Origin of the sequence: Pseudomonas sp. (assembly GCF_048265905.1) — a bacterium.
Classification (GTDB): domain Bacteria; phylum Pseudomonadota; class Gammaproteobacteria; order Pseudomonadales; family Pseudomonadaceae; genus Aquipseudomonas.
Map to the genome: position 1 here is coordinate 172457 of NZ_JBLXAP010000004.1, position 115343 is coordinate 287799.

General features: G+C 55.0%; 94 protein-coding genes (2 of these 94 running past the window's edge). 48 read left to right on the top strand and 46 right to left on the bottom strand.

Annotated features, from left to right (window positions below):
* The 3 genes from betB to ACN0UH_RS08200 all read right to left on the bottom strand — a co-directional run.
* Nucleotides 1-961 carry the 5' portion of a betaine-aldehyde dehydrogenase gene (betB, locus tag ACN0UH_RS08190; RefSeq protein WP_417661588.1) on the bottom strand. The gene continues 512 nt to the left of window position 1, outside the view, so the window shows 961 of its 1473 coding nt (coding positions 1-961); it begins with the start codon at nt 959-961; the stop codon falls past the left edge of the window.
* A gap of 292 nt (nt 962-1253) precedes the next feature.
* Entirely contained in the window at nt 1254-1844 is a 591-nt protein-coding gene (gene betI / locus ACN0UH_RS08195; RefSeq protein WP_417661589.1) for a transcriptional regulator BetI, read from the bottom strand.
* Between the two features lie 119 nt (nt 1845-1963).
* Nucleotides 1964-2272 (bottom strand): putative quinol monooxygenase, encoded by a 309-nt coding sequence (locus ACN0UH_RS08200; protein WP_417661590.1) that lies wholly within the window; start codon nt 2270-2272, stop codon nt 1964-1966.
* A 171-nt stretch (nt 2273-2443) separates the two neighbouring features.
* Here ACN0UH_RS08200 and ACN0UH_RS08205 point away from each other — a divergent pair, with 171 nt between their 5' ends.
* A complete protein-coding gene (locus tag ACN0UH_RS08205; protein WP_417661687.1) occupies nt 2444-3034 on the top strand; it encodes an NAD(P)H-dependent oxidoreductase in 591 nt (196 codons plus the stop codon).
* Nucleotides 3035-3060: 26 nt separating this feature from the next.
* On the opposite strand, the gene ACN0UH_RS08210 is transcribed toward ACN0UH_RS08205, so the two are convergent.
* From ACN0UH_RS08210 to ACN0UH_RS08220, 3 genes are read right to left on the bottom strand one after another with little or no spacing between them, the layout of a single operon-like run.
* The gene (locus tag ACN0UH_RS08210) at nt 3061-4491 is read right to left on the bottom strand and encodes an efflux transporter outer membrane subunit (protein ID WP_417661591.1); all 1431 of its coding nucleotides are present in this window, start codon (nt 4489-4491) and stop codon (nt 3061-3063) included.
* Entirely contained in the window at nt 4488-7625 is a 3138-nt protein-coding gene (locus tag ACN0UH_RS08215; RefSeq protein ID WP_417661592.1) for an efflux RND transporter permease subunit, read from the bottom strand. Before ACN0UH_RS08215 ends, ACN0UH_RS08210 begins: the two co-directional genes overlap by 4 nt.
* A 12-nt stretch (nt 7626-7637) precedes the next feature.
* Entirely contained in the window at nt 7638-8828 is a 1191-nt protein-coding gene (locus ACN0UH_RS08220; protein WP_417661593.1) for an efflux RND transporter periplasmic adaptor subunit, read from the bottom strand.
* 123 nt (nt 8829-8951) lie between these two features.
* Here ACN0UH_RS08220 and ACN0UH_RS08225 point away from each other — a divergent pair, with 123 nt between their 5' ends.
* A complete protein-coding gene (locus ACN0UH_RS08225) occupies nt 8952-9407 on the top strand; it encodes a MarR family winged helix-turn-helix transcriptional regulator (RefSeq protein WP_417661594.1) in 456 nt (151 codons plus the stop codon).
* 80 nt (nt 9408-9487) lie between these two features.
* Here the strand turns inward: ACN0UH_RS08225 and ACN0UH_RS08230 are convergent, their stop codons facing one another.
* From ACN0UH_RS08230 to ACN0UH_RS08245, 4 genes are all read right to left on the bottom strand, one after another.
* Nucleotides 9488-10345 carry a glycine betaine ABC transporter substrate-binding protein gene (locus tag ACN0UH_RS08230; protein WP_087515327.1) on the bottom strand — a complete coding sequence of 286 codons (858 nt, stop codon included), beginning with the start codon at nt 10343-10345 and terminating at the stop codon, nt 9488-9490.
* 224 nt (nt 10346-10569) lie between these two features.
* Nucleotides 10570-11514: a choline ABC transporter substrate-binding protein gene (locus ACN0UH_RS08235; RefSeq protein ID WP_417661595.1), complete on the bottom strand. Its 945-nt coding sequence runs from the start codon at nt 11512-11514 to the stop codon at nt 10570-10572.
* 36 nt (nt 11515-11550) lie between these two features.
* Entirely contained in the window at nt 11551-12435 is an 885-nt protein-coding gene (locus ACN0UH_RS08240; protein WP_417661596.1) for an ABC transporter permease, read from the bottom strand.
* A gap of 2 nt (nt 12436-12437) precedes the next feature.
* Nucleotides 12438-13634, bottom strand: a complete 1197-nt coding sequence (locus ACN0UH_RS08245) for a quaternary amine ABC transporter ATP-binding protein (RefSeq protein ID WP_417661597.1) — start codon at nt 13632-13634, stop codon at nt 12438-12440.
* Between the two features lie 1042 nt (nt 13635-14676).
* Here ACN0UH_RS08245 and ACN0UH_RS08250 point away from each other — a divergent pair.
* Together ACN0UH_RS08250 and ACN0UH_RS08255 are read left to right on the top strand one after the other, a co-directional pair.
* A complete protein-coding gene (locus ACN0UH_RS08250; RefSeq protein WP_417661598.1) occupies nt 14677-16056 on the top strand; it encodes an L-serine ammonia-lyase in 1380 nt (459 codons plus the stop codon).
* A 516-nt stretch (nt 16057-16572) separates the two neighbouring features.
* Nucleotides 16573-17676: a GlxA family transcriptional regulator gene (locus ACN0UH_RS08255; RefSeq protein WP_417661599.1), complete on the top strand. Its 1104-nt coding sequence runs from the start codon at nt 16573-16575 to the stop codon at nt 17674-17676.
* 155 nt (nt 17677-17831) lie between these two features.
* On the opposite strand, the gene ACN0UH_RS08260 is transcribed toward ACN0UH_RS08255, so the two are convergent.
* The 8 genes from ACN0UH_RS08260 to ACN0UH_RS08295 form a co-directional block, all read right to left on the bottom strand.
* Nucleotides 17832-18083, bottom strand: a complete 252-nt coding sequence (locus tag ACN0UH_RS08260) for a hypothetical protein (protein ID WP_087515334.1) — start codon at nt 18081-18083, stop codon at nt 17832-17834.
* 24 nt (nt 18084-18107) lie between these two features.
* Nucleotides 18108-18902: an electron transfer flavoprotein subunit beta gene (locus ACN0UH_RS08265; protein WP_417661688.1), complete on the bottom strand. Its 795-nt coding sequence runs from the start codon at nt 18900-18902 to the stop codon at nt 18108-18110.
* The gene (locus ACN0UH_RS08270) at nt 18892-20115 is read right to left on the bottom strand and encodes an electron transfer flavoprotein subunit alpha/FixB family protein (protein ID WP_417661600.1); all 1224 of its coding nucleotides are present in this window, start codon (nt 20113-20115) and stop codon (nt 18892-18894) included. Before ACN0UH_RS08270 ends, ACN0UH_RS08265 begins: the two co-directional genes overlap by 11 nt.
* Complete coding sequence (gene dgcB, locus ACN0UH_RS08275; RefSeq protein ID WP_417661689.1) at nt 20112-22058, bottom strand: dimethylglycine demethylation protein DgcB; 1947 nt, start codon at nt 22056-22058, stop codon at nt 20112-20114. Before dgcB ends, ACN0UH_RS08270 begins: the two co-directional genes overlap by 4 nt.
* A 219-nt stretch (nt 22059-22277) precedes the next feature.
* The gene (dgcA, locus tag ACN0UH_RS08280; protein WP_417661601.1) at nt 22278-24338 is read right to left on the bottom strand and encodes a dimethylglycine demethylation protein DgcA; all 2061 of its coding nucleotides are present in this window, start codon (nt 24336-24338) and stop codon (nt 22278-22280) included.
* Nucleotides 24339-24377: 39 nt separating this feature from the next.
* Nucleotides 24378-24908 (bottom strand): DUF5943 domain-containing protein, encoded by a 531-nt coding sequence (locus tag ACN0UH_RS08285; protein WP_417661602.1) that lies wholly within the window; start codon nt 24906-24908, stop codon nt 24378-24380.
* A 92-nt stretch (nt 24909-25000) separates the two neighbouring features.
* Nucleotides 25001-25978: a dipeptidase gene (locus tag ACN0UH_RS08290; RefSeq protein WP_417661603.1), complete on the bottom strand. Its 978-nt coding sequence runs from the start codon at nt 25976-25978 to the stop codon at nt 25001-25003.
* A 241-nt stretch (nt 25979-26219) separates the two neighbouring features.
* Nucleotides 26220-27161 carry a GlxA family transcriptional regulator gene (locus ACN0UH_RS08295; RefSeq protein WP_417661604.1) on the bottom strand — a complete coding sequence of 314 codons (942 nt, stop codon included), beginning with the start codon at nt 27159-27161 and terminating at the stop codon, nt 26220-26222.
* 267 nt (nt 27162-27428) lie between these two features.
* Between ACN0UH_RS08295 and choX the strand changes: the two genes are divergently transcribed.
* From choX to ACN0UH_RS08315, 4 genes are all read left to right on the top strand, one after another.
* Nucleotides 27429-28364, top strand: a complete 936-nt coding sequence (gene choX / locus ACN0UH_RS08300) for a choline ABC transporter substrate-binding protein (RefSeq protein ID WP_417661605.1) — start codon at nt 27429-27431, stop codon at nt 28362-28364.
* Between the two features lie 75 nt (nt 28365-28439).
* The gene (locus ACN0UH_RS08305; protein WP_417661606.1) at nt 28440-29324 is read left to right on the top strand and encodes a 3-keto-5-aminohexanoate cleavage protein; all 885 of its coding nucleotides are present in this window, start codon (nt 28440-28442) and stop codon (nt 29322-29324) included.
* Between the two features lie 45 nt (nt 29325-29369).
* Nucleotides 29370-30335: an L-carnitine dehydrogenase gene (locus tag ACN0UH_RS08310; protein WP_417661607.1), complete on the top strand. Its 966-nt coding sequence runs from the start codon at nt 29370-29372 to the stop codon at nt 30333-30335.
* A gap of 206 nt (nt 30336-30541) precedes the next feature.
* Nucleotides 30542-31015 carry a thioesterase family protein gene (locus tag ACN0UH_RS08315; RefSeq protein ID WP_417661608.1) on the top strand — a complete coding sequence of 158 codons (474 nt, stop codon included), beginning with the start codon at nt 30542-30544 and terminating at the stop codon, nt 31013-31015.
* An 828-nt stretch (nt 31016-31843) separates the two neighbouring features.
* Here the strand turns inward: ACN0UH_RS08315 and gbcA are convergent.
* On the bottom strand, nt 31844-33136 hold the full coding sequence (gene gbcA / locus ACN0UH_RS08320; RefSeq protein ID WP_417661609.1) for a glycine-betaine demethylase subunit GbcA: 1293 nt from the start codon (nt 33134-33136) through the stop codon (nt 31844-31846).
* A gap of 363 nt (nt 33137-33499) precedes the next feature.
* Between gbcA and gbcB the strand changes: the two genes are divergently transcribed.
* The 6 genes from gbcB to ACN0UH_RS08350 all read left to right on the top strand — a co-directional run bounded on the left by gbcB (nt 33500) and on the right by ACN0UH_RS08350 (nt 43305).
* Entirely contained in the window at nt 33500-34603 is a 1104-nt protein-coding gene (gene gbcB / locus ACN0UH_RS08325) for a glycine-betaine demethylase subunit GbcB (RefSeq protein WP_417661610.1), read from the top strand.
* Nucleotides 34604-35045: 442 nt separating this feature from the next.
* Nucleotides 35046-35561 carry an Hcp family type VI secretion system effector gene (locus ACN0UH_RS08330; protein ID WP_087515713.1) on the top strand — a complete coding sequence of 172 codons (516 nt, stop codon included), beginning with the start codon at nt 35046-35048 and terminating at the stop codon, nt 35559-35561.
* A gap of 76 nt (nt 35562-35637) precedes the next feature.
* Complete coding sequence (locus tag ACN0UH_RS08335; RefSeq protein WP_417661611.1) at nt 35638-37716, top strand: type VI secretion system tip protein VgrG; 2079 nt, start codon at nt 35638-35640, stop codon at nt 37714-37716.
* Nucleotides 37713-41012 (top strand): hypothetical protein, encoded by a 3300-nt coding sequence (locus tag ACN0UH_RS08340; RefSeq protein ID WP_417661612.1) that lies wholly within the window; start codon nt 37713-37715, stop codon nt 41010-41012. Before ACN0UH_RS08335 ends, ACN0UH_RS08340 begins: the two co-directional genes overlap by 4 nt.
* A 545-nt stretch (nt 41013-41557) precedes the next feature.
* Nucleotides 41558-42190 (top strand): hypothetical protein, encoded by a 633-nt coding sequence (locus tag ACN0UH_RS08345; protein WP_417661690.1) that lies wholly within the window; start codon nt 41558-41560, stop codon nt 42188-42190.
* Nucleotides 42191-42243: 53 nt separating this feature from the next.
* Nucleotides 42244-43305, top strand: a complete 1062-nt coding sequence (locus tag ACN0UH_RS08350; RefSeq protein ID WP_417661613.1) for a hypothetical protein — start codon at nt 42244-42246, stop codon at nt 43303-43305.
* A gap of 329 nt (nt 43306-43634) precedes the next feature.
* Here the strand turns inward: ACN0UH_RS08350 and ACN0UH_RS08355 are convergent, their stop codons facing one another.
* Nucleotides 43635-44678 (bottom strand): low specificity L-threonine aldolase, encoded by a 1044-nt coding sequence (locus tag ACN0UH_RS08355; protein WP_417661614.1) that lies wholly within the window; start codon nt 44676-44678, stop codon nt 43635-43637.
* A gap of 123 nt (nt 44679-44801) precedes the next feature.
* Nucleotides 44802-45659 (bottom strand): DMT family transporter, encoded by an 858-nt coding sequence (locus tag ACN0UH_RS08360; RefSeq protein WP_417661615.1) that lies wholly within the window; start codon nt 45657-45659, stop codon nt 44802-44804.
* Between the two features lie 528 nt (nt 45660-46187).
* On the opposite strand from ACN0UH_RS08360, the gene glyA reads away from it, so the two are divergent.
* The 7 genes from glyA to fdhA all read left to right on the top strand — a co-directional run bounded on the left by glyA (nt 46188) and on the right by fdhA (nt 55032).
* Nucleotides 46188-47441: a serine hydroxymethyltransferase gene (glyA, locus tag ACN0UH_RS08365; RefSeq protein ID WP_417661616.1), complete on the top strand. Its 1254-nt coding sequence runs from the start codon at nt 46188-46190 to the stop codon at nt 47439-47441.
* 50 nt (nt 47442-47491) lie between these two features.
* Nucleotides 47492-48742, top strand: coding sequence for a sarcosine oxidase subunit beta (locus ACN0UH_RS08370; RefSeq protein WP_417661617.1), 1251 nt, complete (start codon nt 47492-47494; stop codon nt 48740-48742).
* A 14-nt stretch (nt 48743-48756) separates the two neighbouring features.
* Nucleotides 48757-49083: a sarcosine oxidase subunit delta gene (locus ACN0UH_RS08375; RefSeq protein ID WP_417661618.1), complete on the top strand. Its 327-nt coding sequence runs from the start codon at nt 48757-48759 to the stop codon at nt 49081-49083.
* Nucleotides 49080-52097: a sarcosine oxidase subunit alpha gene (locus ACN0UH_RS08380; protein ID WP_417661619.1), complete on the top strand. Its 3018-nt coding sequence runs from the start codon at nt 49080-49082 to the stop codon at nt 52095-52097. The genes ACN0UH_RS08375 and ACN0UH_RS08380 overlap by 4 nt, the downstream gene beginning before the upstream one ends.
* Nucleotides 52090-52719, top strand: a complete 630-nt coding sequence (locus ACN0UH_RS08385; protein ID WP_417661620.1) for a sarcosine oxidase subunit gamma — start codon at nt 52090-52092, stop codon at nt 52717-52719. Before ACN0UH_RS08380 ends, ACN0UH_RS08385 begins: the two co-directional genes overlap by 8 nt.
* 80 nt (nt 52720-52799) lie before the next feature.
* Complete coding sequence (gene purU / locus ACN0UH_RS08390; protein ID WP_417661621.1) at nt 52800-53657, top strand: formyltetrahydrofolate deformylase; 858 nt, start codon at nt 52800-52802, stop codon at nt 53655-53657.
* Between the two features lie 175 nt (nt 53658-53832).
* Nucleotides 53833-55032 carry a formaldehyde dehydrogenase, glutathione-independent gene (fdhA, locus tag ACN0UH_RS08395; protein ID WP_087515357.1) on the top strand — a complete coding sequence of 400 codons (1200 nt, stop codon included), beginning with the start codon at nt 53833-53835 and terminating at the stop codon, nt 55030-55032.
* Between the two features lie 73 nt (nt 55033-55105).
* On the opposite strand, the gene ACN0UH_RS08400 is transcribed toward fdhA, so the two are convergent.
* A complete protein-coding gene (locus ACN0UH_RS08400; protein ID WP_417661622.1) occupies nt 55106-56002 on the bottom strand; it encodes an acyltransferase in 897 nt (298 codons plus the stop codon).
* A gap of 162 nt (nt 56003-56164) precedes the next feature.
* Here ACN0UH_RS08400 and ACN0UH_RS08405 point away from each other — a divergent pair, with 162 nt between their 5' ends.
* The 7 genes from ACN0UH_RS08405 (at nt 56165) to ACN0UH_RS08435 (ending at nt 64070) form a co-directional block, all read left to right on the top strand.
* Nucleotides 56165-56689 carry an ATP-dependent zinc protease gene (locus ACN0UH_RS08405; protein ID WP_417661623.1) on the top strand — a complete coding sequence of 175 codons (525 nt, stop codon included), beginning with the start codon at nt 56165-56167 and terminating at the stop codon, nt 56687-56689.
* 328 nt (nt 56690-57017) lie between these two features.
* The gene (locus ACN0UH_RS08410; RefSeq protein WP_417661624.1) at nt 57018-57674 is read left to right on the top strand and encodes a hypothetical protein; all 657 of its coding nucleotides are present in this window, start codon (nt 57018-57020) and stop codon (nt 57672-57674) included.
* A gap of 312 nt (nt 57675-57986) precedes the next feature.
* On the top strand, nt 57987-60017 hold the full coding sequence (locus ACN0UH_RS08415) for a methyl-accepting chemotaxis protein (RefSeq protein WP_417661625.1): 2031 nt from the start codon (nt 57987-57989) through the stop codon (nt 60015-60017).
* Between the two features lie 116 nt (nt 60018-60133).
* Nucleotides 60134-60823: a two-component system response regulator CreB gene (gene creB / locus ACN0UH_RS08420; RefSeq protein WP_417661626.1), complete on the top strand. Its 690-nt coding sequence runs from the start codon at nt 60134-60136 to the stop codon at nt 60821-60823.
* Nucleotides 60824-60839: 16 nt separating this feature from the next.
* Nucleotides 60840-62267 carry a two-component system sensor histidine kinase CreC gene (creC, locus tag ACN0UH_RS08425; protein ID WP_417661627.1) on the top strand — a complete coding sequence of 476 codons (1428 nt, stop codon included), beginning with the start codon at nt 60840-60842 and terminating at the stop codon, nt 62265-62267.
* 101 nt (nt 62268-62368) lie between these two features.
* Entirely contained in the window at nt 62369-63721 is a 1353-nt protein-coding gene (creD, locus tag ACN0UH_RS08430) for a cell envelope integrity protein CreD (protein WP_417661628.1), read from the top strand.
* A 46-nt stretch (nt 63722-63767) separates the two neighbouring features.
* The gene (locus tag ACN0UH_RS08435; RefSeq protein WP_417661629.1) at nt 63768-64070 is read left to right on the top strand and encodes a hypothetical protein; all 303 of its coding nucleotides are present in this window, start codon (nt 63768-63770) and stop codon (nt 64068-64070) included.
* A 151-nt stretch (nt 64071-64221) separates the two neighbouring features.
* On the opposite strand, the gene ACN0UH_RS08440 is transcribed toward ACN0UH_RS08435, so the two are convergent.
* The gene (locus ACN0UH_RS08440; RefSeq protein WP_417661630.1) at nt 64222-64851 is read right to left on the bottom strand and encodes a glutathione S-transferase family protein; all 630 of its coding nucleotides are present in this window, start codon (nt 64849-64851) and stop codon (nt 64222-64224) included.
* 244 nt (nt 64852-65095) lie between these two features.
* On the opposite strand from ACN0UH_RS08440, the gene ACN0UH_RS08445 reads away from it, so the two are divergent.
* Entirely contained in the window at nt 65096-65362 is a 267-nt protein-coding gene (locus tag ACN0UH_RS08445; RefSeq protein ID WP_417661631.1) for a DUF4212 domain-containing protein, read from the top strand.
* Between the two features lie 10 nt (nt 65363-65372).
* The gene (locus ACN0UH_RS08450; protein WP_417661632.1) at nt 65373-67139 is read left to right on the top strand and encodes a sodium:solute symporter family protein; all 1767 of its coding nucleotides are present in this window, start codon (nt 65373-65375) and stop codon (nt 67137-67139) included.
* A gap of 85 nt (nt 67140-67224) precedes the next feature.
* On the opposite strand, the gene ACN0UH_RS08455 is transcribed toward ACN0UH_RS08450, so the two are convergent.
* The 5 genes from ACN0UH_RS08455 to ACN0UH_RS08475 form a co-directional block, all read right to left on the bottom strand.
* Nucleotides 67225-67398 carry a hypothetical protein gene (locus ACN0UH_RS08455; protein WP_417661633.1) on the bottom strand — a complete coding sequence of 58 codons (174 nt, stop codon included), beginning with the start codon at nt 67396-67398 and terminating at the stop codon, nt 67225-67227.
* On the bottom strand, nt 67395-68525 hold the full coding sequence (locus ACN0UH_RS08460) for a PepSY-associated TM helix domain-containing protein (RefSeq protein ID WP_417661634.1): 1131 nt from the start codon (nt 68523-68525) through the stop codon (nt 67395-67397). The genes ACN0UH_RS08455 and ACN0UH_RS08460 overlap by 4 nt, the downstream gene beginning before the upstream one ends.
* A gap of 52 nt (nt 68526-68577) precedes the next feature.
* The gene (locus tag ACN0UH_RS08465) at nt 68578-70980 is read right to left on the bottom strand and encodes a TonB-dependent siderophore receptor (RefSeq protein ID WP_417661635.1); all 2403 of its coding nucleotides are present in this window, start codon (nt 70978-70980) and stop codon (nt 68578-68580) included.
* Between the two features lie 97 nt (nt 70981-71077).
* A complete protein-coding gene (locus ACN0UH_RS08470; protein ID WP_417661636.1) occupies nt 71078-72037 on the bottom strand; it encodes a FecR domain-containing protein in 960 nt (319 codons plus the stop codon).
* Nucleotides 72034-72552, bottom strand: a complete 519-nt coding sequence (locus ACN0UH_RS08475; RefSeq protein WP_417661637.1) for a sigma-70 family RNA polymerase sigma factor — start codon at nt 72550-72552, stop codon at nt 72034-72036. Before ACN0UH_RS08475 ends, ACN0UH_RS08470 begins: the two co-directional genes overlap by 4 nt.
* A 231-nt stretch (nt 72553-72783) precedes the next feature.
* On the opposite strand from ACN0UH_RS08475, the gene ACN0UH_RS08480 reads away from it, so the two are divergent.
* Nucleotides 72784-73263, top strand: a complete 480-nt coding sequence (locus tag ACN0UH_RS08480; RefSeq protein WP_417661638.1) for a hypothetical protein — start codon at nt 72784-72786, stop codon at nt 73261-73263.
* Nucleotides 73264-73377: 114 nt separating this feature from the next.
* Here the strand turns inward: ACN0UH_RS08480 and ACN0UH_RS08485 are convergent, their stop codons facing one another.
* The 7 genes from ACN0UH_RS08485 to ACN0UH_RS08515 form a co-directional block, all read right to left on the bottom strand.
* Nucleotides 73378-74085, bottom strand: a complete 708-nt coding sequence (locus tag ACN0UH_RS08485; protein ID WP_417661639.1) for a PolC-type DNA polymerase III — start codon at nt 74083-74085, stop codon at nt 73378-73380.
* A complete protein-coding gene (locus tag ACN0UH_RS08490; RefSeq protein WP_417661640.1) occupies nt 74082-76010 on the bottom strand; it encodes a putative nucleotidyltransferase substrate binding domain-containing protein in 1929 nt (642 codons plus the stop codon). The genes ACN0UH_RS08485 and ACN0UH_RS08490 overlap by 4 nt, the downstream gene beginning before the upstream one ends.
* A 228-nt stretch (nt 76011-76238) precedes the next feature.
* Nucleotides 76239-76724 carry a poly-beta-1,6-N-acetyl-D-glucosamine biosynthesis protein PgaD gene (pgaD, locus tag ACN0UH_RS08495; protein WP_417661641.1) on the bottom strand — a complete coding sequence of 162 codons (486 nt, stop codon included), beginning with the start codon at nt 76722-76724 and terminating at the stop codon, nt 76239-76241.
* Entirely contained in the window at nt 76721-78061 is a 1341-nt protein-coding gene (gene pgaC, locus ACN0UH_RS08500; protein WP_417661642.1) for a poly-beta-1,6-N-acetyl-D-glucosamine synthase, read from the bottom strand. The genes pgaD and pgaC overlap by 4 nt, the downstream gene beginning before the upstream one ends.
* Nucleotides 78058-80064: a poly-beta-1,6-N-acetyl-D-glucosamine N-deacetylase PgaB gene (gene pgaB / locus ACN0UH_RS08505; RefSeq protein WP_417661643.1), complete on the bottom strand. Its 2007-nt coding sequence runs from the start codon at nt 80062-80064 to the stop codon at nt 78058-78060. The genes pgaC and pgaB overlap by 4 nt, the downstream gene beginning before the upstream one ends.
* A gap of 11 nt (nt 80065-80075) precedes the next feature.
* Entirely contained in the window at nt 80076-82562 is a 2487-nt protein-coding gene (pgaA, locus tag ACN0UH_RS08510; RefSeq protein WP_417661644.1) for a poly-beta-1,6 N-acetyl-D-glucosamine export porin PgaA, read from the bottom strand.
* A gap of 450 nt (nt 82563-83012) precedes the next feature.
* Nucleotides 83013-85190, bottom strand: a complete 2178-nt coding sequence (locus ACN0UH_RS08515) for a malate synthase G (protein ID WP_417661645.1) — start codon at nt 85188-85190, stop codon at nt 83013-83015.
* Between the two features lie 310 nt (nt 85191-85500).
* Between ACN0UH_RS08515 and ACN0UH_RS08520 the strand changes: the two genes are divergently transcribed.
* Together ACN0UH_RS08520 and ACN0UH_RS08525 are read left to right on the top strand one after the other, a co-directional pair.
* The gene (locus ACN0UH_RS08520; RefSeq protein ID WP_417661646.1) at nt 85501-85953 is read left to right on the top strand and encodes a GNAT family N-acetyltransferase; all 453 of its coding nucleotides are present in this window, start codon (nt 85501-85503) and stop codon (nt 85951-85953) included.
* A gap of 75 nt (nt 85954-86028) precedes the next feature.
* Nucleotides 86029-86547: a glycine cleavage system protein R gene (locus ACN0UH_RS08525; protein ID WP_417661647.1), complete on the top strand. Its 519-nt coding sequence runs from the start codon at nt 86029-86031 to the stop codon at nt 86545-86547.
* A 484-nt stretch (nt 86548-87031) separates the two neighbouring features.
* Here the strand turns inward: ACN0UH_RS08525 and rarD are convergent, their stop codons facing one another.
* From rarD to ACN0UH_RS08555, 6 genes are all read right to left on the bottom strand, one after another.
* A complete protein-coding gene (gene rarD, locus ACN0UH_RS08530; protein ID WP_417661648.1) occupies nt 87032-87928 on the bottom strand; it encodes an EamA family transporter RarD in 897 nt (298 codons plus the stop codon).
* 175 nt (nt 87929-88103) lie between these two features.
* Entirely contained in the window at nt 88104-89078 is a 975-nt protein-coding gene (locus tag ACN0UH_RS08535) for a serine/threonine protein kinase (RefSeq protein ID WP_417661649.1), read from the bottom strand.
* Nucleotides 89079-89281: 203 nt separating this feature from the next.
* Entirely contained in the window at nt 89282-91195 is a 1914-nt protein-coding gene (locus tag ACN0UH_RS08540) for a PhoX family protein (RefSeq protein ID WP_417661650.1), read from the bottom strand.
* Nucleotides 91196-91274: 79 nt separating this feature from the next.
* Nucleotides 91275-92039 (bottom strand): TOBE domain-containing protein, encoded by a 765-nt coding sequence (locus ACN0UH_RS08545; RefSeq protein ID WP_417661651.1) that lies wholly within the window; start codon nt 92037-92039, stop codon nt 91275-91277.
* 46 nt (nt 92040-92085) lie between these two features.
* The gene (locus tag ACN0UH_RS08550; protein WP_417661652.1) at nt 92086-92835 is read right to left on the bottom strand and encodes a ComF family protein; all 750 of its coding nucleotides are present in this window, start codon (nt 92833-92835) and stop codon (nt 92086-92088) included.
* Between the two features lie 260 nt (nt 92836-93095).
* Nucleotides 93096-94013 carry a LysR family transcriptional regulator gene (locus tag ACN0UH_RS08555; protein ID WP_417661653.1) on the bottom strand — a complete coding sequence of 306 codons (918 nt, stop codon included), beginning with the start codon at nt 94011-94013 and terminating at the stop codon, nt 93096-93098.
* Between the two features lie 125 nt (nt 94014-94138).
* Here ACN0UH_RS08555 and ACN0UH_RS08560 point away from each other — a divergent pair, with 125 nt between their 5' ends.
* From ACN0UH_RS08560 to ACN0UH_RS08620, 13 genes are all read left to right on the top strand, one after another.
* Nucleotides 94139-94897 carry a 5-oxoprolinase subunit PxpA gene (locus ACN0UH_RS08560; RefSeq protein ID WP_417661654.1) on the top strand — a complete coding sequence of 253 codons (759 nt, stop codon included), beginning with the start codon at nt 94139-94141 and terminating at the stop codon, nt 94895-94897.
* Between the two features lie 53 nt (nt 94898-94950).
* Entirely contained in the window at nt 94951-95199 is a 249-nt protein-coding gene (locus tag ACN0UH_RS08565; protein WP_417661655.1) for an acetyl-CoA carboxylase, read from the top strand.
* A 10-nt stretch (nt 95200-95209) separates the two neighbouring features.
* Nucleotides 95210-96598, top strand: a complete 1389-nt coding sequence (locus tag ACN0UH_RS08570; protein ID WP_417661656.1) for an acetyl-CoA carboxylase biotin carboxylase subunit — start codon at nt 95210-95212, stop codon at nt 96596-96598.
* Nucleotide 96599: 1 nt separating this feature from the next.
* Nucleotides 96600-97481 carry a 5-oxoprolinase subunit B family protein gene (locus tag ACN0UH_RS08575; protein ID WP_417661657.1) on the top strand — a complete coding sequence of 294 codons (882 nt, stop codon included), beginning with the start codon at nt 96600-96602 and terminating at the stop codon, nt 97479-97481.
* Nucleotides 97471-98454, top strand: coding sequence for a biotin-dependent carboxyltransferase family protein (locus tag ACN0UH_RS08580; RefSeq protein WP_417661658.1), 984 nt, complete (start codon nt 97471-97473; stop codon nt 98452-98454). The genes ACN0UH_RS08575 and ACN0UH_RS08580 overlap by 11 nt, the downstream gene beginning before the upstream one ends.
* Before the next feature lie 97 nt (nt 98455-98551).
* Nucleotides 98552-99898: a purine-cytosine permease family protein gene (locus ACN0UH_RS08585; protein ID WP_417661659.1), complete on the top strand. Its 1347-nt coding sequence runs from the start codon at nt 98552-98554 to the stop codon at nt 99896-99898.
* A 241-nt stretch (nt 99899-100139) separates the two neighbouring features.
* Nucleotides 100140-101195, top strand: coding sequence for a biotin synthase BioB (gene bioB / locus ACN0UH_RS08590; RefSeq protein WP_417661660.1), 1056 nt, complete (start codon nt 100140-100142; stop codon nt 101193-101195).
* A gap of 94 nt (nt 101196-101289) precedes the next feature.
* Entirely contained in the window at nt 101290-102462 is a 1173-nt protein-coding gene (bioF, locus tag ACN0UH_RS08595) for an 8-amino-7-oxononanoate synthase (RefSeq protein WP_417661661.1), read from the top strand.
* Nucleotides 102455-103186, top strand: coding sequence for an alpha/beta fold hydrolase (locus tag ACN0UH_RS08600; protein ID WP_417661662.1), 732 nt, complete (start codon nt 102455-102457; stop codon nt 103184-103186). The genes bioF and ACN0UH_RS08600 overlap by 8 nt, the downstream gene beginning before the upstream one ends.
* Nucleotides 103179-103994 (top strand): malonyl-ACP O-methyltransferase BioC, encoded by an 816-nt coding sequence (gene bioC, locus ACN0UH_RS08605; protein ID WP_417661663.1) that lies wholly within the window; start codon nt 103179-103181, stop codon nt 103992-103994. The genes ACN0UH_RS08600 and bioC overlap by 8 nt, the downstream gene beginning before the upstream one ends.
* Nucleotides 103991-104680, top strand: coding sequence for a dethiobiotin synthase (gene bioD, locus ACN0UH_RS08610; RefSeq protein WP_417661664.1), 690 nt, complete (start codon nt 103991-103993; stop codon nt 104678-104680). Before bioC ends, bioD begins: the two co-directional genes overlap by 4 nt.
* Nucleotides 104681-104770: 90 nt before the next feature.
* Entirely contained in the window at nt 104771-105055 is a 285-nt protein-coding gene (locus tag ACN0UH_RS08615; RefSeq protein WP_417661665.1) for a hypothetical protein, read from the top strand.
* Nucleotides 105056-105528: 473 nt separating this feature from the next.
* Nucleotides 105529-107334 (top strand): phenylacyl-CoA dehydrogenase, encoded by a 1806-nt coding sequence (locus ACN0UH_RS08620; RefSeq protein WP_417661666.1) that lies wholly within the window; start codon nt 105529-105531, stop codon nt 107332-107334.
* 252 nt (nt 107335-107586) lie between these two features.
* On the opposite strand, the gene rmf is transcribed toward ACN0UH_RS08620, so the two are convergent.
* From rmf to ACN0UH_RS08640, 4 genes are all read right to left on the bottom strand, one after another.
* Nucleotides 107587-107793: a ribosome modulation factor gene (gene rmf, locus ACN0UH_RS08625; protein ID WP_417661667.1), complete on the bottom strand. Its 207-nt coding sequence runs from the start codon at nt 107791-107793 to the stop codon at nt 107587-107589.
* A gap of 159 nt (nt 107794-107952) precedes the next feature.
* A complete protein-coding gene (gshA, locus tag ACN0UH_RS08630) occupies nt 107953-109548 on the bottom strand; it encodes a glutamate--cysteine ligase (RefSeq protein WP_417661668.1) in 1596 nt (531 codons plus the stop codon).
* A gap of 192 nt (nt 109549-109740) precedes the next feature.
* Nucleotides 109741-110127, bottom strand: coding sequence for a PaaI family thioesterase (locus tag ACN0UH_RS08635; RefSeq protein WP_417661669.1), 387 nt, complete (start codon nt 110125-110127; stop codon nt 109741-109743).
* Nucleotides 110124-112445: a Tex family protein gene (locus tag ACN0UH_RS08640; RefSeq protein WP_417661670.1), complete on the bottom strand. Its 2322-nt coding sequence runs from the start codon at nt 112443-112445 to the stop codon at nt 110124-110126. The genes ACN0UH_RS08635 and ACN0UH_RS08640 overlap by 4 nt, the downstream gene beginning before the upstream one ends.
* Nucleotides 112446-112758: 313 nt before the next feature.
* Here ACN0UH_RS08640 and ompR point away from each other — a divergent pair, with 313 nt between their 5' ends.
* Together ompR and ACN0UH_RS08650 are read left to right on the top strand one after the other, a co-directional pair.
* Nucleotides 112759-113496: a two-component system response regulator OmpR gene (gene ompR / locus ACN0UH_RS08645; RefSeq protein ID WP_087515399.1), complete on the top strand. Its 738-nt coding sequence runs from the start codon at nt 112759-112761 to the stop codon at nt 113494-113496.
* Nucleotides 113497-113593: 97 nt separating this feature from the next.
* Nucleotides 113594-114907: an ATP-binding protein gene (locus ACN0UH_RS08650; protein ID WP_417661671.1), complete on the top strand. Its 1314-nt coding sequence runs from the start codon at nt 113594-113596 to the stop codon at nt 114905-114907.
* Nucleotides 114908-114971: 64 nt separating this feature from the next.
* On the opposite strand, the gene rimK is transcribed toward ACN0UH_RS08650, so the two are convergent.
* Nucleotides 114972-115343, bottom strand: the final stretch of a protein-coding gene (rimK, locus tag ACN0UH_RS08655) for a 30S ribosomal protein S6--L-glutamate ligase (RefSeq protein WP_417661672.1). 534 nt of this gene lie beyond the right edge of the window; only the last 372 of its 906 coding nucleotides appear in the window; the start codon falls outside the window, past its right edge; it ends in the stop codon at nt 114972-114974.

A 115343-nucleotide genomic window follows, 5' to 3' on the forward strand; every position in this document is an offset into this window, starting at 1 on the left:
CGTCCTGCGGATCGCCGATGCGGATACGTTTAACGCGCTCGACAATCTTGCTCTCAAAGCGTGACTGCAGCATGCGCGGGATAAACACCCGAGTGCCGTTGGTGCAGACCTGGCCCGAGCTGTAGAAGTTGGCCATCATCGCGATGTCTGCTGCGCGGTCGAGATCAGCGTCTTCAAAGATGATCAGCGGAGACTTGCCACCCAACTCCATGGTTACATCCTTCAGCGTTGAGCTAGAGGCGCTGGCCATGACCTTCTTGCCGGTGGTGGTACCGCCGGTGAATGAGATTTTGGCGATGCCCGGGTGCTCAGTCAGCATCTGCCCAACCGTGCTACCGCTACCGGTGAGCACGTTGAATACGCCAGCTGGGACGCCAGCTTCGGTGTAGATCTCCGCCAGTTTTACCGCGCTCAGTGAAGTGACTTCACTGGGCTTGAAAATCATCGCGTTACCGGCAGCCAATGCGGGTGCGGATTTCCACATGGCGATCTGGATTGGATAGTTCCATGCGCCAATGCCTGCGACTACACCCAGCGGCTCGCGGCGGGTGTAAACGAATGAGCTGTCGCGCAGCGGTATTTGCTCGCCTTCAATCGCAGGTATCAAACCGGCGTAGTACTCGAGCACATCAGCGCCGGTGACGATATCGACAAAGCGGGTCTCGGAAAGAGGTTTACCTGTGTCGAGGGTTTCCAGCGCGGCCAGCTCATCGTTGCGCTCGCGCAGAATATCGACTGCGCGGCGCAGAATTCTTGAGCGTTGCATGGCCGTCATGGCAGCCCAGACTTTTTGCCCGGCGCTGGCGCTGGCAACGGCGTCATCTACATCCTGCTGATTGGCTTGCTGAATATTGGCGAGGATTTCACCGGTGGCTGGGTTGATGCTTTCGAATGTTGAAGCGCTGCTGGAGTCGACGTAGCGACCACCAATATAGAGTTTCTGGTCTTCGAATCGAGCCATGGAAAATCCTCTCTCGGTTGTTCTGTGCAAGGCAGACAAATGGCTTAAAGCGCTTTTGTCGAATGGGTCGGCGGTTGAGCAGTGCATGTTCAACTGCACAATGACGGCCGGAAATGATGCCATTAGGCTACGTTATTTTTATTGAACGATCAATCAATAAAAAGCTTGCAGGCGACCGAAAGCGCTCTGTTAACGACAGGATTTCCGCAGCCTTGAGGTTGTTCAGCGCTTAGTCAGAGGTGCCGCCAGCGTGGCGATTTGTGCGTATTTTCGCTGTTGTGTGGTGCCGCGGTTAAATGGCTTCGCCAAGTTGCATGTCGAGATAATCGTAGGCGATGTTCAGCGCTTCTTCGGTATCAAAACCCTCGCCGGACAGTGCGCCTCGCAGCCACAGGCCATCAATTAACGAGGCCAGGCCGCGTGCAGCGGTGCGGGCACGCTCTTGAGGCAATACGCGACGGAATTGCCCGCAGAGATTGGAGTACAAGCGGTGGTCGTTGACCCGCTGCAAGCGTCGCAGCGAAGGTTGATGCATGCTGCTGGCCCAGAAGGCCAGCCAGGTTTTCATCGCCGGGCCGCTGACCTGGCTTTGATCAAAGTTACCGTCGATGATCGCGCGCAAGTTGTGCCGTGGGCTGTTGTCCTTGAGGGCGCTGCGGCGCTCGCGAACCGCGTCGCTCAACGCCAGCATCAAATGGCGCATGGTGGCTTCGAGCAAGCCATTTTTATCTTTGAAGTAATGGCTGATGATGCCATTGGAAACCCCAGCCAGCTTGGCGATATAAGCAATACTGGCGTCGCTCATACCAACTTTATCAACTGCTTCAAGGGTCGCAGCGATCAACTGGGAACGACGGATCGGCTGCATTCCGACCTTGGGCATTTGAGACTCCAACAGGCGCTTATAAGGGCGCCCAGTCTAGGGCCATTTTTGTTGATCGATCAATCAATATTAGCGCTGCTGATTCGGTCTCTTGTGGCTTTAGCCGTCCATGTTGCTCATTACAGAGGCTCAGCAAGCGCTGGCTCAATCATTCTGACCTGCAGATCGCGGCTCAGGTAATTCATGCGCTGCTCGTGGAATTCACGCATGTGTGGCAAGGCTATGTGGCGATTGAAAGCGGCTTGATCCTGCCAGACTTCGTAAAAAGTAAAGCGCGTAGGCTCAAGTGGGTCGCGCAGCATGTGGTACTCAATGCAGCCATTTTCAGCCCGACTGGCTGCGATATAGCCGCGAAACAGGCTAGCGAATGCCTCGGACTGTTCCGGGCGAGTGTAGGCGTCGAGGATAAAGGCATAAGGCTGGGTCATAAGTCGCACTCAGAGGATGATTGATGAGTGCACTTTAAAGCAGTAAAACCAGTTTTATTCGTGACTTTTAAGCAAATGTTATTTGTCCAACAGCCTATTTTTAGCTGTGCTCAAGGTCTCTAAACTGCGCACAACTAAAAACTTACCGGGTGTTTTGCTATGTCTAACGTCATGAAAAAAATTCTGTTGCTCGACGGTGGTAAACAGTTCGCGCATTCTGCGGGGCGCTATAACAGCACCATGCATGAGACTGCGTTGCAGGTGCTTGATCACGCAGGTTTTGAGCTGAAAACAACTCGTATCGATGATGGTTACGATATTCAGGAAGAGGTTGAGAAGTTTCTCTGGGCTGACGTAATCATCTATCAAATGCCGGGTTGGTGGATGGGCGCGCCCTGGACGGTCAAGAAGTACATCGATGAGGTGTTTACCGAGGGGCACGGTAGCCTGTACGCCAATGATGGACGTACCCGTTCCGACAGCTCGCAGAAGTATGGCAGCGGCGGTTTGCTGCAAGGCAAGCAATATATGCTGTCCTTGACTTGGAATGCGCCGACTCAGGCTTTTGATGATCCGACTGACTTTTTCGCCGGCAAGGGTGTTGATGCGGTCTATCTACCGTTTCACAAGGCCAACGAGTTTCTGGGCCTGAGCGGCTTGCCGACCTTCATCTGTAACGATGTGATGAAGGCCCCGGCAATTGAACAAGATCGTGCACGCTATGCCGAGCACTTGGCTAATGTGTTTGCGCTGTCGTTGTAAGCCCAAATCCCGAGCTTGGTGGTTGATCAGGGTTCAGACCCGTCGGCGAGTTCGCTCCCCGGTTGCCAGCCACCGCCCAAGGCTTTGTACAGGTTTACTTCGCTACTGAGTTGGGCGAGGCGATCGCTGATCAAGTCCTGACGCACCTGAAACAGCAGGCGCTGGGCATCGAGGAAGATCAAATAGCTGTCGACTCCGCCACGATAGCGCTGTTGCGCCAGGTCGAAGTACTGCTGAGTGCTATCGAGTAATGCTTGCTGCGCTGCGAGCTGTTCTTTGTAGGTCAGCCGAGCAGTCAAACCATCGGACACTTCTTGAAAGGCCAGTTGGATGGCTTTTTCGTATTGCGCGATTTGGCTGTTCTTCTCGATTTCAGCCACGTCCAATGATGCACTCAGGCGTCCGGCGTTGAAAATCGGTAGATTGATTTCTGGCTGAAACAGCCAGGTGCCGCTGCCACCACTGAACAAGTCTGACAGCGACGAACTCATTGTGCCTGCGTTGGCGGTCAGGCTGATGCTGGGAAAGAACGCTGCGCGCGCCGCACCAATATTGGCATTGGCGGCTTTGAGCATGTGCTCAGCTTGAAGAATATCCGGGCGCCGTTGCAGCAGTTGCGAGGGCAGGCCGGCCGGCATTTCCGTAAGCAAAGTGTCGTTGAGTTTCGGGCTGGCTGGCAGGTTTTGCGGCAGGTTGCCACCGAGCAATAACATCAATGCGTTTTGGTCTTGCGCCACTTGCCGACGATATTGAGCCAAGACTACCTTGGCACCATCGAGCGAGGTTTTTGCCTGACTCAGAACAATCGCTGAAACGGCTCCGGCTTCCAGGCTGCGCTTGGTCAGGTCATAGCTGTCTTGGTAGGTCTTGACCGTTTGCTCTGTCAGTTGCAGCAGTTGCCGGTCGGCCTGCAAGGTAAACCAGGCATTGGCAACGCTGGCGATCAGGCTGATGCGCACACTTTGTTGCGCCTCGATGGTGGCGAAATATTGCTCCAGCGCCGCCTGATTCAGGCTGCGCAAGCGGCCGAAGAAATCCAGCTCCCAGGCACTGACGCCCAAGGTGGCGCTGTACTGGCTGTTGATGCTTGAGTCGCTGTTCTGGTTGACGCCTTCCGGTATGCGCTGGCGCGTGCCAGTGCCATTGGCATTTACTTCAGGGAACAGTTCGGCCCGCTGAATGCGGTATTGCGCCTGATAAGCCTCTACATTCAAGGCCGCAACGCGCAGGTCTCGGTTGTTGTTAAGCGATTGCTCGATCAGCTTGATCAGCGCCGGATCTTTGAAAAAACTGCGCCACTCCTGCAACTGTGCTGCCTCGGTTGTGCCTTGTGCTGGATAAGCATCGGCGCTTGGGTAAACCGCAGCGACCGGCGACTCTGGTTGGCTGTACTCCGGGTTCATCGAGCAGCCACTCAGCAGTGCGAGGCTGAGCAGGCTCAGAGTAAATTTATTCATGGCTGCACCTCATCCTGCGCAGTCTTTGTACGCTTTTTGGGTTTAAACCAGGAACTAACCAAGATAAAGAATAACGGTACCCAGAATATTGCCAGCAGGGTTGCGCTAAGCATGCCGCCGATAACGCCTGTGCCGATTGCATGCTGGCTGCCCGCACCCGCACCGCTGGAAATTGCCAGCGGCACCACGCCGAGGATAAAGGCCAGCGAGGTCATGATGATCGGTCGCAAGCGCATGCGACAGGCTTCCAGCGTGGCCTCTACAAGGCCCTTACCCTGGTCGTTGAGTTCTTTGGCGAACTCGATGATCAAAATGGCATTCTTCGCCACCAGACCAATGGTTGTGAGCAAGCCAACCTGGAAGAACACATCATTGGATAGCCCGCGCATGCTGGTGGCCAGCAGCGCACCGACTATCCCCAGCGGCACCACGAGCAAGACTGCCAACGGAATGGTCCAGCTTTCATAGAGTGCAGCGAGGCACAGGAACACGAAGATCATCGACAAGGCATACAGTGCGGGGGCCTGTGAACCAGACAGCCGTTCTTCATAGGATATGCCTGTCCATGAATAGCCCACGCCTACAGGCAATTGGGCGGCCATTTCTTCCATGGCCTGCATGGCATCACCGGTGCTGTAACCCTCGGCAGGTGCGCCGAGAACTTCCATGGCTGAAACACCGTTATAACGCTGTAGCTTTGGTGAGCCGGAAACCCATTTACCGCCCGCAAAGGCGCTGAAAGGCACCATTTTGCCGTCGCTGTTGCGCACGTACCATTTGTTCAAATCTTCGGGGGCCATGCGTGCTGAGGCTTCACCTTGCAGATAGACTTTCTTTACCCGCCCTTTGTCGATGAAGTCGTTAACGTAGCTGGAGCCCCAGGCAATCGACAGTGTGTTGTTGATGTCGCTGAGGCTCAAGCCCAGCGCTCGCGCTCGCTCGTCGTCAATTTCCAGTTGGTATTGCGGCTCATCTTTCAGGCCGTTGGCCCGCACGCCGGTGAGCGCCGGGTTTTCGCGGGCCATCCTGAGCAATTGATCCCGTGCTTCAGTCATGACCTCGTGGCCTACGCCAGCGCGGTCTTGTAAATACATGTCAAAGCCGCTGGAGTTACCCAACTCACGAATTGAGGGCGGGGCAAAGGCAAACACCATGGCATCGGTGATTGAGCGAAAACGCTCTTGCGCACGAGTCACCAGGCTGAATACGCTGTTGGCCTCGCCGGGGCGGTCTTCCCAGGGCTTCAAGGTCACAAAGGCCATGCCTGAGCTTTGCCCGCGACCTGCAAAGTTGAAGCCGCTGATACTGAATACCGACTCGACAATATCGCCTTCTTCATCGAGCAGGTAATCACGCACCTGGTCCACGATTTCCTTGGTCCGTGCCATGCTGGAGCCTGACGGTGTTTGCACCTGAGCATAGAACGAGCCTTGGTCTTCCTCGGGCAGAAACGCGCTGGGAATACGGCTGAACATCCAGGCAATGATGCACAGAATCAGTGCGTAAAGGATGAGGTAGGGCAGCTTGTGTTTGAGAATACTGACCACGCTGCGCTCATAGCCGCTTACACCGCGCTCGAAGGTTCTGTTGAACCAGCCGAAGAAGCCGCGCTTGCTGTAGACCTCGCCGTCTTTGATCGGTTTGAGCAGGGTCGCGCACAGCGCAGGAGTGAAGATCAGTGCAACCAATACCGAGAGGGTCATGGCGGCAACGATGGTGATCGAAAACTGGCGATAGATGACCCCGGTCGAGCCGCCGAAGAACGCCATCGGTAGAAACACAGCAGACAACACCAGCGCAATGCCGACCAGCGCACCCTGGATCTGGCCCATGGATCTGCGTGTGGCTTCGAGCGGGGAAAGCTTATCTTCGGCCATCACCCGCTCAACGTTTTCCACCACGACGATGGCGTCATCCACCAGCAAGCCAATCGCCAGCACCATGCCGAACATGGTCAGGGTATTAATGCTGAAACCGAATGCATCAAGCACCGCGAAAGTGCCGAGCAGAACCACCGGCACGGCCAGGGTTGGGATCAGCGTGGCGCGGAAGTTTTGTAGGAACAGGTACATCACACAGAACACCAGAACGATGGCTTCCATCAGGGTGAAAATCACCTCTTTGATTGAGCCTGCAATTACTGGGGTCGTGTCGTTGGGGTAAACGATTTCAAGGCCTTTCGGAAAGTAGGGCTTGAGGTCTTCGAGGGTGCTGCGAATGGCTGCCGAGGTCTCTAGCGCGTTGGCGTCAGTGGCCAGCCTGATCGCCATGCCCGCGGCTTGTTTACCGTTATATTCTGCCGAGGTGCTGTAGTTTTCCCCGCCCAATTCAACCTTGGCAATATCGCCAAGACGAACCTGTGAGCCATCAGCGTTAACCTTGATCAGGATGTTTTTGAATTGTTCCGGAGTTTGCAGCCGGGTTTTGCCAATAATCGTCGCATTCAGTTGCTGGCCATTCTGGGCCGGTAATTGACCAAACTGGCCGGAAGAAATCTGCACGTTCTGCGCTTGAATGGCGGTTTTGACATCCACTGGCGTGAGTTGGTAGTTGTTAAGCTTTTCCGGGCTGAGCCAGATGCGCATGGCGTACTGCGCACCAAAAATCTGGAAGTCACCCACGCCTTTGGCCCGCAGTAGCGGGTCTTGAATATTGGAGACGATGTAGTCGGCGAGATCGTCGCGGTCCATGCTGCCATCTGTCGATACCACACCGACAATCATCAGGAAGTTACGCACCGCCTTGGTGACACGAATCCCTTGTTGCTGCACCTCTTGCGGCAGTAACGGTGTTGCCAGTTGCAGTTTGTTCTGCACTTGCACCTGCGCGGTATCGGCATCGGTGCCCTGATCAAAGGTTACCGTGATGGTCATGGTGCCATCTGAGTTACTTTCCGAGGAGATATAGCGCAGGTTGTCGAGGCCGTTGAGTTGCTGCTCGATCACCTGGGCAACAGTGTCTTGCACGGTTTGCGCAGAGGCGCCGGGGTAGGTGACTCTGATGCCGATGGCGGGTGCTGCGATGCTGGGGTATTGATTGATCGGAAGATTAAGAATGGCCAGACTGCCGACCAGCATGATCATCAGCGCAATGACCCAGGCAAAGATCGGCCGGTCGATAAAAAAACGAGACATGCGTACCGCTCCTTATTGAGGGTCAGCGGCATTTGCCGGAAGGGTAGCGGGGTCTACTTCTGTCTCGATCTCGGCTTCCGGCTCGGCGTCGGCTTCGGCCTTGGCTTTAATGTTCTGCGCCGGTACCGGTTGGACCTTGTCGCCAGGCAAAACGTACTGCAGGCCTTCAGTGATCAAACGGTCGCCATCATTGAGCCCGGCGGTAACCAGCCAGTTGCTGCCGGAAGTGCTGTGGGTCGTAATCGAGCGCAGCTCCACTTTGTTGTCGGCATCCACCAGCATGGCAACAGGCTCGCCTTTGTGGTCACGGGTAATGCCTTGCTGTGGGGCGAGAATCGCCTGTTTGCGCACGCCGCTGATCAGCTTTGTATGCACGAACATTCCAGGCAGCAGAATATGGTCGGGGTTAGGGAATACTGCGCGCAAGGTGACCGAGCCGGTTGTTTCATCAACTGAAACTTCGGAAAACTGCAGCGTGCCGGTGTGCTGATATTCACTGCCGTCCGGAAGTATCAGTCGGGCTTGCGCCTGGTTTGTACCTGCCTTGTCGAGTTCTCCGGCCGCGATGGCTGTGCGCAGTGCCAATTGGTCTTTGACCGACTGGGTAACGTCTACGTAAATCGGATCATATTGTTTGATTGTGGCAAGAGCAGTGCTTTGGCCATTGGTCACCAGCGCACCTTCGGTGATCGCGGAGCGTCCGATGCGACCGCTGATGGGGGCGGTGATCTTGCTGTAGCGCAGGTTGATCCGGGCTTGGTCCGCCGCCGCTTCAGCTTCAAGGCTTGCTGCGCGGGCGGCTTCGTAATCTTGTCGGCTCACCGCTTGGCTGGCGACCAGTAACTCATAGCGTTTGGCTTTGGCCCTGGCTGAAGCCAGCGTTGCCTCGGCGCTCTTTAGCGTGGCTTGATAAGTGGCCGGGTCGATCTGGTAGAGCAATTGCCCAGCTTTTACATCATGGCCTTCTTCGAACAGGCGCTTGAGGATGATGCCGTCAACCTGCGGTCGGACCTCGGCGACACGTAATGCCGTGGTGCGACCTGGCAACTCGACTGTTTGCTCGAAGCGTTTGGCTTTGAGGGTGACTATGCCAACCTGTTGTGGTTTTTTCTCTGTTGGAGCGCTGGTTTCGTTGCAGCCGGCTAACACAAGACTCAATGCAGCCATTGAGCCAATCAGTAAGGGTTTAAAGAAGCCTTGCATGCCCTGCTCTCCATTACGACCGGCTGGTAATCAGCGTTGCTGTAGCTAGCAGGCTGGTCCAGCTTATATGGCTATATAGTTGATGGGGTCAACATTCTCGCGATAAGGTTGACTGAGTCAACATTGTTTACAGAATCCTTACTTCCGAGTGTTTCCGCCGTGACCAACCAAGCGTTATCCCGCACCCTGCGTCGTCTGATCATGGGTATGAAGCACCGTGTTTTACGCGATCTGCGTGAAGCTAATCTTGCGCTTAATCCGCCTGATGTATTGTTGCTGGAGCAACTGGCGGAGCAGCCGGGCCTGAACCCGCTCGGGCTGACAAAGCTCAATGGCTGTGACAAAGCCTTGATTACGCGCCGGGTGCGCAGCCTTGAGGGGCGTGGCTGGATAAAGCGTGAGCCAGATCCGCAAGACCAACGCAGCGTGCAGTTGAGCGTCACTGCGCAGGGTGCTCAGGTTAAAGATCAGGCTCTGGATATATTTTATGCGGCTGAAACTGCTGCATTTGCACCGTTGAGCGATGCCGAGCGCGAAGCGTTATTGGCTCTGTTAACCAAATGCTTGCCTGCTGAATAAGTCTTGGTCTTTGTGACATTGATATTCGCGCATTAAAAAGCGGACCGAAGTCCGCTTTTTAAAACTGAGGTTAATACGGCTTATTTAAGCCATTCAGCTACGCGTTCAGGGTTATCTGCAATCCACTTTTTGGCTGCGTCTTTAGGATCGGCGCCTTCGCGGATAGCCAGCATGACCGTACCCACTTCTTCACCACTCCACGAGATTTTCTTCAGGAAGGCTGCGGCGTCTGGGGCTTTAGTTGCCAGTGCAGGGTTAGCCACTGTGTCTACGTGCTCGTCATCGCCGAAGACTTTTTTCGGGTCATCAAGGAAGCGCAGTTTCCATTTGGCGAACATCCAGTGTGGGATCCAACCGGTTACAACGATTGCCTTCTTGTCTTTCTCCGCACGCGCCAGGGCGGTCGCCATGCCCGGGCCTGAGCTTGGCATCAGCTTGATGTCGAGGTTGTACTGCTTGATTGCGTCTTCGGTACGGCGCATAACGCCTGCACCAGCATCAATACCGGTAATTTTACCGTCGATATCTTTGCTGTACTTGTTCAGGTCTTCGATGCTTTTAGCTGCGAAGTAGTCAGGCACGATCAGGCCGATTTTAGCGCCTTGATAGTTAGTGCCGAGGACTTCAACCTTGTCTTTGAAACGTTTGAAGTATTCGCCATGAGTGGTTGGCAGCCAAGCGGACAGGGTCACGTCAAGGTCACCACGGGCCACGCCTTGCCACATGATTGCAGGTTCTACCGCTTGCAGCTTGACGCTGTAACCGAGTTTGCTTTCGAGTACTTCAGCCGCAACGTTGCTGACTGCGACACTGTCGTCCCAGCCGTTTACGAAACCGATTTTCAGCTCTGGTTTATCCGCAGCCATTGCGGATGACATGCCAAGCGCCAAGGCTGCAACGCCAAGGCCTTGCAGGCACATTGATTTGATTTTACGCATAGGGTTTTGCTCCGTCAGTGTGAGTGGCAGTTGTTATAGGTTTACTGGCTCGTTCTGATTGCGGGCCTTGTTGCAGCCGACGTCATGCTGGCTACACCCTCTTGGACCACAGGGGCGCTCACTGCAAGGTGAGTCACCCAGTAAACCGGCAAACAGGGTTTGCTCGGCTTTATCAAACCTTCCCGCCAAAACTGGCGGGAAGGTGTTGAAGCTAATCGGCAATTTTACAGGCCGACGAATTTCTTGACGGCAGCAACACCGTCTTCCCCATCAACAGTGGTTACACCTGCAAGCCACTTGTCGAGGGCTTCCGGGTGCGCTTTGATCCACTCTTTAGCCACGGTGGTCGGGTTCTGCTTATCGAGAACTTTCTCCATCAACTGGCTTTCGATTTCGACTGTGAACTGCAGGTTATTGAGGAGCTTGCCAACGTTAGGGCACTGCTCTTCATAGCCAGGCGAAACCACGGTGTAGACCTTGGCCGCGCCGTAGTCTGGACCGAATACATCATCGCCACCGGACAGGTAAGTCAGGTCAAACTGAGTATTCATTGGGTGTGGTGCCCAACCGAGGAAAACCACTGGTTCTTTTTTCTTCACGGCACGCTGAACCTGAACCAACATGCCAGCTTCGCTGGACTCAACCATTCGGAAGTCACCGAGGTCGAATTGGTCGCCTTTGATCATTTTCTCAATCAGCAGGTTGCCGTCATTACCGGGCTCGATACCGTAAATCTTGCCGCCCAGTTGATCTTTAAACTTGGCGATGTCTTGAAAGCTCTTCAAGCCAGCTTCTGCGGCGTAGGTCGGTACAGCCAGTGTGTACTTGGCACCTTCGAGGTTGGCTTTGGGCAGAACCTTGACACCACCGTCCTTGAGGAAGGGCTCAATCACCGCATCCATTGATGGCGCCCAGTAACCGAGGAATACATCAATTTGTTTCTTTTTCACGCCGGTGAACGCGATAGGTACTGACGCGAGGATTTTGCGGGGCTGATAGCCCAAACCTTCAGTCAAGGTCATGGCAACGCCTGTAGTCGCAGAAATATCTGCCCAGCCAATCTCGGCAAATTTAACCTGCTTACAACTCGCAGGTTCTGCAGCCCATGCGCCTTGCATCATCGTGCAGGCCAGCAGGCCAACTCCTGCAAGTGTCTTGATCGTGTTCATCGGCAACTCCCTAGTCTTTTTAAATGAAAGGCTTATTTATTGACGTTGCAGTTTTGCGCTCAACCAAGTCATAACGCTGCTGCGACTATTCTCTTGCTTAGGTGTGCCGAAGCTTTCTGTAATACGGTCAAGGATGATTGCCAGCAACACCACGGCCATGCCGCTTTCAAAGCCTAGACCGATATCCAGACGTTGGATGCTCGCGAGTACGTCGTTACCCAAACCACCGGCGCCGACCATCGAGGCAATGATCACCATCGACAGAGCCATCATGATGGTCTGGTTAACGCCCGCCATGATTGATGGCATCGCATTTGGCAGCTGTACCTTGAACAATAATTGGCGACCGTTACAGCCGAACGACTGGCCGGCTTCGACGATTTCCTTGTTGACCTGACGAATACCCAAGCTGGTCAAGCGTACGGCTGGTGGCATCGCGAAGATCACGGTTGCGATGATGCCGGGGACGCGGCCGAGGCCGAAGAGCATGGCCGCCGGGATCAGGTAAACGAAGGCTGGCATGGTCTGCATGAAGTCGAGGACGGGTCGGATAATCATCGCCACGCGCTCGCTTTTAGCCGCCCAAATGCCCAGTGGAATACCCAAGACCAGGCTGATAAGCGTTGCCGAGAAAGTCAGGCCGAGTGTGACCACCGTTTGCTCCCAGAAGCCGGTCATTACGATCAGCACAAATGAGATGGCGGTGAAAATGGCGAAGCGTAAACCGATGCGCCAAATGCCCAGTGCAACAAAAATAGCGATCAACAGCCAGGCTGGCGGAAACATCAATATGGCTTCAATGGCTTCGGAGAAGCCGCTGACAACCTGGCCAATGCTGTCGAAGGCGCCGCTGTAGTTATCCAACAGGTGCTGGACAACATCATTTACCCAGCTGCCGAGGTCGAGTTTTTTATCGCTCATGATTAGTCTCCCTGCATGCGGGTCAGAAGGCGGCCCTTGCTGATGGCACCGCTGTAACGGCCATTCTCATCTTTGACTGGAATCGGGCCTTCGTTATCAACCAAGCGCTCAATTACTTCGTTTAGCGGCATGTCTTCAGGGGCGCACTCAATCTTTTTGAGTACATCCGCATCCAGTGCATGTGGTTGCCCGTCTTCGACCATCAGGGCAATTTTTTCGAGGCTGATAGAGCCTTGGAAAACGTTGTCCTGATCGACGATGAAGGCGTAGTGTTTGTCCATGTCCTGCAGCTTCTGGCACACCATCTGCGCGTCGGGTGCACTGCCGTTGTGGACGAAAAGCGGCACACTGTCGGCCTTGAGCTGACCAGCCGTGAGATAGCGGTTAGTGTCTACTGTGTCGAAGAAGTTACGTACATAATCATTGGCCGGGTTATCGACCAGCTCTTGCGGTGTACCGACCTGAATCAGCTTGCCGCCTTCCATGATGCCGATGCGATTACCAATGCGCATGGCTTCTTCAATATCATGGGATACGAAGATGATGGTCCGGCGATGGGTCTTTTGCAGCTCGAGCAGCACGTCTTGCATTTCACGGCGTTTGAGCGGATCGAGTGCCGAGAAGGCTTCATCCATGATGATCATCGACGGGTCGACGGCCAGCGCGCGGGCCAGGCCAACACGTTGCTGCATACCGCCGGATAATTCATGGGGATGCTTGTGGGCGAAGGTGTCGAGACCCACCTGGGTGAGTACTTTCATTGCCCGTTCTTCGCGTTCTTTACGGCTAATACCGGCGACTTCAAGACCGAATGCTGCGTTATCCAGCACGGTGCGAGAAGGCATCAACGCGAAGGACTGAAAGACCATGCTCATGTCACGGCGACGCAGGTCTATCAATTGCGATTTAGGCAGCTTTGCAACGTTCTGCCCATCAATGAACACATCGCCAGCACTCGGTTCAACCAAACGGTTGATCAGACGAATAAGCGTTGATTTGCCCGAGCCAGACAGGCCCATTAGCACAAATATTTCGCCTTCTTCGACGCTAAACGATACATCGCTGACCCCGATTACGGAGCCTTTTTCCGCAAGGATTTTATCTTTGCTCCAACCTTCTTTAAGCAGGTCGATTGCTTCTTGTTCATTTTGGCCAAAAACCTTGTACAGGTTCTTTACGACGATTTTTCCAGACTGCATGGGATTTGTTCCCCTTCAGAAGACATCCAGATCAGTTACGCGGAGCTCTGCTTTAGGCAGAGTGATGCCGACTGTTCGTGTCTGTGTGGGTTTACGTGGTTCCAGGATATGGTTGGCCAATTGCTGCGCGGCGCTTCTGGTTTAATCGGGCACCACCAAAGCGTCGCCCCATGTGCCGTTAAGGCGGTGGACGATTCAGTATTGTGATTGTGATCAAACCTTGCTGTGCCGTGCTGCAAACTGCTTTCCAAACCCTCTGGCAGTGTTTTGAAGCCCAATCCTTTGGGTGAACACATCTCAACCTGAGATGCGCGTACATCCGAATTTTCTTGTTGGGCTGGCGCCCGCTCGGTGGTTGGCCAGCACGTTTTTATTACTTCGGTCCAAGGCAGTTTGCCTCGGTCTGTTTGCTCGGTTTCAAGCAACAGCGACGAAATCGGCTGACTCAACGATATAGGCTTCTAGTGGCGACAATTGTCGATTAGCGACCCTGACGTGTTGGGCGGCGACATTGCGCATACCTATTAAAACCATAACAGACTTTTTAGCCTCAAGGCCAAGGCTGGAAGCCGCGTCGTACGTGGTTTTCAGCTTTTCAGTTCGGTGCAGCCGCCGTAGGCCGGGGGCTGTGGCGGAATCAAAAAAAACTGAAAAAAAACTGATTTTTGCTGAAAAAACACACTCGGGTGTAGTTTTTATTGCACATTTTTAGCCGTGAAGAGGTGACCTTTGTGTCGAATATTTGTTGCGTTTTTAGCTTTAATGCAACCAATTCAAGAGCTGTTTTCCCAAGTATTTCATTGCTTTGTATCGCTACATGAACATATCTGTTTTGCATGATTTCAGATTTGTTCGGCATTGCTCATGTGCTCGATAAAAACAGCACCCAGTGAAGATTGGACATGGGGATTTGAACCGCTCCTGCGTCCTTTACTCGACCGTATTGACGGGTTTGGATATGAGTAAGTCGGTGCTGGGCGTCAATCCTTTACTGAAATCCTGATCATGGCCGCCATACAACAATTCCCTTGAGGAAACTGTCGTGGCTATCAGTGTGTTCGACCTTTTTAAGATTGGTATTGGCCCTTCCAGTTCGCATACGGTTGGCCCGATGCGCGCCGCCGGATTGTTCTTGGGCGCAGTGCAGGAGCGCCATTTGTTAGCGCGAATCGCGCGTATAGAAGTGCGTCTTTATGGTTCACTTGCGGCGACTGGGGTTGGGCATGGCAGTGACAATGCGGTGTTGATCGGTTTGATGGGCGAGTTGCCTGACAGTGTTGACCCACGCCAGGTGCTGCCACGGATCGAGACCCTCAAGGCCGACTCACAGCTGAAGCTGGGCGGTGGTCCACTGATCCACTTTGACTGGCAGCGCGACATGTTGTTGCTCGAACAGAACCTGCCTTATCACCCCAATGCGCTCACCTTGTGCGCTTTCGATGCTGAACATTGCGAGCTGTACAGTAATACCTACTACTCGGTAGGCGGCGGTTTTGTAGTTGATGAGGAGCAGGCAGCGACCGGCAAGTTGGATCAGGATCAAACCCGGCTGCCCTATGATTTCTCCAGCGCAGCGCAGTTGCTGCAGTTGTGCCAGCAGCACAACTTGCGAGTCAGTGAATTGATGATGGCCAACGAGCAAGCCTGGCGTACTGAAGCACAGATACGCAGCGGCTTGCTGACGCTTTGGCAAGCCATGCGTGATTGCGTTGAACACGGCTTGCGTCATGAAGGCGTTTTACCCGGCGGTCTGCACGTGCAGCGTCGCGCAGCCAAGTTGCATCGCAGCCTGCAAGAGCTTGGTAAGCCGAACGTGATCGGCTCAACGCTCTCGGCGATGGAGTGGGTGAACCTCTTTGCGCTGGCGGTCAACGAGGAAAATGCAGCCGGCGGACGCATGGTTACCGCGCCTACCAATGGTGCGGCGGGCATCATTCCAGCAGTGCTGCATTACTACATGAAGTTCAATCCAGAGGCATGCGACGAGGACGTCGTTAATTACCTGTTGAGTGCTGCAGCGGTTGGCATCCTGTGCAAGAAGAATGCATCAATCTCCGGCGCCGAGGTTGGTTGCCAGGGCGAGGTCGGCTCAGCGTGCGCAATGGCTGCTGCCGGGCTGGCTGAGATTCTCGGCGCCACGCCCGAGCAACTTGAGAACGCCGCAGAAATTGGTTTGGAGCATAATCTTGGATTGACCTGTGATCCGGTTGGCGGGCTGGTGCAGGTGCCCTGTATCGAGCGCAATGCGATTGCTGCAGTCAAGGCCATCAATGCCGCGCAAATGGCGCTGCGTGGCGACGGTAAACATTTTATTTCTCTGGATCGAGTGATCCGAACCATGCGTGATACCGGCGCGGACATGCAGGATAAATACAAAGAAACCTCACGCGGTGGTTTAGCCGTGAGCGCCATCGAATGTTGAACATTTGAGCCTTTGCAGGACACGAAAAACGCCCGTGCTCTTTTTTGGTGCGCCATCAACCGAGTGCAGTAATTGGCACTTCAGACAAGCGCGAACGGGACGCTTACCGCTCGTCTGTTACTGCCCGGTCGACAAATTGAGGCCTGGTTACAAACGGTCGTTTGAATGGTGCTACCGAAATGCTCAAGCCCGCATGGTAGCTAGCTTACAGGTCGTTTTCCGGATCGTTTTGTCGTGACTGAGAATGCCGCTTTCATGCGGCTTGCAGCGACCTGCAACTTATTATTGAACGGCCAGTCAATTTAGGCATGGCCTTTGCGTTGCGATTAGGGCCTGTCTGGGGCTGTAGTAGGCCAGACGTTGCGTGTTTGATCACGATGCACGGTGTCGATGTTGCGTTAGAAACAATGACTGAAACTGTTCCTGACCCGTCTGAGCGTTGCGCTGAAAATCGTAGATCTATTCCAAGAAAGGGCTGATAAAGCTCAACTACGTGCTTGTGTGAGGGTTTGCTTAATGTCGCAGTCCACCGCCGGAGGCCAGCCTCCGAACCCGTTACCTCAGACCATCGGCTTTTTGCTTCTGGATAACTTCACCCTGATTTCTCTGGCTTCGGCAATCGAGCCGCTGCGCATGGCCAATCAGCTTTCTGGCAAAGAGCTGTATCGCTGGTACACCATTACTCTCACGGGGGCTACGGTATCGGCCAGTGACGGCTTGAATATCAGTCCGGATGCTTCGCTTTCCAGCGTACCGAAACTGGACTCGGTGATTGTCTGCGGAGGCGTGGATATTCAGCGCAGCGTTACCCGCGAGCATTTGCAGTGGCTGCAGCAGCAGGCGCGGCAAGGTCGCCAGATCGGTGCGGTCTGTACCGGTAGCTGGGCCTTGGCCAAAGCCGGTTTGATGGACGGTTATGACTGCAGCGTGCACTGGGAATGCCTGGCCTCCATGCAGGAAGCTTTCCCGCGTGCGGCGATCACCACGCGCCTGTTTTCGATCGACCGCAACCGCAATACATCGTCCGGCGGCACCGCACCGATGGATATGATGCTGCACCAGATCGGCCGCGAGCATGGTCGTGAATTAGCGGCGGCAATTTCCGAAATGTTTATCTACGAGCGCATTCGTAACGAGCAGGATCACCAGCGCGTTCCGCTCAAGCATATGCTCGGGACCAATCAGCCAAAGCTGCAGGAAATAGTTGCCTTGATGGAGGCAAATCTTGAGGAGCCGATCGACCTGGACGAGCTCGCCTGTTATGTCGATGTTTCGCGGCGTCAACTGGAGCGGCTGTTTCAGAAGTACCTGCACTGCTCGCCATCGCGCTATTACCTGAAACTGCGCTTGATTCGTGCGCGGCAATTACTCAAGCAAACGTCGATGTCGATTATTGAAGTGGCTTCGGTGTGTGGCTTTGTTTCGACGCCACATTTCTCCAAGTGCTACCGCGAGTATTTCGGGATTCCGCCGCGTGATGAACGCGCGGGCAACAGCCTGTCGAAGATCGTCTCGCTGGTGCCTGTAACCGAAGACCTGATGCGGCCTTCGTCATCCAGCGCCATGGCAGCGCTGACTCGCGCGCAAGGTGAGTCAACCTTTGCCAGCGTGCGCCTTTAAGTGACTGGCATTGCTTGGAGTAAGGCGGGCAACGCGGAGTTTATCCGCTGAATCCTGAGCACCAAAGGTGGGTAAAAAGGCATTACCCACCCTACTTTTAAGCAGGTTGTAGGGGGCGACAACGCGAAGCTTGTCCACCATCGGTAAAAACCGGTTTATTTCGGTTTAGGCACCAGTGCCGGTAATAGCGTACGTGAAACTGCTTCGCGCACAGCTGGCAGTAGCGTCGCGCTGCCGCCCAATAGCTCTTCAACCAGACGCCGTAACGCCACCGCCCGGTCAGGGCTCAAACCACTTACGGCTTGTGCGCAGGCTTGCTCGGCGGTTGCGCCTGACGGGATCGCCAAGCCGATTGCATTGAGGCGTTCGCGCAGGTCTTCCTGGTCGATCAAGTCAGCATGCATCATGGTTAACCTCCTGCGACTGGCGGCTTAACGCAGCACGCCTTCATCCAGTAATAATTTGAAGATAGCCTCGGCGGCCTCGGTTGGCGAGCAGTCTTTAAGCACTTGGCCGCCACCGCCTGATGCCTTGGCCGTGGCGGCTTTCATCCGTTCGGCGCCAGTTTTGGCCTTGATCACTTTAAGCCGTTTCGGCCGCGGCCGTGCGGGCTGCAATTGCCCCTCGCTAAATAACAGGTCAGGGCAGACATTCGCAGCCTGGCTCTGCAACTCGCCGCGCCGCGCTGGGCCGAAAGCACTTTGCCGGGCGGGCGGTGCGGCGTTATCAACACTGGCGATAAAGGGCATCTGCACCTGTAAACGCCGACGTTGGCCACGGGGCAATGCCTGCAATACGTGCGCAACGCCCTGATCGATGCGCTCAACCTCGGCCAGCCCCACCACCACCGGCCAACCGAGTTGCTCGGCCAGCAAATAGGGCAGCATGCCCGAGCCTTCACCGGTTTCAGCCTGGCTGCCGGTAAGGATGAGTTGAGCATCGCTGTCGAGGAAATAATCGCTCAGCGCATAAAGCACGTCGGCCTGCGGCGGCTGTTCAAGTACTTGAAGCTGTTTGATGCCCATGCCCAAGTAACCGCGCAATGCTTCTTGCTGCGCATCGCCTGCGTGCAGCACTTGCAAGGCTTCGCCGGCGAGGCGCAAGCCAAGTTCGACTGCGCGTGCATCCTGCTCGGCGCGACGGGGCCTGCCGGAGGTCGGATGGGCGCCGATTGAAACCAGCGCCACAACATTGAGCGCTGTTGCGTTTTCAGGATTAGGCAGCATCACGAATGCCTCCCTGACGATGGGCGTCGATGCGGGCAATCAATGCCTGAAGAATTGCCGCTGAGTCGCCAATGACTGACAAATCAGCGCGTTTAACCATGTCGCAATTGGCGTCCATGTTCACTGCGACGACTTTGTCGCAGGCGCCAATCCCTTGCAGATGCTGAATGGCGCCTGAAATACCAACGGCCAGATAGACCCGCGCCGTGACCCAGGTTCCGGTCGCACCCACTTGCCGATTGCGCGGCATAAAACCGTCATCGACAGCCACCCGTGATGCGCCTTCGGTCGCGCCCAGTGTTTCGGCCGCCTGATGGAATAGTGACCAGTCTTTAACGCCGTTACCGCCGGACAGAATAAATTCCGCCTCAGCCATTGGGATCAACGCCGGGTCGACTGCAACCGCACCGAGATCCTTGATGCGTGAGCGACTCGGGTTGATCGCATCTTGTAGCTGCATAGGCTGCGCCTGATGACGGGTTTCACTGATGGGCTCGGCGCATTCAGCTGTGGCCAGGATCAAGCGTGGCGCTGGGCGTTGTAGATCCTCGCGGCCTGCACCGGCACGGCCGATACTCTGCTCATCCGCAACTTGCCAGACCCGGGTCGCCGGACGTTCTGACAATCTTGCGGCCAGCCTGCGGCCCAGTTCACCGCCGCCATTGCGGCTGTCCGGCAGTAACCAGTGGCGCGGTGCAAGTTGGTTTTCAACTCGCGCCAATGCCTGTACGCGCTGTTCCGGCGAGTAGCCATCAAATACCGCGTCAGTAAAGTGCAGAACACGGTCGACGCCTGCGGTGTCGAATCCGCTCTCTTTGTGTTCGGCAAAGATCACTGCGACCACTGCGCCGTCTGTGCCTGCCAGTTTGTGGGCAAGGCCCAGCAGATCCTTGTCGTGGCTGCTCAGGCGGCCGCCGACCATATCCGGTACTACGCAGATATAGAATGCCGGCTGCTCAACGATATGCAGCGGTAACTGCACCACGCTTGGTGCGCTGCTGCGTTTGCCGCTGCTGGTTTGCTGCGCGCCCGACCGATCGATACGTTTGATTCCGTTTGGCCCAATAAAACCAACGGCATGCGGATTCTTACGAGGCACGCCATCCGCGCTGAGCCAACTGGCAACGCTAGTTTGCATGCTAGCGTGCAGCGGGTGCAGGCGGTTGCGTGCTATCCACTCGGCGCGTGGGTCACGGCGAATAATGTCACTCATACGGCCTCCACTGCTTCGCGTTGGGCAGGGCGAGTTGTTGTTTCGATCAACACTTCAGCAACCAGCTCGGCGATGTCCTTGATCTGCGGGCGCGGCTCAACCACGCCTTCAAGCATGACCGTGCACTGCGGGCAGCCAACCGCGACAATTTCAGCACCGGTTTCCTTGATATCGACCATGCGCATATCGGGAATCCGTTGTTTGCCGGGAATATCCGTAATTGGCGCGCCACCGCCGCCGCCACAGCAGCGGGAGCGAAAGCCTGAGCGCTGCATCTCTTTGACCTCGATACCAATCGCATTGAGTACGTTGCGCGGCGCCTCGTATTCACCGTTGTAGCGGCCAAGGTAGCAAGGGTCGTGATAGGTCACCGACGCATTGCGATGCTTGCTCAGATTGAGTTTCCCGCTGCTGATCAATTGGTCGATATAGGTGCTGTGGTGCAGCACGCTGTAGTCGCCACCGAAGGCGCCATATTCGTTTTTCAGCACATGAAAGCTGTGCGGATCGGCGCTGACGATGGTGTTGAAGCGGTATTGCGCCAAGGTGTTGATATTACGCTTGGCCAGCTGTTGAAAAGTCGCCTCATCGCCAAGTCGGCGTGCCACATCACCGCTGTCGCGCTCTTCCAGCCCGAGTACTGCGAAGTCGACGTTGGCGGCTTTGAGCACTTTGACCAGTGCGCGCAAGGTACGTTGATTACGCATGTCGAATGCGCCGTCACCGACCCAGAACAATACATCGGCTTGTTGCTTATCACGCATCAAGGGTAAATCGAGATCTGCCGCCCAGTTCAGGCGTCCGCCCGGTGCGAAGCCGCCGGGATTGTCAGTGGCAATCAGGTTTTCCAGTACTTCGGCGCCTTTATTCGGCGTGGCGCCTTGTTCCAAGGTCAGATGACGGCGCATATCGACGATGGCATCGACGTGCTCGATCATCATCGGACACTCTTCAACGCAGGCGCGGCAAGTGGTACACGACCAGAGCGTTTCTGCATCCACCAATGCCTTGCCGTCCAGCGAGACAATTGGCAGGTGCGGTCCGCCGCTGTGTTCGCCAATGTTCTTGCCCGGATAAGGCGAACCGGCAAACTTGGCATCAGTACCGCCAGCCAGGCCAACGACCATGTCTTGAATGAGTTTTTTCGGATTCAGCGGCTGGCCAGCGGCAAAGGCCGGGCACGCAGCTTCGCATTTGCCACATTGCACGCATGCATCAAAACCGAGCAGTTGGTTCCAGGTGAAATCGCTGGGTTTCTCAACACCGAGGGGCGCTTGCGGGTCATCCAGATCAAGCGCTTTCAGACCAGTGGAACGGCCACCGCCGAAGCGTTCAGCACGGCGGTGCCACGCCAGATGTAAGGCACCGGCAAAGGCGTGTTTCATCGGCCCGCCCCAGGTCATGCCGAAGAACAATTCGCTGACGCCCCAAGCAATACCAACCAGTAATACGACAGCCAGCAGCCAGCCGCCAAAACCAGCAGGCAGAATCCCGGCAACTGGCAACGTGGCAATAAACAGGCTGACGGAGAACATCAGCAGGCTTTTCGGCAGGCGCATCCACGGTCCTTTTGACAGCCGTGCAGGCGGGTCGAGGCGCCGTTTGGCGACAAATACTGCGCCGACAAACATCAATGCAGTCGCAGCCAAAAGGGTGAAGCTAAGAATCCGGTTATGCAGGCCAAAACCATGCACCAGAATTGCCAGCACAGCGGCCAGCACGAAACCGCCAGCTGTTGCGACGTGGGTATTGGCGATATATTTATCGCGAGCCACCACATGGTGCAGGTCAACCATGTAACGGCGCGGCATGGCCAATAGCCCGCCGAGCCAGTCAACTTGAGCTGGCCTGCCGCGGCGCCACATGGCAAAGCGTTTCAGCGCACCGATTACGGCCAGCGCCAGTGCGGCAAATAGCAGAATCGGCAAAACGGTATTCAACATCATCGGGTCTCCTTGGCGGGACCGCAAAACCTGAAGTGAGACGGCCAAGCGCCAACTCACCAGCTTGTATTCTTCAGCAAAGGCTTGCTGCCTTTGCTCTTAGCCATCAGCCATTTACGTGATCAAGTCACCGAGTGCGCTGAGCAAGGCGTTCACTGAGGCCAATAGATGTGTCTATTGGAAAGATGAACAACCCGGCACAGCTCGCTCAGGGGCCGATCAGAAGTCTTTACACAACCTCAAGGCGTCGTAGATGGCCGCGTGTGTATTGCGCTGGGCCACGCAGTCGCCGATACGAAACAGCAAGTAGCCATCGCCGCTCTCGCTCAGGCAAGGCTGCGGTTGAATGGCGAATAGTGCTTCGACGTCGATCTGTCCCTTGTTACGCGAGCCGTCCTTGAGTGCGTAGTACAGGCGCTCGTCCGGGCGCACGCCGTTCTCGACAACCACTTGGTCGATCACCCGTTCTTCATGGGCCCCGGTGTATTCGTTCTCCAGCACCGCAACCAGCTTGTCACCTTCGCGATAGACCTTTTCCAGCATCAAATCGCCGGTCATGATCACTTCTTTGGGGTACATGCTGCGGTAGTAAGTAGGGAACGATGTGCCACCAATGGCGACGCCGGGCTTGATATCGTCGGTGACGATCTCAACTTGCGCGCCTTTGTCTGCGAGGAAATCGGCCACCGACATACCGGTGAACTCGCAGATGGTGTCGTAGACCAGCACGTTTCTACCCGGCGCAACGGTGCCATCGAGAATGTCCCAGCTGCTGACGACCAAGCCGTCTTCTGCGCCCCATTGCGGGTTTTGTTCAACAAACGGATGCCCGCCGTTGGCCAACACCACAATGTCTGGGCGCAAGTCGAGAATCGTTGCTTCATCGGCGCCTGTGCCGAGGCGCAGGTCTACATTCAGGCGCGCCAGTTCGAGCTGGAACCAGCGGGTAATACCGGCAATCTGGTCACGTTGCGGCGCCTTCGACGCCGTGGTGATTTGTCCGCCGAGCTGGTCTTTCTTCTCGAACAAGGTCACGTCATGGCCGCGCTCTGCCGCAACGCGTGCGGCTTCCATCCCGGCTGGGCCTCCGCCGACAACCACCACCTTGCGTTTGATTCCGCTGGTTTTCTCGATGATATGTGGCACGCCCATGTATTCACGGGAAGTGGCGGCGTTCTGGATGCACAGCACATCCAGGCCTTGATATTGGCGGTCGATGCAGTAGTTGGCGCCGACGCACTGTTTGATCTGATCAATCTGGCCCATTTTGATCTTGGCGATCAGGTGCGGATCAGCGATGTGCGCGCGGGTCATGCCGACCATGTCGACATAGCCACCTTCAAGAATACGCGTGGCTTGGTTCGGGTCCTTTATGTTCTGCGCGTGCAGCACTGGCACCTTGACCACTTCCTTGATGCCCGCCGCCAAATGCAGGAACGGCTCAGGCGGGTAGCTCATGTTGGGAATAACGTTAGCCAGGGTGTTGTGCGTGTCGCAGCCCGAGCCAACCACACCGATAAAGTCGAGCATGCCGGTGTCGTCGTAGTATTTTGCGATTTGCTTCATGTCTTCGTGGGTGAGGCCGTCCGGGTGAAATTCGTCACCGCACAGGCGAATACCCACGCAAAAGTCGTCGCCGACTTCCGCACGCACCGCTTTAAGCACTTCCAGGCCAAAGCGCATGCGCTTTTCAAAGGTGCCGCCCCATTCGTCGTCACGCTTGTTGACTCGTGGCGACCAGAATTGATCGATCATGTGCTGATGCACGGCTGACAATTCAACGCCATCGAGCCCACCTTCCTTGGCGCGGCGTGCGGCCTGGGCGTAGTTGCCGATCACCCGCCAGATTTCCTCGGGTTCAATGGTCTTGCAGGTGGCGCGGTGAACCGGCTCGCGGATGCCAGATGGCGACATCAGTGTTGGCCAATGGTAGCCGTCCCAGCGCGAGCGGCGGCCCATGTGGGTAATCTGGATCATGATCTTGGCGCCATGCTTGTGCATGGCGTCGGCAAGATTCTGGAAGTGCGGGATGATGCGATCGGTCGACAGGTTGACCGAACTCCACCACTGTTGCGGGCTGTCGATGGCAACGACCGATGATCCACCGCAAATCGCCAGGCCGATACCGCCCTTGGCCTTTTCCTCGTAATACTTGACGTAACGCTCGGTCGTCATGCCGCCGTCGGTGGCGTACACCTCGGCGTGCGCGGTGCTGATTACACGGTTGCGGACAGTCAGTTTGCCGATCTGGATCGGCTGGAACATTGCCTCGAAAGCCATTTCTTACTCCTCAACAGGTGGCGCTTTAAAACGGCTGGGTCAAACAGGTTTAACGATAAAAAGGCCGTGTTCGTGGCCTTCTTCGGATGCGCCGAATTCTTGTTCGGCAACAGTCCGTATCGGGCTGCCGCTGGCTTCGAGGATCTGGTCCATGGCCCCGGCAAACCAGCCGGTGAACATGTAGTCGACCTTGCGTCCGCACTTGCCATATACATAAACAAATGCCGAATGCTCGAGACGTACCTCGGCGGTGCCTTTCTCAAGATTGATGTGCTCGATCTTGAACAAGCCCCAACCACGCTGTGAAAGCCGCTTCATGTAGTGTTCAAATACAGCGACGCCTTTCAGGCCGTGACATTCAGCCTCTTTCTTGCACCAATGCCAGGCAGATTTATAGCCAGCTTTGTAGAGGATTTCGGCATAGGCATCTGCACCCAAAACCTCTTCAATCCCCATGTGGTTATTGACGAAGAAGTGCCGTGGAACATAGAGCATCGGCAGGGCGTCTGTCGTCCAGACCCCGGTCTCATCGTCTACTTGGATTGGCATTTCAGGTGCGTGTGTGGACATGTTCAAACTCCAAAAATCTAGGTCTGCAAAGCCAGGGGCTTGCCTTTAAAAATGCCTGGGTCATACCCGCAAGCGGCTTGGGTGCGGCTGAGTTATTCGCCCCAGACGTCGGCGAGCACACGAACCCAGTTGTCGCCCATGACCTTGCGCACTACGCGCTCGGGCATGCCGCGCTTGAGCAGGGTCTCGGTGAGGTTGGGGAATTCGCCAACGGTACGGATGCCCAGCGGATTAACGATCTTGCCGAAGCTGGTCAGGCGGCGTGCGTAGCCTTTGTCGTGGGTGAGCCACTCAAAGAAGTCCTGGCCGTGGCCTTGGGTAAAGTCGGTGCCGATACCAATGGCATCTTCACCGACGATGTTCATTACGTACTCAATGGCTTCGGCGTAATCATCGATGGTGGAATCGATGCCTTTGGCGAGGAAGGGCGCAAACATGGTGACCCCGACAAAACCGCCGTGGTCGGCGATGAACTTCAGTTCTTCATCGGATTTGTTGCGCGGGTGATCCTTGAGTCCGCTCGGCAGGCAGTGCGAGTAGCACACGGGCTTTTTCGATTCGAGAATGACTTCTTCGCTGGTCTTGGAGCCTACGTGAGACAGGTCGCACATGATTCCGACGCGGTTCATCTCGGCAACGATTTCGCGGCCAAAGCCGGAAAGGCCGCCGTCGCGCTCATAGCAGCCGGTGCCTACCAGATTCTGGGTGTTGTAGCACATCTGCACGATGCCAACGCCAAGCTGCTTGAAGATTTCGACATAGGCAATCTGGTCTTCAAAGGCATGGGCATTCTGGAAGCCAAAGATGATCCCGGTTTTGCCTTGCTCTTTCGCCGCGCGAATATCAGCAGTGGTGCGCACCGGGATAACCAGGTCGCTGTTCTCGCGAATGAGTTTCTGGCTGGCACCGATGTTGTTTACTGTTGCCTGAAAACCTTCCCAGACCGACACGGTGCAGTTGGCTGCGGTGAGGCCGCCTTTGCGCATGTCTTCAAACAGTTCACGGTTCCATTTGGCGATGATCAGCCCGTCAATAACGATGCTGTCGGCGTGTAATTCGGCTGGGCTCATCAGGCTGTCCCCTCAAGTTATTGCGTCACATCTATTGATGACGCTTTGAGGTGAGCATATCCCCGAGGGGTGAAGTAACCCGGTGCAAAAACGACTGAGGGATTGCCGAAAGCGTCAACCCTTGGTCGCAAACGGACAGGTCATCTGGTGAAAGGATAAAGCGCCTTCCTCACTAGCCATCGTCACCACGTAGGGTGCGACAACGCGAAGCTTGTCCACCGTTAATCATCCGATCAGCTGGCTATTGGTGTTCGTGGCGGTCCTGGCTGGGGCTGGTCTGGAAGCGCTTTCGATAGCGCCGGGAGAAATAGGACGAAGACTCAAAACCGCAGGCGAGCGCGACTTCGAGCACGCTCATGTCGCTTTGGCGGAGCAATTGCCGGGCTTTATCCAGACGCAGATTCAGGTAGAAGTTGGCCGGGGTGTCATTTAGGTGCTGGCGAAACAAGCGCTCCAACTGGCGCGGGGTAATCTGCACCAAGTCAGCCAGCTGTTGCGGGGTGAGCGGGTTTTCACTGCGCCGTTCGATTTCGGCGATCACCAGGCTGAGCTTTTTGTTATGCACACCGTAGCGGCTGGTGACTTGCATGCGCTGATGATCTTGCCGTGAGCGAATGCGCCCGAGTACGAACTGTTCAGACACCTTCACCGCCATAGGCTCGCCGTGATCGCGGGCAATCAGCGTCAGCATCATGTCGATGGTTGATGTGCCGCCTGCAGTGGTGATGCGTTTGCCGTCAATCTCGAACAGTTCCTGGGTCACTTTAAGGTTCGGATAGCGCTCCTGGAATGCATTGATCGCTTCCCAATGCAGGGTGATTCGCTGCTTGGCCAGCAACTTGGCCTCGGCCAGGATAAAACTGCCGGTGTCGATAGCGCCGATCACCACGCCTTCGCGATCCAGCCGGTGCAGCCATGCCGACAATGGCTGGCTGTAGCCGCCGAGCGGTTCAAAGCCGCTGATCACAAAAACCGTATGCGGCCGGTCGTCGTGATCCAGCGCGCTTTCAACGTTGAGTGACATGCCATTGCTGGCTTGCACCGGCCCACCATCCACGCTGAGCAGGCGCCAGTCATAGAGCTCGTCTTTGAAGCGATTGGCAACGCGCAGCGGTTCAATCGAGGACATCAAGCCCATCATCGAAAACCCCGGCAGCAGCAGGAACCAGAAGGTTGTTGGCATTGCGTTGGTTCACCTCTGAAGGGCTTGATTAAGTACAGTTCGGCGCCGTAAAGCGGAGTGCTTAACAGTCGCTATAGTTCCATAAGTAGTCGCTAAAGTGCGCTTTATCCAGCGCGGTCTTGGGTATTGTGGCTGCATCGGGCGTTATCAAGTCCGAACACGGAGGGGCTGCAAGGCCTCTACAGAACAAAATCCGGGCCCTGTCGCAGGCTGTTTTGCGGCACACCGAGGCCTTGGATATAAACCGTAAAGTGAGGGAGCAAAATCATGAAACGTCTAAATTTAATCGCCGGTGGCTGTGTACTCGCCCTGTGCAGCTCGTCGTTGTTGGCTGCGGATCAAGCAAGCTGTAAGAACGTGCGTGTCGGTGCAGTCGGTTGGACGGATGTTGTTGCAACCACCGCTGTGGCCTCCACTTTGCTTGAAGGTCTTGGGTATGAAACCAAGCAGACGCAGGCATCGCAGCAGATTATTTTCGCCGGTATTCAGAAAGATCAGATTGATGTGTTCCTCGGCTACTGGAAGCCGATTATGGATGACAACATCCAGCCGTTTCTTGAGAAAAAAGCAGTCAAGGTAATGGATACGCCATCGCTCAATGATGCCGTTGCTGCACCTGCTGTGCCGACCTATGCGGCAGACAAAGGCCTGAAAACCATGGCCGATATCGTCAAGTTCAAGGATCAGCTCGATGGCAAGATTTACGGGATTGATGCCGGTTCAGGCGCCAATACCGCAATCCAGAAGATGATCGATACCAATCAGTTTGGCCTGGGCGAGTTCAAGCTGATCGAGTCAAGTGAAGCGGGCATGCTGGCTGCGGTAAACCGTGCCACGCGCAGCGACAAGCCAATCGTATTCTTCGGTTGGAAGCCGCACCCAATGAACCTGCAGCACCCGATCACTTACCTGACCGGCACTGAAGATGTGTTTGGCCCGAATGATGGCGCTGCCACGGTTTCTACCGTTACCGCACCGGATTACGCCGAGCGCTGCCCGAATGTGAATCAACTGTTGAGCAACATGCGCTTCACCAGCGAGCAGGAAAGCCAACTGATGCAGCCGATTATGGACCGTAAAAAGCCCGAGGACGTCGCCCGCGACTGGATCAAGGCCAACCCACAAATCGTCAGCGGCTGGCTCAAAGGCGTCACCACCTTTGACGGCAAACCTGCAGACAGCGTTATTGCCGCGCTGAAGTAACCCAACCCTGAACAACCCCCATGCGCGGCTTGGCCACGTATGGGTTTTTGTTGCCTGAAATTAGGAGTCACAGCCATGAATTATGAAGTCATTGTCACCTGCGCAGTTACCGGTGCTGGCGATACCGTCGGCCGGCACCCGGCAATTCCCGTGACTCCTAAGCAAATTGCCGATGCGGCAATCGAAGCGGCTAAAGCTGGCGCTACGGTTGCCCATTGCCACGTGCGTGACCCTCAAACCGGCAAACCAAGCCGTGATGTCGAGTTGTACCGGGAAGTGGTTGAGCGCATTCGTGAAAGTGATACCGATGTGATTATCAACCTCACTGCCGGTATGGGCGGTGATCTTGAGATTGGTCCGGGCGAGCAGCCGCTTGAATTTGGCGCAGGCACCGATTTGGTCGGCCCAATGGAGCGTCTCAAACACATTGAAGAGCTGCGTCCGGAAATCTGCACCCTGGATTGCGGCACCCTGAATTTTGGTGATGGCGACTACATCTATGTCTCCACACCCGCGCAGCTACGTGCTGGCGCTAAACGCATTACCGAACTGGGCGTTAAAGCCGAGCTGGAAATCTTTGACACCGGCCACCTCTGGTTCGCCAAGCAAATGCTGAAAGAGGGCTTGCTTGAAGACCCGTTGTTCCAGCTTTGCCTAGGCATCCCGTGGGGCGCTCCGGCAGACACCGTGAGCATGAAAGCCATGGTCGATAACTTGCCTGAGGGCGCGACCTGGGCCGGTTTTGGTATCGGTCGCACGCAAATGCCAATGGCGGCGCAAGCCATGTTGTTGGGCGGTCATGTCCGCGTTGGGCTTGAGGACAACATCTGGCTGGATCGCGGCGTTCACGCCACCAACGGTCAATTGGTCGAGCGGGTGATCGAAATCATCCAACGCTTGGGTGGCCGTGCACTGACGCCAGCTGAAGGCCGCGAAAAGATGAAGCTCAAAGCCGTATAACCACGTTTATCAGGCCGCAGGCCCTTGCGATTTGAAGGAAGCGATATGAAATTTGTGACTGAAGTAAAAACCTTCGCGGCCATTTGTACCGGTGTTATCGGCAGTGGCTGGGTGGCGCGGGCATTGGCCCACGGTCTTGATGTCGTGGCGTGGGACCCCGCGTCGGGCGCTGAAGCTGCATTGCGTCAGCGTGTAGCCAATGCCTGGCCAGCACTTGAGCAGCAAGGCTTGGCGCCCGGCGCCGCGCAGGAGCGCCTGCGTTTTGCCCAGAGCATTGAAGACTGTGTGCGCGACGCGGATTTTATTCAGGAAAGCGCCCCCGAAGTGCTGGCCCTGAAGCTCGATCTGCACGCTAAGATCAGCGCTGCGGCACGGCCTGATGTATTGATCGGCTCAAGCACCTCGGGGCTGTTGCCCAGCGAGTTCTATGCCGACGCACAAAACCCGCAACGCTGTGTGGTTGGACACCCGTTCAATCCGGTTTACCTGCTGCCGTTGGTCGAGGTGGTCGGCGGTGAAAAGACTGCACCCGAGGCGGTACAGGCGGCGATGCAGGTCTATACGGCCATCGGCATGCGTGCGCTGCATGTGCGCAAAGAAGTGCCCGGTTTTATTGCCGACCGCCTGCTCGAAGCCTTGTGGCGTGAAGCGCTGCACTTGGTCAACGATGGTGTGGCCACCACGGGCGAAATCGATGATGCGATTCGCTTCGGTGCGGGCTTGCGCTGGTCGTTCATGGGTACATTCCTGACTTACACTTTGGCCGGTGGCGATGCAGGCATGCGTCACTTCATGAATCAGTTTGGCCCGGCGCTGAAACTGCCCTGGACCTATCTTGAGGCGCCAGAGTTGACCGAAGGCCTGATCGACAGCGTGGTTGAAGGTACAGCTGCGCAGCAAGGCGAGCGCAGTATTGCCGAACTGGAGCGCTACCGTGATGATTGCCTGATTGCCGTTCAAGAGGCGATCCGGCAAACCAAGGCTAAACACGGTTTTGATTTCGCTGACTAAGGAATCCCTGAAAAACTACTGCGCTAGGTATTACTGCGTTGAAAAGCTGCTCTAAATGCTCATTTAGGACCACTAAAGTCGAGCGCGACCCCGGTCGTTTTTTCGCACCTTTTCGCCTTGTACTCCCGTCGCTCGCTACCTTTTTCAGAGGATCCCTAAATAAGGGCTGCCGGGCAGAGCTCGGCAGCCCATTGTAAGGAGCATGAATGACCCGGCTAACCACCTACCAAACCGAGGTATTGCCTGAGTGGGTTGATTACAATCAGCACCTGCGCGATGCCTTTTACCTGCTGATATTCAGCTATGCGACCGACTCGCTGATGGATCATCTAGGGCTTGATGAGGCGGGCAGGGCGAGTACCGGCCACACCTTGTATACCCTTGAGTGCCACCTCAATTACCTCAATGAAGTGCGTCTTGGGGCGCAGGTTGAAGTGCGTACGCAAATCCTCGCCCATGACCAAAAGCGCTTGCATATTCACCACAGCCTGCACTTGGCGGGAGTTGACGCTGCCTTGGCTGAGAGCGAACAGATGTTGATGAATATCGACGTCAACACCGGGCGTTCAGCGGTATTTGCCGACGCCGTGCAAGCCCGGGTCGATGCCTTGGCCGCTGCACATCAACACTTGCCCGCACCGGTGTATGTCGGCCGGGTCATAGGTTTGCCCAAGCGCTGATAGTCATAGCGGTAAAGGCCATGCGTAGGGTGTGACAACGCGCAGCTTGTCCACCAGAAATGGTCGTGCCAGCAAGTTCTGCGCCGCAAATGGCGGACAGAAAAGCGCTGTCCTCCCTACAGGGCGAAACCGTCTACGTAGGGTGCGACAACGCGCAGCTTGTCCACCAGAAATGGTCATATCAGCAAGTTCAGTGTTGCAAATGGCGGACAGAAAAGCGCTGTCCTCCCTACAGGGTGAAACCGTCTACGTAGGGTGTGACAACGCGCAGCTTGTCCACCAGAAATGGTCATGTCAGCAAGTTCAGTGTTGCAAATGGCGGACAGAAAAGCGCTGTCCGCCCTACAGTGGAATCGCTGCGTAGGGTGCGACAACGCGCAACTTGTCCACCAGAAATGGTCGTGCCAGCAAGTTCAGTGTTGCAAATGGCGGACAGAAAAGCGCTGTCCTCCCTACAGGGTGAAACCGTCTACGTGGGGTGTGACAACGCGTAGCTTGTCCATCAGAAATGGTCATATCAGCAAGTTCAGTGTTGCAAATGGCGGACAGAAAAGCGCTGTCCTCCCTACAGTGGAATCGCTGCGTAGGGTGCGACAACGCGCAGCTTGTCCACCAGAAATGGTCATATCAGCAAGTTCAGTGTTGCAAATGGCGGACAGAAAAGCGCTGTCCTCCCTACAGGGTGAAACCCTCTACGTAGGGTGTGACAACGCGCAGCTTGTCCACCGTGCTTCACCTACCTAGTCGCTGGGGTTGCTGGGTACCAGCGCTGTTAGTCCGTAAACCAACAACGCAATCACCACCAACAAGCTTAACGACATGCTTGGCTTACTCCGCCGCGACTTGGCGCAACTGGGCTATTGGTTGCGCTCCCAGGTTATTGAGCAGACGCTCGCTGTACCAGTCGATGAAGTTAACCACAGCGAATTCGTAGGTTTTTGAATAGGGACCGGGTTGGTAGGCGCTGGAGTTGATGCCGCGCTGGTTTTCTTCCGCCAACCGACGGTCCTGATTGTTGGTTGCATCCCAGACCTGGGTGAGACGGGCAGGGTCGTAATCAACGCCTTCGACCGCATCCTTGTGTACCAACCATTTGGTGGTGACCACGGTTTCCTGCGCGCTAATCGGCCATACCGTGAATACGATCAAGTGATCACCCATGCAGTGATTCCACGAATGGGGCAGGTGCAAGATACGCATGGAGCCAAGTTCCGGGTTTTGAATGCGGCCCATAAGCTTCTGGCAGCCACGCTTGCCATCCATGGTCATCGACTCGGTGCCCTTGAGTAGCGGCATACGCACGATACGGTTGCGCAAGCCAAAGCTGGCGTGGGCATAGGGGATTTTCTCGGCTTCCCATTTCGCGGCCGACTCGGCCACATGATCCTTGAACGCCTGATCGGCGCGCGGATCGGTGACGTCATCCCACTCGAGCAAGCTTTTCAGCAACTCCGGATGCGCACCATTGCAGTGATAGCACTCGCGATTGTTCTCTAACACCAGCTTCCAGTTGGCCTTCTCGACCAAGGTGGTTTGCGCCGCCACCTTGGTGTTTTCCATGTCGTAGGGCTCCATGTAGTGGGCCAGGGTTTCGAGAAAGTCGTCGACCGCTGGCGGGTTTTCAGCCAGCGAGATGAAGATGTAGCCACCTGCGGTTTTGCAATTGACCGGCTTGAGGCCGTACTGCTTCATGTCGAAGTCAGCGCCCATTTCAGTGCCAGCGAAAATCAGCCGCCCGTCGAGTTCGTAAGTCCATTGGTGATAGTGGCAGACCAGCTTGGCGACTTTGCCTTTGTCGCTGGTGCATAAGCGTGAGCCGCGATGGCGACAGACGTTGTGAAAGGCATGAACCTCGCCTTCAGCACCACGAATCACGATGATCGGGTTGTCACCAATTTGCAGGGTCAGGTAATTGCCCTTGGTTGGAATCTCGCAGGTCATGCCTGCAATCAACCATTCCTTATGGAAGATCTCCTGCATATCGATCTGGAACAGCCGCTCGTCGTTGTAAAAAGGTTGCGGCAAAGAGAAGGTTCGCTCACGGCTGTGCAGCATCTCGGCTGTGGCCTTGCGTGCCGGCTCAAGTGGATCGCCCAGGCTCAGGGTCGAAGTGACGTCCATCATTAGCTCCTCAATGGCGGTTTTTATCGCCGTAAAAGTGGTTTAACTGCAATCGCAAGGCGAACCAACTAGTCTGTTTTCGCCAGCCGAATGGCGGATTGGCTGAATCAAAAATGCGCGTTTGAGCACAGAGCGTCGGTGCGGGTATTTGTGTTTCGGCTGAGGGCGAGTGTGGCTGGGCCCGCGTTGTGATCCATATCCATGGGCGACACGGTCGAATCAGTTTCCGACGCGCTATCGCCCGTGGTATCGGGCAGGTCGCGATAAGTATGTGAGTGTCGCTGACAGGTAAATGGCGACAAAGCGCGTTAAGCACAATCCGCCCATCCAGGCCGATAACCGGCCGCGCGCGGAGACACGTGCATGACCACTAATGATTTTTTAAACCCGGTTACCACGCAGACCTGGAGCAACGGCCGGCATTTGGTGCGCTGCGTCAAGGTTATTCAGGAAACCTGGGATGTGCGCACCTTCTGCTTTATGGCTGATCAGCCGGTGCTGTTCTTCTTCAAGCCGGGGCAGTTCGTCACCCTTGAGCTTGAAATTGACGGTGTGCCGATCATGCGCTCCTACACCATCTCCAGCGCGCCATCGGTGCCTTATAGCTTCTCGATCACGATCAAGCGGGTGCCGGGCGGCAAGGTATCCAATTGGCTGCATGACAACCTGCAAGAAGGTCAGGATCTGGCCGTGCACGGGCCTGTGGGGAATTTCAACGCCATCGATTTCCCGACCGACAAAGTGTTGTTTCTGAGCGGCGGCGTGGGTATTACCCCGGTGATGTCGATGGCGCGCTGGTTTTACGACACCAATGCCAATGTCGACATGGTGTTTGTGCACAGCGCACGTTCGCCCAAGGACATCATTTACCATCGCGAGCTGGAGCACATGGCTGCGCGGATCAATAACTTCAGCTTGCACGTAATCTGCGAAAAGCATGGGCTGGGCGAAGCCTGGGCCGGTTATCGCGGCTACCTCAACCAGCCGATGCTGGAATTGATTGCCCCGGATTATCTTGATCGGGAAATCTTCTGCTGCGGACCGACGCCTTATATGGCGGCGGTCAAGCGCCTGTTGCAAGCCAATGGCTATGACATGCAGCGCTATCACGAAGAGGCCTTTGGCCCAACTCCGCCTGAAGTACGGGCCGAGGTTAAGGAGCTGGCTGCTGAGGCGGCCGATGCTGCCGAAGTGCCGGCAACCGATCTGCGCCAGGTTGAGTTCGTCCTGACCGGCAAGAGCATTCGCGTGGCGCCGGGAGAAACGGTGCACTCTGCGGCGGCGCAGTTGGGCCTGCATATCCCCAAAGCTTGCGGCATGGGCATTTGCGGCACCTGCAAAGTGCTTAAGACTTCCGGCGAGGTGAACATGGAGCACAACGGCGGCATCACCGATGAAGACGTTGCCGAAGGCTATATCCTGTCATGCTGCAGCGTGCCGCAAGGCGATGTGGCGATTGAGTTCTAAAACGGGTTGCCAGACCGTCAGGCGTAGCCACCTGCAGCTCAATCTACTTGGCGGGGCAACCTTTAGCACTGAGGTTGCCCCGCCAAGATGTACAAGTGTAGAAGTATCCCAGCTTTGCTAAGTTTTGCTGCTAAATGCAGACGTCCGCGCTTAAAGCGCTACTGCGCAACTCTTTGCGCATCTTTTCCCGTAAAACCTTTCTTGTAGCTTCCGCATCCAACATGCGACTAAGGCTGCAGAGGGTTGCGCAACAAGTTGCACAGTGGTGCGCAAGAAACTGCGCAGCTTTTGCGATTTTTAAGCTGTAATGCTTGGTTTTATTAACTTTATAAATCGTAAGTCATTGTATTTAAATAATATTTTCAATAATGGCATACTTGTTGTTTGCTCTTTGCTACCGGATCATCTTTTCGATCCATGACCCAAGGCAAGGAGAGCTTTCATGCCAACACCTGCGTATCTGTCCCTCGAAGGCACAAAACAAGGCTTAATTACTGCCGGCACTTTCACCGAAGACTCGGTCGGCAACATCTTCCAGGAAGGTCATGAAGACCAGATTCTGGTTCAAGGTTTCAACCACCAAGTCATCATCCCACGTGACCCACAGTCGGGCCAACCGACAGGTCAGCGCGTTCACAAGCCGCTGATGATCACCAAGGTTTTCGACAAGGCTTCGCCACTGATTTTCAACTCGTTGACTTCCGGTGAGCGTCTGAACAAGTGTCGTCTGGAGTGGTACCGCACCTCTTCGACCGGTACTCAAGAGCACTACTTCACCATCGAGCTTGAAGATGCTGTGATCGTTGATGTGCAGTCGCGTATGCCGAACTGCCAGGATCCAAACATGGCTCACTTCACCCACCTCGAAGACGTGTACTTCACCTACCGCAAAATCGTTTGGACTCACGAAGTCTCTGGCACTTCGGGTTCGGATGACTGGCGTACTCCAATCGCTTAATCACTGATTAAACGATTGTGCAAAACGTTCGGCCAGATTTACTGGCCGAACTTATTTCTGAATAGAGGAACAAAGGATGTTCGCCCCCGCTAACCAGACCCATTTCAGCCTGAATATTGACGGCCTAAGCCACGATTTACAGGTGCTCGAATTCACCGGCCACGAGGCGATCAGCCAGCCTTACGAATTTGAGTTAGAACTGGTCAGTGAGCGTCCGGACCTCGACCTCGAAAGCTTTCTGCATCAGAGCGCATTTCTCGCGCTATCCCAGGCTGGCAATGGTATTCATGGCCAGATTTACCGCATTGCCCAAGGCGAATCCGGCAAGCGTCTGACCCGTTATCACATCAGCTTGCGCCCCCAGCTTTATTACCTGTCGCAGCGGGTTAATCAGCGCATCTTTCAGAACCTGAGCGTGGCTCAGATCATTAGCCAAGTGCTTGAAGAGCACGGCATACAGGCCGATGCCTACCAATTTCAACTCAGCTCGATTTACCCCGAGCGCGAGTATTGCGTGCAGTACGACGAGTCCGACCTGCTCTTTGTTCAGCGCTTGTGCGAGGAAGAAGGTATTCACTACCACTTTCAGCACAGCGCTCAAGGCCACATGCTGGTGTTTGGCGATGACCAGACACCCTTTCCAAAACTGGAACCCACCGCTTACCAACAAGACAGTGGCTTGGTTGCCGACAAACCGGTGATCAAGCGTTTTGGCGTGCGCGTGGAAACCCGGACCAGTCGGGTTACGCGCCGCGATTACGATTTTGAAAAGCCGCGCATGACGTTGGAAGCGGCCGTCAAAAGTGAGTTCAAGCCCGACCTGGAAGACTACGACTATCCGGGTCGTTTTGTTGACCGTGAGCACGGCAAGCATCTCAGCCAGCGAGCGCTGGAGCGTCACCGTCACGATTACCAATTAGCCGAAGGCGAGGGTGATCAAAGCTTACTGGTCAGCGGTCACTTTCTGGCGTTTACCGATCACCCGCGCGCAGCGTGGAACGACCTTTGGCTGCTGACTGAAATCCAGCACGAGGGCAAGCAACCGCAGGTGCTGGAAGAATCTGTTACCAACGACAGCAAAGCTGCTGATGGCTTCCAGCAAGGCTATCGCAATCGCTTTAAAGCCACGCCTTGGACGGTGCCTTTCCGGCCCAGCTTGCAGCACCCCAAACCACGGATTCTCGGCAGCCAGAGCGCTGTCGTCACCGGCCCGGTGGGTGAAGAAATCTACTGCGACCAATACGGTCGGGTGAAGGTTGAATTCTTTTGGGACCGTGCCGATTTCGGCACAGACAAAAGCAGCTGCTGGTTACGGGTCTCCTCAAGCTGGGCCGGTGACAACTACGGCGCCATCGCCATTCCGCGCATTGGCATGGAAGTGGTGGTCAGCTTCCTTGAAGGTGACCCGGATCAACCGCTGGTAACCGGCTGTTTGCATCACAAAGAAAACCCGGTGCCTTACGAACTGCCCGCCAACAAAACCCGCAGTGTATTCAAGAGCCTCAGCTCACCGGGCGGCGGTGGTTTCAATGAATTGCGCATCGAAGACAAAAAAGGCGAAGAACAAATCTTCGTCCATGCGCAAAAAAACTGGGACGAAAACGTCGAGCACGACCAGAAGATCCGCATCGGCAACGAACGCAACGACACGGTCGTGGCTAACAACTACAGCGAATTCAAAGCCGAAGAACACCGCACCACCCGCGCGGATCGCAAGACCGATGTCAAAGCCAGCGACCACATCACTGTTGGCCAAAACCAGCACATCAAAATCGGTACCAGCCAATTCATCAAGGCCGGTAACGAAATCCACCTGTCCAGCGGCCTCAAGGTTGTACTCGAAGCCGGCAGCGAACTGACCTTCAAAGCCTCCGGCAGCTTTATCAAATTCGACGCCAGCGGCGTCACCCTCGTCGGCCCAAGCATCAAATCCAACAGCGGCGGCAGCCCCGGCAAAGGCAGTGGCGCAGCGCCGTTGCTGCCAAATCCTCCCAAGCTTGCTGATAGTGCCGTCGCAGGGAAAAAACCATTACCGGCTAACGTTAACGTGGTTGGTGGTAGCGAAAAAGGTCCAGCACAATTGATCGTTGATGTATGGGGCGACCCGGCACAGGGCGGACAAGTTAAATTGCTTGATCCGGAGGAAGGGGCATGAGTGAGTTGCAGGATCTGGCCATTGAACAAGGTGTTCGCAAACGTACCCAATACGAAAACGAGCAGAGAAAGCGACTTGCTCTGAGCATTGAACGCGAAGATGGAGCCGAGCTGTCTCTGCCTATCGCCGTCGATATGCGCAGCCACGAAGAAGAAGAGAATATTCAACAGAACACACTTCTGGCTATCATGCCGCTGGCTCGGCTCCCCGGACATAACAAAGTTGATGAGGCCCCCAAACCTGCGTTGCCTAGGCCTGGCCGTATCTATGTTTTTCAGAACGGAAAGCTTTGGAGGGAGGCCGTTTGTGACGGTAAAGGCAACTTGGCTGATATCGACGTAGCGCATTGGCGTAAGCAGGCTGAAAGTGGGGCCTTTGCAGATGACCGCCAACCAGTAGGCAAGCAACAGCAAATCCTGCTTATTCCCATACTCATACAAGGGCAGTCCGTCGCCAACAATTACCTCATGGCGTACAGTGAAAAGCCGTGGACATGGGAATATATCCAATGGCTGGAGGAGGATCAAAATCGTGTTAAGTGCCGAGCACAGGTTGTAGCTTTTGCTTGGGCGGCCGCAGTCGTTGGCACAGAGCAATGGCGAGCCACACAAGCGATGCCTGCCGTGCTAATCAGTGCTCAGGCAGAAGGTTTTAGAGCCCGTGATTTCAGTATTGAGAGCCTATTGGGCGATCCATCGCGTTTCACGCCATCTCTAAGTGCAATCCCTACGGACGAAATGGCGAGCCGTATGCAGATGCGGTTGGAAGAACTGGCGGTATCAACACAGAGCTCTGCGCCACAGCCACTTCCTACACTTGAGGCCGGTACGGATATTCTTGCCGAGCAAGGTATGCGGGCACACCCGAGGCTGGTCGGACTGATGCTCGACGACCCGCTATTTGCACTTCGGCATGCCGCCGCTCAAGCCCGGCTTGCGGAGTCTTACTTACTTACCCTTAATGCACTGATATCGCATCGCCCCAATGGGCAATATGCTCATGCTCTATACAGCTCAGTGATACAAAGCTCGAACAGCCCGTTGGCCGAGTTCAAAGAGCACTTGAACCTCGAGCAGCTTGACGATGCCGTATTTGAAGGTGAGCGCAAGCTCGCACGCAATTTTCTTTCGTCTCAGCTTGAACACCTTGTTAGTGCTTTATCGGATGTACCGCTGACAGCAGCGTTATGGGATTGGCAATACACCCGCGACGAACGCCTGTTGGAGCCTTATCAGTTATTCAGTGAAATATTCACCACGCTGGGCAAACTACCCGAGCACATTGATGTCTTGTCTGTGGTCAGCCCCCGCAACTCGCTGACAACCCGTATCGCGCAACTGAGTGAGCGGCTTCTGGTTGGCCATCATCCGATCAGTCAACCGTTTCTGGCACAAGCTGACGGTGCGCTGCCTGAAACTGTCCAGCGCCTTGTCGCTTTGGCTGAGCAAACGCGCGAACCTGATCCGCAGCGCATGGGCATGAGTAGCCTGCTCCATGTAGCCGACATCGACCCGCAAGATACGGACAAAGGTCTGGTTTATAAGAACCTGCACGCTCTCATCGGCGACTTTATGGACACCTTTTCCATGGCTGTGTTGGCTCAGGTGCAGCGCCTAAACAATGCCAACATAACGGTGGTCATCGAGTTCCCGCGTTTATTCGCACCGACTCTCGGCGTACTCGAAAAACTTTCGCCTAGTTGGCGTGGCGTACAACTGGTTACCGAGTCACAGGCTCAGGCGTCGAACCTGCGGATTCTGGGCGTTCAAGGCGAGGGGTTGCGAAATGGCTTAACTGCCGCGGAGCGTGCGACCATCACGCGCAAGAACTATTTGTATGTGAACGTCACCAACCCTCAGGGGCGGATTGTAGGCTCCACCAGTCCGCGCCAGGTGGGCCAAGGTCTGCCTAATCAAGGGCGTGGCGTGCTGATTGCCGCACCTGCCGACCACCCGGAGGTGCTCAAGTACAGTGCCTGGAAGCATTCAGTCGCCAGCAAACTAGATGCTGTCGCACGATCACCCGCTCTGCCACTGGTTGCGGTGGCCTGCGCCATGTACAACTTAAGTGCGCAGGCTGAGATGACGGCCTTGAAAAGCGAAGCGGGGGATGGTGGGGCGCGCTATAGCTTCGGAGTTGCGTCAGCATTTTTTGATCTTGCGGTTGCCTCGGGCAATTTGTCTAAATTTATTCTCGGTGGTGAACACCAACTAGTCACTCTGTTGAATAAACCGCGTCTTGATGTTTCTCGTCTATCAACCCGCTGGGCCACAAACCTGCTGGAACAAACAGGCAGTTCTCGCCTGCCAATATTGCGCGCTCTATCGGGCGGAGCCATGCTTCTTACTACGGCGATTACTGTCTGGGACGCCAAGCGAGCTTGGTATCAGGGCGACCACGATGCCGCCCTAGCCTATGGCGTGGCGGCGGCGGGCGGTGCGGCCTGGGCAGCATCTGCCTTGGGTATGTGCATCAATCCGTTGGTGCTGGTGGCCGGGGCGGTGCTGTTTATCGGCGGCAGTATCCTTGCCGGTTGGCTGGTCGACAGCGACGTTGAGGCGCTGATGAAGAACGGGCCGTTTGGCAATGACCATGGCCAGACCGGTCTACTCGATAGCCTGCTCGGTGACGACCAGCGCTTTGCCCATCTAAGCGATCCGCATGTGGCCTACCAGCAACTGCTTGGTATTCTCGGCAGGCCCATGATTCAGGTCAGCCGCTTGGGCGAGTGGCTGGATCAAGTGCCGCCAACTGTGCGGGCGGGAATTGGCAGCATTAATCAACAACGTGCTCCGCTAAATTCCGCGCTGGAGTGTCGCCGCGCTTCAGCCCAACCTTTTGAGCGTGACGACTGGGCGATACGTATTCACTCGCCGCTACTGGGCATGTTTGATGCGCAGAATTTTCAGTTCTACGCCAGAGAGGAATTGGGTGTATTACCTTTTTCGGGGGCCTTCAATGCGGAGCGAACCGAGCGTCGTTCAATCGGTGAGGCCAAGCTCGCAGCGCATCCGCTTGATGACGGCTCTGTGCTCTACATCTTGCCAAAACAGTTCCCCGTGGTGACACTGACCCCGCTGCAACGTCATGCTCAGCAGGTCACTCAACGTCTTAAGGTTTTCGGTCAGTTCCGCCTCGCCAAGGACGACGATCAATCCGACCAACTGGTGCTGCCACAACCCAGCCCGAAAATCTGGCAACCTTATCAGCCAGTCTTTGCTCAACCCCCCGCGCTAAATGCCCGGGCTGACGCAGCACCATATTGGCAAATCGAAACGGTAGAATTCAAGGTATGACTACAGAACCCTACGGCCCCGCTGCTTATCGTGGCAGCGCATTGCCCGCTCTGCCGCCACCTGCGCGTGACAAACAAGGGCTGTTTGATACAGCCTTGAAATGGGGGGGGTATGCCAATCTGGACTCGGTCTCTGAAGTTGAGGGTCAGCTTATGGGTGAAGCCCATCTGGCCTATGAACGACAAACCAAGGAAAAACGTAAACATCAGATTTATTGCGATGCGGAACGTTGGAACTTCGAGAATAGTGGCAAGTTATTGCACTTTCTATTTTTATCAAAGCTAATGTCTGTGCTTTTTTTTTCCTTACCATGGACACTTAAGTTTGCAGATTTTTTTGATAGTGATCTTTTGGTTCCAGCTTTAAGCGTTCTCATAATGATCGCCAGTTTCATAATCTATAGCACGTCGCGCCCTTGGCTAGCTTATATCTTGGGCGGAGTGCTTGGCGTAATTACTGCTGGAGCCATTGCTTGGGATCAAGGCACACTCTGGGGATATTGGGGTGAACAAACCGCTTTCTGGTTCGGTGCAATTCTGTTTTTTATGGCAGTCATTGGCGTCGACTTACTGATCGGCCTTTATTCCCTGATCTACACACACGACGGCAGCGGCTTTAATCGGCGAGATGGGATGGTGCGTATTGGCAGGCGCTTGCGCTCACCCTTTGTTGCGCCTTTTTACGAGTTCGACCCGGTTATGCAACTGCAGGTAACGCCTCATGGCGGGCATGACTATGTGCTCTGGTTGCATCACCGCTATACCGATGCCAAGGTCTGCTTGGGCATGAAAATGCATAGTCTCGGTCTCGACAAAGCCAATATCTACGCTTTTTGGGACACTTTGCAGCGCTATATGGATATCGAGCAACCTCTACCCGATCTGCCCGTGCTGGAACAGAGCCGTCACCTCGACCCTGTTACGGCGGCCCACGACGCTGCCACAAAGCGCCCTGAACGCTACTGGCGCGACCGTACGCTTGAGAGTTGGCAGCGCAGCTCTGCACCCCGGAAGCTGAAGGAGCAACTGGCCAACTATCCTTGGCAACAGCAAACTTGCACCCTCCAGACAAAAATCGACCCCGGTCTAAGCATCGAAAGCTACTACCGCAGCCAAGAGGTCAAAGGCATTAAGGCTACGCCCAGAGGCAATGATTTCGATAATGCCCATCCAAGCTGAATTAGTAAGCGAAGGAGTTCCCCACCCTGGAAAGCCTTGGATGCTTTTACACAATGACCGATAACGTCTATTACGCCAGCACGGCTTATAACCCAAGCAATATTCCTGATCAGCCTGCCTCAATCGAGCGCTCTTGGCTGCGCAAGCTCGGTGTGACTCGCTTGCCTTGGGGGCGTACCCAAGATCTAGCTCCAGAACGCTTTTTGCAAGATGACTCGCCAGAGAATATGCGTTACTGGGAGGAGGTGTTCAAAGAGCGTGAAGAAGAAAAAAAACTGGGTACCTATAAACCAAAGCCTTTTGAAGGCGTAGATCTGCATAACACCTTTGATTATGAACGTTTTCGCTATGCTGTTTTATCCAAACGGTCGCATTTTTGGTTGTATCTCTGGGGGGCGGGGCGGTTTCTATTTTATTTTTCACTGGTTATTTCTTTTTTTACATATTTGATGGCTCTCTACGCACTAAAGGAGTCATGGTTAGAAGTGTTTGTTAAAGCAATTCCGTTCTTTGCTATGTTTGTAGGGATTCCTCTACTGTGCTGGGCTATAGGCTGGTTAGTTCTCAATAAATTCCCAAGGTTATGGTTCAAGCCTTCACGAGGCCCAATTTGGGAGTTTAATCGGCGAACGGGATTGGTTACCGTGTTTGACTATGATAATAACGGTGAATATAAAAAGAACGGCACTATTGGTGAACTTACGGCACCGTTCTACGAGTTCGATGCCTATTTGCGTACCTCGCCAGATCGCCAGGGTTTGCCGATGAACTTTCTGTATATGGCTCACCGTTATCGCGATATCACCATTAACTTTGCCTCGCTAGTTGCGGCTGATCGCACGCCGAATCTAGCTTTTGCGCTCTGGGATTTTTTGCAGAACTATATGGATATCACCCGTCCTTTGCCTGAGCTGCCCTGCTTTGAAGAGTCTAGGCATAAAGACCCGGTAAGTGCTGAGCACGACAAGCAGATTAATCGCCCAGCGCGTTACTGGATCGACATGGACGATGAAACTTTCGATGTTCAGCTTAAAGAAATGTCAGGTCGTATCTTCGGTATCGACACATTGAGTCGCCCAAACTTAATGGCGCAGCATGTTGAGTATGCCGACTGATCAAGCTAAAAGATGCTTTAATTGTCTCTGGGCAGTGAGTCGCTCAGCTTGTATGATCTATCAAAGATATTGAGTTTTTAAATAGTATTAAATAAGTGATAGGCCACGATTAATTCGCTGGGTTTAGAATATAACGTGGTCTGTCTCCTGTTTTTTTAAGTATTGTAACTTTCAAGTGCTGGCGATGATGATCAAGGTTGGCTCAATGAGTAAGTCGTCCAAGCCTTACAAGCACCTCGCAATTGCTTTGTATCCACAATAAACAGAAAAACAACCCCAACTGGAACAGTTACTCCAGTTGAGGTTATTTATTCAAATTCTACTCTCGATCAGTCTGCACCCATGGCCGAGCGGATATCAGCGGCCAGCTCGCGCACCCGTTCTTTATCGGTATCCCACGAGCACATGAAGCGTGCGCCGCCAGCACCGATAAAGGTGTAGAAGCGCCAGCCTTTGTTGCGCAGGGTTTCCAGAGCCGGTTCTGACATCTGCAGGAATACGCCGTTGGCCTGTACCGGGAACATCAGGCTGACGCCGGGCACGTCGCTGACCAGTTCAGCGAGCAGGCGAGCGCAGCTATTGGCATGTTGTGCGTAATGCAGCCAGGCACCGTTTTGCAAAATACCGACCCATGGCGCGGACAGGTAGCGCATCTTGGACGCCAACTGGCCAGCCTGTTTGCAGCGGTAGTCGAAGTCTTCAGCCAGGTCTTTGTTGAAGAACAGAATCGCTTCACCGACAGCCATGCCATTCTTGGTGCCACCAAAACACAGCACGTCAACACCAGCTTTCCAGGTCAGTTCTGCGGGTGTGCAGCCGAGAAATGCGCAGGCGTTGGAGAAGCGGGCGCCGTCCATGTGCAGGTTCAGACCGAGTTCGTGGCAGGTATCGCTGATGGCGCGGATTTCTTCCGGGGTATAGACGGTGCCGACTTCTGTGGCTTGGGTCAGGGTTACGACACGGGGTTTTGGGTAGTGAATGTCCTGACGCTTGAGCGCGACCTCGCGAATCGATTGCGGAGTCATTTTGCCGCTTTCGCTGCTCGCGACCAACAGCTTCGAGCCATTGGAGAAGAACTCCGGCGCACCACACTCGTCGGTTTCGACGTGGGCGGTCTCGGAGCAAATCACGCTGTGGTAGCTCTGGCACAGCGCCGCCAATGCCAGTGAGTTAGCGGCAGTCCCGTTAAAGGCAAAGAATACTTCGCAGTCAGTTTCAAACAGCTTACGAAAGTGATCGGCCGCGCGGGCGGTCCATTGGTCATCGCCATAAGCCCGGTCGTGGCCGTGGTTGGCTTCAGCCATGGCGGCCCATGCTTCAGGGCAAATACCGGAATAGTTGTCGCTGGCGAACTGTTGCGTTTGATCGGTCATCTTGGGTCCTTCTGGCCGGTGCCTGAATGCCCCTCGTGAGGGCAGGCGGGTATTGACGCATTTTACGCGAGGTTGAACGTGGGAGGGCAAGCTTCAAGTTGCTTGCCCTCCCACTTGTCTAGATCAGATTTTAGGGTTGCGAAACACCAACATCAGCCCTAGCAGAATAGCCAGCATTCCGAGCAGGCTTAGGTGCGATAACAGATTACCGAGAAACAGGTAATCCATGATGGCTGTGACCACCGGAACCAGATAGAACAGACTGGTGACGTTGACCAGATTCCCAGCCCCGATTAATCGATACAACAGCAGCTGTGCGACCACCGAAATAACCAAGCCCAGCCACAGCAGGGGAATCAAAAAGCTGATTGATTGCTCAAAGTGAAAGGGCTGCGTGGGCGCTACCGCCAAGCACAACAACAGGCTGATCGCATACTGCAGCGGCAGCACTTGGGCAGGTTCTTGCTGGATGCTTTTTTGCAGAATGGCGCCGCTGGTGACGCAAAGCAATGCGCCAAGGGCAAAGGCAATACCGGCGAAGGAAAAGTCAGCTTTGAGCAGGCTTTGCAGCACCACCAGAACCAAGCCGGTCAGTGCCAGTCCCAGCCCGAGCAAACGGCTTGCCGGAAAACGTCGCTCCAAGACCAGAAGCGTCAGGATTGGTTGCACTCCCAGCAAGGTGGCCAATACGCCGGGGGTGATGCCGTTATCCAGCGCCAATAAGTAGCAGACTGAGTAGCTGCCAATCATCAATAAGCCGGTCGCGGCAACGTGTTTACGCGTGCCACTGTCCGGCAGCAGGCGTTTGCGATAAATACCTATCGCCAATAATGCGCCAAGCGCGAGGGCAAAGCGCAGCAGTAGAAAGGCGAATGCCGATGAGTGCTCAAGCCCCCATTTGGCGAAAATAGCACCGCTGCTCCAGAGCAGCACAAATAGGGTGGTGGTGGCGTAAGCCCCAAGTGCGTGACTAGGTTTCATTGAGTTGTTCCTGTCGTAAAACCATAGGCCCCGGGCACGGCTGATTAACAGCTAGCGCGTGTCAGGTTGAGGCCAGAAAAAGTGTCGGTGTTAGGCGAGCTTTTATGGCGCCGGAGGCGGGCAAACGCCGCTAGGGCTTGTTGCGACAGGTGGTGGTGCGATGGCGAAAGGCAGCGCTCGCGCGAACTCAGCGGTCAGGATAACCGTGGAAACTTGAGTAAATGCATGCGCGAAAGTCATCAGTGCTTCAGCCATTTTGATTGAAAGGCAGCGGGGTATTACCCGAGGGTCATAAACCGCTGTGCAGCGACTATAGCACGGGTTTTTCCGACGGGGCAGCGTGAGCCGGTGATCTTTTCGGACGCATGGTCATGCTGGCAACGCGCAGTTACTGATTTGCGACATCGGCATGTCGTAAACGAATTTCCTCATGACGTACATAGGCATCTGGCCGCCTGAGCCGAGTCATACCATCGCTGCAAACGGCAACACACCGTGCCTAACAAAATGTGCCGCAGGAGATCAGCGATGTTCAGCAAAGATGACCAAATTCAGGGTTACGACGACGCCTTGCTCAGTGCCATAAATGAAGAGGAGCAGCGTCAGGAAGACCACATTGAACTGATCGCCTCGGAGAACTACACCAGCCAGCGGGTGATGGAAGCCCAGGGCAGCGGACTGACCAATAAGTACGCTGAAGGCTATCCGGGAAAGCGCTATTACGGCGGCTGTGAATTTGTCGATAAGGTTGAGCAATTGGCGATTGATCGCGCCAAGCAATTGTTTGGCGCTGATTACGCCAACGTGCAGCCCCACTCTGGTTCTTCAGCCAATTCGGCGGTGTATCTGGCATTGCTGCAGGCTGGCGACACCATTCTCGGCATGAGCCTGGCGCATGGTGGGCATCTGACCCACGGCGCCAAAGTCAGCTCGTCCGGCAAGCTGTACAACGCTGTTCAGTACGGTATCGATACCCGCACCGGCTTGATCGATTATGACGAAATCGAACGTCTTGCCCTTGAGCACAAGCCCAAGATGATTGTTGCCGGGTTCTCGGCCTACTCGAAAACCCTCGATTTTCCACGCTTTCGTGAGATAGCCGACAAGGTGGGTGCCTATCTGTTTGTTGATATGGCTCACGTTGCCGGTTTGGTTGCGGCAGGTTTGTACCCGAATCCGCTGCCCTTTGCCGATGTGGTTACGACCACTACCCACAAAACGCTGCGTGGACCGCGTGGTGGTTTGATTCTGGCTAAAAGCAACGAAGAGATCGAGAAGAAGCTCAACGCTGCAGTTTTCCCCGGCGCTCAAGGCGGGCCGCTGATGCACGTTATCGCCGGTAAAGCGGTGTGCTTCAAGGAAGCGCTGGAGCCGAGCTTTGTGGCGTATCAGGCGCAGGTCATCAAAAACGCTCAAGCCATGGCTCAGGTGTTTATCGAGCGTGGTTTTGATGTGGTCTCCGGCGGCACCGATAACCACTTGTTCTTGGTCAGCCTGATCAAGCAAGGCATCACCGGCAAAGACGCCGACGCCGCCTTGGGCCGTGCCGGTATCACGGTCAATAAAAACGCTGTGCCTAACGACCCGCAATCACCATTCGTGACTTCGGGCCTGCGTATCGGCACGCCAGCGGTAACCACGCGCGGCTTCAAAGAAGCGCAGTGTGTTGAGTTGGCGGGCTGGATTTGCGACATCCTCGATCATCTCGGCGACGCTGATGTTGAGGCGCAAGTTGCGAAGCTGGCTGCCGGTCTTTGTGCGGATTACCCCGTTTACCGTTGATGAGATAGCGAGCGGCTGCGTCATAGCGGGTTCAAATTTAGGAGCATCACATGCAACGATATTCTGGCTTTGGCCTGTTCAAACATGCCTTCAGTCATCATGAAAACTGGCAGCGCATGTGGCGCAACCCGACGCCAAAACCCGTCTACGATGTGATCATCGTCGGCGGTGGCGGTCATGGTTTGGCAACCGCGTATTACCTCGCCAAAGAGTTCGGTGTGAAAAACGTCGCAGTGGTCGAGAAGGGCTGGCTGGGCGGCGGTAATACCGCACGTAACACCACCATTGTGCGCTCCAACTACTTGTGGGATGAGTCGGCGCAGCTCTATGAGCATGCGATGAAGTTGTGGGAAGGGTTGTCGCAAGACCTTAACTACAACGTCATGTTCTCGCAGCGCGGGGTCTACAACCTGTGCCACACCCTGCAAGACATGCGCGACTCTGAGCGCCGTGTCAGCGCCAACCGCCTCAACGGGGTCGATGGTGAGCTGCTCGATGCGCGTCAGGTGGCTGAAGAAATTCCGTACCTTGATTGCAGCAAAAACACCCGTTACCCAATCATGGGTTCGACTGTACAGCGTCGCGGCGGCGTGGCGCGTCACGACGCCGTCGCCTGGGGTTATGCGCGTGCTGCCGATGCCTTGGGCGTTGACCTGCTACAACAGACTGAAGTTACCGGCTTCCGCAAAGAAAACGGCGTGGTGATTGGTGTTGAAACTAATCGCGGCTTTATTGGCGGTAAGCGTGTTGGCGTGGTGACCGCAGGTAACTCCGGACACATGGCCAAGCTCGCCGGTTTCCGTCTGCCGTTGGAATCACACCCGTTACAGGCATTGGTCTCTGAACCGATCAAACCGGTGATCGACAGCGTGATCATGTCCAACGCTGTGCATGGTTACATCAGCCAGTCGGACAAAGGCGACTTGGTGATCGGAGCCGGTATCGACGGCTGGAATGGCTACGGTCAGCGCGGTTCTTACCCAACCATTGAGCACACTCTGCAAGCCATTGTTGAGATGTTCCCGGTGCTGTCGCGGGTGCGCATGAACCGCCAGTGGGGCGGCATCGTCGACACCAGCCCGGACGCTTGCCCGATTATTTCAAAAACACCGGTGCCTAATTTGTTCTTCAACTGCGGTTGGGGCACCGGCGGTTTTAAGGCGACGCCTGGCTCTGGCCATGTGTTTGCAGCGAGCCTGGCCAAGGGGGAAATGCACTCGCTGGCTAAACCGTTTGCGATGGACCGTTTCCATACCGGCGCATTGATCGACGAGCACGGCGCTGCTGCCGTGGCTCACTAACAGGGGCTCAAGACATGCTCAATATTTATTGCCCTCATTGCGGCGAGATGCGCTCTGAAGAAGAGTTTCACGCGCACGGTCAGGCCCATATCGTTCGTCCCGAAGATCCAGGCGCGTGCAGCGATGTGGAATGGGGCGACTACATTTTTTTCCGCGACAATCCACGCGGTATCCATCATGAGTTGTGGGTGCATTCAGCCGGTTGCCGGAAGTTTTTTAATGCCACGCGTCATACCGTGACTTACGAAATTCTTGAAACCTACAAGATCGGTGAGAAGCCGAGTGTTACCGAGGCCAGTGTTGCAGCGGCAAAAGTCAGCGCTGAAGGAGTCACGGCATGAGCCAGATCAATCGTCTTGCAAGTGGTGGCCGGGTTGACCGCAGCCAGCCGCTCAGTTTCAGTTTCAACGGCGAGTCCTATCAGGGGTTTGCTGGCGACTCGTTGGCGGCAGCGCTGCTGGCCAACGGTGTTGATATCGTCGGGCGCAGCTTTAAATACTCGCGGCCTCGCGGGATTGTCGCTGCCGGCAGTGAAGAGCCAAACGCCGTTCTGCAAATCGGCTCGACCGAAGCGGCGCAAATTCCTAACGTGCGCGCCACACAGCAGGCCTTGTATGCAGGCTTGGTTGCCAACAGCACCAACGGCTGGCCGAGCGTTAACACCGACATGATGGGGATTCTCGGTAAAGTCGGCGGCAAGATGATGCCGCCCGGCTTCTACTACAAAACCTTTATGTACCCGCAAAACCTGTGGCTGACTTACGAGAAATACATCCGTAAGGCCGCAGGTCTTGGACGCGCGCCGACAGAGGTTGACCCAGACAGCTACGATTATCTCAACCAGCATTGTGATGTGCTGGTCGTTGGCGCAGGCCCAGCGGGTCTGGCTGCTGCATTGGCTGCTGGGCGCAGCGGTGCGCGTGTGATTCTGGCCGATGAGCAGGAAGAGTTTGGTGGCAGCCTGCTCGACACCCGTGAACAACTCGACGGCAAGCCAGCCGCTGAATGGGTGGCTAAAGCCATGGCTGAACTGCAGAGCATGGCCGAAGTAACCTTGTTGCCGCGCTCCACCGTCAACGGTTACCACGACCACAACTTCCTGACCATTCACCAGCGCATGACTGATCATCTGGGTGAGTTGGCGCCAATGGGCAGCGTGCGTCAGCGCATGCACCGGGTGCGAGCCAAGCGTGTGGTGCTGGCAACCGGTGCGCACGAGCGGCCACTGGTTTATGCCAATAATGATGTGCCGGGCAATATGCTCGCTGGCGCGGTCTCGACCTATGTTCGTCGTTATGCGGTGTTGCCGGGGCGCAAGCTGGTGCTGTCAACCAACAACGATTATGCCTACCGCGTAGCGCTTGACTGGCTTGATGCCGGTCAACAGGTGGTGGCCGTTGCCGATGTGCGGACCAATCCACGCGGCGCTTGGGTTGAAGAAGCCCGGGCGCGTGGCGTACGAATTCTGACTGGCAGCGCGGTGGTTGAGGCCCGTGGCAGCAAGCGCGTTAATGCAGCGCGAATCTGTGCGGTTGATGTGGCTTCATTCAAGGTCACCAGCCCTGGCGAAGTGCTCGATTGCGACCTGATTGTCAGCTCCGGTGGCTACAGCCCGGTGGTGCACCTTGCTTCACATCTGGGCGGGCGGCCAACCTGGCAAGAAGACCTGCTGGCATTTGTGCCGGGCGAAGGCTTGCAGAAACGCGTTTGCGCCGGTGCGGTAAAAGGTGTGTTTGGTTTGGGTGATACTTTGGCCGACGGTTTTGAAGCGGGCGCTTTGGCAGCTTCTGAATCTGGCTTTAAAGCGATTGTCGGCACCCTGCCAAGCGCTGATGCACGCAAAGAAGAAGCCAGCGTTGCCCTGTTCCAAGTGCCGCATGACAAGCCAACCGCACGTGCGCCGAAGCAGTTTGTCGATTTCCAGAATGACGTCACCGCTGCCGGTATTGAACTGGCAACCCGTGAAGGTTTTGAGTCAGTCGAGCACGTTAAACGCTACACCGCGCTGGGTTTTGGTACTGACCAAGGCAAACTCGGAAATATTAATGGACTGGCCATTGCTGCGCGTTCGCTGGGGATCAGCATCGAGCAAATGGGCACCACCATGTTTCGTCCGAACTACACGCCGGTTACCTTCGGTGCGGTGGCTGGGCGTCACTGTGGCGCGCTGTTCGAGCCTAATCGCTATACCGCCATGCACGCCTGGCACGTCGCCAACGGCGCAGAGTTTGAAGATGTTGGCCAGTGGAAGCGTCCTTGGTACTTCCCGAAGAACGGCGAGGATCTTCACGCTGCGGTCGCGCGCGAGTGTCTGGCCGTGCGTAATGCGGTCGGTATTCTGGATGCTTCGACGTTGGGCAAAATTGATATTCAGGGCCCGGATGCGCGTGAGTTTCTCAACCGTGTCTACACCAACGCCTGGACCAAGTTGGATGTCGGCAAGGCGCGTTATGGTCTGATGTGCAAAGAAGACGGCATGGTGTTCGATGATGGTGTGACGGCTTGCCTGGCGGACAATCATTTCCTGATGACCACCACCACCGGCGGCGCTGCACGCGTGTTGGACTGGCTGGAAATTTATCATCAGACTGAGTGGCCAGAGTTGAAAGTGTATTTCACCTCGGTCACTGACCATTGGGCGACCATGACGCTTTCTGGCCCGAACAGCCGCAAGCTGTTGGCAGAGGTGACGGATATCGACCTCGATAAAGAAGCGTTCCCCTTCATGACCTGGAAAGAAGGTGAAGTCGGTGGTGTACCGGCGCGGGTATTCCGGATTTCCTTCACTGGCGAGCTGAGCTACGAAGTCAACGTGCAGGCCGACTACGCCATGGGCGTGTGGCAGAAGATCATTGAAGCAGGCAAGAAGCATGGCTTGACGCCTTACGGCACAGAAACCATGCATGTGCTGCGCGCCGAGAAGGGGTTCATCATCGTCGGCCAGGACACCGATGGTTCGGTCACGCCAGACGATCTCAATATGGGCTGGTGTGTCGGGCGAACCAAGCCTTTCTCCTGGATTGGCTGGCGCGGCATGAACCGTGAAGATTGTGTGCGTGAGCAACGCAAGCAGTTGGTAGGCCTGAAACCGCTGAACCCTGATCAGGTGCTGCCGGAAGGTGCGCAGTTGGTGTTCGACCCGAACCAGTCGATACCGATGACCATGGTCGGGCACGTTACCTCAAGCTACAAGAGCGCCGCCTTGGGTTATTCGTTTGCGATGGCGGTGGTCAAGGGTGGCCTACAGCGCATCGGTGAACGGGTGTTTGCGCCGTTGGTGGATGGCAGCGTGATTGAAGCCGAAATCGTCAGCTCCGTGTTTTATGACCCGAAAGGGGATCGCCAGAATGTCTAACGTCAATGTCTACAAGCAGCGTCCAGATGCGGCTCAAGCCGAGTCGCCACTGTTTCATGCCAGTCTGCATGAGCTGGTTGGCAAGGGTGCAAAAAACGCCGGTGTGAATCTGTGCGAGAAGAAGCTGTTGGGTCATTTGACCCTGCGCGGCGATGCCAAGGATCCGGTTTTTGCCGGTGGTGTGCACAGCGTATTGGGTTTGGAGTTACCGGTCGCGCTGACCCTGACGAGCAACGGCGGCACCTCGCTGCAATGGATGTCGCCTGACGAGTGGCTGCTGATCGTGCCCAGTGGCGAAGAGTTCGCCGTTGAGCAAAAGCTGCGCGAAGCATTGGCCGGTCAGCATATCTCGGTGGTTAATGTCAGTGGCGGGCAAACGCTGCTGGAACTGAGCGGCAACAAGGTGCGTGAGGTGTTGATGAAATCGACCTCCTACGACGTGCACCCGAGCAACTTCCCGGTCGGCAAGGCGGTGGCAACCCATTTTGCCAAGGCGCAATTGGTGATTCGGCGCACGGGCGAAGAAACCTGGGAATTGGTTGTCCGCCGTAGTTTTTCAGACTACTTCTGGCTTTGGTTGCAGGATGCGAGCGCCGAGTTCGGGTTGAACATCACTGAGTAGCCATGTTTGTCGATGACCTGCGCGGCGCTGCCTTCGGGTAGTGCTGCGCAGGCGTCGCTTGTGATTGCAGGGAGATTGCAATGAGCCGTACCCCGGATACCTGGATTTTGACAGCACAATGCCCGAGCGTACTGGGCACGGTTGATGCGCTGACACGGTTCTTGTTCGAGCAGCGCTGCTATGTCACCGAGCATCATTCGTTTGATGATCGGCTGTCGTCGCGGTTTTTTATTCGCATTGAGTTTCGTCAGCCAGAGGGCTTCGACGAGCAGGCTTTTCGTGAGGAGTTGGATCAGCGCAGCGCCGTGTTCGAGATGCAAACCGAGCTGACACCTCCGGGCTATCGGGCCAAGGTAGTGTTGATGGTTTCCAAGTCAGATCACTGCTTGAACGACCTGCTCTATCGCCAGCGCATTGGGCATTTGCCGATGGATGTGGTCGCGGTGATATCCAATCACCCAGATTTGGAACCGCTGGCTCGCTGGCACGACATACCCTATTACCACTTCGCTCTCGACCCTAACGACAAACCGACGCAAGAGCGCAAAGTGTTACAAGTCATCGAAGATACCGGTGCCGAGTTAGTCGTGCTCGCTCGCTATATGCAAGTGCTGTCGCCAGAACTGTGCCGCAAGCTGGATGGCTGGGCGATCAATATTCACCACTCATTACTGCCCGGTTTCAAAGGCGCAAAACCCTATCACCAAGCCTACCAAAAGGGTGTGAAGCTGGTCGGTGCAACCGCGCATTACATCAACAACGATCTCGATGAAGGGCCGATTATTGCCCAGGGCGTTGAGTCGGTTGATCACACTCATTACCCCGAAGACTTAATTGCCAAAGGCCGAGATATCGAGTGTCTGACGCTGGCCAAAGCAATTGGCTATCACCTCGAGCGCCGGGTCTTTTTAAACGCTAATCGCACGGTTGTGCTCTAGCACAGCCTGCCTTTTCTCCAAGCTGAAACAGTTGTTTCACACTGCCTTAAGAGTTTCTGGTTTAGCGATTAACTCAGACTCTTTGTGAATGCTTCAGCCGCTGCAAATGCTCCAGTGCAAAGCCGCGTGGCCGTTGGCTGCGCTTTTGTTTCGACAACAAGAAGGAGAGCAAACGATGTCTGATAATCGTGGTGTGGTGTATCTCGGTGCTGGCAAGGTCGAGGTGCAAAATATCGACTATCCGAAAATGCAGGATCCGCGCGGCAAGAAGATCGAGCACGGCGTCATCCTCAAAGTCATTTCCACCAATATTTGCGGCTCCGACCAGCACATGGTACGTGGCCGCACGACTGCGCAAGTTGGCCTGGTGCTGGGCCATGAGATTACCGGTGAAGTTATCGAGAAAGGTCGTGATGTTGAGCACTTGAAGATCGGTGATCTGGTTTCGGTGCCGTTCAACGTTGCTTGCGGCCGCTGCCGCAGTTGTAAAGAGCAACACACCGGCGTTTGCCTGACCGTCAACCCGGCGCGTGCCGGTGGCGCTTATGGCTATGTCGACATGGGTGACTGGACCGGTGGCCAGGCTGATTATGTGCTGGTGCCTTACGCTGATTTCAACCTGCTGAAATTGCCTGACCGCGATAAGGCGATGGAGAAAATTCGCGATCTGACCTGTCTTTCAGACATTTTGCCGACCGGTTATCACGGCGCCGTGACTGCGGGCGTCGGCCCAGGCAGCACTGTGTATGTTGCTGGTGCTGGCCCCGTGGGCTTGGCTGCGGCGGCATCTGCGCGGCTGTTGGGCGCTGCGGTAGTGATTGTCGGCGATGTGAATCCGGTGCGTTTGGCACATGCCAAGGCCCAGGGTTTTGAGATTGCCGACCTGTCGAAAGACACGCCGCTGCACGAGCAAATCGCTGATCTGCTCGGCGAGCCGGAAGTCGATTGTGCAGTCGATGCGGTCGGTTTCGAGGCGCGCGGCCACGGTCATGCCGGTGCGCAACATGAAGCGCCCGCCACGGTGCTCAATTCACTGATGGGCGTGGTGCGGGTGGCCGGTAAGATTGGTATCCCCGGCTTGTATGTGACTGAAGATCCGGGCGCGGTGGACGCTGCAGCGAAGATTGGTAGCCTGAGCATTCGCTTTGGTTTGGGCTGGGCTAAATCGCACAGCTTCCATACCGGGCAAACGCCGGTAATGAAGTACAACCGCCAGTTGATGCAGGCAATCATGTGGGATCGCATCAATATTGCTGAAGTGGTGGGCGTACAGGTGATTACCCTCGACCAGGCGCCGCAAGGCTATGGTGAGTTCGATGCGGGTGTGCCGAAGAAATTCGTCATCGATCCACACCGCTCGTTTAGCGCTGGCTAGTCGCTCAGCAGTTGCTTGACCCAAGCTCGCCGTTCAAATCAACGGCGAGCTTTTTAGCTTCTGGGGCTGGTATTTAGCTCTGTTGCAGCTCGCAGCGAATCTGCGCAATTCGTTCATCTTTGCGCTGCCACATATTCGTTACCCAAGCCTGCACCAACCGGCGAAACTGCTCATCATTCTGGTAATCGCCTTGATGCAATGCAGGGTCGAGTTCCAGGGTTTGAATATCGATGATGACCTTCGGCACCTGACCGCTGATCAAGGTCCAGAAGCCCGGAATCTGTTCACTTGGGTAAACCACTGTGACATCCAGCACCGCATCGAGTTTTTCGCCTAACGCGGCTAAAACGAATGCCACGCCACCGGCTTTGGGTTTTAGCAGATTGCGATAGGGGGATTGTTGCTGCACTTGTTTGGCCGGGGTGCAACGTGTCCCCTCAAGGTAATTGACTACTGTCACCGGAAGGTCTTTAAATTTTTCACAGGCACGCTTGGTGATTTCCAGGTCTTCGCCGCGACGCTCCGGATGCTTAGCCAGATATGCCTTGGAGTAGCGGCGCATAAAGGGGTAGTCCAGCGCCCAAAACGCCAGCCCAAGAAAAGGTACCCAAATCAGCTGTTGCTTGAGGAAGAACTTGAAATACGGGGTTTTGCGATTAAACGCTTGCACCAATGCCGGAATATCGACCCAAGACTGGTGGTTGCTGATGACCAAGTAAGAGGTGCTTTTGTGCAACTGGGCATTGCCGCGAATATCCCAAACGGTCGGCAGCAGGCTGGCGAAGATCAACTTGTTGATTTCAGCCCAGGTTTCGGCAACCCACATCACCCCACGCGAACAACTCGCCTTAAGCGATTTGCCAGGCAGGATAAATTTGCCCAAGGCAATCAATAGCAGCGGGCCGATCAAAATCAGGGTGTTAAGCAGCAACAGCAGGGTAACGCTCAGGCCAGTGAGCAAGCGGCGCATGGCAGCTCCTTGATATTCACAGTCGCCCATATCATAGGGTTGACGCTGGTGTAGTCCAAGCAATAGTGCGACATATCGTGCGACATCAGGTCCCACCAATTGAGTAGAACCTCTAACGGCCATCATAGTCAGATGCACCAGACTTTCATGGAGAAATGACGTTTGAAGATTGTGATTGCGCTAACTGCTGCACTATTGGCCTTGCCCGTTATGGCTGCCGAGAAACCTGCCCCCGAGCTGAATACCTACGGTCGCTACGAGATGGTAACGCTGCCGCAAATTGGCCAAACCTTGAAGGCCAAGATGGATACCGGCGCAATGACCGCCTCCTTGTCAGCCAAGGATATTGAACAGTTCAAGCGCGATGGCGGCGAGTGGGTACGCTTTCGCCTAGCCATTAAAGATGCTGACGATACTGTGTATGAACAGCCGTTGGCACGTATTACCGAAATCAAAAACCGTGCTGAAGAGGGCGCTAATGTGACTGCCAGCAGCCCTTCGACCACTGAACGCCCGGTGGTCAATCTTGAAATTTGCGTGGGGCATCAATTGCGCACTGTTGAGGTCAACCTGACAGACCGGACTCACTTTGATTACCCATTGCTAATCGGTGCCAGCGCCATTCGTAAGCTCGACGCGGCAATCAACCCGGCCGAGCGCTACACCGTCGAACGCCCAGAATGCTGAGTGCGTAGGGTGTGACAACGCGAAGCTTGTCCACCAAGTGTGGTACATCGATGAGCCACCAACTCAGATGCATACCATCAACAATGGCGGATGAAAAACGTCATCCGCCCCGATTGGTGTTATTAGGGGTTTGAGACTTGCAGGCGAGTGTTCTATGTTGTCGGTATAACAATACTGACAGCTCAGCCGAATTGAGCTGTTGACCGCATACAAGGATGACTCAGGTGCAACAGCAACGCGTACAAAAACTCTCCCCGGGCGGGCTCTTGTTCTAGTGTCGGCAACATCAGGTATCAGGGCCAAGGGGGTTGGCCTATGGCGTATTGCTGTGATCGGCATATTTTGCATTAACCTGCTCGCCTGCAGCGCTCATTCGCTCAAACTAAATAAAGTCGCCAAGACTGATATCGACATGGTTGTCGATATGCACTGGCGCACCATCGACCAAAGCCTGATTGTGTTGATGGGTAAACTCTACGAACGTAATCCTGACGAACTCTACAAAACCCCTAACGCAACCATTCTTTCCCGTCAGCAGCAGTTGTGGGCAACACCGCTCAATCAACAAACCGCTTACCTCGGTAAAAATGAGTTATCGACGATGGATGCTGCCCTTGATGTGCGCTTTCAGGGGGATCGAGTCTACGCAGTAATGGCCGGGCTACGCGGCATGCTCAGCCGGTCCTACGGTTATATCGATGACTTTTATTTGTTTGACACCCCGGACCAGCAGGCGCTTTACAACAGTGCGCGCAATGTTGAAATTCTGGTCTGGCGCCTGAAGCATCGACTGGATGCCAACGGCGAACGCTTGGTCTTCACCAATGGTGTTAATAAGCCGCCGTATAACCTCAGTTTCGAGCGCTTATTTGGCAAGATCATCGCATATCAAGACATGATGGCAACCATCACCTCTGAGCGTTCCCAGCGCAGCATAAATTATGCGACGCACAGCATATTGAGACTGGCTTTCCTGCCGATATAAGGCTACGGAAGCACTGAAAACTACTTCGCTAGGTATTCAGTGGCTCTTCAAGCCCGTGTCACGGCCAGCTTGATCTGTAGTGGCATCTTGGCATCGGCGTAGTTCTTGCTTGGAGATTAGGGATCCTCTGAAAAAGGTAGCGAGCGTAGATAGTACAAGGCAAAAAAATGCGAAAAAGCGGAGTTTAGTGGTCTAAATGAGTATTTTGAGCAGTTTTTTAACGCCGTAATATCGAGCGCAGTAGTTTTTCAGAGGTTCCTTACCTTGTTGCGCTTGCCACTGAGCGTGCATTAAGTGTTTTGAGGTGTCGTCATGACTGTAGTACTCAAGCCGGGCGTTAGTTTGCTCGAGCGTTTTAGTTTTGCCCGCAAGTTTCTTATCCTCGCGATCTTGTTCATATTGCCGCTGGCCTATGCCCTGTGGGCTATATGGTCTGAGCACGTGGCAGGCCAGCGATTGATTGATCAGCAGATCAAAGGCCTTCACGATATTCAGGCGCTGGCTCAGGTTCAGCGCGAGGTGCTTGAGCAGCGCACTTTATTGGCGCGCTGGAAAGGCACCGATGCTGCTGCCCAAGGGTTATTGACCAGCCGTGAAAGCAAGCTCGATGAGGCGCTGAAAGAGGCCTCTGAGCAATTGTCGGGCTCAAAAATGTCCAGCCAGACAACTGAACTGTTGCAGGCGCTGCAGGCTGATCGTCCCCGTTTGGCCGTCGCCGAGTTAGGTAGCATTGCGTTACCTGATGCGTTGGAACGTTACCAAATGAACCTCCAGCATCTCACCGCGCTTCGTGAGCAGATTGCTACTGACAGCGGGATGATTCTTGACCCTCATCTGGACACATACCTGATGATGGAACAGCTGACATTCACGCTGCCGCGTCTGCTTGAGAACCTCGCCAGCTTCGCCAGTCGTGGTTATGGTGCGGTAGTTTCCGAGCATTTCACCTTGCAAAGTCGCGTAGGGATTCGTGACTTGCGGCGCAGCATCGATGAGTCGAGCACACAGGTGCTCAAAGCGCATAACACCCTGCAGCGCACCGCGCCTGACTCGATGAGCCTGTTGCAAGAGCCTTTCGAGACTGCGGAGCAAGGCATCAATCTGTTCTTGCAAGAGATTGATCGCGATATGTTCGACGCTAATCCGATGACCTTGACGCCCGTGCAATTCATTCAGCGAATCGACGTGTTGCAGCAACATCTGCTCAATCTGCAGCAAGCGCAGACGCAACAGTTTGAACACAGCCAACAGAGCTACCAGCGTGCTGCAGCGATGCGCATGCTAAACGTTGTGTTGATTTTTGCCTTGCTAACCTTGGCCGCGCTTTATGGCTTGGTGTGCCTGAACTGGTCAATTCGACGCAGTGCCAGCGAAATTATCGATGCTGCACAGGGGCTGCGTGACGGTGATTTGTGTGTGCAGATGCAGGTTTACGGTAAAGATGAACTGGCGCAAATCGCCTTGGCACTCAATACCGCAGTGGTTCAGCTTCGTGGTTCGCTGCAGGGTGTTAACCATGAAAGTCAGGGCGTGGGCGGCACGGTCCAAGTGCTGAGCCATCAAGCGCAAAACTCCTTGCAGGCCGTTGAGCGTCAGCAAGGCCAGATGAGCCAAATCGCTGCCGCCGCCACGCAAATGGCGGCTACCGCGCAAAGTGTTGCCCAGAGCTGCGAGGAGGCTGCAGTCGAGGCGGTGCAAACTCAGGAAGTGGCCAATCAAAGTAACCAGCGCAGCGAACGCACCAGTTCCAGCATGCGTCAGCTCAGTGCGCGCTTGGGCGATAGCTCGACAACTCTAAAGCAGTTGCAACAGCAAACTGAGCAAATCACCCGTGTGGTTGATGTGATCAAGGGAATTGCTGAGCAGACTAATTTGCTGGCGCTCAATGCGGCAATCGAAGCCGCGCGGGCGGGTGAACAAGGCCGCGGCTTTGCGGTTGTCGCCGATGAAGTTCGCAGCCTGTCACAACGCACGCAGAACTCCACCGCGGAAATTGCGCAAACCGTTGCCGATCTGCACAAGGTTGTCGGTGAGTCTGTTGAAATGATGGAGCAGGCGGTTGCGCAGGCTGAAGGAGATGTCAGTAGTGTGCTGGCGATGAGTGATGATCTGAACGGGATTGTCGAGTCGGTGCAACGGGTGAGTGATCGCCTGGCGCAAATTGCCACGGCCGCCGAGGAGCAAGCCGCTACTGCGGATGAAGTCAGCGGTAATATCCAACAGGTTGATCAGGACACCAGAACCTTGCTCGACGGCGCACAAGCGGTGAGTCAGGCCTCGGAGAAGTTACGCTTGGGTAGCCAGGAACTGGCGCAGAATACCGGGCGATTTCGTCTGGGTTGAACCCTGAAAGGCCTGTGCGTGGGTAGCAAAAACAACCTTCCGTGCACAGGCCCGCTTGACGCTGTTGAGCGCCTGTCGCAGTCTGCCTGCCGGGACCGCCAATACGCAGGACGCCAATGCCGCACATTCTGATTGTCGAAGATGAAGTCGCGATTGCCGATACGTTGATCTATGCCCTGCAATCAGAAGGCTTTACCACCACTTGGCTGGCGTTGGGGCAGGCGGCTCTCGAGGCCGTGCAGCAGGCTGAACCTGATCTGGTGATCCTTGATGTCGGTTTGCCTGACATGAGCGGTTTTGAAGTGTGCAAAAAATTGCGCCGGTGGTCTGAGGTGCCGGTGATATTTCTCACCGCGCGTAACGCTGAGATCGACCGCGTAGTGGGGCTGGAAATTGGTGCTGACGATTATGTAGTCAAGCCTTTTAGCCCGCGTGAGGTTGCCGCGCGGGTCAAGGCGATTCTGAAACGGGTCGCGCCCCGTGACGTTGCCAGCAGCGCATCGGTACTGCGCTATCACAGCTTTGAGCTAGATGCCCAGCGCGTACAAGTGCATTACTTTGGGCAACTACTGAGCCTGACCCGCCACGAGTTCAAGTTGCTGAACGTGCTGCTTGAATACCCGGAACGGGTGTTCTCGCGCGAGCAATTACTCGATGGTCTGGGTATCTCCGCAGACGCTGGCTATGAGCGCAATATCGACAGCCACATCAAAAGCCTGCGCGCCAAACTGCGACAGGTGAATGCCAGTTATGATCCGATCCAGACCCATCGCGGCCTGGGCTACAGCCTCAGGTGCGAGGCTTGATGATGGGGGAAAACTAATGCCCATCGCGATTCGCATATTCCTGGTGTATTTCCTGTTTGTCGGCTTGTCCGGTTGGTTCGTGCTGAGCACGGTCATGGACGAAATCCGGCCCGGCGTGCGCCAGTCCACCGAGGAAACCCTGGTCGATACCGCCAATCTGCTGGCTGAGGTACTACGCGAAGATGTGCAGGCTGGAAAACTCAGTCAGAGCCACTGGCCGCAGTTGCTTAAAGCTTATGGAATACGCTCGCCTAGCGCCGAGATCTGGGGCGTGCAGAAAACTCAGGTTAACCACCGTATCTATGTCACCGACGACCAAGGCATTGTCTTGCTCGATTCCACAGGGCAAGCGGTTGGTCAGGATTACTCGCGTTGGAATGATGTCTACCGGACTCTGCGTGGCGAATACGGCGCACGCTCAACCCGTGAAGACCCAAATGATCCTGAAAGCTCGGTGATGTATGTAGCAGCGCCGATCAAGGAGGGTCAACGGATTATCGGCGTAGTCACGGTGGCCAAGCCTAATCATACCTTGCAGCCGTACATCGAGCGCTCGCAGCGGCGTCTATCCTGGCTTGGCTACGGCTTGATTGCTCTGGGCTTGCTGGTCGGTGGCTTACTCAGTTGGTGGCTGAGTTCATCGTTGCGCCAACTGACGCGCTATGCGCAGACGGTTAGTGAAGGTCGACGTGCAAAGCTGCCGCGCATGCCGGGCGGTGAAATGACCCAGCTGGCCTTGGCGGTCGAGCGCATGCGCACCGAGCTTGAAGGCAAAGCCTACGTTGAGCGTTATGTGCATACCTTGACCCACGAACTTAAAAGCCCACTGGCGGCGATTCGCGGTGCGGCTGAGCTATTGGATGAAGACCTGCCGAGCGATTCGCGCAAACGCTTTATCACAAATATCAGTCAGGAAAGCTCGCGCTTGCAGCAGTTGATCGAACGGCTGCTGCACTTGGCTCAGGTCGAGCAAATGCAAGCCTTGGAGGAGCGCGTCAAGGTGCCATTGGCCGAATTGCTGGAGTCACTGCTTCAAGCGCAGGCGCCAGCGATTGAACCGGCCAAACTACGCATTGACTTGGTGGTGGCTTCAGACCTTGTGGCGCTGGGCGAGCTTTTTTTGCTGCGCCAGGCCTTGGCCAATATTCTCGATAATGCACTGGCGTTTAGTCCTGTTCAGGGCTTGATTTCTATCAAGGCTGAGCGTTGTCAGCAGGGCGTGCAGATCCGCTTTTTCAATCAAGGTGAGGCGATTCCTGAGTACGCACTTGAGCGACTGACCGAGCGCTTCTACTCGCTGCCACGGCCGCAAACCGGGCGTAAAAGTACCGGGCTGGGCTTGAATTTCGTCGAGGAAGTCATCGAACTGCATGGCGGCCAACTGCATATCGCCAATGTTGATGGTGGCGTTGAGGTCAGGGTTGTGCTGCCGCTCGCCCGGTAATCCAACACACAAACTCCACAGACTCCCCACACAGGCTCCATAAAGCCACCACATCCATCGCGCAGAGTTCCTCCATCAACCCACGCATGGAGAGCTGCACCATGAATCGTCCCTTGTTGTTCAAGCTGGGCACCATCGCCCTGTTAGTTGTGCTGTTATTTATTCCGCTATTGATGATCGACAATCTGGTCAGTGACCGGCAATACCAGCGCGACCGGGTGGTAGACGACATCGCCCGCAGTTCCAGCTTTGCTCAGCAACTGACTGGGCCGGTTCTGGTTGTACCTTATACCCAAGCTAAGCGTGGCTGGAAAACCAACAAAAAAACTGGCGAGCGTTATTGGGAAGAATGGCAAGTGCGCGGGCGCCTGTATTTCCTGCCTGAGCAGTTCAGTCTCAATGGTTCGATGCGCACCGAGTTGCGTAGCCGCGGAATCTACCAGGCCCGCTTGTACCACAGCGATAATCGCATCAGTGGTGCGTTCAATCTGCCAGCTAACTATGACGTGAGCGAAAAGCTCGAAGACTACAGCTTCGAGCAGCCATTTCTTGCGGTGGGTATCAGTGATATTCGCGGTATCAACAACGATCTCAAGCTAGAGCTAAATAAACAGCGACTGAGTTTTCAGCCGGGCAGTGGTGAGCCGATACTCGGCAGCGGTGTGCATGTGCCTTTGCCCGCATTGAGTGTGGATAAGCAGCAAACGCTTAACTTTGCCTTTGATCTCAAACTGCAAGGCACCGGCAGTTTGCATGTCACGCCGATTGGTCGTGACAGCCTGGTTGAGCTGTCATCGGATTGGCCGCACCCGAGCTTTAGCGGGCTCTATCTTCCGACTGAGCGCTCGGTGAGTGCCCAAGGGTTCAAGGCCAAGTGGCACACAAGTTTCTTTGCCACCAATATGCAAGAAACCTTGGCCGGCTGCCGTTCGGGTGGTGAGTGCCGAGCCCTGATGTCGCGCAGCATGGGCGTGAGTTTTGTCGACCCGGTTGATCATTACCTCAAGGCTGAGCGCTCGGTTAAATACGCCTTGTTGTTTATTACCCTGACCTTCGCTGTGTTCTTTCTCTTTGAAGTGCTCAAACGCATGGCCGTGCATCCGATGCAGTACGCCTTGGTTGGCTTGTCGCTGGCGTTGTTTTACTTGCTCCTGATCTCACTCTCGGAGCACATCGGCTTTGCCTTGGCCTACTCAGTCTCGGCCACTGGCTGTGTGGCGTTGATCAGTTTCTATGTCAGCTATGTACTGCGCAGTGCCACGCGGGGCATTGGCTTTGGCCTGCTGCTTGGCATGCTCTACGCCATGCTTTATGGCCTGCTCAGCGCGGAAGACTACGCATTGCTGATGGGTTCGATATTGGTATTCGCGGTACTCGGCTGCTTTATGGTGCTGACCCGGAATCTCGACTGGTACGGCGTCGGTAAGAGTTCCGTAGCAAGCGCCGCCAAATAATCAACCTACGGCGCGGGCATCCCGCGCCGCTTACGGAGTGTCGAGCATGCGAATCTTTATGCGTTTTTCTCTGTGTTGTTTTCTGGGTGCGGTTCTCAGCCTCTTTCTGCTGATTGGCCTGATGTTCTTGAGGCGTTTTGACCTGATTGGTGGGCTGACATTGACCGGTACACCACTGAGTTGGCTGGTCTTGAGTACATTGCCGGCTGATTTTCTGAGTAGCCTGACTGGGGTCGCCAATGCATCCAACAACCCTTCAGTGCAGTCTTTTACCCAGCTTTGCGCTGCGCTTGGGCAGTTGGCAATGTTGTTGGGGAGCGGTTTTTACTACTTTTGGTATCGCCGGTGAGCGGGCATATCGGCTTGCGCGAGGATGCACGTTGCGGCGCCCGGCTCGCTCGGCAGATCGCCCAATTGTTTGCGCCTTCGGTCAAGTGCTTGTTACGGGCCAAAGCGGCCCGGCGCAAGGGTGAGTACCGCGAAGCTAAGACTTGCTTGTCTCAGGCCGGTGGCTGAGTGCTGAGCATCGACTCGCGCTGGCTGATTTCGGCGTACCAGTTGGCCAAACGGGGGAAACGCTCGCGCCACCCCAGTTGCGGTTGGCGAAAGTCCAGATAGCCCAGCGCGCAGGCAATACTGATTGAGGCGATATCAAAGTGTTGCAATTGAGCGGTATCGGCTTGGGTTTCCAGCTCAGTTAATACCCGCTCAATTTTCTCTTGCTGGGCGTCCAGCCATGTCGGCCAGTGCAGCTCTTGTGGACGCAAAAAAGTTTCATAGCGGATCAAAATGGCAGCATCGAGCAGTGCATCAGCCAGCGAGGCCAGAGCCAGACGCTGCCAGCGCTTCGGGCCGTCACGGGGAATTAGCGGCTCGCCACTGTGCTGGTGGTCGAGATAATCAAGAATCACCCGGCTGTCATGCAAGGTATCGCCATTGGCCAGTTCGAGTGCTGGAATCTTGCCCGATGGGTTGCGTGCGATGACGTCCCCGCTGGGGCTTACCAGGCTAAGCTGAACATCGAAAAGCTCGACGCTTGGCAGTTGCCGAGTCTCTTGCAGGAGCACGATTACCTTGCGGGCGAAGGGTGAGGCTGGCGAGTAAAACAGGGTCATGTTCTTGCCGGGCATGGGCCTAACTCCAGGACTTTGAGTGATTCATCACGTTAATGGCTTATTTTGATAAGCGAGGCAGTATACGACCTTGGTCTTGGGTCAACAGAACAACTACTTGATGGTTGTGCTGTATGCCCTATAAACAGTGAGGTGCGGTATACAGCCTGACTGCACTCGACCAAAGTCTCACTGGCGCTTACGCCCTGTACTGCTAAGTTGCAGGTGTCAAAACAACAAAAACAATTGAGGAGAACCTCACATGTCTGCGTCTAAGGAAGAGGCTGCGAAAGCCTATTGGAAGGATAACCTGCGGCTGATGTTGACGCTGTTGGTTATCTGGTTTGTGGTGTCATTTGGTTGCGGCATTTTGTTCGTTGATGAGCTCAATGCCATTCAGTTCTTCGGCTTCCCTCTGGGTTTCTGGTTTGCCCAGCAAGGGTCCATCTACGTATTTGTGGCGATGATTTTCTTCTACGTCTGGAAGATGAATCAGTACGACCGCAAACACGACGTCCACGAAGACTGAGGCGCCGACAATGGATACCCAAACTCTGATTTATCTGTTTGTCGGTGCAACCTTTGCACTGTACATCGGCATCGCCATCTGGACCCGTGCCGGGTCTACCAGCGAATACTACGTTGCCAGTAAAGGCGTTCACCCAGTTCTCAACGGTATGGCTACGGGCGCCGACTGGATGTCTGCGGCTTCGTTTATCTCGATGGCGGGGATTATTTCCTTCACCGGCTTCGACGGCAGTGTTTACCTGATGGGCTGGACCGGCGGTTATGTGCTCCTGGCTATGTGCCTGGCGCCGTACCTGCGTAAGTTCGGCAAATTCACCGTGCCTGAGTTTATCGGCGAGCGTTACTACTCGCAGACCGCTCGCGTGGTCGCGGTAATCTGCGTGATCTTTATCTCCTTCACCTACGTAGCCGGCCAAATGCGCGGCGTGGGTATCGTCTTCTCGCGTTACCTGGAAGTCGATATCAACACCGGTGTAATCATCGGCATGTGCATCGTGTTCTTCTACTCCGTACTCGGTGGTATGAAGGGCATCACCTACACTCAGGTGGCGCAATACTGCGTGATGATCTTTGCCTACATGGTGCCAGCGATCTACATCTCGATGCTGATCACCGGTAATCCAATCCCGCAGTTGGGTTTTGGTAGCGAAGTGATTGGCACTGGTCAGTCGGTTCTGGAGCGTCTTAACGGTCTGGGCACTGAGCTGGGCTTTGGCGTCTACACCGATGGCAGCAAGTCGACTATCGACGTGTTCTTCATCACCATGGCGCTGATGGTGGGTACTGCGGGTCTGCCGCACGTAATTGTGCGCTTCTTCACCACCCCAACCGTTCGCGCTGCTCGTCAGTCGGCCGGTTATGCACTGCTGTTTATTGCCATTCTGTACACCACGGCTCCAGCTGTTGCTGCGTTTGCGCGCACCAACCTGCTGACAACCATTCCAGGTGTGGAATACAGCAATGCGCCTGAGTGGGTGAAAAACTGGGAGAAATCCGGTCTGATCGCTTGGCTCGACAAGAACGGCGACGGCAAGATTCAGTACGGTCCAGGTGCTCCGTTTGCTGGTGCGCCAAGCTTCTCGGCTGAAACCGGTGCCCATGGCGAGCGTCAGGTCACCAATGCACCAACTGATGCGGCTACCGAGTTTTACGTTGACCGCGACATCATGGTTCTGGCTAACCCAGAAATCGCTAACCTGCCAGGTTGGGTAATTGCGTTGATTGCTGCGGGTGGTTTGGCGGCTGCGTTGTCGACTGCTGCTGGTTTGCTGTTGGTTATCTCGACGTCGATTTCGCATGACTTGCTGAAGAGCAACATGATGCCGAACATCAGCGAGAAGCAGGAGCTGTTGGCCGCTCGTATCGCGGCAGGTGTTGCGGTAATTGTGGCAGGCCTGTTCGGGATATACCCACCAGCCTTTGTGGCGCAGGTGGTGGCATTTGCCTTCGGGCTTGCCGCAGCATCGTTCTTCCCAGCTATCGTCATGGGGATTTTCTCCAAGAAGATGAACAAGGAAGGCGCGATCGCCGGTATGGTTGTGGGCTTGACGTTCACCTTCAGCTACATCGTTTACTACAAGTTCATTGACCCGACTGCTGGTGCTGCTGACTGGTGGTTTGGTATCTCGCCGGAAGGCATTGGTACCTTGGGCATGATCTTCAACTTCGTAGTGGCGGTGGCTGTAGCCTCTGTTACCAGCGCTCCACCAGAGCGTATCCAACACCTGATCGAAGACATCCGTGTCCCACGTGGTGCGGGCGCTGCAATCGATCACTAAGTTGTAAACGCCCGTATAGTGCGGTCGTGCTGTAAACAAAAAATCCGACATCTTCACAGGTGTCGGATTTTTTTATGAGTCCTGTTTATTGTCGTGGACGAAATATGAGCGGCCAACAGCCAAGCACTGAGGGGATACCCAGTCCCAGCCACGCGACCCAGTCCCACATGCCGTCTCCGAGCAGGGCGCAGAACAAGCCGAGTAGGCTGAGCACGCCAATAGCGAGCGGCAGGGCAAAGGTTGATTGCTTCCAGCTCATGCGCTGACCTCATTGCTACTTGAACGAGCGGTAGCGCCATAGCGGCGCACCCACCACAGATACAAGCCGCTGATCAGTACGATAATGGTCAGCACATCAAGCACTGCCCATAAAATCTGCATGGGCCGCCCGCCGTAATCACCAAAGTGCAGCGGTTGCGACATCGACAGTGCATCCATGTACCACGGGCGTTCGGCGACTGCGGTGACTTCAAGAGTGCGCGCATCGATCAATACGGGTGTCCACAGGTGTGCGGTGAGGTGTGTTGAGCCCTTCATGAACACGCTGTAATGGTGCTCGCTGGAGAAACGAGTGCCAGGGAAGGCGATGAAATCAGGCTTCATGCCCGGAGTGGCTTGTTTGGCGATACTTATCAAGTTGTTGGCTGATGCGCGCTCGGTCAGCGGCGGTTCATCACGATAAGGCTCGACTAGTGCGGTGAGAGCGTCATTGCGCCAAGCGCTGATCAAGATATCGGCGCAAGCGCTGATCACCCCTGTAGTGCCAACGACGATAGCCCACGTCAGTGTGACAATACCAATCAGGTTATGCAGATCAAGCCAGCGCGCACGTGTCGATCTTTGATGGCGCACAGTCGCGAACTCCAGCCGGCGCATAAATGGCGCGTACAGCACGGTGCCAGAGACGAGCGCAACAATAAACAGCAGCCCCATAAACGCCAGCAGTAGTTTGCCGGGCAAGCCTGCAAACATGTCCACATGCAAGCGCAGGATGAACATCAACACGCCGCCATTGGCCGCAGGCATTGCCACGGCTTCGCCGGTGCGCGCATCGAGCATAAAGGTGTGTGAGGAGTTGGGCTCGGTGCCCGCAGTGGCTGCAGTAATGGCGATCACCCCATTACTGTCATCTTCGTCGTAACCGATGTACTGAATGACTTCGCCAGAGCGGCTGCTTTCAGCTTTATCAACCAACTGCTGCAAACTGAGTTGCGGAGTATCCGCCGGCATCTGACGTAGCTCCGGCGCCTCGCCGAGTAGATGCTCCAGCTCGTGGTGAAAAATCAGCGGCAGGCCGGTAAGGGCCAGCATCAACAAAAATACGGTGCAGATCAGGCTGGTCCAGGTGTGTATTTGTGACCAGCGTTTAATGGTGGTGCTACGCATAACAGGGGTCCATCAAAATGAGCGGCCAGTGGAGTGCTGGCCGCCACTCGATTTAGAATTCGAGTTGAGCCGAGAAGGTAACGGTACGGGGTGCGCCGAGGTATGAGCGGCTCAGCCAGTATTTCTTGTCTGCTAAGTTGCTGACATTGGCGCGCAGGGTCAGGTCGCTGTCGTTGGATACCGCCATGCGATAGCGCATGCCTGCGTCGAAGGTGGTCACCGAGGGCAAGCTGTGATTGTTGGCTTCGTCAGCGTAGATCTTGCCTGTGTAGTAGGCACCGCCCGTCAATGCTACGCCCGGCAGGGCATTGAGCTCATATTCGTTATAGAGCTTGGCGTACTGGCTGGCGACGTTAACTGGTTTTTGCCCTTCGGTGGCTGGGTCGGACGAGTCTTTGACTTTGGGATCAAGCAGGGTCAGGCCACCGACCACTGTCCACTGCGGGATGATTTTGCCGGTAATGCCGAATTCAACCCCGCGGTTTTCCTGCTGGCCGTCATCGGTGAAGATACCTTGGTCGTTGGTGTAGCTGTTGGGCTTTTCGATATTGAACCAGGCCATGGTCAGTAAAGTCTCGCCAACAGTGGCCTTCACGCCAAGCTCGTATTGCTCGCTGACCTGCGGTGCCAGCGCTTGTCCGGCGTTTAGTGCCGTGTTGGGGGCAATTCCACCAGCCTCCAGCCCTTCAATGTAGCTGGCGTAGGTGGTCAACCAAGGCAGCGGCTTATAGATCAGCGAGATGTTTGGCGTTGTCTCGCTTTCTTTATAGGTGGTGGCGGTTTCGTCATAGCCAAAGGCTTTGGCCCAGACGAAGTCATTGCTGTAAGTCTCGATGGTGCTGTGGGTCAGGCCGAGAATGGTCGACCATTGTTCGTTGAAGGTGATGATATCGCCGATCAGCCAATTGTCGGTCTTGGTCCGGCTCGACAGGCGTTGATCACCATTGCCGATGCTGTAGTCGGGTTTGTCCACCTGCGGGTGTTGGCTGAGTGGCAGCTCTGGGGTCACAGATTTATATTGATCGTCGGGATAGGGAATGTGGTCTTCGTAGTCGCGCTGACGGGCCACATTGCCTTGATAACCCATGGTTACTTTGTGGCCGATGTTGCCGGTGTTAAATACCGAGTCGAGGTACAGGTAGCCTGAGGTTTCCTCGGTTTCGACTGGCGCGAAGGCATACAGAGGTTGCGTGTAGGTGCCAGGGTTGTTTACCTCTGGACCTGTGTAGGTGTACTCGCTCGTATACTGGCTGTAGCCCAAGGCACCACGCATGGTGAAGATATCGTTGAGGCGCCAGTTGAAGCGGCTGCCAACCCGGTCGTGCTCACTGTCGGAGAACGCCCAGCGCTGGCTGTAGAGTTCATCGGTATCTAGTTTGTCTGCATCCGGGCGCAGACCTTGATCCGCGAAATACCAGTAGCTGGTCAGGCCGCGGGTTTCGGTCTTCTTGTGCGAGGCATCGAACTGGATCAGCAAGTCATCGCTGACATTCCAATCCAGCGCCAGCGAAATCATTTCACGACGGTTTTTCTGCATGTCTATCGCAGTCTCTCCATCCTGAGCCAGGAGATTGAGACGATATGCAAACACGCCCGCTTCATCGATGGTGCCGCCGAAGTCGCCGTGCATGTAATAGTTCTCGCCACCGGCATTGCCGAGGGTGACGCTGTTATAGCGCTGGTAAGTCGGGCGCTTGAGCACGTAGTTGACCAAACCGCCAGGGCTGGCAGGGCCATAGAGGAAGCCACTAAGCCCGGTGAGAATCTCCAGCTGCTCCATTTCTTCGACATAGTTACCGCCGTCATAGCCGGTGCTATAGCGCAGGCCGTCGTTGGCGATGCTCAGATTACCGGCGCTGCTGAAACCACGCATGCTGACCGCGCTGGCATAACCTGCGCTGGTCGGCGAGGTGAACTGCGTCGACGGGTTGAGCTTGAAGACGTCATCGATCGAGGTGGCTTGGATATTCTTCAGCAGATCACTGCTGATCACGTTGATGGAGTAGGGCGCATCACGCAGAGGTATACCGCCAAGGGCACCAACATTTTGCACGGACTCACTGCGGTAGCCGTCTGCTTCGCTGCCTGTGGTCAACTGGGTGCCGATAACTGTTGCATCAGGCAGTGCCGCAGCGGATAAATCGCTGGCTGCTGCTTTAAGGCTGTAACTGCCTGCACTGTTGCGCTCCAACTGCAAACCGCTGCCTTGCAAAGCGGCTTCAAGCGCTTGGGTTGCGTCGTACTCACCTTGAACCGGTTGCGACATTTTATCTGCGGTCAACTTCGGGTCAATGCTCAGGGCGATCCCGGCCTGCGCAGCAATGCTGTTGAGCGTGCTGGTCAGCGGCGCTGCGGGCAGTTGGTAGGTTTCAGCTTTAGCGACTGTGGCGGCGCTGCTCAAGGTGATCGCAGCTAGCAACAAACTTGGGCGGAACCGTGCAGGGAATAGTGGCATTGTAAATCGCTCCCAAAGGATAATATGTCTCATTACCTTATTACCGAAGCAGATTTGAAAAGTGTTAGGGGATTAGTGAATTATTTTCCCAGGCGGATTATTCAGCCTCTGCTGGCGCTGGCACGACGCGCACCCACCACTTGCTGTGTTGTTCAATACGTACCGGCAAACTCGGCGGTAAGGTGGCCAGTGCGAGGTCACTATTGTTCAGCGGGAAGCTGCCGCTGATACGCAAGTCCGCGATTTCAGGGGCGACGCTCAAATAGCCGCTGCGATATTGCCCGAGCGTCGAAACCAGGTCCGCCAATCGCTGGTTTTCAACCACCAGCATGCCATGCACCCATGCATCCGCGGCCATGGGCGCGGTGTCTGTCTGACTCAAGCCTTGTTCGGTGATCAGCACCTGTTGACCGGCATTGATGATGCGCCGATCCGCCCCTTCTACGGGCTGAGCCGCAACTGCTGACTTTAATACGATCAGGCGGGTGGTCTGGTTTGATTCGCGTACCAGAAAGCGTGTGCCGAGTGCTTGCAGGCGACCTTGCGCGGTTTCAACAATAAACGGACGTTTGTCGTGCGCGGTTTCAACCAAAATTTCGCCGCTGTGCAAGACCAGACGGCGTTCATCGGCACTGAACTCAATATCGACTGCCGTGCGGCTGTTGAGGCGCAGCACGCTGTTGTCGTCCAACTGGACTTGCAATTGCTCGCCGCTCGCCGTTACTTGGTCGGCAAGCCAATCGCTTAGTGGACGTTGATGATTACTCCAGCCCGCTGCCAACACGGCGAGCAGGGCAATGCTGAGTAGTGATTTCTTGATTTTGCCGATTTTAGCGGGTGGCGTGTCTTTAATCAGCGCTGCTCGTACCAAGGGTGACGCATTACGGCTGATATCCTGTTCGATCAGATCCAGACGCGACCATGCTTCTGCATGTTCGGGCGCTGCGTTTAGCCATGCCTGAAATGCTCTGTGTTGAGCGGGGTCGTGAGCATCAGAATTTAGTTTAAGGCGCCAGTGGATCGCTCTGTCCAGTATGGCGCGGCTGATGTCATTCATTGTGGCTCGCCGTAGCGTGCGATGTAGCATTGGCGCAAGGCTTGAGCCAAGTATTGACGTACCCGGGAAACAGAAACATTCAGTTTCTGTGCAATCTCATGCTGCTTAAGGCCGTCAACTTGGCTGTAGAGGAACGCTGCGCGGGCGTTGGCCGAGAGCTCGCCGAGCAACTGGTCGATCCTAAGCAATGCTTCGAAGGCTATTTGCTGCTGTTCAGGATCTGGTTGCAGCGGTTCAGGCAATTTTGCCAGTTCGGCCAGATAGGCTTGTTCGAGACGATTTCGTCGGTGCTGATCAATTAACAGGCCTTTAGCGATGGTCGTCAGCAGTGCGCGCGGTTCATTAGGCGCAAGCAGGTCTGAGCGCCCAAGCAGGCGCATAAAAGTGTCTTGGCTGATGTCTTCAGCGCGTTGTGTACAGTTGAGGCTTTTGCGTAACCAGCCGAATAACCAGTCACGGTGGTCACGATAAAGCACGTCCACCTGGTGATGGTTAATAGAGTTTCCGGAGGTCACGCGATTGGCTCTGTTATCTAAATAGAAAATACATCGAGAACTATTCTCATATGTTCGCAGGAATACCGTACCTACCGCAATCTGCTTTGCGTAAATGGCAGATCAGTGGTCAGGTTGCGGTATACGCAAATTGATCTGTATACCTGTTACAGCAAACCATTGATATGGATCAATACTGTTTAGCTGTGCGTCCTTTAGATTCAAGAGTTCCCTTTTGTTGTGGGCCGAGTTATGACTTTATTGCGCAATGCTGAACAGCTTTCACCTGCATGCAGCCTTAAAAATATGCGTTATTCCCTTGCTTCACGTGACTCATCACCGCAGGGGATCACTGACATTCGTCATATGCCTTCAAACATGGAGCTTGAGCCACTTGCACAGGGGGTATCCGGGCGGATGAGTAAGCGCGCCGCCTGTACCTACGCTTGCCGCTGGCAATACAAAGCGCTGGAGGGCCGTGAGAATAAAACAGGCAAGAGTGTCGCTCCTGAGAGCCGGCCCAGCTGTCATGAGGTCGAACCTTCTTTTGGCTGGATGCGCCGCCTGATCAGTTTTATCTGTTCGAAGAAAATAATCGATCGGGCAAGGCTATTTCGGCGTTCGGAGACGAGCACGGCACGTAGCGCTTATATTACCAACGCCAAAGATTTACGTGTGATCAGGCACGTCGAGCAACGGGCGCCGGTGGGCGTGTGTTCGCGGGGGGATTGAAAGCTGTACGACAATGCCATTTTGATTGTGCTCGAACTGCTCAACCGCAGCTTCTGGCACGTGATATCAAGATCAGTTGCGTCTTATTGCGGCGTGGTCCATCGGCAATCGCTATCAAAGCGAGTGCTTACGCGGGCGACGGCTCCACTGGTTAAGTCGCTGTTGCAGAGCTAGCAGGCTGTCCAGCTGTTGCTGGCGGGCTTTGCTGAGCAGGATCAAACCCAGTTCCGCGGTGACCAGTGCATCGGCGCTGGCGTTATGCCGTTGTTGCACCTGTAGACCAAAGTGCCTGATCCAGTCATCCAGTCCCGCGCGCTCCAGCGAGGCGTCTGGGCACAGCAGTGGAGCTAGATTCGCGATATCGAAAAAGCTGTGCTGCAGCTGATAACCGAGGCTTTGCTTGAGTGCTCGACTGAGCATGCGCTGGTCGAAGCTGGCATGAAATGCCAGCAGCGGACTGTTACCGAGAAACTCCATGAAATCTAGCAGAGCATCTGCGGGTTCGGCCCCGGCGGCGATTGCGCTGGGCGCCAAACCGTGGATCAACACGCTGGCGCTGACTTTATGGTTTTCGCGCAATAAGGTGCATTCAAAGTGTTGAGCGAGATCGATTGCGCCGTTTTCGATGACCACGGCACCAATTGCTAGCAGTTCGTCACGCTTGACATCCAGACCGCTGGTTTCCACATCTACAACTACCATGCGCTGTTGGTTGAGCGCGGTTGTGTCGAGCTGCGCGGCTACAGGTAGTTGTTCCAGCCGTTGCTGTTGTGCAGAACTTAGTTGTGCTGTGCGGCTGGTAAGCCAATTAAGTGCATTCATAATTGATAACGTAGTGCCAGACTGGCTTGTAAACGCTTAGCTTGGCGAAATGATTCACGCAAGATGCGCTGGTCGAGATGGTTGAGGGTGTCTGGGTCAATCCGGTTGGAGTATGGCAAACCTTGCTTGGCCTGTTGCTGATGGTGTTGCATGCGGGTTTGCTGAATAAAGTGGTAGGCCTCTTCATAAGCAGCGCCGTCTTGCGGCTCTATCACTCCTTTGTCGATCAAGCCTTGCAGTCGCTCAAGGGTATTGCTGCTTTCAATTCCATTGGCCAAGGCCAGAACGCGAGCACCATCAACAAAAGGGGTTAAGCCTTGGACTTTAAGGTCCAGGGTATCTTTCTCGGCGCCTTTGCGGGCGACTACAAAGTCGCGGAAGTGCCCGACTGGCGGGCGCAGGCGCAGGGCGTTTTCTGCGAGCATGCGCTGGCTTAAGGTGTTTTTGGCAAATTGATCCAGCAGCTCACTGCGTAACTCATCGCAACCTTGTGGTTCTCCCCACACAGCTCGCAAATCAAAGTAGATAGATGAACTGAGCAGGTTCTCAGGCGTTGCCTCGCTGATGAAGCTGTCAAAGCGTTGTGACCACTCATGCTGTGACAGGCACAGCTCGGGGTTGCCGGCCATGATGTTGCCTTTGCACAGGGTAAAACCGCACTGCGCGAGATGCAGATTGATTGTATGGGCCAGGGGTAGGAGTAATTGACGTTTCTCAGTGGCATCGGTCAGGTTATCCGCCGTGAACATAATGCCGTTGTCCTGATCAGTCAGCAGCGTTTGTTCGCGCCGCCCCTCGCTGCCGAAGCATAGCCAGGTAAACGCCACGCCGGGGTCGCCGAGCTGCTCAATCGTCAATTCAATCACGCGGCATACGGTATGGTCATTGAGCTGGGTGATCAGTTGAGTTATCTGCGTTGAGCTAGCACCGTGCGCAAGCATGCGGTCAACCAACTGCAAGATGTTGTCTCGCAAACTAATCAGCGTTGCCAGCTTGTTGGCATTGCGAATGCTACGCGCCAAGTACACCAGATCAACTCGTTGCAGGGAGAACAGGTCCCGCTCCGAAACCACGCCGCTAAGCTGGCCGTGCTCAACTACGCAGACGTGAGCGATGTTGTGCTCGGTCATTGTAATGGCAGCATCAAATGTGCTGGCACTGGCGGGTAAGTGGTGTGGCTTAGCAGTCATGAGTTGTTCAATCGGCAACTCTAGGGAGATGCCATCGGCGATGACTCGTCGTAAGTCGCGTAGGGTAAATATGCCCAGTGGTTGCAGGCGTGGATTCACAATAACGATGCTGCCGACATGTTGTTCATGCATCTGTTTAACGGCTTCACGCACAGTTGTATCCGGCGTGCAGCTGACGGGTTTACGCAGCAGTCGTTCACTCAGTTTGCTATCCAGTGAGTACTGCGCGCCAAGGTTTTCTGTTGCACGCAATTGCACCTGTTGGTTGACCTGATCAAGCAAGCTGCTAACGCCACGTAAGGAAAAGTCACGCAGCGGCGCTGAGAGCTTAAACAGCTTAACGAAGGTGGCCTTGCGCAACAGCAAACAAAAGCTGTCTTGGGCTGCGATGTGTTCGGTGCGTGTTGCGCGCTCCCCAATCAATGCAGAGAGCGGAAAGCATTCACCGGTGGTGATCTCAAAGGTGGTTTCGTCATTGGCTTTTGTTGACTGCGGACGAGCGCCGCGGATACGCCCTTGTTTGACGATATAAAAAAACTCGACTGGGCCGTCGCTGGGTTTGAGGATGCTTTCGCCCTGGCTGTAAAAGCGTAATTGGCAGTGCTCAACCAGATAGGTCAAATGCGCCAGATCCATTTGCTTGAACGGCGGGAATTTTTGCAGGAACTCAACAGTGCCGTGGATGTTCTGTGACACCGCGGTTTTACCTGCTTGTTCGAATGCGTCCTCAGCCATATTTGCACTACCTGTTTTTTTGCATGGTGCGGTGCTTGTTGCAATGCGGCCATTGGACGTAAGTCTAGCTGCCGCGTGAGCGTGCTGATAAAGTTTGGCGTAGTGGGTTTTGCGCTGAAATTGCAGAAGCACAGGAGAGGAGCTGATTGCGGCAGGGGCGCAGGTTGCGGGCATTACAGAACATGGCAAAGCCAGCGAGTTGATCAAACAACCAGCTCTCTGATGGTGTTAAACCAAACTGAGTCTTGCACCACTTTTCAGGCTACGTACTTTCGGTTGTAGCATCATTGGGTCTTCGATCCAGCTCAAGTCGCCATGCTCGGTGTTGTGCAGGATAAGCACTTGTTTGCGGCGCAAAATGCTCAGGTCTTCCAGTGTCACAAAAAAACTTGCTGACAGGCTGCTGTCGCAGAGATCAGGACTACGCTCGCGGCGAGTGTAACGCGCAGCACGCAGTTCGTTGTATTTGGCCCAAGTCAGCAATACCGCGCCTAGCAATGCCCCGGCAATCGCGTAATTTGAAAGTTGCATTATCAGCGGCATAAACGCGCTGATGAGTATGCTCTGAAACTGCTCTGGTTGAGCAATCAGTTGTTTGGCAAATGGCACTGCGCCGTCCGTGATTAAGTACAAAAAACCTGCCCAAGCAGACAGTGTCAGCATGGCGTCGATGGTTTTAGGTAGCCAGTGTTGCTCCGTCTTAATAATGCTCATGGTTCATTCCTTTTGATTCCACGGTCAGGGCTTGTCCAGCGCGCTCGTTTTCCTCGAGCACTAATCATTACTTTAGGGAAACTCACTATCGTGGTGAGAAACGTGAGCAGCCAAAAAGCCAGTGGGTACCAAATGGTCCAGAACAGGGCCTTACCCAAACCCTTTTCATACCTGCGTTCAATCACCAGGCTGAGCGCGAATTGCATCAGGCACACCGCCGCGAGAAGTACACCGGTGAAACCAGGCGGCAACATGTCGTTCACGCGATAATTCGGTGGCATCTCAACGAACTGACCGACAAGCCAAAGCATCAGTGACAATGCCAAGGCGAAGGCCCAGGTAGCTGACATTGCGAACTCCAGCAGCAATGGCCACATGTAGCGATAGCGCCACGACCAAATAGTGCGTGCGTTTTTAAGTAAAACCTCCGCGCCACCTTGTGCCCAGCGTTTGCGCTGTTTCCAGAGGCCCGCGAGGGTTTCGGGCATGAGAATCCAGCACAGTGCACGTGGTTCGTAGAAGATTGTCCAGTGGTCAAGTTGCAGCTTCCAACTGACATCGATGTCTTCGGTGATCATGTCGGGGCTCCAGTAGTCAATGCGATCCAACGCACTGCGGCGAAAGCCTGCGATCACTCCTGAAATGGTAAATACACGCCCGTAAACACGTTGAGCACGTTTGATCAAACCGATGATTGAAGAAAACTCTCCGACTTGAATTCGCCCAACCAAGGTTGAGCGTGTGCGAATTCGCGGATTACCGGTCACGGCACCCACGCGAGGATTTTCAAGCAGTGGTTTGACCAAAAATGCAGCCGTGTCGCGGCTCAATAGTGCATCACCATCAATGCATACCAGGTATTCGCTATTGGCAGCGATCGCAGCCATGCGCAATGCCACTGCTTTACCTTGGTTCTGCGCAAGATGCAGTACGCGCAAGCGTGGCTCACGTGCGGCAATCTGGTTGAGGATTTCGGCGGTATTGTCTTTTGAGCCGTCGTTTACTGCGATGACTTCTATATTAGGGTAGCGCTGGCTCAGCGCCGCACGAATGGTTTCATGGATGTTATCGCCTTCGTTGTAGCAAGGGATGATGATTGAAATCAGTGGCTCGCCTTCAAGGCAGGGTGCTGGGTTATCACCGTCGTGCGACCAGTTCCAGTCGCGCTCCCAGTGAATCCAGAAGTACATCCCCCCAACAATCCATAGCATCGACATGAGCAACGGGTAGAGGAAAATGAAGTTCAGCATCACCGAACCGCTTATTCCTTCCGCCAGGCCAAAAGGAATACCCAGAATGATGGCGAGGACGAGCAGAGCTATCAGGCGATCAGTCATGGTTTTGGTGCCCAAGCGTTAGAGAAAGCGGGGTGAATTTCATCCAATGCAGGTTCGTTGGTAACAAAGTTGTCTGGGTAGTAGCCGTAATTGACTACGCCCTTCCATTGCAGGCGCCGCATCCACTCTGCAAGCTGTTTGGCATCAATCGCAGGCGAGTTGGGTTTGCTCCAGTCGCGCGCTTGTAGCTCAAAAACGGTACGTTTGAGGGCATCTGGCCGCTGGCCGATGATGTCCACCATCTGCTCAAGCCAAGCGTTAGAGTCTTTCAGGGCTACGCCCTCCATCAGCGGCATGGCCATGGGCGCGGTCCAGTCATAGCTTGCGAGGAAGTTGTCTAGGTTTTGCGCAAACCAGGTTTCACTCACTGGATTCATAATCGGTTGTGCGTAAATGTTACGAGCCGTACGAATCTGTGGGCCGCGGATCGCTTTGACTTTTTCTGCCAGTTCAAGCGTGAAGTCAGTCAGGTATTTCGTTTTGAACTGAGCCCATGTTTCCAGCGATTGTTGGCTATCGCGCAACGCAGCGATGTCTGCGGGAAAACCGGCTTTGCGGTACGCCGCAAGCGCGTCCGGGCCTGCGTCCTCAAAATCGGTGAGCAAGGCATCGTCGTGAAATAGCAGGCCGTCGAAGTTTGCATAGCGGGCGAGGTCTTGGTAGATATCGCTAATCTGCTTACGCGCTTCGGTACTGAACGGAGAAAGCCGCTGGTACTGTTCAGGATCAACAGATGCTATGCCAGTTTCAGGATCCCAGCGTTGTACCCGTGGCAGCTTCTTGTCCAAGTCGAAACTCAGTACAGGCATCCATGCATATACCTGTACGTGCGCTCGGGTTTGTAATTGCCACGAAGCGCGGTTGAACAGATCGGCGCGCATTGGCAAATGGCTGTTGGGAAAGTAGGTTTCGCGAACCGTTCCATCACCTTTAGGGTCCGCAAACGCTTGCAGGAATACGGTGTTGATACCCAAGTCATAAATACGCTGAACCATGCTGCCGATGTTTTTATCCATCTGTTGCGGGTCCGGGTCATAAACGTAGTCGAGGTCGACGTGGGCAACCCGTATTGAACTGGTTTCAGCAATTGCAATAATCGATGTAGCGAACTGGTCAATCTCAGGATCACCACTCACTAGATAGCGCGGCCCTTCCTTGATTGTTGACATGCTGCTCATGCCGTCCTCTAAGGTCAGAGCAATGTCGTAGCCGTTCTCATTGGCAATTTTTAGTACCTCGCCATTCTGTTGGCCGTATGGCCACACCCAAACCCGTGGTTTGCGACCCGTTGCAGCCTCGATTTTGTCGCTGATCTTGGCAATGTCCTTGCTCCAGCGAGCATGGGCTTCTTCATCGTTTTCATAGCGTTTGAGTACGGGGTCGTAATGGCGATTGGCAGCAGATGGCTCCAAGTTACCTTGTGGGTTTGCCAATGCACCGGTGTGCATATTGTTGGTATGTGCGGCAATCTCAACCAATGGGTTTTTAGCCATGCGCTTGACCTGATCCCAAGTCGCGAATTTCTTACGTTCGGTTGGCTTGCCTGCGAAGTCGACCGGGCTGTTCAGGGGCGTACTGACCCAAGCGCCCACCGGGGCAAAAACCGCTGGCCAGTTGTAGGCTTCGAGCAAAGGCAGTACGCGGTCATAGAAGCTGCTGTAGCCATCATCGAATGTCAGCAAAACTGCCTTGTCAGGTAGTTGTTCTGCGCCTGTCCGCGCCGCGAGGACTTGATCAACTGAAACCGCTTGATAGCCGCTGTCGTGCAGCCAGTTAAGCTGGGCGATCAGGTTAGCCGTGCGAACCGAAACATAGTTCTGGTCTGCCTCCTGATCTTCAATGTCGTGATAGCAAATTGCTAAGACCTTGCCTTCAGGCCAAGGCGCCTCGCTAATGGGTAGAGCACGGGCAAGAGGGGGCACAAAGGGTGGCCCTTCAGAGGCGCAGGCACTGAGAAGTATCAAGCTCAATGCAAAAATGGCGAATTTATAAAGAAAGCGCATGGAAGTTCTCATCAAAAGCGGTACGAAAGATCGAACACAAGCCGGTATTCGGTCTCGCGCTCACCGTCGTAGGGGCGACTAAGTGCAGAGGCCGTTGCGCCGAAGTTGAGCTGGTCATTCATGCTCACGCGCTGGCCATAACTGATAAAACCGATGGCGTCGGTGCCATAGTCGCGTTGGTTGTAACTGCCCAGACCGAACTGCGCTTGTTGGCTCCAGGTTTGCTCGTAGCGCTCATACAGCAGGTGTGAAAGGCGCAAGCCGGGCATGATGCTTAGATCATCTTCGGGGCTGAAATAGGGGCCGTCAGCGGGTTGGCTGTTATGGCTGGCGCCAATATCGAGCAGGGCATCAGCCACCAGCTTGGACGAGGTATAGACCCGCTCTCGACCCGAAATGGAGCCGCTTAAACGGTCGTTACCATCGTCAAAGCGCTGCGGTGTCAGTGAGATACGCCACGAGCGGCTTTCGTTAGGGCTCCAACTCAAGTAGCCGGAGTAGATATCAGATGTGATGTCGCTGTTCAGCGCGCGTAGCGGTGTCTCACGAGAACGCCAGTCCATGGACCAGCCGTACTGCCAGTAATCGTTGAGATCATGGCTGCCACTGAGACGAGCGCCTTGCTTATTGCCGTGGCCGTAGTTTTGGTTGTTGACCTCAGCTTCAAGAGTGAGGTCGCGGCTACGCCACTCAAGGCCGCCGCGTTGATAGCGGTTGCGGCCTTTGCCCTCTTCAAATGTGCCCTGGCTGTAACCAAGGCCGCCGAATACACGCCAGTTGTAATCGATAGGTGAGCTGTACAGAACCGTATCGATGCCATAGTCGCCACTGCCTGTGACTGTGTTATCAGGGCTGATGCCGCCGTTGCTGGCAACTCTCAACTCAGCCATGTTGTGTAATTGGCGGGCACGCTCCAGTTGCTGTACTGAGAGCCTTTCGGGATACCGGGCAAAAACATCATCGGCATACAACTCAAACTGCCGCCACTCTTGCAGTTGCTGGGCGGTATAGCCTTGCCTGAGTTCAACATCGACAGAGCGCGGTGAAAGATTCTCTGCTTCTTTAAGCTCAGCTTCTGAACGCCGTGGCCAGCCGCGTGCGGAATAAATATCGGCACGTACGGTACGCAACTCGGTATTGCCTGGTGCACTGTTGGCCAAGGTTTGAATTTGCAACTGCGCAGCCGCTAGATCATTAGCAGATTGGGATGCGCTGACCTCCATCACTTTGCCAGCTAGCCAGTGCGGATTTGCTTTACCGTTGGGTAAGCCTTTTTGGTAGAGGCGTCTAGGTTGATTGGTAATTGTCGGAACCAGCAACGCTGCTGCTGCGTCTTGCCCACTTTCTTTGAGCGCATAGTAATACCCTTGCAGGTCAGATTGACGGGCAGGAATTTTTTCATCGTCGCTCGGCAGAATTTGTTTATATAACTTGGCGGCGAGTTCGGGTTGTCGCAAATACAAACTGGCACCTGCAACCCAGCGCAACGCATAGGCTGGAAGTTGCACGTCTTTACTGTTGAAGGCGTCATACTCATCAAGCACTTTCTGCATATACACGCGATTAAACAGTGCGCCCATACGGTCGATACGCAACGCCTGAGCATCGTCTTGCGCCTGTGGAATATTTGCCCACTGATTGAGTAATCTGTCAGCCTCGGCAATTGCCTTGTCAGTCATTTTGAAACGATCGCTTTCTTTGCCGACAGGTAAGTCCGACATGCGCACATATTCAGCTACTCGCGCTCTCTGCAGAGTGCGCAGCTCTTTAGCGTTGACCAGTTCGGGGTTCTGCTCGGCAAGCTCAAGAGCTTTGGAGTTCACGCCTGCGCGTTGCAAGGCCAATAGGTATTCGCGCTTTACACTGTTGCGTTCAGGTGCAAGAAGCCGCGCTTCATTAACTTCATGCAGCGAGCTAAACTTTTTTTGGTTTCGTAAGTAGGCATAAGCGAGGGCTAAGCGCCGCTCAGCATCATTAGGCTTTGCAGCCACTAATACTTGGGCCTGTTGCACAGCATCAGCCGGTTTACCTGAGTCCGCTAAGGTCATGACCCGGCCAACCAAGGCGCCGTTGTCAGTCGGCCCCAGTTGCAACGCTTTATTGTAAGCGTCCAACGCCTGTGGCCAGCGCTGTAAGTTACGGTAGGCGTGAGCAGTGGTTGTCAATACATCCGCAGACGGCGTTAAATATGAGCGACTGCTCTCGTATCGATTGACCACTTCCTCATCAAGCCCCGCCCAGCCAGCAATCAATATATGGTCGCTGGCATAAAGCTCAGACTCCTGAGTGTTATTTACCTCGCGCAAAAACTTAAGTGCTGGCTCAACGTTACCATTGCGCGCGCTGATAATAAGTTGGTCATAGATAGGGTCTGCTGCGTACACCGCAAAAGGGCTCGCGCACAACAATGCCGCGAAGCACAAGGGGCGGATTATGTGCGCAATAGGTTCAGTTTTTCGGCACAAAAACAATACGGATAAGTCTGGATTTGAAATCACGTTAATTATCTTTTTAAGACGAATGAGTGCCCTACAATTTTTAAGTTAATTTATAGGCTGTGCTATGGGAGCTGTACTGTTGTTCGGGGTGCCGCAGCCAACTTAAGTTTGATGGCTAAATGCTAACTATGCAGGCATAGTGCTATATTTTGTGTAGCTGCTTTCTAAACTGAGTTGTTGTTACTAAAGCTCTTTTCGATTGTCAGCGGTGCTCCCGCCATTAGTTACAAATGGTGGCGTTCCGAGAGCTCAGTGTGCCGGAGGTATGAATATCTGTGGATGTGTTGATTGTTTCAGCACTTTCGGCAGGGTTGTAAGATTTGAAAGAATTTTTCAGATTTGCCCGTAGTTAATAAAGCGATATTTCTCAGCTACGGCGATATACAACACGAAAGTTATCTGCCTTAAATAAAAAAACCGCCCAATTGGGCGGTTTTTTAGTCGTTAAACTCAGAGGCCGTTCTTGGCCTTGAACTCGCGACGACGACGGTGCAGGACTGGCTCGGTGTAGCCGTTTGGTTGTTTGGCGCCTTCAACCACCAGCTCCAATGCCGCTTGGAAGGCAATGTTGCTGTCGAAGTCAGGAGCCAATGGGCGATACGACGGATCGTTGGCATTCTGACGGTCAACTACCGGCGCCATGCGCTTGAGGCTGGCGACAATCTGCTCTTCAGTGGCGATGCCGTGACGCAGCCAGTTGGCCAGTAGCTGGCTGGAGATTCGCAGGGTGGCGCGGTCTTCCATCAAGCCAACGTCGCTGATGTCCGGCACTTTCGAGCAGCCTACGCCAGCATCAATCCAGCGCACGACATAACCCAGGATGCCCTGTGAGTTGTTGTCGAGTTCATTCTGGATTTCTTCAGCCGACCAGTTGGTGTTGCTGGCCAGAGGAATGGTCAGAATGTCATCAACTGAGGCCGCAGTGCGGCTCTTGAGTTCTTCCTGACGGGCGAACACATCAACCTTGTGATAATGCAAGGCATGCAGTGTTGCAGCGGTAGGCGATGGTACCCAGGCGGTGTTGGCGCCGGACATCGGGTGACCAATTTTCTGCTCAAGCATCGCCGCCATCAGGTCCGGCATGGCCCACATGCCTTTGCCTATTTGCGCACGGCCTTGCAGGCCGGTCGCCAAGCCAACATCAACGTTGTTGTTTTCGTAAGCACCAATCCACTTTTCGGCTTTCATGGCGGCTTTACGCACAACAGGGCCAGCTTCCATTGAGGTGTGGATTTCGTCACCGGTACGGTCGAGGAAGCCGGTGTTGATAAACACCACGCGCTCGCTGGCAGCCTTGATACAGGCCTTGAGGTTCACCGTGGTGCGACGCTCTTCGTCCATGATGCCGACTTTCAGCGTATTACGCGTCAAGCCAAGGGCATCCTCAACGCGACTGAACAGTTCGCTGGTGAAGGCGACTTCTTCAGGACCGTGCATCTTCGGTTTTACGATGTAGACCGAGCCGGTACGGGTGTTCTTGCGGCTAGTGTTGCCATTGAGGTTGTGCATGGCGATCAGGCTGGTCAGCAGGCCGTCCATGATGCCTTCTGGCACTTCAAAACCGTCTTTGTCGATGATTGCATCGATGGTCATCAGGTGACCAACGTTACGCACGAACAACAGCGAGCGGCCATGCAGGCTCAGTTCGCTACCATCGGGTTTGGTGTAGACGCGATCCGGGTTCATGGTGCGGGTGAAGGTGGTGCCGCCCTTGGCGACTTCTTCCGCCAGATCACCCTTCATCAGGCCGAGCCAGTTACGGTAGATCACCACCTTGTCATCGGCATCAACTGCGGCGACGGAGTCTTCGCAGTCCATGATGGTGGTCAGTGCCGCTTCCATCAGGATGTCTTTAACGCCAGCCGCGTCTGTGCTGCCAACTGGAGTATTTGCGTCAATCTGGATTTCGAAGTGCAGGCCGTTGTGTTTTAGCAACACGGCGATTGGTGCGTTGGCGTCGCCCTGAAAGCCCATCAATTGAGTGTCATCTTGCAGGCCGGTATTGCTGCCGCCTTTGAGGCTGACGAGCAGCTTGCCATCGACAATCTTGTAGCCTGTGGAGTCGACGTGTGAGGCGGCGGCCAAAGGTGCCGCTTCATCGAGGAAGGCGCGCGCGAAGGCGATTACCTTGTCACCGCGAACCTTGTTGTAACCTTTGCCTTTTTCGGCGCCACCTTCTTCGCTGATCACGTCTGTGCCGTAGAGCGCGTCATACAACGAGCCCCAGCGGGCGTTGGATGCGTTCAGGGCGAAGCGTGCGTTCATCACTGGCACAACCAATTGCGGGCCGGCCAGACGGGCAATTTCTTCGTCGACGTTAGTGGTGGTGGCTTGGAAGTCAGCTGGCTCCGGGAGCAGATAGCCGATTTCTTCAAGGAATGCTTTGTAGGCAACGGCATCATGCGCCTGACCGGTGCGAGCCTGGTGCCAGCTGTCAACCTGTGCCTGGATTTCGTCGCGCTTGGCCAGCAAGGCACGGTTTTTCGGTGCGAGTTCGTTAATTACCGCTTCGGCGCCGGTCCAGAACTTGTCGCTGGAAATACCGGTACCAGGAATGGCTTCGTTGTTAACGAAGTCGAACAGCACTTTGGCGACCTGCAGGCCACCGACTTGAACGCGTTCAGTCATCACTTGCCTCACTCTGCTCAGCTCTACATATTAGCCGCTTAGGACCTTCGGACTCTGGGACTCAGTCTTGTAGTCCAGGCCGCGGCATACTACATCAAGATCTATGGAAAATCAGTGGGGGCGCGTCGTTATGCGACCCAAAAGCGCTTAGCAGTCACGGCTGGAACGTTGTGCATGCAAAACCAGTCAATATTGTTTCATAAAACAGATAAAACGGTACACGATTTGTTGCGTTGATCTTCTCTGCTATTTCAACCGCACCAAAATGGCAGGCGACCTATACTGCATGCAGGTTCCAGGAAGGTTAAGCATGCATATTGTTCAAGCTACGGCGGATGATCTTGAGCCGCTCAGTCACTTATTCGTCGATTACCTAACTTTTTATCAGGTGGATAAACCGCTCAGTGCTGTGTACGAATTCCTGGCTGCGCGAATAGAGCAGGGCAGTTCGACACTATTCATCGCTCGCGACGATACCGATCATGCCCAGGGTTTCGTGCAGTTATACCCACTCTATGCCTCGCTTGCATTGGCGCCCATGTGGTTGCTAAGTGATTTGTATGTGAACCCGGCAGCGCGCCGTCGAGGAATTGCAGAGGCGTTGATGAATGCTGCGCGTGATCATGCACAGGCTGCAGGTGCCTGTGGCCTGCAGTTGGAAACCGCGAAAAATAATTACCCGGGGCAAGCGCTTTATGAGCGACTCGGGTATGTTCGGGATCAAGCCTTTTATACCTATTGGCTGGCATTGCCTGGCCAGTAGCTGGAACTGCAGCGGTCTGCCGGAATGTGCCGCTGCAATCTCCTTTACAGATGTCACAACAAAGAGAGGCCTGCAATGGATCATCTGGTATTGACCGTTATCGCTCAGGATCAACCCGGTCTGGTTGAACGCGTTGCTCAATGTGTGGCTAATCATGGTGGCAACTGGCTTGAAAGCCGTATGTCACGCATGGCTGGGCAGTTTGCCGGGATACTGCGCGTGGCGGTGCCTGCTGAGTCGCACACCGAGTTGGTCACTGCACTGCAGGGGCTGAATGTTCATGGCATTCGGGTATTGCTGGCGGAAAGCGGTGCTGAGCCTTCATGCAACTGGAAGCCGATCATGCTTGATCTGGTTGGCAACGATCGCCCAGGCATTGTCCGCGACATCACCCGTTTGCTTACCGAGCTTGGCGTTAACGTCGAGAGCCTGCAGACCGAGGTGATGCCTGCACCGATGAGCAGCGAGCCGTTATTCCATGCCGAGTCAATGCTCGCGGTGCCGCTGGGGTTGTCGCTGGATGAGCTCAAAACCCAACTGGAAACCTTGGCGGATGATTTGATGGTAGAGCTGAATATCCGCACAGACAGCTAAGGAGTCTCTGAAAAAATACTGCGCTAGGTATATTACTGGCGCAGCCCCTGCTGCGGCCCCGAAGGGGTGAGCAACGCGAATCAAATGCTCAGTTAGGACAACTAAGGTCGAGCGCGACCTCGGTCGCTTTTTCGCATCTGTTCGCCTTGTACTCCCTTCGCTCGCGACCTTTTTCAGAAGATCCCTAGTTTCGGGCTTGCAACATATCCACGGCCTGTGTGCGTAGGGCTGTGGATAACTTGAGGGTACTTGAAGGGCCAGCTAGTGCCCCGCTGTTCTCCATGGTCTGGTTAAAAAAGCAACAGTTTCAATGGCTTGTGCACAAAGGGCGGGGATGGATCTGTGGATAAGGTTGGGATGATCAGCTGCAGCCCAGGGTTGACTAGGTGTTGCGCGGGTTGATCGTTTTTTGAACAGCTGCTTTGTGGCTGGTTGGCCCAGCGCTGTTCGGGTGGCAGATAGCAGGCTGCCACCCGAACGATAGCTAATTGTGGATTTTGCCTCGACGAATGCTCAGCCATGCATCGACGCTGTAAATCACCAAGCCAGCCCAGATGCAGATAAAGGCCAGCAACTTGCTTGAGTCGAAGTGCTCGCCGAACAAGAAGATCGCTTGCAGCAGCACCAAGGTTGGCGCCAGGTACTGCAAAAAGCCCAATGTGGTGTATGGCAGGTGCCGTGCCGCAGCGTTAAAGCACACCAGCGGTACCAAGGTGATGGGCCCGGCGACAATCAGCCAGAACGCCTCAGAAGTTGTCCAGAACTCAGCGTTACTGCTCACTGCATCCGGGTTGAGGGCGATCCAGGCAATGGCCAGTGGCAATAAAATCCAGGTCTCGACCACCAATCCCGGCAGGGCTTTTACCGGCGCCTGTTTGCGGATCAATCCGTAAAAACCGAATGTCAGGGCCAGAACCAGCGACACCCAAGGGATGCTGCCGACTTGCCACAATTGCTGCAACACACCCAGCGCAGCCAAGCCTACGGCAATCCATTGCAGGCGGCGCAGGCGTTCACCAAGAATGAGTAAGCCCAGCAAGACGTTAATCAAGGGATTGATGTAGTAACCCAGGCTGGCCTCAAGCATGCGGCCATGATTCACCGCCCAGACGTAAACCAGCCAGTTACTGGCGATCAACACACCGCTAAAACCCAGTACCGCAAATTGCTTGGGATTTTCACGCAACTCGCGCAACCAGCCCGGGTGCTTCCAAACCAGCAGTAACAGCGCCCCAAAGATCGCCGACCAGACGGCGCGATGGACGACAATTTCCAACGCCGGTACTTCGGCGATGGCTTTGAAGTAGAGCGGGAACAAGCCCCAGATAATGTAGGCGCTAAGGCCCAGAATATACCCGCGCTGTGGGTTTGCGGTGGACATGGAAATCCTTGCTTAGGATGCTAACGATAGATTTTCAATTCTAGTCGTGTGCGTAGCTATTTGTCTGTGTGCTCAGGTTTTAATTGTCTGCCCGCTGATGGATAAACGTAAGGCTTTTGTTACATCAGCAAGGCATCGACATGTCACGCTTCTGGTTCAGCACTGCGTCGGTTACTTAAAACAGCTTGAGCGGCTCTTCATCCAGCGCTGACAACTGTTCGCGCAGCATCAGGATGTGCTCGCCCCAATAACGCTCGGTGCCGAACCACGGGAAGCTGTGCGGGAATGCCGGGTCGTCCCAGCGCCGAGCCAGCCAGGCGCTGTAATGCATCAGGCGCAAAGAGCGCAGGCCTTCGATCAAAGGCAGCTCACGCGGATTGAAATCGTGAAATTCCTGATAACCATCCATTAACTCAGAGAGTTGGCCAAGGCGCTCGTGGCGCTCGCCAGCCAGCATCATCCACAGGTCCTGCACGGCCGGGCCCATACGACAGTCATCGAGATCGACCATGTGAAAGGTTTCATCACGGCACAGCAGGTTGCCGGGGTGACAGTCGCCGTGCAGGCGAATCGCGGTGACTGGATTATTGGCGAATAGACTGTCGAGCCGCTTGAGCAGATCACGGGCAACCGATTCGTAAGCTGGCAGCAGGCTCTTTGGGATAAAGCCGCCGTCGAGCAAGGTTTTTAACGATGCGTGGCCGTAGTTCTCGACCTTCAAACTCTCACGATGGGCGAAGGGTTTGGTTGCGCCGACCGCATGCATGCGGCCCAGTAACTGGCCGAGCCGATACAGTTGCTCAAGGTTGCCAGGCTCTGGCGCCCGGCCACCGCGACGCGGAAACAAGGTGAAGCGATAGCCTGCGTGTTCGAAGAGGGTTTCGCCGTCACGTTGCATGGGCGCAACCACGGGAACATCGCATTCGGCTAGCTCGAAGGTGAAGCTGTGTTCTTCACGAATCGCCGCGTCAGTCCAGCGATCCGGACGGTAGAATTTGGCGATGATCGGCGTCTCATCCTCAATGCCGACTTGATATACCCGGTTTTCATAGCTGTTCAGGGCTAATACCCGCGCATCGCTGAGAAAGCCGATGCTTTCGACGGCGTCGAGAACCAAGTCTTGAGTCAGTGCTGCAAAAGGATGGGACATGAAATCTCCTGCGCGCAGCAGGTCGCCGCGTTCGACCGATCATGGTAACGCAGGTTAAGAGATTTGGGCGGCTGAATCCGCGTTGTGTGTGGGAAGTGTTCAACTGCGGACAAGCTGCGCGTTGTTGCGGTGAGCGCCACGCCGGATGACAGTGTGATCATCCGTCGTGGCGATTGCAGGTGCAGGCTGTTTACCCAGCGAGTCTAGGCGCCGATGATGCCGCCATCTTCGCGGGTAATGACCATAACTGAGGAGCGCGGTTTACCGTTGGGCAGGTGCTCAGGGAAGGTCGAGCCGCCTTTTTCGCCCGGATGTTGAATGCCTACAAACATCGTGCGTTGATCCGGAGCGAAGGCGATGCCAGTCACTTCACAGCCTACGGGGCCAACCATAAAGCGACGGATCTCGCCGGTGTCCGGGTCGGCGCAGAGCATCTGGTTATTGCCCATGCCCGCATAGTCACCAGCATTGCTGCTGTCACCGTCGGTCTGAATCCATAGGCGGCCAGCGTCATCAAAGCTCAGCCCATCCGGGCTGTTGAACATGTTTTGCGGGGTGATGTTTGCTGACCCTGCGGTGGATTGGCCTGCGTGCACCACAGGATTGCCTGCGACTACAAACAGATCCCAGGTAAAGGCGGTCGAGGCGTGATCGTCATTGGCTTCGCGCCAGCGCAGAATCTGCCCATAAATATTGTTCTCGCGAGGGTTGGGACCATTTACCGGTTGGTCGGCTTGACCGCGTTTAACGTTGTTGGTCAGGGTGCAATAGACTTGACCGTCTTTAGGGCTAACCACCAGCCATTCTGGGCGGTCCATCCGGGTTGCGGCCACTGTGCTGGCTGCCAAGCGTGCGTGGATAAGCACCTCTGCTTGGCTGTTGAAGCCATTGCTGGCATCCAGCCCGTTTTTACCAAAGGTCAACTCAACCCAGCGACCATGACCTTTAGGCAGGTTCGGGTTTTTGTCTCCCGCATCGAAGCGCGCAACATAGAGCGTGCCTTGATCAAGAATGTGCTGGTTGTGCTTGACGGCGTCCCGACCCTTGCTGCGTTTGATTTTATCCTTGCTGATGAACTTGTAGATGAACTCGCCGCGCTCATCGTCGCCCATGTACACCACCGCGCGACCGTCTTTGGTCTCGGTAAATGCCGCGTTCTCATGCTTGAAGCGGCCTAGCGCAGTACGTTTGATCGGAGTGGATTGTGGGTCGAATGGATCAATCTCGACGATCCAGCCGTGGCGGTTGAACTCGTTGGGAGTCTTGGCCATGTCAAAGCGCGGGTCGTGCTTATGCCAGTCGTTACCGTCGCCGGTGATGGAGGCGCCGTAACGCAATTGGGCCTCATCGAACTTTTGCGCCGGGTCAGTGCTGCCGAAGCAATCGTCGAAGTTTTCTTCGCAGGTCAGGTAAGTGCCCCAAGGCGTTTTACCGTTGGCGCAGTTCTGGAAGGTGCCGAGAACATGTTTGCCTGTGCGGTCATCTGCGGTTTTCAGCCAGTCGTGGCCAGCGGCTGGACCACTGACGCTGATTGGCGTGTTGCCGTGAATCCGGCGGTTGTATTTTGAGCCCTGCACAAACTGCCATTTGCCAGCCAATTTCTGTACTTCGATTACCGATAAACCCTCGCTGGCCAGTGCCTTGTGAACTTCCTCGGAGGATTTCGGCAAGCCAGCATGGTCGAGCAAATATTGGTAGTTGGTGTATTCGTTGTTGATCGCCATCAGTGCGCGGTTTTCATCGTCGGCGAAAGGGAAGAAACTCATGCCGTCGTTGTTGTCGCCGAACTGCACTTCGTGAGCGGCCGCTGAATCTTTGCTGGTTGGGTCGAATTCTGGGCCGTTGGTTAATAAAGGCTGGCCCCAACTGATCAGCACCGATGACTTGTATCCGACAGGCAGAGTGATTGTGTCTGCGGTCGAGATTGCAATGCTGTCAAAGCCGAGCAGGGTGCTGTTTGCACTGCCGACGCTGGCGGCCAATACGCTGCGGCTGAGCAGATTGCCGCCCAGAAACATGGCGGCGCCGCACAAAGCACCCGCGCTGATAAAACGGCGGCGGCTGATACCGCTCATTTGTTCTAGATCGGTTAATTGGTTGTCTTCTAAACGCTTCATCACAGTAAGGCTCCGTGCCAAGAATGGCTGTACCTTAATCAGCGTCCATGACGAAATTGTTGCAAGCAGAGCGATTGCTTTAAATTGGCGTACCTAGCAGAACTTGAGTTGGCGAGCACTGCACGCGAACAGGGCTGCCAATCGCCAACTGCAACTCGTCGAGCTGTGTCGGCAGGGCCAGGGCGCATAAGGTTTGACCGCTTGGCAGAGCGATTTTGACTTCGGTCGGGCTGTCCGGCGCGCTCAGCAGTTCTTCTATCCGACCCTGCATGCAGTTATAACCGGGCGTTTCGGGCTGTTGCGGCGATTGCAGTTCCAGCCAGCCGGCCTTGATCAAAGCAATGACCTGGCTACCGACTTCCAGCTCAAGGGTTTGTGTGCTGTCGTGGGTGATCTGCGCCGTCAGATATTGCCCGCCTGCCAGTTCAAGGCGTATCTCGTCGTTGCGGCCCTGGCTGTCGATTGCCACGACCTGACCATGCAATTGGTTGCGCGCGCTGGTGCGCATCATCAGGCGGCTGAGTAAATCCAGATCACCGATATCTTCAGCGGCTTCCAGCACTTGGGCTTGCAGTGCTTGCAAGCGTTGGTACAGGCGCAGAACACGTTCGCCCTCCAGCGATAACCGTGCACCTCCGCCACCTTTACCGCCAACACTGCGTTCAACCAATGGCTTTTGTGCCAGATTGTTCAGCTCATCAATCGCATCCCAAGCTGATTTGTAGCTCAGGCCGGCGCTTTTGGCTGCGCGGGTGATCGAGCCTTGCTCAGAAATATGCTGGAGCAGGGCGATGCGCTGCGGGCGACGAACAATGTATTGGGCGAGCACGGAGGTCAGCGACATAAGGGATTGACGTGTGAGAAGGAGGTTTTCAACGGTGGCGATTTGCTCAATACAAGTCAAGCAGGGTTCCGGGTTTTGGGGTGCGCGCCAGGCAATAAACCTCAACCCGTGCTGCACCTGCCTTTAATAACAGTCGACTCAAGCTTTGCGCTGTGGCGCCTGTGGTCAATACGTCATCCACCAGCGCGAGGTGCAGCCCGTGAACTTGTGCTTCGGGCGCGACTAGAAATGCTTTGCGCAGATTCTTTTTACGGGTGACGGCATCCAACCCTTGCTGGGCTGGCGTCTCGATGATGCGGGTTAACCCGTGATTTAACACAGGAATGTGCAGGTGATTGCTTAAACTTGTGGCCAGCATCTGCGCTTGGTTGAAGCCGCGCTGACGCTGACGCTGAGGGGTCAACGGAACAGGCAAAAGCAAGTCGGGACGGGCCAACCCGTCATCAAAATGATGCTGCACATAATCGCCCAGCAAGTCGCCGAGCAAGCGTCCTAGCGGCCACTGTGCTTGATGTTTGAAACGGTTGATCATGCTGTCGATCGGAAAGCTGTAACTCCAGGGGGCAACGACTTTGTCGAACACTGGCGGATGCTTTTGGCACTCGCCACAAATCAACTCAGCACCGTGCATGGGCAATGCACAGACACTGCAATGCTCGCGCAACCACGGCAACTCGCTCTCGCAGTCGGTGCATATCGGCAGTCGCTTGCTTTCAGTGGTTTCATCACAAAGCAAACACTTCAAGCAGGGTTGAAGTGTTTCGAGCTGATGCTTCAATACTTGTAGCAAACCCATGCACTGCTCCATGAATGAGCGCTGAGTTGGTTGATGTTGTTACAATATCCAGCTGTTACCTTGAACGGATACTGAATTGCCGACTACTGAACTTAATGCAGTTAGGAAACCTCTGAAAAACTACTGCGCTCGATATTACGGCGTTAAAAAACTGCTCAAAATGCTCATTTAGGCCAACTAAAGTCGAGCGCGACCGCGGTCGCTTTTTCTCAGTTTTTTGCCTTGTCCTATCTTCGCTCGCTACCTTTTTCAGAGGATCCTTAGCGCTTGGTGCTGATTAACTGAGGCGCCAGAAATGTGTGGCGAAAGTACTCACGAAACGCTTGCATGGTCGGGGTGAACGGCTTATCCCGATGCCACGCCAAGCCGACACTCATGGACGGAACCTCATCCGTCAATGAGATGGTTTCTATGCGCTTGCCCTCGAGTGACCAGGGTCGGTAGACCAAGTCGGATAGCACCGCCACACCTGTTCCATTGGCCACCATGCTGCGGACGGCCTCTACAGAGCTGGTGCGCAATATCACGTTTGGACTTTGGCCTATTTGCTTCCAGTAGCGCATGGCTGTTTGGTCCGCTTCATCGACGGTGAGCAAGATAAAAGGCTCATTGGCGACCTCTTCAAGACTGACTGAAGGACGCTCGCTCAATGGGTGTCGATTAGGCAGCCAAAGCCTGCGCTCAGATTTGAATAACGGTTCAGCAGCAATTTCTGGGTGACGCAGATTACCTGTCAGCACCACCGCCATATCCAGTGTGCCATCGAGCAAGCTCTGCTCAATAGCCTTGCGTTCCTGTTCATGCAGGTTGATGGCCATGTGCGGATACCACTGCGCCAGACGCTGCAAGTGATAAGGCAAAAAATAGCCCATCACCGTGTAGCTGGCGGCAACGCTGAGGCTTCCGCTAATCCCTGTATCTGGCAGCGGGCTTTGCAGGGCTTCATCAACACTGTTCTGGATGGAGTAGGCGTGGTTGAGAAAGTGCCGTCCGTTATCTGTCAGGTTCATCCCTTGCGGTGAGCGGATAAACAGGCTTACGCCGAGCATGCTTTCCAGTTCTTGGATCGCGCTGGTAACGGCTGATTGCGAAATATTCAGGTGGATTGCTGCTTGTGATATCTGCCCAACTTCAGCGGTGGCTATGAAGTAACGGACTTGGCGCAAGGTAAAAGCCATGGTAGTTGCCTGCTTGTAGGTATCTGTTTTTCAGAATACACCCTATCGAATAATGGATCTTCCCAATACCTGTAGAGCCTTTTAATGTCGTTTGCAACGAAGCTCACAACGAGGCGCAGGTGTAAATGAATCAGGTCGATCTGAATTCGGATATGGGTGAAGGTTTTGGTGCATGGTCGGCCGGAGACGGTGTCGATGCGCAGATCATGCCGCTGATTAGCTCGGCAAACATTGCTACAGGTTTTCATGCCGGGGACCCAAACATCATGCGTCGCACAGTCGCTGCAGCTAAGCAACATGGCGTAAAAATTGGTGCCCATCCCGGGTTTCGCGATCTGGTCGGTTTTGGTCGGCGTCATATCAATGCACCGGCTGAAGAGTTGATCAACGACATGCTCTACCAGCTTGGCGCATTGCGTGAGTTTGCCCGACTTGAGGGTGTGCAGCTGCAGCACATCAAACCCCACGGTGCCTTGTATATGCACTTGGCGCGCGATGAGGTTAGTGCGCGTTTATTTGTCGAAACCCTTCAGCAGCTTGACCCTCAGTTGATGTTGTTCTGCATGGACGGCTCGGCTACCTGGCGAGTTGCCCAAGAACTTGGGCAGCCAACGGTGCGTGAGTTCTATGCCGACCGTGACTACGACAATAGCGGTTCAATTGTGTTTACCCGTCAGGTTGGTGCGCTGGATCCACAGCAAGTCGCGGACAAAGTTTTGCGCGCATGCAAAGACGGTCGTGTGCGCACTGTCGAGGGTGATGACATCGCCATAGCCTTTGATTCCGTATGTATCCACAGCGATACGCCCGGCGCGTTGTCACTCATTGAATCAACCCGAAAGCGGCTTCTCGGAGCGGGTATAGCAGTGGCTGCCCCGCGCTGATTGGTAGTTACCCCATTTGATAACAGATAAAGACGATAAAAAGAGGAATTGAAATGGCTGAGCACTCAATAGTTTCCCCTTTGCCGGGCACCTTTTACCGCCGTTCTGCACCGGATGCACCCAACTATATCGAGGTCGGTGAGGCGGTGGAGTGTGGTGCGGTAATTGGTTTGATCGAGGTGATGAAGCAGTTCTCCGAGTTGCACGCGGACAAGACTGGAACGCTCGTGGCTTTTCATGTTGAGGACGGTGACCCAATCGAACCCGGTCAGTTACTCGCCGTGATTGCAAGCGATGAGTAAGGAGAGCGGCATGACGAGTGCTATCACCAAGCTTTTAGTGGCCAACCGAGGCGAAATTGCTGTTCGTATCATTCGTGCTGCAAAATCGTTGGGAATTCCTACTGTGGCGGCTTGCAGTGAAGCCGATGCCGACTCGATGGCTGCGCAGTTGGCGGATGAGTTTTGCATTATCGGTCCGGCGCGGGCCGATCAAAGCTATCTAAATGCTGACGCATTGCTAGAGGCTGCAAAGCAAACCAAGGCCAATGCAGTTCACCCCGGTTATGGATTTCTCTCCGAGAGCGCTGCATTCGCTGATGCAGTGGTAGCTGCAGGCATGATCTGGGTTGGACCCAATGCCGAAACCATCCGCCGCATGGGCGACAAGGCGCAAGCCCGAAGCACTGCGAAAGCCGCTGGCGTACCTGTGGTGCCGGGTTCTGAAGGTGAACTTGAGTCACTGGAGGATGCGCTGAAGTGTGCTGAAACTGTTGGTTATCCATTGCTGATAAAGGCCTCGGCTGGTGGCGGTGGGCGCGGGATTCGTGTTGCCCATGATGGCGATGAGTTGAGTCGTGAGTTTCCCTTGGCACAACGTGAGGCGCTTGCCGCGTTTGGCTCTGGAGCGGTCTATCTGGAACGCTTTATTGGTCAGGCTCGACATGTCGAAGTACAAGTCCTCGGCGATGGTGAGCATGCAGTGCATTTGTTTGAGCGTGAGTGTTCACTGCAAAGACGCCGACAGAAAGTCTTCGAGGAGGCACCTTCGCCAGCGCTATCGAATGAGCAGCGCCTGCGCTTGTGCGACAGCGCAGTGAGGCTGGTACAGGCCTTGGGGTATTGCGGGGCTGGCACGCTGGAGTATTTGTTCGATGCGCACAGCGGCGAGTTCTTTTTTATCGAGATGAACACGCGTATTCAGGTTGAGCACCCGATCAGCGAGATGGTGACAGGCATTGATTTAGTCCAGTGGATGCTGCGCATTGCGGGGGGCGAGCCACTGACCTTGCGCCAGAGTGATATCTGTCTCAACGGTGTCGCACTTGAAATGCGTATTAATGCTGAAGACCCTGAACGTAATTTCTTTCCTTGTCCTGGCGTGGTTGAGTCGTTGTCTTGGCCAGAAGGTGAAGGGATACGTATCGAGAGCCATATTTTCCAGGGTTATCGAGTACCGCCTTATTACGACTCGTTGTTGGCAAAAATAATTGTTCATGCAGCTGACCGTGAACAAGCATTTGCCCGCGCCCGCGAAGCATTGGCAGCCACTGAATTAACGGGAATGGCAACCACATTGACCTTGCATCGCTCCCTGCTAGAAGAGACGTGCATCTGCGCTGGTGATTTTGACACTGGCACGCTTGAGCGCTTGCTTGCTGAGCGCTCAGTTTTACCGGCGCCAGTCGCCGCGGAGGCCTGATATGCAAACACAACCTATTCGTTACAGCTTTGGCGGCGATGAACATTTATTTGCCGAAGTGAGTGAGGCAATGTCGCTTGAGGCGTTCTTTCGCGGTATGTCGATCACCCGTGCAATTGAAGAGCTTGCGCTTCCCGGTGTGCTTGATATTTGTCTGGCTAATGCCTCGTTTCAAGTGCGCTTCAATCCTGACGTTATCGAACCGCAAGCATTGCTTGAAACTGTACGTGAGATTGAACAGTCGGCAACCGCAGGTCGCAAAATCGAGACGCGAATTATTGAAATTCCGGTGCTCTACAACGATCCCTGGACGCATGAAACCCTGATGCGTTTTCGTGACCGGCATCAGGACCCTTCGGCAACTGATCTGGAGTACGCCGCGCGGATTAATAACTATGCCGACGTGCAGGCGTTCATTGATGCGCACACAGCTTCGCCCTGGTTCGTTTCGATGGTCGGTTTTGTAGTTGGTTTGCCGTTTATGTATCAGATGGTCGAGCAGGAAAAGCAGCTTGAAGTCCCTAAATATCTGCGCCCACGTACCGATACGCCGAAGCAGACGCTTGGCCACGGTGGCTGCTTCGCCTGCATCTATTCGGTAAAGGGTGCTGGTGGCTACCAGATGTTCGGTGTTACGCCTGCGCCAATCTATGACCCGCAACAGGGCTTGGATTATTTGCAGGACTCAATCGTGTTCTTCCGTCCGGGAGATATCGTCCAGTTCAAAGCGCTGGAGCGTACCGAATACGATCAGGCTTTGGCAGAGGTCGAGGCGGGTACGTTTACCTTGCGCACACGTCAGGTCAGTTTCGATCTGGATGAATATCTGCAAGATCCGCATGGCTGCAAAAAGCGTCTGCAGGAGGTGCTGAATGTCGATTAATGTTCTGAATCCAGGTCTTGCTACATCTGTTCAAGATGCCGGTCGAGAAGGTTATTACCACCTTGGTATCCCGCCAGCAGGTGCATTGGATCAATACGCGATGCGTGCAGCCAATCTGTTGGTCGGCAACCAGCCTACAGACGCCGTGCTGGAGTGCACTTTACTGGGCCCTAAACTGGAGTTTCAGAGGGATACTTTAGTCGCCGTGAGCGGAGGACGAATGACGCCACGGGTCGATGGGCTGGAGATGCCCTTTGATACCGCATTCAGGGTAAGCAAAGGGCAGATATTGAGTTTCGATTATTTGAAAGCGGGCGCTAGAGGTTATCTAGCCATTGCTGGGGGGATTGATGTGCCTGAGGTGCTGGGTAGTCGTTCAACCTATACCTTGGGCGGCATTGGCGGTATCAGCGGGCGACGTTTGATTGCAGGTGACGAGATCCCGCTAGGGCAATCTTCTGGTCAGGGTGTTGAAGGCGCAACGCTGCCACGCTCGATGCAGACTGAGTTGGGCGGCGAAGTCGAGTTGCGGGTGGTGCCCGGGCTTTACTACCACCGCTTATTGGCGCAGGCCGCAGAAAGCTTTTTTGCCGATATCTGGACAGTCGGTTCAGAAGCCGACCGCATGGGTTACCGCTTCAAGGGCGGCTCGGCATTGGGCTTTGAGGCCCGTGAGCAGCCATTCGGCGCTGGCTCTGATCCTTCAAATATTGTTGATGCCTGCTATCCGATTGGTTCGATTCAGGTGCCCGCTGGTATAGAGCCCATTGCGCTGCATCGTGATGCAGTGTCTGGCGGTGGTTACGCGATGATCGGCACTGTTATCAGCCCTGATTTAAATCGTATCGCCCAACTGCAGCCCAATCAGAAGGTGCGTTTTGTTGCTGTAACACTTGAAGAAGGCCTGTTGGCGCGTAAACAGTACAACCAGCAAATCGAACGTATGCTGCGTTTTTTTAATTCACAGTCTTAGCAATATGAAGTGTTAGCTCAGGATGCGGTCGCTACAGACTGCATCCTGCGCTGAACTGTTGCCGAAAAATAACAATAAAATCTATGGAGAGAACATCATGGCTGGCATGGCACAACCCAATTCAAAGGGGCAGGCAGACACCGCTGAACAGGATCAACGAATGGGCAAGGCATCGTTGACCATGGCCTGGTGGGCTGTGTGTAGCGCGATGTTTTATATCGTTATCGGTGCGTCGCTTGCGCTTAATTTTGGTGCGCGTAACGCAATTATTGGCATGCTGTTATCAGTTGTGAGTTATGGGCTGATCAATGCAGTCATAAGTCGCTACGCCATTCGTACCGGTCTGACGGTCGCTTCATTCTCACGAATACTCTTCGGCAGTGTCGGCGCATCACTGGCAACCCTGATCTTCTTCTCAACGGCGATTTATTACGCGGTGTTTGAAGGGTCGGTCATTGCTGTGGCGCTTAATCACCTGTATCCAGAATTGAGTTATGCCTTGGCCGCCTTGCTCGTGGTGCTGTACAGCGTACCGCTGATATTTGGCAGCGTGCAGCACTGGCTGGATAAATTCAACGGCGTGCTCCTGCCGTTTTATCTGCTTGGCCTGCTCGCTGCGGTGGCGTTATCCATTGCTCAGTACGGTTATCAACCGCAATGGTTGGATTTTGGCCCTGCTGAGCCAAGTTCGTTTGGCTGGTGGCATTGTTTTGTCGCTTACATGGGCGTCTGGATCTTGATGATGTTCACTTTCGACTACGCCCGCTTTGGCAAACCCGAGGACGCGCAGTATCACGGCCGCTGGAATTTCGGTATGCCGTTTTATTTGGTGACCTTCTTGCTCAATGGTATTGCGGGTATCTATCTGGCTAGCAGCATCCCGCAAGAGGGCGCATTGAGTGAAGTCAGTGTGGTTCTGGCTATCTTGCAGTTGATGGGGGTTTGGGGACTGTTATTTGTTTGGGTTACGCAAACACGCATCAATACTGCGAATTACTATCTTGGCGCGGTGAATATGCAGGCTTTTTTTGCCCTGATGTTCGGTCTGCGCCATTCACGTTGGGTCTGGGCCGTTGTGGTCGGGGCTGTGGTGTATGGCCTGATGTTGGCGGACGTATTTTCTTGGTTGCTCCAGGCGCTGGCCTGGCAGGGTGTGTTCGTGGTGGCGTGGGTCGGAATTGCCTTGGCGCATATCTGCTCGGCACGTTCTCTCCAGGATGAATCGGCAGATCCGGCACAGACGCCTTCTTTCAATATGCGCGGGTTAATTGCTTGGTTTGGCGCAGCGGCTATTGGCATGATTTTATTGCAATTGGCTGATCCGACACTGTCCAGCCTTTCAGCACCAGCGACCTTCTTGATTTCATTCGGCGCATATTGGTTGCTACTTGCCAACGCTCCACAAGCGCCTTTGAGTCAGCCAGAAACCAGTCGAACTTCCTAGCGAATATGCTGCTCTGCCGTCTATTGCGGCTGCAGCTACTTTATCGTTTCCGGCTCAAAGGTTTGCGCCGTGTGAGGCAATGGGTTCAATTGATGCGTATGTTTTTTGATCAGATGTAAACCTGTGTCTTGTCTTGGGTTGACAGCGTCGAAACACAACTTATGATGCCTTGAAGCCTGATTCGCGGCGCTTGGCCCGCAACCCTGACAACAGACGCAGTTGAGCGTCGAAGGAACTCTTCATGAATGCCACCGCATCCATCGCAACTCGCCACGACTGGTCGCTAGCCGAAGTTAAGGCGCTGTTCGAACAGCCGTTCAACGACTTGCTGTTCAATGCGCAGACTGTGCACCGCGCGCATTTCGATCAAAATCGGGTGCAGGTCTCTACGTTGTTGTCGATCAAAACCGGCGCCTGTCCGGAAGATTGCAAATATTGTCCACAGTCCGGCCACTACAACACCGGGCTTGAGAAAGAGAAACTGCTGGAAGTTCAGAAAGTCCTGCAAGCAGCTGCTGATGCCAAAGCCATTGGCTCAACTCGTTTCTGCATGGGCGCGGCGTGGAAGCATCCATCGGCCAAAGACATGCCTTACGTGCTGGAAATGGTCAAAGGCGTGAAAGCGCTAGGCCTGGAAACCTGCATGACGCTGGGCAAGCTGGATAAAGATCAAACGGCATCGCTGGCCGAGGCTGGGCTGGACTACTACAACCACAACCTCGATACCTCGCCAGAGTTCTACGGCAATATCATCACCACTCGCACTTATGCTGACCGTTTAGAGACGCTGGCGCATGTGCGTGATGCAGGGATGAAAATTTGTTCGGGCGGTATTCTGGGGCTGGGCGAGTCGCTGGACGATCGCGCCGGGTTGTTGATCCAGCTGGCGAATTTGCCGGAGCATCCTGAGTCCGTGCCCATCAACATGCTGGTCAAGGTTAAAGGCACGCCGCTGGAGAATGAAAAGGACGTCGATCCGTTCGACTTTATCCGCACCCTCGCCGTTGCGCGGATCATGATGCCTAAATCCCACGTGCGTTTGTCAGCAGGGCGCGAGGCGATGAATGATCAAATGCAGGCGCTGGCCTTCTTTGCGGGGGCCAACTCGATTTTCTATGGCGAGAAATTGCTGACCACAGTCAACCCGCAAGCGAACAAAGACATGGAGTTGTTTGCGCGTTTAGGCATCAAGCCAGAAGAGCGCGAAGAGCACGCCGATGAAGTCCATCAAGCGGCTATCGAGCAGGCACTGGTTGAACAGAAAAGCAGTGAGCAGTTCAACAACGCTGCGGTTTGATTTGTCCTCTGGCAGCCGCTGGCTGTCATCTTGATTTGCGCCCTGAAGCCCGGCCGTGTGCTTGGTTTCAGCGGCCGCGCAACGGGTGATTACCATGTCTTTTGATCTCGCGAGTCGTTTGGCTGAGCGCCGCGCCGCACAGCTATATCGTCAGCGCCCGCTGCTTGAGTCGCCGCAAGGCCCGCAGGTTGTGGTGGACGGTCGCGAGCTGCTTGCATTTTGTTCCAATGATTACTTGGGTTTGGCTAGTCATCCGCAGGTAATTGAAGCCTGGCAGGCTGGTGCTTCGCGTTGGGGCGTCGGTGGCGGTGCTTCGCATTTGGTTATCGGCCACAGCACACCGCATCATCAGTTGGAAGAGGCGCTTGCCGAATTCACCGGGCGTCCGCGTGCGTTGCTGTTCACCACCGGCTATATGGCCAACCTTGGCGCGGTGACCGCTTTGGTCGGGCAGGGCGATACGGTGCTTGAAGACCGCCTCAACCATGCATCCCTGCTCGATGCCGGTTTGCTGAGCAATGCACGCTTTTCACGGTATCTGCACAACGATGCCAACAGCCTCGCGTGCCGCTTGGGCAAAGCCGTGGGCAATACCCTGGTGGTGACTGATGGCGTGTTCAGCATGGATGGCGATCAGGCCGATTTGCCAGCCTTGTGCGCCGAGGCAAAAAAACGCAGTGCCTGGGTCATGGTTGATGACGCTCACGGTTTTGGTCCGTTGGGGGCAACCGGTGGCGGTATTGTCGAGCAGCAGGGTCTGGGCATTGATGATGTGCAGGTGTTGGTCGGCACGCTAGGCAAGGCGTTCGGCACGTCCGGGGCGTTTGTGGCCGGTAGCGAAGAATTGATTGAGACGCTGGTGCAATTCGCTCGTCCATATATCTACACCACCAGCCAGCCACCCGCGCTGGCTTGCGCCACCTTGAAAAGCCTTGAGCTGTTGCGCAGCGAGCATTGGCGCCGGGAGCATCTCAATACGCTGATCAAGCAATTCCGTGATGGCGCACAAGCTCTTGGCTTGCAGTTGATGGACAGCTCAACGCCAATTCAGCCTATCGTTATTGGTGACAGTGGCCGCGCCATGCACGTGTCCCAGATGTTGCGTGAGCGCGGCATTCTGGTCACCGCGATACGCCCGCCAACGGTGCCTGCAGGTAGCGCCCGCTTGCGGGTTACCTTGTCGGCAGCGCATAGCACTGCTCAGGTGGATTTATTACTTGCTGCGCTGGCTGAGTGTGGCGTGGATGAGGAACAACTAAATGCGTAATCGCTTGGTGTTATTGCCGGGTTGGGGTTTAGGTACTGCGCCACTTGAACCGCTGGCTGAAGCGTTGCGTGGGCTTGATCCACATTTGCATGTGCAGGTTGAGCCGCTGCCTTTATTGGTCAGCAGCGAACTCGATGAATGGCTCGACGAACTCGACGCCAATTTGCCAGAAGATGCCTGGCTCGGCGGCTGGTCGCTCGGCGGAATGCTCGCGGCGGAGCTGGCAGCACGGCGTGCCGAAAAATGCCCGGGATTGATCACCCTGGCCAGCAATGCGAGCTTTGTTGCCAGCACTGACTGGCTCCATGCGATGGCCGAAGAGGCCTTTGATCTGTTTCGCCAAGGCTGCGCCCAGAATCCGACGATAACCCTTAAACGCTTTTCCGCCTTGTGCGCGCAAGGCGCTGCCGATCAACGTGGCATGGCGCGCTTGATGTTGGGCGGTGCCCCACACGAAAGTGGTGAACTGCTGCTGGCCAGCCTTGATTTGCTCGCGAGTCTGGATACCCGCGCTGCATTACAGGGCTTCGTCGGCCCGCAATTGCACCTCTATGCTGGGCAGGACTCGTTGGTTCCCGCTGAAGTGGCTGGCGATATATTGGCGATGTTGGGTGATGTTGAAGTGGGCTTGATTGATCAAGCCAGCCACGCATTCACACTTGAATGCCCGCACGAGCTTGCTGCCGCGATCCAAGGGTTTTTGCACGAGGCTGGCGATGATTGATTTGGCTGATGAGCAGCATTCGGGCTTGCCGGATAAGCGTCAGGTGGCCGCATCCTTTTCCCGTGCCGCAGCCAGTTATGACAGCGTTGCCGCGTTGCAGCGTGCGGTAGGTAATCAACTATTACAGCGTCTGCCAGCGACGGTTTCTCCTCTGCTTTGGCTTGATCTGGGCAGCGGTACAGGTCACTTCAGCCGGGCCTTGGCCAGTCGCTTTGGTGATGCGCAAGGTATTGCTCTGGATATCGCCGAAGGTATGTTGCAGCACGCCCGTCCGCTGGGCGGCGCCGAGCAGTTTATTGCCGGTGATGCTGAGCGCTTGCCATTGCGGGCTGAATCTTGCGGGCTGATTTTTTCTAGCCTGGCCCTGCAATGGTGTGATTCATTCAGTTCAGTATTGGCCGAGGCGCAGCGGGTGCTGCGTCCGGGCGGCACCTTTGCGTTCAGCAGTTTGTGTGTTGGAACCTTGCGCGAATTACGTGACAGCTGGCGTGCGGTGGACGGTTTTGTTCACGTTAACCGCTTTCGCCACTTTGAAGACTATCAAGCGCTGTGCGCCGCCAGTGGTTTACAGGTGGTGACACTGGATACCCAGCCAGAAGTTTTGTATTACCCAGACTTACGCAGTCTGACCCACGAGCTCAAAGCGCTGGGTGCACACAATCTCAATTCCGGCAGGCCGGTCGGTTTGACCGGGCGGGCGCGCATGCGTGCCCTGGTGCAAGCCTACGAGCGCGAGCGCCAAGCACAGGGTCTGCCTGCAACCTATCAAGTTGTATACGGTGTTTTACAAAAAAGGATTAGCCCATGAGCTGCGCGTTCTTCATCACGGGTACTGATACCGAGATCGGTAAGACTACCATTGCCGCGGGCCTGCTTTACGCAGCGAGAGAAGCGGGAATGTCGACTGCTGCGGCAAAGCCGGTTGCATCGGGTTGTGCGAAAACTGCAGAGGGGCTGCGCAATGAAGATGCGCTGGCTCTGCTTGAGCAGTGTTCAGTCGAGCTGACTTACCAAGAGGTCAACCCGCTGGCGTTTGCGCCCGCGATAGCGCCGCACTTGGCTGCGCGTGAGGCAGGCGTGGTGTTGAATGTCGAGAGGCTGCAGGAATCTGTGCAGGGCGTGCTGGATAAAGCTGCTGATTTCACGGTGGTTGAAGGCGCAGGCGGCTGGCGCGTGCCGCTGTCGGGCCAGGCGTCGATATCTGATTTGGTGGTAAGTTTGAAACTGCCAGTAATCATGGTGGTTGGGGTGCGCCTTGGGTGCATCAATCATGCGGTCCTTACTGCTGAAGCCATTGCTGCAGATGGCTTGGAGCTGGTCGGTTGGGTGGCCAACGTCATTGATCCAAAGACCTCGCGCCTGGAGGAGAACCTTGCCACTCTGGCTGAGCGCTTACCTGCGCCATGCTTGGGCTATGTGCCGCGATTGAAGTCAGCAACTGCAGCTGCGGTTGCTGCTTGTCTGGATATTAGTTTGCTGGGAATTGATGTTTGACTACGGTGCTATGGCAAAAAGCTATTATCGAATTGCAGGCATTTCTGTTTTAATAAAGGCCTTGTGCAACCCTGAGCTGGAGCGAAATAGATGAATGCCATATCGGGCAGCGCCTTTAACGCCGGTCTCGCGACAATCCAGTCGGGGCAGCAGCGTGTCGATCGAGCCGCTCAAGGCATCGCCAGTGGCGCGGCAACTCAGCCAGCCCGTACAGGGCAACAAGCTGAGGCGACCAATGCCACACAAGCAGGGACACCTGAAATCACCAACAATCTGATTGAATTGCGCCTTGGCCAGTATCAAGCCCAAGCCGGTGCGCGTGTACTCGAAACAGCAGATGCTGTACTTGGGACTTTGATCGATACCCGCGCCTGACCCCCGTTTTCACTCCTCAGTCTGACTGCTAAACCCCAACTACTCCAATCTCTGTGTTGTCGCAGCGCAATGTTTTTTGCGTTGCCTGCCAGCTATTGCCTGCAATATTTATCCGTCTTACTACTGCTCTGTGGTGCTATTTATTGATGGGTAAAGGCCGTGTCGCTCATTTAGCTGGCGCCTTCGCAGCCAGGTACGATTTAGACCAGCGGTAGTGTGCCGTCTGATTTCAAGGTGTTTCCGCCGATCACAAATAATTGTGGAAATGCTCAAGCATAAGGCTTTGAGCTGAGGACATGACATTGCGTACCGTTTGTCGGTGGCTCAAAGCACGCTTGACAATGAGTAGGCGTAAACGTATGTTTCAAACACCTGTTTGATTGTTGTTTTGTAGCAACCTTCAAGCATTCGGGAATTCCCGGTTCAAACAACTATTCGGTCACCCATACCGACCACCGCAGAGGTTATTAGCTATGCCTGATTACAAGGCCCCCTTGCGTGATATTCGTTTCGTACGTGACGAACTGCTCGGCTACGAAGCGCATTATCAGAGCCTGCCTGGCTGCGAAGATGCAACGCCAGACATGGTCAGTGCCATTCTTGAAGAAGGCGCCAAGTTTTGTGAGCAGGTGCTGTCTCCGTTGAACCGTGTGGGTGACATCGAAGGCTGTACCTGGAGCGAAGAGGGCGTCAAGACGCCGACTGGCTTTAAAGAAGCCTACAAACAGTACGTCGAAGGCGGCTGGCCAAGCCTGTCTCATGATGTAGACCACGGCGGCCAAGGCCTGCCTGAGTCGCTGGGTCTGGCTATCAGCGAAATGATCGGCACCTCCAACTGGTCGTGGGGCATGTACCCAGGTTTGTCGCACGGTGCGATGAACACCATCTCTGAGCACGGCACAGAAGAACAACAGCACACTTACCTGACCAAGCTGGTTACTGGTGAGTGGACTGGCACCATGTGCTTGACCGAGCCTCATTGTGGTACTGACCTTGGCATGCTGCGCACCAAGGCTGAGCCACAGGCTGACGGTTCTTACAAAGTTTCCGGCACCAAGATTTTCATCTCGGCTGGTGAACACGACATGGCCGATAACATCGTCCACATCGTGCTTGCACGTCTGCCAGATGCGCCAGCAGGTACTAAAGGTATTTCGCTGTTTATCGTGCCTAAGTTCATGCCGAACGCTGACGGCGGTATCGGTGAGCGCAACGCAGTGAGTTGTGGCTCGCTGGAGCACAAGATGGGCATCCACGGTAACGCGACCTGTGTGATGAACTTCGATGGCGCCACTGGTTACCTGATCGGCCCAGCCAATAAAGGCCTGAACTGTATGTTCACCTTTATGAACACTGCGCGTCTGGGTACTGCTCTGCAGGGCTTGGCTCACGCTGAAGCAGGTTTCCAGGGCGGTCTTAAGTACGCCCGTGAACGCTTGCAAATGCGCGCACTGACTGGCCCGAAAGCGCCGGACAAAGCAGCTGACCCGATCATCGTTCACCCTGACGTACGTCGCATGTTGTTGACCATGAAAGCGTTCGCCGAAGGCAACCGCGCAATGGTTTACTTCACTGCCAAGCAAGTCGATATCGTCAAGTACAGCCAGGACGCTGAAGAGAAGAAGCAAGCCGATGCGCTGCTGGCCTTCCTGACGCCGATTGCCAAAGCATTCATGACCGAAGTTGGCTTCGAAGCGGCTAACCACGGCGTGCAGATCTACGGCGGCCACGGCTTTATCGCCGAATGGGGCATGGAGCAGAACGTTCGCGACAGCCGTATTTCGATGTTGTACGAAGGCACCACCGGTATCCAGGCGCTCGATCTGTTGGGGCGCAAGGTGCTGATGACTCAGGGCGAAGCACTCAAGGGCTTCACCAAGATCGTGCACAAGTTCTGCCAGGCTAACGAAGGCAACGAAGCAATCTCTGAGTTCGTTGCGCCGCTGGCCAAGCTGAACAAAGAGTGGGCTGATGTGACCATGAAGGTCGGTATGGCTGCGATGAAAGATCGCGAAGAAGTCGGTGCAGCATCGGTTGATTACCTGATGTACAGCGGCTACGCCTGCCTGGCTTACTTCTGGGCTGATATCGCTCGTCTGGCCGCTGAGAAGCTGGCAGCTGGCACCAGCGAAGAAGCCTTCTACAAGGCCAAGTTGCAGACTGCGCGCTTCTACTTCGCACGTATTTTGCCGCGTACTCGCACTCACGTAGAAACAATGCTGTCGGGCGCTAACAACCTGATGGATATGGATGAAGAGAACTTTGCGCTGGGTTACTAAGTAGCCCGGACGCTAGCGTTCGACATTCATGGCGCCACTTAAACCGTTGGGTTAATCCAGCGTGGCCACCAAAACACCCTGCGCGGGCTTTGCCTACGCAGGGTGTTTTGTTTTTTGCAGGTCGTCAGCGGGTTGGGTGCGCGAACTCAATCGCGAGGCGCGCAGAATTTGAGTCAGGAGGCTTTTTTAGCTGGCGCTGCGGCCGAGCTTTGGAGGTGTGTAGGTATTGGGGGGCTTTGCCTACGCAAGCCGTTATGCGGATTCTCGTTTAACCAGATCATATTGCTCGTGGCCATCATCCCAACCCGCTTCCCAAGCCGCACTGAGCACTTCAGCTGTTTGCTGGAGCGGGGCCTTGGGCTGTCCGGTTAGGCCAGCCATATAGCCTTGTTGGTAGGCCTTGTTGAGATTCTCAAGGCTCCAATCCTGATGTTGTTCGGTTTGCGAGTCTGCCGCCATGAGAACTGCTCAATTAATTCGACTAGTGTCTATGCTAGCCGGGTTGAGCACCTATAACTGAGCCGCTGGTCTCGCCTTTTACTCCGCTGGTTGTTTTTGTGACGTGGGCCTCCATCTGCTGGCAGCTCTGTTTGCACAGCAGATGACCTAGTTAATTGCTCAACTTGATAGCGGCTGGTCGTGGCCAAGAATGCTGGCTTGGTAGGCGGAGACAAAAGTATCGAAGTCGCCTTGTTGATGACTTTCAATCTCTGCCTGCTCACGCAAAGACTGTGCGCTTGCCTGCTCAAGAGCTGCATTTTGCTCAGCACTTAATGGCTGGCTGTTGAAATAGTCGGCGTGCAGCTTGCTTTGGCGCAGAGAGAACTGGGCAAAGCTTTCGCCTTGTTGCAGGTGCTCCAGCACTTGTGCGGATGGCGTCAGCCTGACATCGGCAACTTTTTCACGTTGAGCTTGCAGTGCTTGGTTGTGCTCAACACCGCCATTGCTGTGGTCGAGCAGGTCGGCCATTTGCTGGATTTCGTCGAGCAGTTCATCGGCCCAGGTTTTGAGTTCGACTTGCTTGTCTGCACGTTGTAAATGCAGGCCAGGGCGGCGACCTTCCTTGACTACCTTGAGGAAGTTTTCAGTGCAGGCCATGCATTCGTCGCTTTCAAGCGCCGGGCTTTCCTGCAACGCGCAGTAAAGCAAAAACGCATCGAGGAACTGTGCTTGCTTAAGGTCGATACCCATCGGTAAGAACGGGTTGATATCCAGACAGCGTACTTCGATGTACTGCACGCCACGGGCAACCAGTGCCTGAATGGGCCGCTCACCGCTGTAGGTCACACGTTTAGGGCGAATGCTTGAGTAGTACTCGTTTTCAATCTGCAAAATGTTGGTGTTGAGTTGCAGCCAGTCGCCATTGGCGCTGCGCGTGCCGATTTCAACATAGGGCAGATAAGGTGTGCCAACCGCTTGGCGTAGGCTGTCGGTGTAGCTGGTGAGGTCGTTGTAGCAGGGGGTTAACTCTGCTTGGGCATTGCTTTGATAGCCCAGGTCGCTCATGCGTAAGCTGGTTGCGTAAGGCAGATACAGGGTGTCGGCATCGAGTTGCTGGAGCTTGTGCGCGCTGCCCCGCATAAAGCCAATGTCCAGCGCCGGAGAGGCACCGAACAGGTACATCAATAGCCAGCTGTAGCGGCGGAAATTGCGAATCATCGCGATGTAGCTGACTGACTGATAATCCCGCGCGCAGCGGTTGTTGAGGTCGAGGCTTTGCAGCAGCGGCCAAAGTTGATCGGGTAAAGAGAAGTTGTAATGGATGCCGGCAATGCACTGCATGGTCTTGCCGTAGCGCAGGGCCAAACCCTGGCGGTAAACGTACTTCAGCTTACCAATATGGGAATCGCCATATTGAGCGATCGGGATAACCTCTTCAGCTGGCAATGCGCAGGGCATTGACGGGCTCCACAGGTACTCGCCATCCAGCTTGCTATAGGTGTAGCGATGAGTTTGTTCCAGGCTCGCGAGGGTGCGTGCCGGGTCTGCTTCTGCTGGGGTGATGAACTCCAGCAGCGCCTCGGAATAATCGGTGGTGATCTGCGGGTGCGTCAAGGCAGAACCCAGTGCTTTGGGGTGTGGCGTCAGTGCAAGTTGGCCATCGCTATCAACCCGCAGGCACTCGCGCTCGATGCCATGCAGGCACTGAGTCAGCAGCGAAAGGTGGTTTGGCTCGCCAAGCAGTGCCACGCGGCGGGATAACAAATTGCTCAAAGTCGAATTCCTTCACCCATCAGTCGAGCCAATATGGGGGCACGCTGAACAGTCTGCAAGGGGGTGTCAGCAATTTGCCTGACCACAGCCTAGCGTTAAATTAAGTGGCCGATCATTGTCACGGTGACACCAATCAGGTTGCTGCGACAATGACCAGCTAGGCTGTTTATACAGCAGCATAGTTCACGGCCATTACACGCGAGCGAAGGTGCCTTGTGCTGTAGCGACTAATTTGTCGCCTTGATGCACCTGCGCTTCCACTACTAAAGTGCGGCGGCCAGCATGCAACACCTTAGCCACACAAGTCACCGAACCTTGGTCGATTGCGCGTATGTAATTGACCTTGCATTCGAGCGTAACGCTGCCCTGATCGAAGCCGTGGGCGCTGGAGCAGGCCAGTCCCATTGCAATATCAATCAATGAAAACAGCGCGCCGCCATGCAGCTTTTTGTGTCGATTGCGCAGTGGGTCGGTGAGCTCAAGGCGCACCTTGGCCACACCATCAGCCACGCTCAGCGGTTCTACGCCGAGCAGTTGGCTGAATGCGCTAGAGGTTAATTCCTCTGGCAGATCGGTCATTTTTTCTTCAACTGTTTGGCGTTGGCGAACAGCGATGCCATTGCATTGTTGACCGGTGCCGGTTTGTTTTCCGGGCGCGGGGCTGGCGTGTTGCTGCGCGAATTATTGCCGCGATTACCACTGCCACGTGGACCTTCAACCTTCTCGCCCGGGGTATCGCTCATGCGCATGCTCAGGGCAATCCGGTTGCGCGGAATGTCGACTTCCATGACTTTGACCTTGACCACTTCGCCGGCCTTGACCGCCTCGTGTGGGTCCTTGATGAATTTCTCTGAAAGCGCAGAGATATGCACCAAACCATCCTGATGCACGCCGATATCGACAAACGCACCGAAGTTGGTGACGTTGGTCACCACGCCTTCAAGAATCATCCCCAACTGCAAGTCATTGAGGGTTTCAACACCTTCCTGGAATTCCGCTGTCTTGAACTCTGGACGTGGGTCACGTCCCGGTTTTTCCAGTTCCTGAAGGATGTCGCCAATTGTGACGAGGCCGAAGGTTTCGTCGGTGTACTGTTTAGGATCAAGGCGCTTGAGGAAGCTGCTGTCACCAATCAGCGAGCGAATATCGCGATTGGTGTCTTTGGCAATACGTTGCACCAATGGATAGGTTTCCGGGTGAACGGCTGAGGCGTCCAGCGGGTTGTCGCCATTCATGATGCGCAGGAAGCCTGCTGCTTGTTCGAAGGTCTTGTCGCCCAGACGCGGCACTTTCTTCAGATCATCACGGGATTTGAATGCACCGTTGGCATCGCGGTGGGCAACGATATTCTGTGCCAAGGTGCTGTTGAGGCCGGAGATGCGTGCAAGCAGGGCGCTGGACGCGGTGTTCACATCTACGCCGACGGCGTTCACACAGTCTTCGACCACGGCGTCCAGACCGCGGGCCAGTTTCAGCTGGGACACGTCATGCTGGTATTGACCAACGCCAATGGATTTCGGATCAATTTTTACCAGTTCCGCCAGCGGGTCTTGCAGGCGACGGGCAATAGATACCGCGCCACGAATCGTCACGTCGAGATCAGGAAACTCTTTGGCCGCCAACTCTGACGCCGAATACACCGAGGCGCCAGCTTCGGAGACCATGACTTTGGTGGCTTTCAGGGCTGGATACTTTTTGATCAGCTCAATCGCCAGTTTGTCGCTTTCACGACTTGCGGTGCCATTGCCAATCGCAATCAGGTCAACCGAGTGCTTGGCGCACATTGCCGCCAGCACCGAGATAGTTTGATCCCACTGGTTCTTCGGTGCGTGTGGATAAACCGTAGCACTGTCGAGCAGCTTACCGGTGGCATCGACCACGGCGATTTTGCAGCCGGTACGCAAACCGGGGTCGAGGCCCAAGGTTGCCCGCGGGCCAGCCGGGGCGGCGAGCAGCAAGTCATTGAGGTTACGGGCGAATACTGAAATGGCTTCGTTTTCGGCGTTTTCACGCAGATCGCCGAGCAGGTCGGTTTCAAGGTGAGTATAGAGCTTGACCTTCCAGGTCCAACGTACCACTTCAGCCAGCCACTTATCGGCTGGACGCCCTTGATTGCTGATGCCGAAGCGTTCGGCAATCATGCCCTCGCACGGATGCATGGTGCCCGGCAGCTCGTCGCCGACTTTCAGGCTCGAGCTGAGGATGCCCTCATTGCGGCCACGGAAAATCGCCAGTGCCCGGTGTGAAGGCATGTTTTTGAGCTTTTCATCGTGCTCAAAGTAATCGCGGAATTTCGCACCTTCAGTTTCTTTGCCCGCAACCAGGCGTGCGCTGATGGTCGCGTTGTCGCTCATGAAGCTGCGCAGGCTGGCAAGCAAGGTGGCATCTTCAGCGAAGCGCTCCATGAGAATGTATTTGGCGCCTTCGAGCACTGCTTTGCTGTCGGCGAAGCCTTTTTCCGCATCGATAAAACGAGCCGCTTCGGTTTCAGGCGTCAGGCTCGGGTCGTTAAACAGCGCATCGGCCAACTCGCCGATACCTGCCTCCAAGGCGATCTGGCCCTTGGTGCGGCGCTTTTGTTTGTACGGCAGGTACAAATCTTCGAGGCGTGTTTTGGTGTCGGCAAGACTGATTTCGCGCTGCAACTCGGGGGTTAGCTTGCCTTGTTCTTCAATGCTGGCAAGAATGCTGGCGCGGCGATCATCCAGCTCACGCAGGTAGCGCAGGCGCTCTTCCAGGTTACGCAGCTGAGTGTCATCTAGACTGCCGGTGACTTCTTTACGGTAGCGAGAGATGAACGGTACGGTCGAGCCTTCATCGAGCAGCGCCACGGCGGCGGCAACCTGTTGTGGGCGTACGCCCAGTTCTTCGGCGATGCGGTTGTTGATGCTATCCATATATAAAAAACTACCCACACTGGATCGAAAAACCAGCCTCGCAAACAATTGGGCATCTGAAAATACTGCTCTGCAAGCCGGGTTTGCGGCCTGATCTTTTCAAATGTACCTTGCGGACTAGACACTAAAGCGGCGCATTATAAACACCGTAAAGGAGTGAGCTGGGACCGTTCGGGGAAAAATCTGCTAACAATGGCTCCGAGCAGGCAACATGGCATCTGGGCAATAATGCTGGTATTGGAGACTATTCAGCGTTTATGACGACATATGGGTTATAAATGGCTGGAACAGCTTCTCGGTCTAGGAGTTATACATGAGCGGCACTGCACCTGTTGTTGAAGGCGAAAAAATTCTGATTGTCGATGACGATGCCCGTCTTCGACGCTTGCTTGAGCGTTTCTTTGAAGAGCAAGGTTATCGCGTACGCGCGGTTGAAAACGTCGAGCAAATGGACCGGGTTTTAGCGCGCGAGCTATTCAGCTTGCTGGTGCTGGATCTGATGTTGCCAGGTGAAGACGGCCTTTCAGCGTGCCGCCGCTTGCGTGAATCGAACAATCAAATGCCAATCATCATGCTCACCGCCAAAGGTGACGAAGCCAGCCGTATTCAGGGCTTGGAGTTGGGGGCGGATGATTATCTGGCCAAACCCTTCAACCCACGGGAATTGCTGGCTCGGGTTAAAGCCGTGCTGCGCCGTCAGGCGCCAATCGTGCCGGGCGCACCGGGTAGCGAAGAGGCCAGCGTAACCTTTGGTGATTACGAGTTGTCTCTGGCGACCCGTGAGCTGAAAAAGGGCGAAGAAGTACACATGCTCACCACCGGTGAGTTTGCCGTGCTCAAGGCGCTGGTGCAGCACGCTCGTGAGCCATTGACTCGCGACAAGCTGATGAATCTGGCGCGTGGTCGTGAATGGGATGCGTTGGAGCGTTCGATCGACGTGCAGATTTCGCGTCTGCGCCGCTTGATCGAGCCCGATCCGTCCAAGCCACGTTATATCCAGACTGTCTGGGGCGTTGGTTATGTGTTTGTGCCGGACGGCAATAAATCCTGATCGGTTTCTGCCCCGCAGGCACGGGGCGCACAGAAGCCGCATAAAGGCTGGGCGCTACGGCGCCCAGTTGTTTTTTTACCTAGCTTAAAAGTGACTGATGAAAGCACCGCTGTGGTTCCCACAAAGTTTTTTCGCACGCACCTTGTGGCTGGTATTGGTCGTCGTACTGTTCTCCAAAGCCTTGACCCTGGTTTATCTGTTGATGAACGAGGATATGCTGGTCGACCGTCAATACAGCCATGGCGCCGCGCTGACGCTGCGTGCCTATTGGGCTGCTGATCCGGAAGACCGTGATCGCATCGCGCAAGCCGCCGACCTCAAGCAAGTGCCGCGCAAAGTGGTGCCAGCCAGCGAACAGCATTGGCCGTATAGCGAAATTTTCCAGCGCCAGATGCAATCCGAGTTGGGCCCAGAAACCGAAGTGCGAGTGCGAGCTAAAAGTCCTCCGGCCTTGTGGGTGCATGCTCCGACGCTGGGTGAAGGTTGGATTCGCGTACCGCTTTATCCACATCCATTGCGCAGCCAGCAAATCTGGAGCGTGCTCGGCTGGTTTTTGGGCATAGGGTTGCTCTCCACCGCTGCCGCATGGATTTTCGTTCGCCAGCTCAGTGCTCCGCTCAAAGGCTTGGTATTTGCCGCGCGGCAGTTGGGTAAAGGTCGCAGTGTGCGTTTGCCGGTCAGTGACACTCCGAATGAAATGATGGAGGTGTATCGCGCCTTCAACCAGATGGCCGAAGACGTGGAGCAAGCCGCCCGGGAGCGTGAGCTTATGCTCGCCGGGGTTTCCCATGACTTGCGCACGCCACTGACGCGCCTGCGTTTGTCATTGGAGTTTCTGCAGAACGATTCGGAACTGACCGATGACATGGTTCGTGATATCGAGGACATGGATGCAATCCTTGATCAGTTTCTGGCGTTTATTCGCGATGGTCGTGATGAACCTGTCGAGGCGCTTGATTTGCTGACGTTGGTGCGTGAAGTCGTGACGCCTTATAACCAGCATCAAGAAAGGGTTCGGCTATGCCTTGAGCCAATACCGGTGTTCCCGTTGCGCCGAATCTCGATCAAGCGGCTGTTGACCAACCTGATCGAAAACGCATTGCGTTACGGTGGCGATACCGCAGAGGTTGCCGTTTCGATGTCCGGCGATATGAGTGCGCCTTACGTGGTGTTGAGCGTGCTTGACCGTGGCGTAGGGATTGATCCGGCGGAGCTCAATAGCATCACCAATCCGTTTATTCGTGGCGATCGGGCACGCGGTGGTCAGGGTGCGGGGTTGGGCTTGGCTATCGTCAAACGTATTGCTGCGCTGCATGGCGGCAGTATTGAGTTGCGCAATCGTTCGGGTGGCGGGCTTGAGGCACGTGTATGTCTGCCTTTGGGCCTGCTGCTGCCTCGGGATGCAGTCTGACTTTCTGACGGCCATATAGGTGGACAGCGTGAAGCGTGTCCACCGACATGGTTGCTAGTTTGAATCAGCCTTTACCTTTGGTACGGGTCAGTCGCGGGCCGATGTTCTTTTCCAGGTGTTGAATGATGATCCCGGCGACATCTTTGCCGGTGGTCGATTCAATACCTTCAAGCCCCGGTGATGAGTTGACTTCCATAACCAGCGCGCCGTGATTGGAGCGCAAAATATCCACCCCGGCCACGCTGAGCCCCATGACTTTCGCAGCGCGAATCGCGGTCATGCGTTCTTCAGGGGTGATCTTGATCAAGCTGGCAGAACCGCCGCGGTGCAGGTTGGAGCGAAACTCACCCGGTTTGGCCTGACGCTTCATCGCCGCAATAACTTTGTCACCGACCACAAAGCAGCGAATATCCGCACCACCCGCTTCTTTGATGTA

Excerpts from the sequence above, each read along its gene's own strand:
- betI (WP_417661589.1), bottom strand. The coding sequence starts at position 1,844 with ATGCCCAAGGTCGGAATGCAGCCGATCCGTCGTTCCCAGTTGATCGCT.
- ACN0UH_RS08200 (WP_417661590.1), bottom strand. The coding sequence starts at position 2,272 with ATGACCCAGCCTTATGCCTTTATCCTCGACGCCTACACTCGCCCGGAA.
- ACN0UH_RS08205 (WP_417661687.1), top strand. The coding sequence starts at position 2,444 with ATGAAAAAAATTCTGTTGCTCGACGGTGGTAAACAGTTCGCGCATTCT.
- ACN0UH_RS08210 (WP_417661591.1), bottom strand. The coding sequence starts at position 4,491 with ATGAATAAATTTACTCTGAGCCTGCTCAGCCTCGCACTGCTGAGTGGC.
- ACN0UH_RS08215 (WP_417661592.1), bottom strand. The coding sequence starts at position 7,625 with ATGTCTCGTTTTTTTATCGACCGGCCGATCTTTGCCTGGGTCATTGCG.
- ACN0UH_RS08220 (WP_417661593.1), bottom strand. The coding sequence starts at position 8,828 with ATGCAAGGCTTCTTTAAACCCTTACTGATTGGCTCAATGGCTGCATTG.
- ACN0UH_RS08230 (WP_087515327.1), bottom strand. The coding sequence starts at position 10,345 with ATGCGTAAAATCAAATCAATGTGCCTGCAAGGCCTTGGCGTTGCAGCC.
- ACN0UH_RS08235 (WP_417661595.1), bottom strand. The coding sequence starts at position 11,514 with ATGAACACGATCAAGACACTTGCAGGAGTTGGCCTGCTGGCCTGCACG.
- ACN0UH_RS08240 (WP_417661596.1), bottom strand. The coding sequence starts at position 12,435 with ATGAGCGATAAAAAACTCGACCTCGGCAGCTGGGTAAATGATGTTGTC.
- ACN0UH_RS08245 (WP_417661597.1), bottom strand. The coding sequence starts at position 13,634 with ATGCAGTCTGGAAAAATCGTCGTAAAGAACCTGTACAAGGTTTTTGGC.
- ACN0UH_RS08255 (WP_417661599.1), top strand. The coding sequence starts at position 16,573 with ATGTCGCAGTCCACCGCCGGAGGCCAGCCTCCGAACCCGTTACCTCAG.
- ACN0UH_RS08260 (WP_087515334.1), bottom strand. The coding sequence starts at position 18,083 with ATGATGCATGCTGACTTGATCGACCAGGAAGACCTGCGCGAACGCCTC.
- ACN0UH_RS08265 (WP_417661688.1), bottom strand. The coding sequence starts at position 18,902 with ATGCTGCCTAATCCTGAAAACGCAACAGCGCTCAATGTTGTGGCGCTG.
- ACN0UH_RS08270 (WP_417661600.1), bottom strand. The coding sequence starts at position 20,115 with ATGAGTGACATTATTCGCCGTGACCCACGCGCCGAGTGGATAGCACGC.
- dgcB (WP_417661689.1), bottom strand. The coding sequence starts at position 22,058 with ATGTTGAATACCGTTTTGCCGATTCTGCTATTTGCCGCACTGGCGCTG.
- dgcA (WP_417661601.1), bottom strand. The coding sequence starts at position 24,338 with ATGGCTTTCGAGGCAATGTTCCAGCCGATCCAGATCGGCAAACTGACT.
- ACN0UH_RS08285 (WP_417661602.1), bottom strand. The coding sequence starts at position 24,908 with ATGTCCACACACGCACCTGAAATGCCAATCCAAGTAGACGATGAGACC.
- ACN0UH_RS08290 (WP_417661603.1), bottom strand. The coding sequence starts at position 25,978 with ATGAGCCCAGCCGAATTACACGCCGACAGCATCGTTATTGACGGGCTG.
- ACN0UH_RS08295 (WP_417661604.1), bottom strand. The coding sequence starts at position 27,161 with ATGCCAACAACCTTCTGGTTCCTGCTGCTGCCGGGGTTTTCGATGATG.
- choX (WP_417661605.1), top strand. The coding sequence starts at position 27,429 with ATGAAACGTCTAAATTTAATCGCCGGTGGCTGTGTACTCGCCCTGTGC.
- ACN0UH_RS08305 (WP_417661606.1), top strand. The coding sequence starts at position 28,440 with ATGAATTATGAAGTCATTGTCACCTGCGCAGTTACCGGTGCTGGCGAT.
- ACN0UH_RS08310 (WP_417661607.1), top strand. The coding sequence starts at position 29,370 with ATGAAATTTGTGACTGAAGTAAAAACCTTCGCGGCCATTTGTACCGGT.
- ACN0UH_RS08315 (WP_417661608.1), top strand. The coding sequence starts at position 30,542 with ATGACCCGGCTAACCACCTACCAAACCGAGGTATTGCCTGAGTGGGTT.
- gbcA (WP_417661609.1), bottom strand. The coding sequence starts at position 33,136 with ATGGACGTCACTTCGACCCTGAGCCTGGGCGATCCACTTGAGCCGGCA.
- gbcB (WP_417661610.1), top strand. The coding sequence starts at position 33,500 with ATGACCACTAATGATTTTTTAAACCCGGTTACCACGCAGACCTGGAGC.
- ACN0UH_RS08330 (WP_087515713.1), top strand. The coding sequence starts at position 35,046 with ATGCCAACACCTGCGTATCTGTCCCTCGAAGGCACAAAACAAGGCTTA.
- ACN0UH_RS08335 (WP_417661611.1), top strand. The coding sequence starts at position 35,638 with ATGTTCGCCCCCGCTAACCAGACCCATTTCAGCCTGAATATTGACGGC.
- ACN0UH_RS08340 (WP_417661612.1), top strand. The coding sequence starts at position 37,713 with ATGAGTGAGTTGCAGGATCTGGCCATTGAACAAGGTGTTCGCAAACGT.
- ACN0UH_RS08345 (WP_417661690.1), top strand. The coding sequence starts at position 41,558 with ATGGCAGTCATTGGCGTCGACTTACTGATCGGCCTTTATTCCCTGATC.
- ACN0UH_RS08350 (WP_417661613.1), top strand. The coding sequence starts at position 42,244 with ATGACCGATAACGTCTATTACGCCAGCACGGCTTATAACCCAAGCAAT.
- ACN0UH_RS08355 (WP_417661614.1), bottom strand. The coding sequence starts at position 44,678 with ATGACCGATCAAACGCAACAGTTCGCCAGCGACAACTATTCCGGTATT.
- ACN0UH_RS08360 (WP_417661615.1), bottom strand. The coding sequence starts at position 45,659 with ATGAAACCTAGTCACGCACTTGGGGCTTACGCCACCACCACCCTATTT.
- glyA (WP_417661616.1), top strand. The coding sequence starts at position 46,188 with ATGTTCAGCAAAGATGACCAAATTCAGGGTTACGACGACGCCTTGCTC.
- ACN0UH_RS08370 (WP_417661617.1), top strand. The coding sequence starts at position 47,492 with ATGCAACGATATTCTGGCTTTGGCCTGTTCAAACATGCCTTCAGTCAT.
- ACN0UH_RS08375 (WP_417661618.1), top strand. The coding sequence starts at position 48,757 with ATGCTCAATATTTATTGCCCTCATTGCGGCGAGATGCGCTCTGAAGAA.
- ACN0UH_RS08380 (WP_417661619.1), top strand. The coding sequence starts at position 49,080 with ATGAGCCAGATCAATCGTCTTGCAAGTGGTGGCCGGGTTGACCGCAGC.
- ACN0UH_RS08385 (WP_417661620.1), top strand. The coding sequence starts at position 52,090 with ATGTCTAACGTCAATGTCTACAAGCAGCGTCCAGATGCGGCTCAAGCC.
- purU (WP_417661621.1), top strand. The coding sequence starts at position 52,800 with ATGAGCCGTACCCCGGATACCTGGATTTTGACAGCACAATGCCCGAGC.
- fdhA (WP_087515357.1), top strand. The coding sequence starts at position 53,833 with ATGTCTGATAATCGTGGTGTGGTGTATCTCGGTGCTGGCAAGGTCGAG.
- ACN0UH_RS08400 (WP_417661622.1), bottom strand. The coding sequence starts at position 56,002 with ATGCGCCGCTTGCTCACTGGCCTGAGCGTTACCCTGCTGTTGCTGCTT.
- ACN0UH_RS08415 (WP_417661625.1), top strand. The coding sequence starts at position 57,987 with ATGACTGTAGTACTCAAGCCGGGCGTTAGTTTGCTCGAGCGTTTTAGT.
- creB (WP_417661626.1), top strand. The coding sequence starts at position 60,134 with ATGCCGCACATTCTGATTGTCGAAGATGAAGTCGCGATTGCCGATACG.
- creC (WP_417661627.1), top strand. The coding sequence starts at position 60,840 with ATGCCCATCGCGATTCGCATATTCCTGGTGTATTTCCTGTTTGTCGGC.
- creD (WP_417661628.1), top strand. The coding sequence starts at position 62,369 with ATGAATCGTCCCTTGTTGTTCAAGCTGGGCACCATCGCCCTGTTAGTT.
- ACN0UH_RS08435 (WP_417661629.1), top strand. The coding sequence starts at position 63,768 with ATGCGAATCTTTATGCGTTTTTCTCTGTGTTGTTTTCTGGGTGCGGTT.
- ACN0UH_RS08440 (WP_417661630.1), bottom strand. The coding sequence starts at position 64,851 with ATGCCCGGCAAGAACATGACCCTGTTTTACTCGCCAGCCTCACCCTTC.
- ACN0UH_RS08445 (WP_417661631.1), top strand. The coding sequence starts at position 65,096 with ATGTCTGCGTCTAAGGAAGAGGCTGCGAAAGCCTATTGGAAGGATAAC.
- ACN0UH_RS08450 (WP_417661632.1), top strand. The coding sequence starts at position 65,373 with ATGGATACCCAAACTCTGATTTATCTGTTTGTCGGTGCAACCTTTGCA.
- ACN0UH_RS08455 (WP_417661633.1), bottom strand. The coding sequence starts at position 67,398 with ATGAGCTGGAAGCAATCAACCTTTGCCCTGCCGCTCGCTATTGGCGTG.
- ACN0UH_RS08460 (WP_417661634.1), bottom strand. The coding sequence starts at position 68,525 with ATGCGTAGCACCACCATTAAACGCTGGTCACAAATACACACCTGGACC.
- ACN0UH_RS08465 (WP_417661635.1), bottom strand. The coding sequence starts at position 70,980 with ATGCCACTATTCCCTGCACGGTTCCGCCCAAGTTTGTTGCTAGCTGCG.
- ACN0UH_RS08470 (WP_417661636.1), bottom strand. The coding sequence starts at position 72,037 with ATGAATGACATCAGCCGCGCCATACTGGACAGAGCGATCCACTGGCGC.
- ACN0UH_RS08480 (WP_417661638.1), top strand. The coding sequence starts at position 72,784 with ATGACTTTATTGCGCAATGCTGAACAGCTTTCACCTGCATGCAGCCTT.
- ACN0UH_RS08485 (WP_417661639.1), bottom strand. The coding sequence starts at position 74,085 with ATGAATGCACTTAATTGGCTTACCAGCCGCACAGCACAACTAAGTTCT.
- ACN0UH_RS08490 (WP_417661640.1), bottom strand. The coding sequence starts at position 76,010 with ATGGCTGAGGACGCATTCGAACAAGCAGGTAAAACCGCGGTGTCACAG.
- pgaD (WP_417661641.1), bottom strand. The coding sequence starts at position 76,724 with ATGAGCATTATTAAGACGGAGCAACACTGGCTACCTAAAACCATCGAC.
- pgaC (WP_417661642.1), bottom strand. The coding sequence starts at position 78,061 with ATGACTGATCGCCTGATAGCTCTGCTCGTCCTCGCCATCATTCTGGGT.
- pgaB (WP_417661643.1), bottom strand. The coding sequence starts at position 80,064 with ATGCGCTTTCTTTATAAATTCGCCATTTTTGCATTGAGCTTGATACTT.
- ACN0UH_RS08515 (WP_417661645.1), bottom strand. The coding sequence starts at position 85,190 with ATGACTGAACGCGTTCAAGTCGGTGGCCTGCAGGTCGCCAAAGTGCTG.
- ACN0UH_RS08520 (WP_417661646.1), top strand. The coding sequence starts at position 85,501 with ATGCATATTGTTCAAGCTACGGCGGATGATCTTGAGCCGCTCAGTCAC.
- ACN0UH_RS08525 (WP_417661647.1), top strand. The coding sequence starts at position 86,029 with ATGGATCATCTGGTATTGACCGTTATCGCTCAGGATCAACCCGGTCTG.
- rarD (WP_417661648.1), bottom strand. The coding sequence starts at position 87,928 with ATGTCCACCGCAAACCCACAGCGCGGGTATATTCTGGGCCTTAGCGCC.
- ACN0UH_RS08535 (WP_417661649.1), bottom strand. The coding sequence starts at position 89,078 with ATGTCCCATCCTTTTGCAGCACTGACTCAAGACTTGGTTCTCGACGCC.
- ACN0UH_RS08540 (WP_417661650.1), bottom strand. The coding sequence starts at position 91,195 with ATGAAGCGTTTAGAAGACAACCAATTAACCGATCTAGAACAAATGAGC.
- ACN0UH_RS08545 (WP_417661651.1), bottom strand. The coding sequence starts at position 92,039 with ATGTCGCTGACCTCCGTGCTCGCCCAATACATTGTTCGTCGCCCGCAG.
- ACN0UH_RS08550 (WP_417661652.1), bottom strand. The coding sequence starts at position 92,835 with ATGGGTTTGCTACAAGTATTGAAGCATCAGCTCGAAACACTTCAACCC.
- ACN0UH_RS08555 (WP_417661653.1), bottom strand. The coding sequence starts at position 94,013 with ATGGCTTTTACCTTGCGCCAAGTCCGTTACTTCATAGCCACCGCTGAA.
- ACN0UH_RS08560 (WP_417661654.1), top strand. The coding sequence starts at position 94,139 with ATGAATCAGGTCGATCTGAATTCGGATATGGGTGAAGGTTTTGGTGCA.
- ACN0UH_RS08565 (WP_417661655.1), top strand. The coding sequence starts at position 94,951 with ATGGCTGAGCACTCAATAGTTTCCCCTTTGCCGGGCACCTTTTACCGC.
- ACN0UH_RS08570 (WP_417661656.1), top strand. The coding sequence starts at position 95,210 with ATGACGAGTGCTATCACCAAGCTTTTAGTGGCCAACCGAGGCGAAATT.
- ACN0UH_RS08575 (WP_417661657.1), top strand. The coding sequence starts at position 96,600 with ATGCAAACACAACCTATTCGTTACAGCTTTGGCGGCGATGAACATTTA.
- ACN0UH_RS08580 (WP_417661658.1), top strand. The coding sequence starts at position 97,471 with ATGTCGATTAATGTTCTGAATCCAGGTCTTGCTACATCTGTTCAAGAT.
- ACN0UH_RS08585 (WP_417661659.1), top strand. The coding sequence starts at position 98,552 with ATGGCTGGCATGGCACAACCCAATTCAAAGGGGCAGGCAGACACCGCT.
- bioB (WP_417661660.1), top strand. The coding sequence starts at position 100,140 with ATGAATGCCACCGCATCCATCGCAACTCGCCACGACTGGTCGCTAGCC.
- bioF (WP_417661661.1), top strand. The coding sequence starts at position 101,290 with ATGTCTTTTGATCTCGCGAGTCGTTTGGCTGAGCGCCGCGCCGCACAG.
- ACN0UH_RS08600 (WP_417661662.1), top strand. The coding sequence starts at position 102,455 with ATGCGTAATCGCTTGGTGTTATTGCCGGGTTGGGGTTTAGGTACTGCG.
- bioC (WP_417661663.1), top strand. The coding sequence starts at position 103,179 with ATGATTGATTTGGCTGATGAGCAGCATTCGGGCTTGCCGGATAAGCGT.
- bioD (WP_417661664.1), top strand. The coding sequence starts at position 103,991 with ATGAGCTGCGCGTTCTTCATCACGGGTACTGATACCGAGATCGGTAAG.
- ACN0UH_RS08615 (WP_417661665.1), top strand. The coding sequence starts at position 104,771 with ATGAATGCCATATCGGGCAGCGCCTTTAACGCCGGTCTCGCGACAATC.
- ACN0UH_RS08620 (WP_417661666.1), top strand. The coding sequence starts at position 105,529 with ATGCCTGATTACAAGGCCCCCTTGCGTGATATTCGTTTCGTACGTGAC.
- rmf (WP_417661667.1), bottom strand. The coding sequence starts at position 107,793 with ATGGCGGCAGACTCGCAAACCGAACAACATCAGGATTGGAGCCTTGAG.
- ACN0UH_RS08635 (WP_417661669.1), bottom strand. The coding sequence starts at position 110,127 with ATGACCGATCTGCCAGAGGAATTAACCTCTAGCGCATTCAGCCAACTG.
- ACN0UH_RS08640 (WP_417661670.1), bottom strand. The coding sequence starts at position 112,445 with ATGGATAGCATCAACAACCGCATCGCCGAAGAACTGGGCGTACGCCCA.
- ompR (WP_087515399.1), top strand. The coding sequence starts at position 112,759 with ATGAGCGGCACTGCACCTGTTGTTGAAGGCGAAAAAATTCTGATTGTC.
- ACN0UH_RS08650 (WP_417661671.1), top strand. The coding sequence starts at position 113,594 with ATGAAAGCACCGCTGTGGTTCCCACAAAGTTTTTTCGCACGCACCTTG.